Consider the following 113,325-nt stretch of genomic DNA (forward strand, 5'->3'; position numbering starts at 1 on the left):
CCGGCTCGACCGGCTGCACCACGTCGTCGTCGGCATAGAAGGCCTCTGCCGCGTGCCGCGTGCGGCGATTGCGGATGAAATCGATGCACCTGTTATGCGCGATGCGGAAAAGCCACGGCCGCAGCGCCTGCGCATCGTCGAGCAGCTCGATCTTGCGATAGGCCTCGAACAGCGCCTCCTGCATGATGTCCTCGCCATCCAGCGCCGAGCCGGTCATGCGGGCGCAATAGCGATGCAGCCTGGCGCGCAGATGCGAAACCGTCTCCAGGAACGCGGCATAGCGCAGGTCGAACACGCGGTCGGGCTCAGGCCAGGCCCGCATGCCTCGTGCCGTGTCGGGGGATTTGCGGATCTGCTGGTTCATCGCGGCACATAGGTCAGGGTCACCACGCCATTGGCAAAACGGTTGATGTCGACCAGTTCGAGATCGATCGGCCCGACGTCGTCGAAGGCGCGCTTGCCCTGCCCGACCCATGTCGGCACGATCGACAGATGATACTCGTCCACCAGCCCAGTGGAAAGCAAGGTGCGGTCGAGCTGCGACACGCCATATTTCAGGATGTCGCCGCCCGGCTGGCGTTTCAGCGCCGCGAGCGCCTCGGCGACGTCGCCCTCGATCAGCGCGGCATTCCACGACACCGTCTTCAGCGTCGTCGAGGCGACCAGCTTCTTCAGGCCGTTGATGCGGTCCATGTACGGACCCTTGGTCCCGGGCCAGCGCGCGAAGAACATCTCGTAGGTGGCGCGGCCAAGCAGGAAGAACTCGACGTTCGAAAGCGCCCGCAAGGCATGGTCCACATTCTCTCCGACGAAAAATGGCGACGCCCACGTCATCGGCGCCTCGATGACGCCATCCAGCGAGACGAAACTCGACACGATCAGCCGCCGCATGCTCACGCCGCCTTTTCGCTGGTCTTCTCACCGGGAGCCGGCAGCCCCAGTCTCGGCCGCACCCAGGCGGCGAAGCGGGCAATGGCGTCATCGGCCTCCGGCGCCCGCCCTGCCATCATCTGGAAGGAGTGGAGCATGCCGTCAAAGACGTCGAGCCGCGTCTCGACCCCCGCCTGCCTCGCCCGCTCGGCGAACATGCGGCTTTCGTCGACCAGCGTCTCGTCGGCGCCGGCCTGCAGGAAGACGGGTGGAAAGCCGGAGAGGTCGGCGTAGAGCGGGCTGACTTCGGGATCGCGCCGATCGGCATCGCCGATGAAATTGGCCGCCAGCCAGTCGACGGCTTCCCTGGCGAAGGCCGGGTCCTTGTCGCGGTTGGTCTCGTAGCTGGCGCCGGTCAACGCCATGTCGAACCAGCCGGAGATGATCAGCGTGGCGACCGGCAGCGGCCGCCTTTGCGCGCGCAGCCGCTGCAGGACGCCATAGGTCGGCACCGCGCCGCAGGAGTCGCCGGCGATCACGATCCGCTTGGGGTCGAGGCCTTGGTCGACGAGCCAGTCCCAGGCCGATGACGCGGCCTCGAGCTGAGCCGGATGCTTGGCTTGGTGCGCCAGCGGATAGTCGTAGAGCAGCGCCCGGCAGCCGACGGCCTTGGCGAGATGACCGACCAGCTTGCGGTGCGTGTAGATCGAGCCGCCGATGAAGCCGCCGCCATGCGCGTAAAACAGCACCCGCTGCTCGTCGGCGCCCTTCGGCACCACCCACATCGCCGGCACGCCGCCGGCATCGACCTCGATATAGTCGACGCCGCCCGGTTCGCCGGTCAGCGCCGTCCAATTGACGTCGTTGTAGTCGATGACCGCCTGCGGGCTGGTCAACTTGCCCGCATTGGCCGCGAGCGCGGCGTAATGGTTCCTGTTTGCCTGACTTTGCATGCTCGCCATGACTGTTTCTCCGTGGTTGCCGATCGCGGTCCGGCGCGACCTTCAGGCAAGAGACGGACGGGCAGGCAAAAAGGATACGTGCCGGCCCGCGTTTTTTCGGCGGCCTACGCCCCGCCCCGCAACATTGCCGCGTGGCGCTGGGCGAATTCGACGAACGGCGTCGCGCGCACGCCGAACATATCGTGGGTGGCAAGATGCACCCGCGATTTCGGCCGCCGCAGGCGCTCGGTCAACTGCTCGTCCAGCGCATCGGCGAAGTCGGCGAGGACGCCGGCGGCCAGCAGGTTGCGCCGGCGGTCCTGCGGGCTGATGTCGACGTAGCGGACCGGCTTGCCGATCGCCTGCGAAATCCGCGCCGCTATGTCGCTCATCGTCAGCGCCTCGGGTCCGGTCATGTCGAGGCTCTCGCCTTCATGGCCGCCATCGCGCAGCAGCCGGACGGCGACCTTGGCGATGTCCTCGACATCGACCGGCGACAGTTCGGTGCTGCCAAGCGCCAGATAGAAGGCGCCCTCGGCGGCGATGGTCGGCGCGTCGCGCAGATAGACCTGCATGAACTGGCTGGGGCGCAGATGCGTCCACGCCATGCCGGCTCCTTCGAGATAACGCTCGACCTCCTCATGCATGCGCGTGAAGCGGAACTTCGTCGCGTCATAGCCGATGTTGGATTCGGCACCGGAAAACTTCACCACATGCGCGACGCCGGCCTGCTTGCAGGCGTCGATAAAACGGCACTGCGTCTCGACCATGTCTTGCGCGGCGGTCGAAATCATCAGCACGCGATCGACACCATCGAGAGCCGCGCCAAGCGTCTCCGCCCGGCGCATGTCGCCGTCGACCAGCTCGACGCCGGCAAGTCCGCCGAGCCCAGCCGCGGATGCCCGGTTAAGATCGCGAACCAGCGCCCTCACTTGATGCTTCTGCCGCGCGAACTCGCGCACGATTGTTTTGCCGTTCAGGCCGGTGGCGCCTGTCACCAGGATCATCTGTCTCTCCATTCAGCGTTGATGCGACCGCCCTTCCGGCGACCCACCTTGAAGACGAAGAGAAGCGGGCAAAGGATTCCGGCCAAACGTCTTTTTACCGGCGTGCGGCCTGCACACCGGCGATCAGCCTGCCGGCGCGTAGCGGCTGACCACCATGCCGCAGGCATAAGCCTTCGAGCCGAGCAGAAGCAGGTTTCGGAACCCGCCTTGGTCGAAGATGCGGCGGCCGGCGCCCAGCACGGCCGGATTGACGAACAGCTGGAACTCGTCGACCACCCCGGCCGCGATCAGCGCCGACGCAAAGCCCGCCCCGCCGAAGACGGCCATGTCGCCGCCCTCACCCGCCTTCAATGCGTTGACCTCGCGCGGCAGGTCGCCGCTCACCACCGTCGTGCGCTCCCATCGCGAGGTCTCGAGCCTGTCGCTCGGCACCACCTTGCGCGCTTCGACGATACGCTGGGCGAAGGCATAGAACGGATCGGCCGGATATTTCCGCGCCGCGTTGCCCCAATGGGTGAGGTAACCTTCCTCAGCCATCTTGCGGCTGAGCAGGATGGTGTCGATGCCGGCAAACACCGCGTTGAAATCACGCTTCAGTTCCTCGTCCCAGCCGATGTCGTCGCCCCATCCCCAAAGTTGCCAGGGGTGGTTCTCATTGGCACCGACAAAGCCGTCGACCGACATCTGCATCTGAAGGATCAGCTTTTTCATGGGGTTCTCCTCGTTTCCGGATTCCAGGCAGGAAGGATCACGCCGCGCTTTGCGAACGGGCAAAGGCTTGTGCCCAGCTCTCGAAAGTGGTCGGCGTGGCGTTGCGGATTGACGGTGCCTCAAGTGCCCAGCGTTCACCCTTGTTGAAACTCGCCGCCGTTTCGCCGAGCGCATCGGCAAAGCTCGGTGACAGACCGTTGGCGATCATCCCGGCGCGCGCCTCAGTGAATGGAGCCGCCTTGTAAGTGACCTGCCTCCCCATCGCGCTGCCCAGGATCGTGGTGGCCTGCTCGAAGGTATAATAGCCGCCGCCATGCAATTCGATAATCCGCTCGCTTGGAAAACGCGTAGCGTCCAGCAGGGCGGCGGCGCGCTGGCCGAGATCGCTGGCAGCAATCAAAGGCATCGGCAGATCGCCACGGAACGGCGTCATGAAGATGCCGGAAGCGGCCTGCTGGACAAAGCCCATGCCCTTGGCGAAGTTCTCCATGAAGAACGAGGCGCGCAAAAACACCAGCTCGTCGAGGCCGAGCGCCGCCAGCCGTTCCTCCATCAAGGCGGCGCCAAGCGAAGTTCCCATCCTGAGATGGGCGTTGAGGCCGCTGAGCAGCACGACGCGGCGCACGCCTGACTTCGCGATCGCCGCCGCCAGCCGCGCGCCGACTTCATCTTCGAAGCGATGAACATCCGGCGCCGTGACGTCGAACGGAATCATTACATAGGCGCTGTCGGCACCGAAAAAGGCGGAGGCGAGCGCGTCGCTATCGTCAAGCGCGACACCCAGGCTGCGCGCCACGCCGCGCACAATATGCCCCCGCCCGGTCAGGATCTGGGCGACTGCCTTGCCAACCTCGTTGGTGGCCCCGATGACCACGACGGTTCTCGGTGTGCTGATTTCCCCGACGGCCTGGCTCATGACGTCCTCCTGCTGGCCAAGTTGCGATCCAACGATTTACTTTTGGAAGCATTTGACTGATGGAAAGAACGATGTCAATAGTAAAGTGATTTAAAAAATGGAACCATAGAGATGTCAACGCGTGAAAGATCCGGCTGCCCGATCAGCCTGTCGCTGGAACTGCTCGGCGATCGCTGGACGCTGCTCATCATCCGCGACCTGGTCTTCGCCGGCAAAAAGCATTTTCGCGAGTTCCTGCAATCCGATGAAGGCATCTCCTCGCGCACATTGGCCGAGCGGCTGCAGACGCTGCAGGACGAAGGCATCCTCACCCGCAGCGACGACCCTAGCCATGGGCTGAAGGCGATCTACCGGCTGACCGAAGCCGGCATCGATCTCCTGCCGGTGCTAGCCACGCTCGGCGCCTGGGGCAGCAAGCACCGCAAATCCGACGACAAACTCGCCCGCATCGCCGACGAACTGGCGGCCGGCGGCGAGCCGGCGCTGGAACGGATGAAGGCGGCACTGCGGGCGGAGCATGTTGTCTAGGAAGTGGCGCTGCCTCCTCCGCCCTGTGGAAAAGGAGGCACTTTACGCGCCTCGGTTACGCCCAAAGGACACGATGCAGCAAAGACCCAATTGACAACGATCTCTGTTTGTTCACTATATGTTTCTGTCTATCAGCAATCGCGGATGAGCGGAACAGGATGGAAACGACGGCCACCATCCTGCATGCCGATCTCGACGCCTTCTATGCCTCGGTCGAGCAACTGCTCGACCCGTCGCTGCGCGGCAAGCCGATCGCGGTTGGCGGCGGCGTGGTGCTCGCCGCCTCTTACGAAGCGCGCGCCTTTGGCGTGCGCGGCGGCATGCCTGGACGCAAAGCGCGCGAGCTTTGCCCGCAATTGATCTTCGTCGGCGGCAATTTCAGCCACTACCAGCGGCTGGGCGACGCGGCGATCAAGGTGCTCGACGATTTCACGCCGGTGGTCGAACGCATCTCCATCGACGAGGCCTTCGCTGATGTCGCCGGCTGCACGCATCTGTTCGGCTCCCCGCGGGAAATCGCGACGGCGATCCGCGGCCGTGTGCGGGCCGAACTCGGCCTGCCGATCTCGATCGGCGTGGCTCGCACCAAGCATCTGGCCAAGATCGCCTCGCAAGTCGCCAAGCCAGACGGGCTGGTGGTGGTCGAGCCCGGCACCGAGCTTGCCTTTCTGCACGATTTGCCGGTCTCGCTGATGTGGGGCGTCGGCCCGGCAACCAGGGCGCGCTTGGCCGAGATCGGCGTCGAGACCATCGGCGAGCTGGCCCGGACCCACAGCGGCGCCCTGACCCGGCTGCTAGGCCCCGCGGCCGGCGAAAAGCTCGCGGCGCTGTCGTGGAACCGCGATCCGCGCAAGCTGCAGACGAAGCGCCGGGCGCACTCGGCCGGCGCGCAATCGGCGCTCGGGCAAAAGCCGGCCGTGGCGCGAGTGATCGTGCCGACACTGCTGCATCTGGCCGATCGCGTCGCCAGCCGGCTGCGCGCCAAGAACCGCCCCGGCCGCACGGTAACCGTGCGCGTGCGCTTTGCCGATCTCAGCGCCGTCACGCGCTCGATCACGCTGGAACAGCCGATCTCGGCGACCGCCATGCTGGCCGAGATCGCAGGGGATTTGGTGCGCGGCGTGCTCGCCGAGCATCCCCGGGAGAAAACGATCTCGCTGCTGGCGATCTCGGTCTCGCACCTGGAGGAGAGCGCCGAACTGCAGCTCGACCTGCCGCTCGGCCTCGCCGACGAGAAGCGCCGCCCGGGCAGCCAAAAAGGCCTCGCGCGCTTCGGCGCCGACCGCGCCATCGACAAGATCCGCCAGCGTTTCGGCAAACAGGCGGTCGGCTACGGTACGGTGGCCCTGGAAGCGGCCCGCTCGGTGCCCGACGCATTCAGGGAACTGGCGGAAAAGGAGCTTTGAGTGGAAAAGGGACTGTCCCCGACGGCGCGCCAACCGACACCATGGCGCGCTTCGCTACTGTCGGGCCGACGCTGCACCGACCCCATAGAGTTGCCCGCCTCCCGGCACGGCGCCTGTTTCCGTCCCGCCGCGCTCTGTAAACACAAGGCCGGAGCCCGGCACGAGATCGCGGATTGTGCGCGACGTAACGATCTCGCCCGGCAAGGCTTGGTCGAGCATCAGCACTGCTTGGTCGATGGCGGTGCCGGTTAAATCACCGTCTTGCTTTTCGCACTCGCCAATATGCACCGCGGCACGGACGCCGAGGCCAGATGGCTTCAAACCGTCGCGGATCGCCATGGCGCATTGGATCGCCCGCGTCGGACGCTGGAAGGCAGCGAGGAGGCCATTCGCGTTGCGCCGTATCTCCCTGCCCTGGGCCAGTTGGACTTGATCGCAGATCGCGTCGACATATCCCCGCCTCAAATCCTGGCCATCGGGGGACGCAGATGGCGAGGTGATGTCCACGCAGAGAATGGTGACCAGCACACGCTCGCCGGGTGCCGCCGGCAAGGTGCCGCTGACAAAGGACTGAATCTCATCGATCAGGCGATCGGAGCCTTCCCCCCAGATGACATGGTCGTTGCCCGCGAGCTCGATGTAGCTCGCTCCCGGTATGTGTCTCGCCAGGTAGCGCCCCTCCTCGGCCTTGACCCAGCGATCGCCCGTTCTCTGAACGATTAGCGTTGGAACGTGGATGGCTCCCAGTATCTCCCGAACGTCGATTTCGGTGCTCCAGTACCACAGCGAGATCGCATCGGCGGGCGAAGCTGAATTGCGCAGGAAGGCCGCGAACCATTCGCGCTCGAATGCATCGTTCATCAGGCTGGGCGCGGCATTGCTGAGGTCGGCCGGCTCTCCCCATTCGCGCTCGATGGCGACGAGTTCTCTTTCCACCTGCGCCTTGGTTTTGGCCCAGGGGTAGTCCGGCGCCCATACACCTCGGGCATAGGTCCCGTTCAAGATGAGGGCTGCCGTGCGTTCAGGATAGGTCGCGGCAAACAGCATGCACATGCTGCCGCCCTCGGAGCTGCCGAACAGGACGGTACGCTTCGAACCGACCGCGTCCAGGACCGCGCGCACGTCTTCCATACGCTCTTCGAGCGTCGGCAGGCCGACATTGCGATCCGACAGTCCGGTGCCACGCTTGTCCATCCGGATCAGCCGGCAAAAAGAGCCGAGACGGTGCAGGACATGCGCCAGCCTGGGCGATGCCCAGGCAAGGTCGAGATTGGAAACCCAGCCTGGCACATAAATGAGGTCTACGGGGCCGTTGCCCGTTACCTGATACGCGATGTTGCTGCCAGCCGATTTGACATAGTGGGTCGGCGGCGATGCAGCCTGAGCACCGGGCGCAACCGGCCCGGCGGCTGCTGGAGCAGCCGACGCCGTGCGTCGGGCCCGAAGCTGTTCATAGAGCTGCCTCGTTTCCGGTTCCGGCTGAACACGTAGCTGCCGCTGCAAGGCGTCGCGGCAGAGCTCATATTGTTTCAGCGCCAAATTGACGCGGCCCTGGGCCGCACAGGCCCGCATCAAGGCCCGGTGGACGTCTTCACGCAGCGGCTCCCAGGCTAGCAAGCGTGTCGCCGCCTGCACGCAGGACGCCAGATCGTTCTGCGCGAAGTAATGCGCGACGAGCTTTTCCAGCACCAAGACGGCCGTGGCCCGCAGCCGTGCGCGTTCGATCCGCAGCCAGTCCTCGAAGGGTTCCTCCTTCAGGCTGAAGCCATCGAGGAGATCGCCTCGATAGAGGCTGATGGCCTGCTCAAGCTGCTCGGGTGCCGCCTCGGCGGCCAGCACCTCGAACCGGGCGACGTCGAAATCGAGATCATCCAGCGCCAGCATGATGCTGTCGCCATCGGTCAGGAAGCGAACGCCATGGGCCGAGGGCATAGCCTTCCTCACGACAGAAAGAGCCTGCCGAAGGTTCATGCGTGCCTGCGGCTCGCCGGTGTCGCCCCACAGCAGGGCGGCAAGCTTTTCGCGCGAGAGGGAATGCCCCGAATGGATCGCAAGATAGGCGACCATGGCGCGCGCCTTGCGGGTGAAGGACGGGGCCACGGCACCGCCAGCGAAATCGAACCCACCCAACAGTGAGAGGCGCGCCATCGGATCCACCACAGCTTCAGCGGCAATCCTTTACCGGTGCCGATACCAATTCAACCGGCTTTCCGCGTCGCGCGACGCTTTTCACGATTTCGTCACGCTGGCGCGAACGCGATTCCGACGGGTGTGTCGCACGGTGCTGCTGACAACTGTCATGGAGAATACCATGCTGCTCCCGCACCCAACAGACTGGCCGCTCCTGTTTTACGGCGATCCCTGGCTTACGTCGCGGTCTCCGGACCGGGTCGCGCCGCAGCGCCACGACCTGGCGCTGGCGGGGTACCTGGACAAACAGGCGGCCAACCGGGAGGCGATGAATCGCCGGCCAGGCCTCCTCGGCCGCCTTGTCGACAAGATCCGCCAGCCTTTCGGCAAACAGGCGGTCGGCTACGATACGGTGGCCCTGGAAGCGGCCCGCTCAGTACCCGACGCATTCAGGGAACTGGCGGAAAAGGAGCTTTGCGCGGCGGGGTCAGTTTGCAGATCGTCGACATCGCTGCAATGATCGAGGGAAGGAGCGGAGACGCCGATGTTCGGGGCCTCCCAAAGAGAGTTGCCGGGTGACTGTCCTCGACAAGGCAAAACAATGGGCGAAAGCCATCAAGCGCGATGTGATGGCCCTGTGGCTGGCCGCCCGCGATCCTCGCGTTCCCTGGTACGCCAAACTTGCCGCCGGCATCGTCGCCGCCTACGCGCTCAGTCCCATCGATCTGATACCCGATTTCATTCCCGTACTCGGATATTTGGACGATCTGATCATCGTACCGCTTGGCATCCTGCTCGCGGTGAAGTTGATCCCCGCCGATCTGATGGCGGAGTTTCGTGCGGAGGCCGTTCGCCGATCGAGGCCGACCAGCCGCGGCGGCCTCGCATTCATCGTCGGAATTTGGGTTCTGACGGCCGCCGCGCTCATTTGGTTATTCTGGCCAGATCGCTTCGCCTAGATTTGAGACTCGGCGTTTCCCGTCGCTCGACCGCCCGGCAGACCACAATCGGTGGTCCGCCGAAAGACCCATCCCCTGTCAAAGCCTAGCCGTGCCGAAGATCCGGTCCCAGAATAGCGACGTCACGCCGAAATTGGCGTTGTCGTCGATATGGTGGTGCACCGCGTGGCGGCGCTTGAGCGTGTAGAGATAGCTCGGATGGGCCGGATGCCAGTGATGGATCATGTGGTGGACGCTGATGTACCAGAGATAGCCCAGCATCAACCCGCAACTCACCGCGCTGGCGGTCGCGAAGTCCGAGACCATCCAGACGGGCAGGAACGCCACCAGCGCGTGCACGCCCAGGCTGAGCCAGGTGGGCGTGCCCACCGGACTGCGCTCCTCGACGTGGTGACGGTCGTGCAGGTCCCGGATCCAGGGGACATGGTGCAGCACGAAACGATGCAGCACATATTCGATCAGCGTCCACAGGCCAAGGCAGATCAGCACCGTGCCGACCCAGTCCGGCGCGCTTTCTTCTCCGGCCTCGATCAGTCCGGCCACCCCCAATATGGCGATCACCAGGGGATAGACCACGAAGTCGCTGTAGTAGCCGATCAGACCCAGCTGCATTCGGACGCCTCACCTGATTTTCGACGCCGCCCCAGAAACGATGCTATCAGTTTGCCGGACTCGCGTATGAGGTGCAATGCGGATGCATCTGACATAGCGTCGCAATTTCCAGGTGCAAGATCGGCAGCCATGATCTCAGAATCGGCCGGCTTCGCACCGATGCCGCAAACGGACATGCAACATGGCAAAACGCAGCGCGGGTCTGCTGATCTATCGCCGGAGCGATGACGGTATCGGGGTGCTGCTGGTTCATCCCGGCGGCCCCTTCTGGGCCAAGAAGGACGATGGCGCCTGGTCGATCCCGAAGGGCCTCGTCGACGAGGATGAGGACGAATTGGCGGCGGCACGACGCGAGACCGAGGAAGAGCTCGGCATGAAGGTCGAAGGCCCCTTCGCTCGCCTTGGCGCCTATCGGCAACCGGGCGGCAAGATCGTCATGGCCTGGTCCGTCGAGGCCGACATCGATGTGGCCGCCGTCAAGAGCAACACCTTCACCATGGAATGGCCGCCGCGATCTGGATCGATGAAGGACTTCCCGGAGGTCGACAGGGCCGGCTGGTTCACCTTGGCCGAAGCCGGGGTGAAGATTCTGCAGGGTCAGCGCCCGATGCTGTCGGATTTGGCGGAACAGTTGGGTATCGAGTAATTGCCGGCGGCAAAAGCCGCCGATCTCCCGCGAGGGAAGATCGGCTGTTCATCCCGCAAATCTTGCCGCCGTCCACGCGCCGCCAGCCGCGTTCGACTCCACCGCCGCCGCGACGAACTTCACGCCGCGCGCGCCGTCGATCACGTCGGGCACCCGCGCCGCGCGGGCCGGATCCACCGCGCCGCCCGAGCGGTGGGCGCGGATGATGTCGGCGGCGTCGCGGTAGAAATTGGCGAAGGCCTCGATATAGCCCTCCGGATGCGCCGCCGGCATGCGCGACACGCGGCGGGATTCCTCCGTCGAGCCATGGCCGCCGCGTACCAGCGTGCGGGTTTCCTCGCCATACCTGGAAAAGCGCAGTTCCTCCGGCCGGCCGCCCGACCATTCGAGCCCGGCCCTGTCGCCATAGATGCGCACGGAGAGGTCGTTGTAGTGGCCGGGCGACGTCTGGCTGGCCAGGATCGTGCCGCGTGCGCCATCGGTCCAGCGCACCAGCACATGGGCATTGTCGTCGAGCCGGCGTCCGGGCACCGCGGTGAACAGGTCGGCCGACACCGTCTCGGCCTCGCGGCCCGAAATGAAGCCTGCCAGGTTGAAGGCATGCACGCCGATATCGGCCAGCACCGCCGACTGCCCTGCCCTCGCCGGATCGGTGCGCCATTCCGCCTGCTTCTGGCCGTCGGCATCGATCGGCTTGGTCAGCCAGTCCTGGATGTAGGCGCCATGCACAGACACGATCCGGCCAAGCTCGCCCGCCATCACCATCTCGCGCGCCTGGCGCACCATGGCGTAGCCGGTGTTGTTGAGCGTGACGACGAAACGGCGGTTTTTCGCCTTCGCGAGTGCAACCAGTGCCTCGGCGTCGGCCAGCGTCGTCGACAGCGGCTTGTCGCAGATCACGTCGATGCCGGCCTCGAGGAAGGCGGTGGCGATCGGCGCGTGCAGATGGTTGGGCGTGACGATGACGACCGCCTCGATGCCATCCGGCCGCGCGGCCTCCGCTTTGGCCATGGCGCGGTAATCGGCATAGCTGCGCTCCGCCGCGATGCCGATCTCGGCGGCCGAGGCGGCGGCATTGTCCGGGTCGGACGACAGCGCGCCGGCGACCAGCGCGATCTGGTCGTCGAGGCGCATGGCCAGCCGATGCACCGCCCCGATGAAGGCATTGCGGCCGCCGCCGACCATGCCGACGCGCAGACGCTGGCGCGTCGATCCATCCGATGTTGCATAGACCATGTTTTCTCCTCGGGGCTGACTGTTTTCAGGGCTGAATTCCGATGTCGAGTTCCACGGCGCTCGTAGAGCGCCAACTTTGAACCGTTTACATCGTCTCCAACGCAGGCAAGCGAACAGGATTTCCAAAATCCATATTGTAAAACGATCGTATCGCGCTAGCCTGAATTCATGAGCGGGGCGAGAAAACCATCGGGACGATCCAGTGCCGACGAGGCAGCGACGCGCAAACGCGGCCGTTCGCTGGCCGCACTCGGCTACATACAGCCGCGAACCTATGAGGAGCTGCGCGCGGTGCTGTCTTCCGGCACCGTGCATTTCCCCAAGCGCCTGCGCCAGGTGGCGATCTTCCTGTGGCAGCACCCGAGCGAGGTGGCGCTCGGCACCATTGCCCAAGTGGCGGCACAGGCCGGCGTGCAGCCCTCGACGCTGGTGCGCTTCGCCCAGATCTTCGGTTATTCCGGCTTTTCCGATTTCCAGGGCCTGTTCAAGGACCACGTCAAGGGATCCTGGCCGGAAGGCCGCGGCGAGCAGCGCGCCGAGGCCGAGCCCAATGCCGCCACGCATTTCCTGCGCGGCATGGTTGGCGCCTCGCAGGCCTCGCTCGGCCGCATCGAAAGCGGCTTCGATATCGAAAGCTTCGAGAAGATGGTGGCGACGCTGGCCAAGGCGGACCTGATCTACGTCATCGGCTCCAAGCGCGCCTTTCCCGTCACCACCTATCTGTCGCTGACGCTTTCGCAGCAAGGCGTGCGCAATGTGCTGGTCGACAATGTCGGCTCGACCGCGCTCGACCAGGTCGGCTGCATTGGCGCTCGCGACGCCGTGCTGGCGGTGTCCTTCAGCCCCTACAATTCGATCACGCCGGACCTGGTGGCCGTCGCGCATGAGCGCAAGGCGCGCATCGTCACCATCACCGACAGCACCTTCTCGCCGCTGATCCGGCTGTCGGACAGCTGGCTGGAAGTGGTGGAATCCGACTTCGCCGGCTTCCGCTCGCTGGCGGCGTCGCTGGCGGTGGGCATGGCGCTGGTCCAAGGCGTCGCGGCGCGCCGCGGCACATGAGACGCCGCTGGTACAATTGACTATCGGGAATTAGCATTCCATATTTCAAGAAATAGAAACTTTGTTCCGGGTGGAGGAATGGAGATCAGGCTCGAAGGCAAGGTGGCGCTGGTCACCGGGTCGACGCAAGGCATCGGCCGTGCCATCGCCGAGACGCTGGCGCGCTCCGGCGCTGCCGGCCTGCTGATCACCGGGCGCGACAGCAAGCGCGGCGAGGCCGTGGCCGCGGAACTGTCGGCCCTGGGTACGCCGACGCTCTTCGTCGCCGCCGACCTTGGAGACACGGAAACTCCCGCGCTTTTGGCGCAGGCCTGCATCGACCGCTTCGGCCGCATCGATGGCCTGGTCAACGCCGCCGGCCTGACCGACCGCGCCTCCTTCCTCGACGCGACACCGGACGACTGGTCGGCGCTGTTTGCCGTCAACGCCCGTGCGCCCTTCTTCCTGATGCAGGCCGCGATCGCCGACATGAAGAAGCGTGGCCAGGGCGGCGCCATCGTCAACATCCTGTCGATCAACGCCCATTGCGGCTCGCCGGAACTCGCCGTCTATTCCGCCACCAAGGGCGCGCTGGCGACGCTGACCAAGAACGCCGCCAACGCCCACCGCTTCGACCGCATCCGCGTCAACGGCATCAATGTCGGCTGGACCGACACGCCGGCCGAACGCATCATGCAGGCGCGGACGCTGGGCAATGGCCCGGGATGGCTCGACGCCGCCAATGCCGCGCAGCCCTTCGGTCGGCTGCTCAAGCCGGACGATATCGCCAATCTCGCCGTGTTCCTGCTTTCCGACGCGGCCGGGCCGATGACCGGCGCGGTGATCGACCAGGAACAGTCGGTGATCGGGGCGAACCGGTGAACGCCATCGAAAGGCTCGGGCCCAGACTGCTGGAGCGGCTCCCCGCAGCCGTGCAAAAGCCGTCATACGACCGCGCGGTGCTCTCACCAGGCATGGCGCATCTGGGCGTCGGCGCCTTCCATCGCTGTCACCAGGCCGAATACACCGACGACCTGCTTTCGCGACGGTTCGACCGCTGGGGCATCGTCGGCATCAACATTCGCCCGCCCGCCCTGGCCGAGACACTTGGCCGGCAAGACGGCCTCTACACAAGGCTGATCCGCGAGAACGATGATGTCGAGGCACGCGTCATCGGCAGCATCGTGAAGGTGGTCGACAGCCAGGACAGCGCCGCACCGGCGCTCGAGGTGCTCGTCTCCGCCGATATCGAACTGGTGACGATGACGGTGACCGAAAAAGGCTATTGCCATGTCCCCTCGACTGGCGCGCTCGACCTCGATCATCCCGACATCGTCCACGACCTCGCCAACCCGGAAGCTCCCCGCAGCGTGCCCGGTATCCTCACGCGGGCGCTGGAGCAACGCAGGGCCACGCATGGCCCGAAGCTGACGCTGCTCTCCTGCGACAACATTCCGACCAACGGCGTCATCCTGGAAAATGTCGTGCGGAGCTTTGCCGAACGGCGCGGCAATGGCCTGGCCGACTGGATCGCGGCCAATGCCGCCTTTCCCTCGGCCATGGTCGACCGCATCGCTCCGGCGGTGACACAGGACGATCTCGACAGCGTCAAGCGACGGTTCGGCTATCGCGACGCCGCCGTCGCCGTCGGCGAACCCTTCCGGCAATGGGTGATCGAGAAAAAGTTCGCCGGCCGCATGCCGCGCTGGGACCTGGCCGGCGCGACCTTTGTCGACGACGTCACCCCGTTCGAGCATCTCAAGATGCGGGTGCTCAACGGCGCCCAGACGACACTCGCCACGCTCGGCGTACTGGCCGGCCTCGAGCACACGTCGGATGCCATCGCCGACCCGCTGCTTTCGGTCTTTGTCAGGCGCATGCTGGTCGAGCAAACCCTGCCGACACTGATGCCGGTGGCTGGCATGAATCCATCCGCTTATGTCGAGCAGAGCCTTGGCCGGTTGAAGAACACCGCGATCCGCCATCGCAACCACCAGATCGCCACCGACGGCTCGCAAAAAATCGTGCAGCGCCTGCTCAACCCGATCCGCGACCGCCTGAACCTGGGGGCCAGCATCGGCCTGCTGTCGGTGCCGGTCGCCGGCTGGATGGCTTATCTGATCCTGGCCTCGGCGCGCTTCGGCAAGCGCTGGCCGGTGTCGGATCCCTATGCCGGCAAGGTCGCCGCGATTGCGGACGAAACCGGCCACGATGCGCGGGCGCTGGCTTCCGCCATCCTGGCCATCGACACGATATTCGACCCGGGCCTTGCCGCGGACGAGACGTTCCGGCGGGCCGTCACGTCAGCGCTTGGCGAACTGCTTTCGGGCGATCCGATGGCGGCAGTCCGTCACAGTCTCGAACAAGATGAGGTCGCGAGGTTGAAGCGATCCAAACAATCGGCATTATAGGCATCGATCGCGGGTTCGCGGTCAGGGGAGGCATGATGAAACTTGGACTGCTCACCGCACCGTTCGCGGACACGCCGCTTGGCGAGGTCGCCGGCTGGGCAAGCTCTGTCGGCTTCGAGGCACTGGAAATCGCCTGCTGGCCGAAAACCTCCGGCGCGACCCGCCGCTATGCCGGCACCAGCCATATCGATGCTGATGGCACTTCGGTCTCGCGGGCGAAAGAAATCGTTGCATCGCTGGCGGAAAAGAACCTCACGGTCTCCGGTCTCGGTTATTACCCCAACCCGCTGCACCCGGATGCCGCCCATCGCGAGGCGGTCATCGGCCACCTGAAGAAGGTCATCGTCCTGGCCGCCAACATGGGCGTTCCCCTGGTCAACACCTTCTGCGGCGGCGATGCCTCCAAGACAGTCGACGTCAACTGGCAGGACGCGCTGAAAGTCTGGCCGGAAATCGTTGCCCATGCGCGCGGCCACGGGGTAAAACTCGCCTTCGAAAACTGCCCAATGATCTTCAGCCATGATGAATGGCCGGGCGGGCACAACATCGCCTATTCGCCGCAGGTCTGGCGTCGCATTCTCGAAGCCTGGGGCGGCGATGTCGGCATGAATTTCGACCCCTCGCATCTGGTCTGGCAGATGATCGACCAGGCCCGTTTCATCCGGGAATTCGGCCCCTATATGCTGCATGTCCACGCCAAGGACCTGATGATTGATCGTGATGGTTTGTACGAGCGCGGAATTCTGTCGGCGGGGATAGGCTGGCAGGTGCCGCGCATGCCGGGGCTGGGCGATGTCGACTGGAGCGGCTTCTTCTCGGGCCTCTACCGCGCCGGTTATGACGGATCGGTCATCATCGAACACGAGGACAGGCGATTTGAAGGCAGCGACGAGCAGGTGAAGCGGGGCTTTCTGCTCGCCCGCGACGTGCTGCGTCCCTTCGTCAAGTAACGGCAAAGCGAGCCACTTGACTCTGATTGTGAGTGGCGCGGCCCAACAGGTTAAAACTGAACTGAAAAACAATGTGGAGGAAGACTGAAATGAAGAACTATCTGACCATGGTCCCGCTGCTTGCCAGCGCGGCGCTGCTGGCCTCGGTGGGCGTGTCGTCCGCTGCCGGCAAATACACGATCGGCATTTCCAACACCGTGCAGGGCAATGGCTGGCGCGAGGAAATGGTTTGCGCCATGAAGGCGCAGGCGCTCGCCTCCGGCGAAGTGACCAAGCTCAACATCGCCCACCGCAACACCGATGCCGCCGGCCAGCTGGAAGACATCCGCAACCTGATCAGCGCCAAGGTCGACGCCATCGTCGTCAACCCCGCCGACCCGGCCGGCATCAAGGCCGGCCTGGAAGAAGCCACCAAGGCCGGCATCGTCGTCGTCGCCGTCGACCAGGCGGTCACCGAGCCGTCGGCTTACATCATTTCCAACAACCAGGAGCAGTATGCGTATCTCGGTGCCAAATGGCTGTTCCAGCAGATGGGCGGCAAGGGCGAGGTGTTTTACATGCGCGGCGCGGCGGGCGCTTCGGCCGATAGCGATCGCGACAAAGGCTTCAAGAAGGCACTGGCCGAATTCCCCGACGTGAAGGTGGCGCAGGAGGTCTTCACCGGCTGGCAGCAGGACCAGGCCAAGCAGCAGATGCTGTCCTTCCTGGCCACCGGCACGCCGTTCAACGGCGTGTGGACGTCGGGCATCGATAACGTCATCGTCGACGCGCTGGTCGAATCGCAGGCGCCGCTGGTGCCCGTGGTCGGCGCCGACAATGCCGGCTTCGTCGGCCAGCTGAGCTCGGTCAAGGGCCTCGTGGGTGCCGCCGTCACCAACCCCGGCTCGATCGGTGGTGCCGGCGTGACGCTGGCGCTGCAGATCCTCGACGGCAAGAAGCCGGCCCAGCAGACCGTGCTGGTCGACCCGCAGCTGTGGGAGAATGCCACCGAGGAAGGCAAGGCCAAGCTGAAAGCCGCCGCCGACCCGTCGCTGAGCCCTGAATGGCCGGTCTCGATCATGATCCCCGACTGGACGACGTATACCAAGGACCAGATCGTGGCCTGCAAGGGCCCGGGCGAGTAAGCAGCGGCTTTGCTGACCATGGTCGGCGCCGCCCCTCACTGTCCTGCCGGACATCTCTCCCGGTAAAACGGGGCGAGAGAAGCTGGCCGCAACGCCGGAGGCAAGCCCCTCTCCCCGTCTCTATACGGGGAGAGGATGCCGGCAGGCAGGTGAGGGGCGGCGCTGACATTCGCGGTTATTAGGCACATAAATCGAGACCCAAATCATTTGACCACCAGTCCCCTCCTCGACGCGTCAGGCGTCGCCAAGAACTACGGCGCGGTCGCGGCTCTCCGCGATGCGTCGCTCTCCGTGCTGCCGGGCGAGGTGCATGCGCTGATGGGTGCCAATGGCGCCGGCAAGTCGACGCTGGTGAAGATCCTGACCGGCGCGATATCAGCCAATGCCGGACGCATCCTGATCCGTGGCGAGGCGCGCGACATACGCTCGCCGGCCGCCGCGCGCCGGGCCGGGCTGCTGCCTGTCTACCAGGAGCCGTCGCTGATCCCCGATCTCGATGTGCTGTCCAATCTGCGGCTGACCGGCACGCCGGTCGAGCCGTTCCGCGCCTGGGTACGCGAACTCGGCATACCTGACCTCGACCTGCGCGACACCGCGCGCGACATCCCGCTCGCCATCCTGCGCGTGCTCGACCTGGCCCGCGCGCTGGCCGTCGAGCCCGACGTGCTGCTGCTCGACGAGATGACGGCCGCACTCCCCGCCAACCTTGCCGAAAAGGTGCTGGAAGTGGTGCGCCGGCAGGGCGACGCCGGCCGCGCAGTGATCTTCATCTCCCACCGCTTCGTCGAAATCTCGGCCCTTTGCGACCGCGCTACGGTGCTGCGCGACGGGGCGACCGTCGGCGTCGTCGACATCGTGCCGGGCGTCGAGGAAAAGATCGTCGAGCTGATGCTCGGCACTCGCATCGTCAAGACCCATGTCGCCGCCCGCGGCGCCAGCGAAGAGGCCCGCCCCCCTGCCCGCCCGCGCATCGCCGTGCGAAACCTGCGCGTCGGGACCAAGCTCAGCGACGTCTCCTTCGATCTCCGCGATGGCGAGGTGGCCGGCGTCGTGGCGCTGGAAGGCCAGGGCCAGGACGAACTGTTCGCCGCCCTTGCCGGCTCGATCAAACCATCGGGCGGCACGATCGAAGTCGACGGCAGCCCGGTGAAATTCGCCCACCCGATCGACGCCATCCGATCGGGGGTCGCCTATGTGCCGGGCGACCGTTCCGAGGCGCTCGCCATGCAGCGCTCGGTGCGGGAGAACATTGCGCTCCCCTTCAGTGCCGCCCTGCGCAACTGGGGGCCTATTCGTATGCGCAAGGAGCGCGCCACCGTGGCGAGCGCCATCCAGCGCCTGCAGATCGACACCCGCGCTCAAGGCGAGGTGCAGCGCCTGTCCGGCGGCAACCAGCAAAAGGTCACCATCGCTCGCTGGATCGCGGCCGACGCGCGCACCATCCTGTGTTTCGACCCGACGCGCGGCATCGATGTCGGCACCAAGCAGGAGATCTATCGTCTGCTGCGCGAGCTCGCCGGCAACGGCAAGTCGGTTCTTTTCTACACCTCCGAACTGGAAGAAGTGCAGCGCGTCTGCGACCGCGTCATCGTCATCTTCGGCGGCCGCCTGGTCGATATTTTCCCTGTCGAGGAGGCCGACGAGCCGACGCTGATGCGCGCCGCCTACGGCCTGCCGCGCGGCGTCAAGGCGGATATCGGTATTTTGGCCGCACCCACGGCGAATGCTTCCGATGCGCCGGAGGCAACGCCATGAGCCATTTCCTGCGCCGGCAAGGCTGGGTAACAGGCCTGTTCGCCCTCCTCGTCATCCTGTTCATCGCCACCAAGATCATCCAGCCCGGCTATGGCAGCGGCGATTTCGGCTCGCTGGCGCGGGCCGTGCTGCCCTACGCCTTTGCCGTCGCCGCGCAGACGGTCGTCGTCATCGCCGGCGGCATCGATCTCTCGGTCGCCGCCATGATGGCGTTGACCAGCGTCACCGCCGCCTCGATGATGGCGGGCGCGAGCGAGGAATACGCGCTGTTCGTGGTGCCTTTCGTGCTCGCCATGGGGTTCGTGCTGGGCGCCGTCAACGGGATGCTGATCGTCGTCACCCGCGTGCCGGACATCGTCGTCACGCTGGCCATGCTGTTCGTGCTGCAAGGCGCGGCCCTTCTGGTGCTCGGCGCCCCGGGCGGCGCGGCGGCCGAATGGCTGAAGGCGCTGATCTCGGGCACCGTGCCGATCCCGGGCCTGCCCGACGCCGTCGACGCGTGGCTGCCCAAGGCGCTGCTGGTGCTGATTGTCTGCCTCTGCATCGTCTGGATACCGCTTCGGCGGTCGCGCCTCGGCCTTTCCATCTACGCCATCGGCTCCAGCGAACTGGCGGCGTTCCGCAGCGGCGTGCCTGTCGCCCGCACCAGGGTCATCGCCTACGCGCTCTCGGGCCTGTTCGCGGCCATGGGCGGGTTGGCGCTGACCATGAGCACAGGCATCGGCGCGCCGATCCCCGGCCCCTATCTCCTGGCCAGCGTCGCCGCGGTCGTGTTGGGCGGCGTGGCGCTCGGCGGCGGCAAGGGCGGCCTGCTCGGCCCCATCGTCGCCGTCTTCGTGCTGCGGCTGGTGCGCACGGATCTCACCTTGCTCGCCATCGACCCCAACGTCACCGCCATCATCGAAGGCCTGATCATGGTCGCCGTGGTGATGTTCGGCGCCTTCATCACGATGCGAGGGCGGCAATCATGAAATTCACCCGCAGCGCTGTACGGCGCCGTAGAGCACCATCCTTCCAGAACGCCACCACCAAGCCCACCTCCTCGCGAGCAGGAGCCACCCCATGAGCACCACCGCGATCACGCCCGCGCCGGTCCCCTTCGGCCGCCGCATAAAACGCTTCATGGCCGACCGGCCTCTCATCCCGCTGATCATCCTGCTGGTCATCCTGGTGGTGATCCTGCAGATCCTGCGCCCCGGCATCGTCAACGAGCGCTGGATCGCCAACACCATCAAATTCGCCATTCCGCTGGCGATCCTCGCCGGCTGCCAGACCATGACCATGCTGACCGGCGGCATCGACCTTTCGGTCGGCACGGTGGCGACGATGAGCGCCTTCATCATGGCAACGCAGATCGTCAGCCAGGACCCGGCTGTGGCCTTCCTCCTGGCGATGATGCCGGCGGTGCTGATCGGCCTCGTCAATGGCATCGGCGTCGGTGTCTTCCGCGTCCACCCGCTGATCATGACGCTGGGCACCAGCCTGATCGGCACCGGCTGCCTGCAGGTCTACCAGCGCACGGTGATCGCGTCCGGCGCCAAGATCCCCGACTTTCTCGCCTGGCTGGGTACCGGTGTCACCCCCGTACTCGGCTTTGCCTTCCCCAACGCCCTGCTGCTGTTCGTTCCGCTGGCGGCCCTCATCGTCTTCACGCTTGCCCGCACCGGCTTCGGCCGCCTGCTCTACGCCGTCGGGGACAATGAGCGCGCGACGCGCCTGTCGGGCGTGCAATACTGGCAGGTGATCACGGCGCTCTACGTCACCTCCAGCGTGCTCGCCGGCGTCACCGGCCTGCTCTATATCGGTCTGATCAAGGCGCCGTCGCTGTCGCTCGCCGAACCGCTGGTGCTGCCCTCGGTCGCCGCCGCCGTCATCGGCGGCACCTCCATCTTCGGCGGCCGCGGCGGCTACACCGGCACCATCATCGGCGCTCTGATACTGACGGTGCTGACGACGCTGCTGACTATTTTGCAGATGCCGGAGGGTGCGAGGCGGATACTGTTCGGGTTGATCGTCCTGTTCGTGACGGCGGCATATCTACGCATTGTCGAGGACAAGTAGGCGCGGGCCAGGACTATTGGCACGGGGCAGCCGCCCCGCCGACAAGGGAGACGAAGTCATGGAAAAGATCATCCTGGACTGCGATCCGGGGCACGACGACGCCATCGCCATCCTGCTTGCGGCGGGAAACCCGAATATCGACCTTCTCGGCATCACGACGGTTTCGGGAAACCACAATGTCGAGAACACCACGCGCAATGCTCTGGCCGTATGCACCGCCTACGGCATCAAGGTGCCGGTGGCGAAGGGCTCACCCGGCCCGCTCATCGGCGAGCAGGTGCTGGCCGTCGAAATCCATGGCGATACCGGGCTCGACGGCCCCGTCCTGCCGCCCGCCTCGTTCGAACTCGACAAGCGGCATGCCGTCGAGTTCATCATCGACACGGTCATGGCACACGAGCCGAAAACCATCACGCTGGTGCCGGTCGGTCCCTACACCAACATCGCGCTCGCCATTCGCAAGGAACCGCGCATCATCGGGCGGGTGAAGGGCGTCGTCGCGATGGGCGGAGCCTACACGCGCGGCAACATTACGCCAGCGGCGGAGTTCAATGTCTATGGCGACCCCGAGGCCGCCGACGTCGTGTTCCGCGCCGATTGGGATGTCACCATGGTCGGCCTCGACCTCACGCACCAGGCGCTGGCCACTCCGGACCTGCAAAACAGGGTGCGCGCCGTCGGCGGCCCGATCGCCAAGTTCATCCTCGATATCTGGGAGTTCATAGCGACCACGCATGGCGGCCTCCTGCAGATCGAGTATCCAGCCGTCCACGACGCGTGCTGCGTCGCGGCCATGATCGACCCGACCGTCTTCACCACCGAGAAGGCCGATATCCGCGTCGAAATCGCCGGGCGGTGGACCAAGGGCATGACGGTGTGCAATTTCGAGAAGATGGGCGGGATGCACCATTTTGGCGGCACGGCGAGCGAGCAGGTCGACTTCCGCCATACCGTGGCGATGAAACTTGACCATCCGAAATTCTGCGGCCTGATCGTCGATGCGCTGGAGCGGTTAACCCACGCCAAGGCCTGACGGGTGAAGGTTTCGGCGGCGCTCACAGGGATTAAGTGGCTTCGTTTAGAAAGCCCGCCGCGCCATTTGCGCACGGCGGGCCGCCCCCGTTGGCCAGGGACGAACTACCGGCATCACTCGATGATCTGCACGACCCTGCGTGTATCGGGATCAACCAGAACCGCATGATCGCCGACAACAGTGTATTTGTATCTGACGTCGGGGACGTCGATTGTATGAAGCTCGACGGTGTCAGGGAGAGCGGAGCCGACGTTGAGTTCGACGCCGAGCAGGCTGACTGATGCGAGTTTTTGCTTATGGATGTATTCGCGGACGACCGTCTGCTGCTCAGGCTTGAGAATTACGACGTCTCCCGCGAAGGAAGCACCAATTCCAGCCATAAGCGCGAGGGCCGCGACAGCGCCGACAAGATATCTTTTCATGACAAGTCCTTTTGTGAACTAAGAAACATTTTCAGAGGCCAGAATTATTCTGGCCTCTGCCGCAGCCAATCAGCCGCCATTGGCAGGTGCCGCGGGCTTCGCGGGCGCTGAAGTGGCCGGAGCTTCCACCTTTGGCGCCTCAACCTTCACGTTGATGTCCTTCCCGCCGCCGCCACCAATGTTGATGACACCGGTAAATATCAGCAGGACAACGATGGCGATTATCGCAAGAACAATAGCGACCGCAGTGCCGCCACCACCTCCAGAATTAACAACAGTTGGACCGTCAGCCATGACTTTCTCCTCTCCTATTCTTTGAGTTGTCACCGGTCACCAACGGCTCCCGCTGCATTGCGTTCCCGGGCAAGGCTTAGGTCTAAGAATTGGCAAGACTGAAGTCGTATGCGGCAACCCATTTCTTGCCGATACGTTGGGTTTCGCGCCGGAGCAACGCAGCCAATCATCCATCATCGCGGAATCCAGCTCGACCGCCGGATATTCTGAGAGCGAGGCAAGCAGTGACATCAGCCCAGAGACCGAGCATCCACGACGACAATCGCCCCGCAAATGACAATGATGTTCAGGCCCCGGAAATCCCGTCGGGCCCGCCCGTCTGTCTGAGTGAGGACGCCAACATGGTCGATCTTGTCAGGCGAACCGAGCGCTTGGCCATCGCCGTTGTCGTGGGAATGGCGATCTGCCTGACGCTTATCCCGGCGATCTATGTTGCCCTCACCTACGGAATGTAGACGGTATCAGCCGTCTGTCCGCTCCGAGGCAGGCGCAATCTCTTCACCACCTGCTCTCCCCAGGCTTTGCTCCCAACATTGCGCCTGGCATGCCGGACATGTTCCCGCGCGCCATCAATCCCGAGAATCTCAGACAAAAAAGAACCCGCCCCGGCGTCAACCGAAGGCGGGCTCTCTCCGTTTTCCAGTCCGTTGATAAAGCATTCGACGGCTATCAACCTCCAATGCCCGAGAGCGTTCCACCGGAGTGATGAACTATGCTTCGATCTGTCCGTCGATCGTTCCGAGGCAGGGCTTGCGCCGGCAAGCTTTGCTCTCTTTCGCCTTCGGCGAACTCAATCTTTCTTCCACGCCGCCAGCAGCGGGCCCTTGCTTCCATAGACGGGGTCCTTGCGCGGACGGCCGACCTTGGGGATCGTCACCACCGCCTTGGCGTGATCGGCGGTGGTCGTGCATTCGTCATAGGTGCCGGACGGCGGATAGGCGCCAACGACGAGAAAGTCGTCCGAAGCGGAGATGCGCTGGTGCCCCGTGCCGGCCGGAAGAACCGCGACATCGCCGGCCTTCAGCGCCAGCGTTCGGCCCTTCTTGCCGCCAAACCGGACCTTCGCCGTGCCACGCGCCACGCCGAGCACTTCGTGGATGCGCGAATGGTAGTGAACATAATCGTAGATGCCGTTGCGCCAGCTGTCTCCCCAGCCATTGGCCGAGAAAAGCGCCTCTAACACGGCCGCGGGATCGAAGTCTTCCGGCAATCTCACTGCGCCGTGATAGACGACCAGCGGCCAGGACGGATGATTGGGCACCAGGCCATCATCGCCAAACCTGAACTCGTTCGCTTTGCGCGGCCTGACAAGGTCGGCCGCCTGACGGCTGTCCGGTCTTGCGGCACCGGTCACCTGTTCGGCCACTTTCTTGATGCTTTGCAGGATGCTCATGACGTCGCCTCGCCTCGGGGAACCAACACTGATTCAACCCGATGGCCATCGCTTGGTTCCCCGCGGGCTCGCGCCCGCCACCGCCGCGAGGCGGACCGCTGAAGATCAGACGGACCTGCCGCCTCGCCCCGCCTGCAGCGCATTGTCCATCGCAGCGGCCGGCGAAACCATATCCGGCAGCAATATGTCGTTGCGACGTGCGAAGGTGACCAGCGTCGCGCGCACCGTCTCCGGGTCGATCTCACCGGCGATGCCCGCCTTGCAGGCATTGAGGGCGACGGCATGAGCGCCGTTGCGGCTGGCGGCCGGCCAGTCCTGCAACAGCGCGTAGGCTTCCATCACGCTTTCGATCTTCCTCGGAAAGCCCATTCCGACCAGAATGGTCACCGGTTCTTCAAACTGCCAGCGATTCATGGCTTGTGCCTCCTCTCGATTGTGCGGACCCGCGGCGGGCCGAACACCGGAAGGCGCGGCCCGCCGCGTAAGGTTCATGGGACTGCCCGTAAGGTTCATGGGACTGCCCGTAAGTTTATGGGACTGAATGTCAGCGCTCAGCCGCCGGCCGAGGCCTCGGACGCCTCCGACACCTGTTGCGCGGCCAGGAACATCAGCGTCGCGGCAACGGTCCGCCGCTTCCAGCCGGCGGCTTCGGCCCTGTCGAGCAGTTCCGCCAGCAGCGGCTTCAACGCACCGCGGCATTCGCTTTCATAGGCCAGGAACTCCTTTGCCTGATGTGTCGGCGCGGGCACGGGCCCAAGGTCAGCAAGCGCATCCATATCTCTCTCCCTTCAACCGATGCCCGCTCCCGATCGAGGGAGCGGGCGGACTGGTCGGACCTCAGAAGTCCATGCCGGCGCCGGCCGGCATTGCCGGGCTGGCGGCTTCCTTCTTCGGCTTCTCGGCCACCATTGCCTCGGTGGTCACCAGCAGGCCGGCGACCGACGCCGCATCCTGCAGCGCGGTGCGCACCACCTTGGCCGGGTCGATCACGCCTTGGCCATAGAGATCGCCGAACTCGTTGGTCTGAGCGTTCCAGCCCCAGCCGAATTCGCTCTTCTCGCGCAGCTTGCCGACGATGATCGAGCCTTCAGCACCGGCATTTTCCGCGATCTGGCGGACCGGCGTCTCGATGGCGCGGCGCACGATCTCTACACCGGTCTTCTGGTCGGCATTGTCCGTCTGGACAGCATCGAGCGCCTTGGCGGCCCGAAGCAACGCGACGCCGCCGCCGGGCAGCACGCCTTCCTCGACAGCCGCGCGGGTCGCGTGCAAGGCATCGTCGACGCGGTCCTTGCGCTCCTTGACCTCAACCTCGGTCGAGCCGCCGACGCGGATCACCGCGACACCACCGGCAAGCTTGGCCAGCCGCTCCTGCAGCTTCTCGCGGTCATAGTCGGAGCTGGTCTCCTCGATCTGGGCCTTGATCTGCGCGACGCGGCCCTGGATTTCTTCCTTGCGCCCGACGCCGTCGACGATGGTGGTGTTTTCCTTTTCGATCACCACCTTCTTGGCGCGGCCCAGCATCTCCAGCGTCACATTCTCGAGCTTGATGCCGAGATCCTCGGAGATCGCGGTGCCGCCGGTGAGGATCGCGATGTCTTCCAGCATGGCCTTGCGGCGGTCGCCGAAGCCCGGCGCCTTGACGGCCGCGACCTTGAGGCCGCCGCGCAGCTTGTTGACGACCAGCGTCGCCAGCGCCTCGCCCTCGACATCCTCGGCGATGATCAGCAGCGGCTTGCCCGACTGGACCACCGCTTCCAGCACCGGAAGCAGCGCCTGCAGGTTGGCGAGCTTCTTTTCGTGGATCAGCACGTAGGGCTCGTCAAGTTCGACGCGCATCTTGTCCTGGTTGGTGACGAAATAGGGCGAGAGATAGCCACGGTCGAACTGCATGCCTTCGACGACTTCCAACTCGGTCTCGGCTGTCTTGGCTTCCTCCACCGTAATGACGCCTTCATTGCCGACCTTCTCCATCGCTTCGGCGAGGAAGCGGCCGATCTCGGCGTCGCCATTGGCAGAGATGGTGCCGACCTGCGCGATCTCGTCGTTGCGGGTCACCTTGCGGGCGTTGGCCTTCAGCTCGGCGACGACGGCGTCCACCGCCTTGTCGATGCCGCGCTTCAGGTCCATCGGGTTCATGCCCGAGGCAACGGCCTTGGCGCCCTCCTTGACGATGGCCTGGGCCAGCACGGTCGCGGTGGTGGTGCCGTCGCCGGCAAGGTCATTGGTCTTGGAGGCGACTTCGCGCACCATCTGCGCGCCCATGTTCTCGAACTTGTCCTCAAGCTCGATTTCCTTGGCGACGGTGACGCCATCCTTGGTAATGCGCGGCGCACCGAACGACTTTTCAATGACGACATTGCGCCCCTTGGGGCCGAGCGTCACCTTCACCGCATTGGCCAGGATATCGACGCCGCGCAGCATCTTCTCGCGCGCTTCGGTATGGAATTTTACCTCTTTGGCAGCCATTGGATCACTCCTCTATCTCTAGGCAGCATTCGTTGACTGGTGGATTTTCTAAGAAGCCGTCAGGCGGCCTTCTTCACTTGCGCGGTCTGTTCGATCACGCCCATCACGTCACTTTCCTTCATGATGAGCAGGTCCTCGCCATTGAGCTTGATCTCGGTGCCGGACCATTTGCCGAAAAGGATACGGTCACCCACCCTGACATCCAGCTCGGTCAGTTTGCCGCTGTCGTCGCGCGCGCCGGGACCGACGGCGATGACTTCGCCTTCCTGCGGTTTTTCCTTGGCGGTATCGGGAATGATGATGCCGCCGGAGGTCTTTTCCTCGGCCTCGATGCGGCGGACCAGGATACGGTCATGCAATGGACGGAACGCCATGTCGTTCTCCTCTTGGGACAAACAGGTTTTCAGCTTCCTCCACACCGGACCGGCAATTCGGGCCGATGCGGAATGCGGCGACCCTTTGTCAGGCATCGCGCGCGCATATCGAGCTAGTTTTCCCTTTTTTCGGTTTCAAGAGGCCGCCAGAAAATTTTAGCACTCACGCCGGCGGAGTGCCAACTCCCTGTTATGGCGGTCTTATTCGCTCTGCGTCGGGAGCCGCCGCTTGAATTTACGCCTAGATCCGGCAAAATTATCCGAGCCGGTACCATCGCCGGCGCCGGAACCGCTCACCCTCTGAAGGAGTTGTTTGCTGACGGCGCACATCGATGGGCCGAGAGACTTTTTCGCCGTTGCGGCCACCGCTGCCGCCGAAAGGAGACACGAATGATCGCAAGCGTCAGCAAGGAGTTCCGCCTCCAGATGGAAGGCTATGGCCTGACCACCGCACAAATCCATTACCGTCTGCCTGACCATCGGAGCCTGCTGCAGCTTTATGTCTGGCAGGACTACGACCTGGCGCCGGAGTTCCCCGAACTCAAGGGCTTTCTCTCCTATTGGGAGCGCGAATTGGACGGGCCGCTTCACTCCGTCCACATCGCCCACCACCGGCTCATCACCCCATCGGAATGGCGGGCGGTCGACGGTGTCATCACGGTCCAGTAAGGGCGGCGTCGTCGCGCGGTGCTGACCTCACCAGAAGCCGGCCAGCGAGCTCAGCATCGCCTTCGCACCCGCCGCCTGCGAGCAAGCTTCAGATACGATGATTGACCAGCGCGACGCCGAGCCCGACAAGGATCGAGCCGCGGGTTCCCGGCACCAGCCACCCGGCGCCGCTTGCCGGGGACCGCGCAAGCGGCGCCGAGGCGATGCCGGCCGCCGCCAAGTCCGTCATCGAGAACCAGCGGATCAGCGTTTGTCGATGAGATCGCGATGCGCCACGGCCGCCATGGCCGCCCTCACAGCGCCAAACTCCCCTGCTCCGCCCCCTCGGCATTGGGATCGCCGGGCGCCGTTGCCCAGGCGAGTTCGACCAGCGTTACGGTGCGCTTCCCCGTGCCGTCGACCTGGCAGACGATGAGGCCCTGCTCCTCGATATAGGTGAGCAGCCGCCGGGCGCGGCGCATGGAATGCGAGCCGTAGGCGCGGGCGATCGCGCCATCGCTCGGGCACGGCCAGCCCTCCTTCGCCGCGCGCGCGATCATCATGAACACGCCTTGCATGTCCTCCGGCAGCAACGAAGCGCGCACCGAGACGTCGCGCCACACATCGTCCTCGCTGGCTTCGGCCCCCAGCCCGGCACGGGCGCGCGTCAACATGCGGCGGAAGGCGGGCAGGTCCGGCACGACCGAGGCGAGCCCCTCGATGCGGCAGCGCACGACAAACTCCTGGTAGAGCACCCCGATCACGCGGAAGCCCGCGTCAGGTTGTGCAAGAATGGCGCGCAGCACGCGGTCCACCCGCTCGCGCCGCTCCGCCAGATCCTCGGCGCTGACTTGCGGCTCCGCCGGTTCGGGGCGGATTTCCAGCGCAGCCGACTTCGCCGCCATCAACTGGTCGAGCAGGTCCGGCGACGCCACCCGGCGCGGCGCGCGCATCGTCTCGGGCGGCGGGGCGGCCAGGATGATGGCGCGGGCATCCTCGAGCGCCGCCTCCGGCAGCGGCATCAGCTTGGGCGTGCCGTTGCGCGGGCTGGTGTCGGTCGGGCCGATGCGCAGGCCGAGCGGCCGGCGCGACAGTGCCGGCCCCAGCGCCATGAACTGGCCGCGCTCCAGATCGCGGAAGGCCTCCGCCTGCCGCCGCTCCATGCCTAGAAGATCGGCCGCGCGCGCCATGTCGATATCGAGGAAGGTGCGGCCCATCAGGAAATTGGAGGCTTCCGCCGCGACGTTCTTGGCGAGCTTGGCCAGCCGCTGCGTGGCGATGATGCCGGCAAGCCCGCGCTTGCGGCCCCGGCACATCAGGTTGGTCATGGCGCCGAGCGAAAGCTTGCGCGCCTCGTCCGACACCTCGCCGGCCACCGCCGGCGCGAAAAGCTGAGCTTCGTCGACCACCACCAGCATCGGGTACCAGTGGTCGCGCGCGACCTCGAATAGCCCGCCGAGAAAAGCGGCGGCGCGCCGCATCTGGTTCTCGGCATCGAGGCCTTCGAGGTTGAGCACGGTCGAGACACGGTGGATGCGCGCCCGCTCGCCGGCCGCCTGCAGGCCGCGCTCGGTATGCTCCTCGGCATCGATCACCAGATGGCCGTAGCGTTCGCCCAGGGATACGAAGTCGCCTTCCGGATCAATGATGGTCTGCTGCACCCAAGGCGCGCTCTGTTCCAAGAGACGCCGCAAGAGGTGCGACTTGCCGGAGCCCGAATTGCCCTGCACCAGAAGGCGGGTCGCCAGCAACTCCTCGAGATCGAGTTTCGCCGAAGCGCCCGCTGTCGTGTGTCCCATCTCGATCGCAACGGTCATGCCAGACTCATCAGCTCCTCGCGGACGGGCTTAGCAATCCGATCGCGGCCCGTCGAGCGTGGCATGACCGGCGATTCGCGTTGCGCACAGCCGAGACAATGACGATCTGGCCGCGATGGACGGCCGCAATCCGGCGGGCCGCCTGGCGTTTACGGCCCTGACCTGTGGATAGTAACCGCCTGTTCACCATGGGCCGGCGTTTCGATTGCGGCGGCCGGCCATCCGCTTAGCCTGGCCTCTGCATCGCCCCCCAAAGCGATGCACCCCAACGCCCCCAAATGGCGGCCGGCGTTTTCAAGTTTCTCTCCAAACGTATACGCCGGTCGCCACCCCTTTCGACTACAGCCTCGGCGCCTCATGCGGCTCGACCTGTCCTGGGACTGGCGGCAATGGCGGCGCGTCCAGACCCTCGAAGGGATCACGCCAGGCGTCGATCGCTTCAAGCCGCCGATGCCAGCGATCGACCAGTCGATAGTCGCCGAGCGGCAGGCCCGCGACATCGTTGAAAGGCAGGAAGGTCGCCATGCGGAAGTCGGCATAAGAAACTTCGTCTCCGACCAGCCATTGCCGGCCCGCAAGCGCGGTCTCCAGGATCGCCGCCGTCGTGTGAAACAGTTTCAGTCCATCCTCGACCAGTTGGTGATCGATCGGCCCGATGTGATAACGCTGCTTGGTGCCGCGCTCGAAATGCACCATGTCGCAGGCCCGCATGAAATTCTCCTTGCCCCAACTCAGCCAGCGGATCATCTCGGGCTCATCGTCGCCGCTGCGCCAGAAATCGGACCCCATGTCGCGCGACAACCGGCAGGCTATGGCGTCGGCCTCCCACAGGCTTCCGCCGGGCCAGACCAGTATGGGCAGGGAAAGGTTGGGATTGAGCGGCCGGAATCGCTCCGCTTGCCCCGGCGCGAACGGCGACGCGAATTCGAAGGTCACCCTCGCCCCGAGATGACGCGCCACCGCGACCCCCAGGCGCGGATTGGGGTTGCGGCTGAAGTACAGTTTTGTTTCCACCCCAGCCGGCATCGGCTCGACTTCGTCACTCATGAATGCCTCTCCTTGTCTCGGCGACCGTCGCCAGATCAAGGACGGATGCGGCTGGTGCAATCCGACAAATCATCCACTCCCCGCGCGCCGGGCGGAACGAGCAGCCTATCGAAACAGGATGGGTTGCGCAAAGTTTGGGTTGACCGTCTCCGACGACGAGGCGACACTTCATCCCACAGCAAGGCAGGAGGAAATACGATGGACGAGCCCGACCGCTGGCGCCACATGTCGAGCGCGCCAAAAGACGGCAGCCGGATCCTCGTGACGGTCCGCCCATCCGAGCAGGGGCTGGCGGAAGTCGACCTCGCCTACTGGTCACGCGCCGATCAGTTCGGTGACGAGGGCTGGCGCGCCTCCGATTCCTCGCCCGGCCGCGTCGTCGAATATGCCGAGCCGGAGCTGAAGTGCTGGATGCCGATGCCCTCGGCCAATCTCAGCCGGGGCGCCTCGATGCCGGCGCCGTGGGAAGGCGACGACGCGCAACAGCTGGACGGCTCGGGGATTTAGCGCGCCGACCGCTTCGTCCTGTCAGAACAGAAACGCCGCCGTCACCGGATTCGGACCGTTACGGCCGTCAGCCGAATCCATGCCGGCGATCGTCTCCAGGTCCTGTGCGTCCAGTTCGAAATCGAAGACATCGAAATTGGCCGCGATGCGGTCCTGGCGCACCGACTTCGGGATGACGATCAGCCCTTGCTGGAGATGCCAGCGGATCATTGTCTGCGCGGTGGACTTGCCGTGTTTGCGGGCAATGCCTGATATGGTCGGGTCGCTCAGCAACCAGCCGCTGCCCAGCGGACTCCAGCTTTCCGTATGGATGTCGTGCCGGGCGTGAAATTCCCTCAGATTGCGCTGCTGGAAGCGCGGGTGGAGCTCGATCTGATTGACGACGGGCGTCACGCCCGTCTCGCCGATGATGCGCTCCAGATGATCCCTGTTGAAATTCGAAACGCCGATCGACTTGATGCGGCCGGCCTGCTGCAGCTCGACGAGCGTCTTCCAGGCCTCGACATATTTGTCCTGGCTGGGCACCGGCCAATGGATCAGGAACAGGTCGAGCTGCTCGACGCCGAGCTTCTTCATCGTGTCGTCGAAGGCCCGCAGCGCCGCATCGCGCTGGTGGGCGCCGTTGCGCAGCTTCGAGGTGATGAACAGCTCTGCCGCCGGCACGCCGGCGGCGCGGATCGCCTCGCCGACCCCTTCCTCGTTCCGGTAGCCCTCGGCGGTGTCGATCAGCCGGTAACCGGCCTGGATCGCCCAGCCCACCACCTGCGCCGTGATGTCGTGATCGACCTGCCAGACGCCAAGGCCAAGCTGGGGAATGGCGGTGCCGTCGTTCAACGTGATCTGTTCGGGCATGGGAGAATCCTTTTGTGGGGATGGTCCAGCCTATCTAGGTTTGGCATCGCACAACGGCCAGTCGATTGGGGAAAATTCGCGGACCCTTATTTCGGCCGGCGCACCGCCCTCACCACGCCGGCGTTTCCGCTGCCGCAGAACAGTCGGTCGGCGCCATCGGATTCCAGCCCCGAGATGCCCATGCCGGCAGGCATGTCGAGCTTCTCCAGAACCTTGCCCGTCCGCGGGTCGACGCGGCGCAGATCGCTTTCGTCGCCCTCCCAGGTGGCGTGCCACAATTCGCCGTCGACCCAGGTCACCCCGGTGACGAACCGGTTGGATTCGATGGTGCGCAGGATCGCGCCGGTCTCGGGGTCGATCTGGTGGATCTTGCGCTCCCGGTGCTGGCCGACCCATAGCGTGCCTTCGGCCCAGGTCAGCCCGGAATCGCCGCCATTGCCGGGGGCTGGAATGGTGGAAAGCACCTCGCCCGTGTCGGGATCGATCTTCTGGATGCGGTCCTTGGCGAGTTGGAAGAAATGCCGGCCGTCATAGGCGGTGCCGGCATGTGCCGCGACATCGATCGAGCGCAAGGCCTGCCCACTCTCCGGATCGAAGGCGTTCAGCCTGTCGCCCGAGGCGAACCAGACATTCTTGCCGTCAAAGCTTACCCCGGCCACCGTATTGGCCCCGGGAAAGGGCCCGTATTCCCTCAAGATTTCGGCTGCCGAATGTTTCATGTCCTTGTCCCTCGATGGTGGTCGTCGTCACTTTCTAGCCATTGGGAAGCGGCGCGGGGAGTAACAAGGTGGTCGTGAAACCCGCCACCGGCGGCGTCATCCAGCGGCGCGCCCGGCCATGGCCGAAGGATTGTACCTTGCCGGCCTCGGCAAGCGGCTCAAGCGCCCGCTGCACGCTGCGCTGGCCGGTTCCAAGTGCCAGCGCCAAGGCCGAGCTCGACCAGGCCTCGCCGTCGGCCAGCAAGGCAAGCACGGCCGCGTGCCGTTCCTCGATCGGCCGCGCCAGCACCACCACTGCATGGGCCTGGCGCGGCACCAGCGTGAAGCCATGCCTGGTGGCGCTGATGCCGGCCAATGCGCGAAGCTCGGCACGCAGCCGCCCGATCTCGACGCGCAGGCGCGCGCGATGCGATTCATCGGCATGCTTGCCGCCGAAGGCCCGCGCCACGAGTTCCCCCCGCGAAACATCACCGGGCCAGGCTTCGGCGAGCGTCCGCGCCAAGGCGAACAGCACAGGCCGGCTCGCCAGCGAAACCGTGGTCCGCCCAACGCGCACGGCGTAGCGGAAAGCATCGACGACCAGCGCCGGCGATCCCTGCAATGCCTCGACCTCTTCGAGCAGCAGCGGCTGCTCCCTGCCCTGCGCGATCAGCCGCGCCGCGGGTGTCTCCAGTGCCAGCCACGCGCTGTCGACCTCCGCGATGAGGCCGGGAATGCCGGCCTTGCGAGCGGCATGGCGCGCCCACTCCAGCGCCGCGCGCGCCGGCCTGGTACGCAGGCGCCGCATTGCGATACCGGCGACGGCGAGTTCGTGCGCGGCTCTTGCCGCCGGCGGCAGTGGCTCCGGGTCGAGCCCGGCCAGCACCTGCTCGGCCTCGTCGAGGCGGCCGATCAAGAGCAGGCGCCGCACCTTGAGGTGGCCGGCATGCGCCGCGTTCAACCGGTCGCCATGCTTTTCCAGCGCCGTGCGGGCCGCGTCGAGCGCCTTGGCCGGCCAGCCCAAATCACGCGAAACCAGCGCGATCTCGGCCTCCGCGACGACGCATCTGGCGCGCGCCACCGCCTCTTTCGGGCTGAAGGCACGCGCGGCCCGCCGCAACAAGAGCTTGGCGCGATCGAAGTCGCCGAGCTGCGCCATGGCAATGCCGCGCAGCGCCAGCGCCGGCGCATCCTCGCGCAGGGCAACGCGGTCGAGCGCGCCGAGTGGATCGCCGGCCGCCAGCGCCAGCGCTGCCGCGGTGATCAGCGAGTCCATTCAAATCCCGTCACACTTGTAACTCCCACCTCGGCGCAGCGCCGCCTAACTTACGTCAGTACCGTCAACCAGCAAGACGTGCCGGCAATGACGGCAGCATGGGAGAACCAGAAAATGCCTGCCTCCACCAACCTCGACCTCGACGCGGCCAATGATACGGCCAAGCGCGCCGCACGCCACCCCTGCTGCGCCGGGCCGGATCTTTCGGATTTCGCCGCGCCTGCGGCTCCCCCACACGTCCAGGCAACACCACATCGCAACGACGCCACGACCGGCAAAGGAGAAGACCAATGACCATGACCATGAAGACCCCACCGATCGTCTCACAGCAGGATTGGAACGCCGCGCACGAAAAGATGCTGGTGAAGGAGAAGGCGACGATGCGCGCCAGGGACGCACTGTCGGCCGAACGCCGGCGCATGCCGTGGACGGAAGTGGACAAGGCCTATGTCTTCGAGGGCCCTGACGGCAAGGTGAGCCTGCTCGACCTGTTCGAAGGCCGCCGCCAGCTCATCGTCTACCGCGCCTTCTTCGAGCCCGGCGTCTATGGCTGGCCCGATCATGCCTGCCGCGGCTGCTCGCTCGGCGCCGACCAGGTCGGCCACCTCGCCCATCTCAACGCCCGCGACACCACCCTCGCCTACGCCTCTCGCGCCCCGCAGGAAGACATCGAGCGGCTGAAGACACGGATGGGTTGGGAGATGCCCTGGTATACGATCACCGATAGCTTCGACAAGGACTTCGGCGTCGACGAATGGCACGGCCACAACGTGTTCATCCATGACGGGAACCGCATCTTCCGCACCTATTTCATCAACAACCGCGGCGACGAGGCTTTGGGCACCGTCTGGAGCTATCTCGACATCACGCCGCTCGGCCGCCAGGAGGTGTGGGAAGACTCGCCCGAAGGCTACCCGCAGACGCCACTCTACAGCTGGTGGAACTGGCACGACAATTACGATGCCGGAGCCGACAAGAAATGGGCCGAAGTGTCAGCTGCCGGCGAGGCCGCGTTCCGCGACAAGGGCAACCAGTAAGCTGGCGCAAGTCCGTCCAGCCTGGGTTCCTCTTCCCGCCTCCGGCAGGGCCGAGGACCCCAGGTCATGACGGGCCGCAACCATCAAGGGAATAAGATCATGAGCGATATCCCTTCCGGCATCGGCAGCGTGACCCCCGAAAATGTCGTCCCCCATGGCATAGCCGACTGGCTATGCCTCGCCGCGGCGCCGACCTTTGCGGTGATGGCGCTGCTTTCCCGTCTTCACGGCGGCGACGGGACCATGCTGTGCATGGGCGCCTCGCCGCTGGCCGGCTCGATCCTGACCGGCATGCCGGCCATGTATCTGCTGATGAGCGCTTTCCATCTGGCGCCGTGGCTGAGGGTGATGTCCCGCCGCTAGGCGCTGAGAAGGCATGGCTCTGCCCGACTCCGGCGCCCGACCTCACGTCGCGATGTCATTGACCGGCAGCAATGGCTTGGGAAGATCGCTCTCGCCGAGCCCGGCGCGCATCTCGATCTCGATGTCGCGGCAGATTTGCGAGATCGGCACGTCGTTGGCGTTGCCCTCGAAAGGGTTGGCGCTGCTCTCGCCGACCTGGTCGAGGGACATGTAGGCCCAGCCCAGCAGCGTGCTGAACGGGATCGTCAGCCAGATGCCGATCGAGCCGAGCATTCCCCCCAGCTTGCCCATGTCGGCGAACACCGGAACCACGCCGAACGGCAGCAGCGTGCAGAAGATCATGACGAACATGGAACTGACGATGGCGTATTGCCGGGGATAGGGATTGTTCTTGATGCGGTCGCAGCGCGCCTGCTGGTCGTGGAAGTCGCGGATCAGCTTCGTCAGTTCGCCATGGATCTGCGGCGGGACCTTGGCGTCCTTGAACAGTGCATTGACCTGGACGGACTGCAATTCGAGCAGGGCTATCGCCGGACGAGGCGATTTCAGGACATCCGCGGTCTGGTCGCCCAGCAGAGGGCGTAGTTCGTCGGCGATCGAACCCTTGTCCTCCTGAATGTGGTAACGCCGTCGGTATTCGATATTGGCGGCCTTCCCCATGGATTCCCACGGCATCGGCCGCCGCAGCGCGTATCGCAGCGCCGTCATCCAGGCGATATGGCGGTAGATGAGCTGCCTGGCCGTCGGCGCATCGAGGAAATCCCGACAGAAATTCGACCATACGCGGCTGCTGGCCGTGATCTGCGTGAAGGCCTGCAGCGCCTCACTGCTGCGGGTGAACACCTGCGAGTTCTTGAAGCCGGCGACCAGCGACACCGTGGTGCCGAGCACCAGCACCACCGACCATGGCACGGAGAACCCGGCAATGCCCGGAAAGCGGTAGGCAGCCACGGCCAGCCCACTCACCACCACCATGTAGAGGACGCTGCGCCGTGACCACAGTGCGAAATCGATCACCTTGTAGGAACGGCCTACATACATTGAAATGCCCCTCAATCACGAACGGGCGGCAATCGGACCACCGGTAGCCTGACGCCTATCATATCGTTTGCACAGGGCGAAGAGCCGTCGACCGCGGTGTGCGCAGGACGCCGCCATGGGCACGGGATCTCGCCCGCGCCCGTGATCGTTCCCCCTATCTCAATTGCACTTCGGCTTGGCGAGTTGCAGGCGTCCGCCAGTTCCGCCCGGCGAGTGGTTGTGGAAGACCGTCTTGAAGGATTCCAGCAGCACCGGACTGCACCGCGGCAAGGCCTGGACTCCGATCGACGCCGGCGTGGGTTCGCCAATAAGCGCCTTCATCATGGCAAGCGCCTCGGCGACGCCCTTGTCATCGGGACGCCACGAGCCGATAGCCTTGAGCGGAACGCCCTTGGCGATCTCGTTTGCCGACCGCAGGCCGAGATCGACCGTGGTATCGGAATGTCGATGCCTTGCGCGCGCATCGAGGACAGCGTGTCGAGCGCCAGCTGGTCTCATGCCACCTTCTCGTAGCGGGCGCGGCTCAGGCTGACCAGGCAGGCGATGGCCGCGCAGACGCCGGCCAGGACCAGCGCGAGGCTAGGTGCGCCTGTCAGCGGCACGGTCGCGAAAATGATCGACATCGAAATGGCGCCAAGCGTTTGTCCCAACAGCCGTGCCGTGCCCTGCATGGCTCCCGCCGCACCGCTGCGCGCCTTGGGTGCGGAGAGAAGCAGGATGCGATTGTTCGGCGTCTGGAAAAGACCAAAACCCGTGCCCGCGACGACGGTTCCGACCAGGAAGGCAATCGCCCTTGGACCGGGCGGTGTCAGGCCCGCGATCAGAAGGCCGATCGCCAGCAACCCGCCGCCGGCGGCGCACAGCCACGCTGTCTTGAAACGATCGGCCAGCCGCCCCGAAATCGGAGCGATGATGATCGTCGCGATGGGCCATGGCATCATGTAGAGGCCCGCCTGGACCGGGCTCATGTGCAAGGTGTGCTGCAGGTAGAATGGCAGCGCGACGTAGCTGAGCATCTGCCCGGTGAAGCACGAGATCGAAGCGATGACGGCTACCCGGAAGGCTGGATCGGCCAAGAGGTCGGTCGGCACGATCGGTGCGGCACTCCTGCGTTCGAGAGACAACAAGATGACGAGGCACAGGACGGAACAACCGATCAGGATCGACCCGCTGACCGGCGCACCGGCGATGCGGTCGGCGCCCGTGAAGAACAGGATGAACATCAGTGTGTTGGCCAGCAATGCCACGAGGTTGAGGTGACGCTTCACGCCATCCAGATGCGCAAGCAACCCGCCAGACAACAGGACGATGATGCCGATCGGGATGTTGACGGCGAACAGCCACGGCCAGCTGGAAACGGAGAGGATCGCGCCGGCGACACCAGGGCCGGCGGCCGCGGAAATCGCGATCGTCATCGCGTTGAAGCCGATGACGGTTCCGAGCAGCCGCTGCGGCACCGAAACGCGCAGGTTCATCGGCCCGGTCGCCATGATGGCGCCCGCCCCCAGCCCCTGGATGGACCGGGCAGCCACAAGAACAGGCAGGCTGCCGGCGAAGGCACAGGCCGCCGAAGCCACCGTGAACAGCGCGACACCTAGAAGAAAGACACGCCGGGGGCCGTGGATCTCGCCCAGCGCGCCGCAAGGCAAAAGAGCCACAAGCACCGCAAGCTGGTAGCTCGACACCACCCACACGGTGCTGCTGGCACTGGCATTGAGCGACGCCGCGATGGATGGCAGCGCGACATTGGCGATGGCGCCGTCCAGCACGACGAGCACCAGCGTCATCAGCAGGACGGCGATGGCCAGGTAGCGGCGTGGCGACGGCAGGCCGTCATGGGCGGGATTGATGGTTGCGGCTATGGACATCGGAGGCTCCGCTTCGTTGGTGTCGCCGCATCGATACCGCTCACCTCATGATTGCACCAGGCGCAACGGAGTAAATTGACCGTTGCGTCAAACGCCTCATCTCGTTAGGCTCTCTCATGCTTGATCTCGACCTGAACCTTCTGGTGGCGCTTGACGCCTTGCTGCGGGAGCGCAGCGTCTCGGGCGCCGCCAAGAAACTTGGCCTCAGCACGTCCGCGATGAGCCGCACACTGTCGAGATTGCGGTTGGCGCTGAGCGATCCCATCCTGGTTTCGGCGGGACGCGCCATGGTGGCGACGCCTCATGCCGAAGCGATTGCCGAACAGGTGCACACGCTGACGTCGGCGGTCCGGTCCGTGCTCAGCCCCTCGCCGGAGATCGACATCAGCCAGGTGCGGCGCGATTTCACCATCCGGGCTAATGAAGCCTTCGTGCTGCTCTATGCCGCGCGCCTCCATGCCCTTGTCACCAGTGCCGCGCCCGGCATAAGGCTGCGCTTCGCGCCCCGACCGGACAAGCGCATCGAACTGCTGAGAGAAGCCACGATCGACCTCGATATTGGCGTGCTTTCGGGTGATGGTGCCGAATTGCGCGGTCAGGCGTTGTTCGAGGACCGTTTTGTCGGCGTGGCGAGAACGGGGCATCCGCTTCTGGAGACCGAAATAACGGCTGAGCGTTACGCCGCGTGCCGGCACGTGGTCTCATCCCGGCGAGGCCATTTCATCGAACCGATCGATGAAGCACTCGCCGAACTCGGCCTTTCGCGAAATGTCGATCTGGTGGTGCCGAGCTATCCGGCGGTCGTCGCGGTCGCGGCCGCATCCGATCTCGTTGGACTGGTGCCGCGCTCGTACCATCTGGGTGCGACAGGCCGTACCCAGATGTTTGATCTGCCGGTGGCAAGCCCAGGCTTCACCATCACCCAGGCATGGCACCCCCGCATGGATGCCGATCCCGTGCATCGCTGGCTGCGATCGTTGATCTTCAAGGAGTTTCCAAGCGCGGTTCGCCGGCTCGAGCAGCCGGCGAAGGCAGGGAGTCTGGTTACGGATCGACGGCGGACTGACTGATCCTGTTCCCGGACCCGGAGCAGTCGCCGAGCTGCCATGCCGGAGCCAAATTCAGCCGCCCCCAAACACGATCGCACGATCAGCGTTTGTCATCGCTCGCCTCATGCCGGGGCAAGCGGCGTTCGCCCTCTCATCCAGCCTTCCTCGCCCCGAACCGCAACCCGTCCATCAGGAGCTTGACCAGGCGGCGCGAGCGGTCGCGCCATTCGGGCGTGTCGGGCGCCGAGTAGATGCCGCCGAGCGCATGCAGCACGTCGGAGGCATCGACATCGCCGCGGATGGTGCCGTCGGCCACCGCCGCCTCGACCAGTTGCCGCAGCGCCTGCGACACCCGTCCCGACGTGTCGGAAAACAGCGTCGAATTGGTGGTGAACAGGATGCGCAGGCTGGTCGCCAGGCCGCGCTTGGTAGCGATGTAGTCGACGAAGCGGCGCATCCATTCTTCCAGCGCCACATCGGAGGGATATCTTGCAGCGAGCTCGCCGGCCGCCGCGCACAACCCCTCCGCCTCGCGGCGGTAGACCACCTCGACCAGATGCTCGCGTGTCGGAAAATGCCGGTAGAGCGTGCCGATGCCGACGCCGGCGCGCCGAGCGATCTCCTCCAGCGAGCCGTCGATGCCGCGCTCGGCAAAGACCGCAGCCGCCACCTCGACCAGCCGGTCGCGATTGCGCCGTGCATCGGCACGCAACGGCTTGTCGGCGGCGGCGGTTTTTTGGTCAGCGGTTGTGACGGGCGCAAAAGCCAATTTTTTTCTCCACCAGGGATATGGGGGCTTGAACCACGCCTGGCCAGCCCCCACGTAAATAAACGGAGGCACCTCCGCTTTTAGTGGAGAACCCTCATCATATAATCAGGGGAACCGGTATGTCACGTCTTTCGAAGCCGCAACCCGCCACTTTCCCAACCCGCAGGAGATTGGCCGTCGCCTGACCTTGCCCTTCCCCGCCCCTACCCCACTTCATTCCCCTCAGCGTCAAGCAACTGGAGCCAGACGCCCATGACCAGCCTTCCCATCTCGCTTACCGTCAACGGACATCGACACGAACTGGAGGTCGACCCACGCGTCACCTTGCTTGACCTGCTGCGCGAGCGGCTTGAGCTCACTGGCACGAAGAAGGGCTGCGACCGCGGCCAGTGTGGCGCCTGCACGGTGCTGGTCGACGGCAAGCGCATAAACTCCTGCCTGGCGCTGGCGGTCAGCCATGACGGTGCCGAAGTGCTGACCATCGAAGGTATCGCTCACGGTGAAGAACTGCACCCTGTGCAGGCCGCCTTCATCGCCCATGACGGTTTCCAGTGCGGTTTCTGCACGCCCGGCCAGATCATGAGCACGCTCGGCCTGATCGCCGAAGGACAGGCTGGCGCCGATCCCGAGCGCATCCGCGAGGGGCTGAGCGGCAACATCTGCCGCTGCGCGGCTTATGGCGGCATCGTCGAGGCCGTCCTGGAAGCCCAAAAAAAAATGGAAGCCCAGAAAAACATGGCCGACACCGCCACCACCGAGGCACGCAGGAGGACCGCGGCATGAGAGACTTCGATTTCATCAGGCCGGCCACCGTCTCCGACGCCATAGCGGCGGCGGCCGAACCGGGTTCGGCCTATCTCGCCGGCGGCACCAATCTGCTCGATCTGATGAAGGGCGGCATCACCAGCCCCGAACGGATCGTCGACATTACCCGCCTGCCGGAACTCAATCGCATCGAAACGCTCGATGATGGCGGCCTGCGCATCGGCGCGCTGGTCCGCAATGCCGATCTCGCACATGATCCGGCCTTCGCCAGAGCCTATCCGGCGGTGGCCGAAGCGCTGCTTTCGGGCGCCTCTGCGCAGCTTCGCAACGCCGCCACTGTCGGCGGCAATCTGTTGCAGCGCACGCGGTGCAGTTACTTCTACGACACCGCCAGCGCCTGCAACAGGCGCGAACCCGGTTCCGGCTGCTCGGCGCTTGGCGGCGAGAACCGCCTGCATGCGGTGCTGGGCTGGAGCGATGCCTGCATCGCCACCCATCCCTCCGATTTCTGTGTGCCGCTGGTGGCGCTGGACGCCGTCGTCGAGATCGAGGGCAAGGGAGGCCGGCGCCACGTGACCTTGGAGGAATTCCACCGGCTTCCGGGCGACACGCCGCAGCGCGAAACCGTGCTGCAGCCAGGCGACCTGCTCGTTGCGGTGCGCCTGCCGGCGGAAGCAGCGTCCTTCGCCGCCCACGCCCGCTACCTGAAGCTACGCGAACGCACCTCCTATGCCTTCGCCGTCGTTTCGGCTGCCGCGGCCCTGACCGTCGCCGACGGCAAGATCCGCGCCGCGCGGCTGGCGCTCGGCGGTGTCGCGGCCAAGCCATGGCGGGCGCGCTCGGCGGAAGCGGTGCTGCTCGGCGCCGATGCCAATGAAGCGAGCTTCGTTCGGGCCGCGGATGCGGCTCTGGCCGACGCCAGCCCCTCCGGCGACAATGCGTTCAAGATCGAGCTTGCCCGCCGCATTGTCGTCAGGGCGCTGATGTCCGCACAGGCGGGAACGCCCGCTCTGATGCCCGCTTTGCCTGCTTCCCCTTTTTCCTCCCTTCCCGGAGTGCGTCATGACGCTTGAACTCGGCCTCAACCAACAGCCTGCCCATATGCGCCAGGGCTCCAGCATCGGCCAGCCGCTGACGCGTCGCGACGGATTTTTGAAAGTCACCGGGACCGCGCGCTTTGCCGCCGATAACAATCCGCCCGGCATGCTCTATGCCGTGCTTGCCGTCTCCAGCATCGCACGCGGCCGGGTTGTCTCGCTGGATGTCGAGGCGGCCAAGGCGCATGCGGGCGTGGTCGAGGTGATGACGCCACTGAACCGGCCGGCGCTCGCCGTCGATCCGGATGCCAAGGACCATCCCTTCATGTTCCGGCTCGACCTGCTGCAGAACGATGGGGTTCGCTACCCCAACCAGAGCATTGCCGTGGTGATCGCGCAGACGCTGGAAGCGGCGACCGAAGGGGCGGCACTGTTGTCGCCTCGCTATGAGGAGTTGCCGGCGCGCGTTGGTCTGGACGGCGCCAAAAGCTTCGTGCCGCGCGGCGTTGGCGTCGGCAATCCGGCTGTGCAGGAGAAGGGCGATGTCGAGGCCGGCCTCAAATCGGCAAGGACGCGGATCGAGGCGACCTACGAGACGCCGGCCCAGTACCACAACGCCATGGAGCCCCACGCGATCGTCGCTGCCTGGGATGGCGACCGGCTGTCGATCGACACGCCGAGCCAGGGCCTGGCCATGGCGCAGGGCCGCATCGCCGGCCTGTTCGGCATCGCGCCGCAAAACGTCCATATCCGCAGCCCTTTCCTGGGCGGCGGCTTCGGCTCCAAGGGCATGATTTCCGGACCGCAAGTGCTCGGCATCCTGGCGGCGCGTCTCGTCGGCCGCCCGGTCAAGCTGGTGCTCCGGCGCGAGCAGATGTACGGCCCGGTCGGTCACCGCGCCCCGACCCGCCAGACATTGCGCATGGGCATGGATGGCGAAGGGCTGCTGACCGCGATCTCCCATCACGCCAGGACCACGTCGAGCACGTTCGACGATTTCTTCGAACCGGCGGCCGATGCCTCGCACACGCTCTATGCCAGCCCGGCCATCGCCACCTCACACGATGCCGTGCGGCTCGACACCGGCACGCCGCTGTTCATGCGGGCGCCAGGCGAGGCCACCGGATCGATCGCGCTTGAGAGCGCCATCGACGAGGCGGCCCATGCCTGCGGCATGGACCCGCTGGAATTCCGGCTCAGGAATTACGCCGAGGTCGAACCGATGACCGGCAAGCCGTTCTCCTCCAAGGCGCTGCGCGAATGTTACGAACAGGCCGCCGAGGCGTTCGGCTGGGCGAGCCGCCCGCTGCAGCCGCGGCGGATGCGCGACGCCGACGGTTTCCTCACCGGCTGGGGCATGGGCACGGCGACGTTCCCTGCACTCATGTTCCAGGCAGAGGCACGCGCGGTGCTGAGGGCCGACGGCACCGGCTTGATGGAGACCGGCGCCCAGGACATGGGCCAAGGCGCCTGGACGGCTTTTGCCCAGATTGCAGCAGACGGGCTGGGGCTCGACATCGACCAGGTCGATTTCAGGGCCGGCAGTTCCGACCTGCCCAATGCGGGTATCGCCGGCGGTTCGGGTCACACGGCGACGGCCGGCATGGCCATCCACAATGCGGGTGCGGCCGTCATCGCCAACCTTGCCGATCTCGCCACCGGCGACGAAGCCTCGCCGCTGTTCGGCGCCGGCAATGAAGGCGTTGTTGCACGCGGCGGACGCCTTTACCGGCGCGATGACGAAAGCCGCGGCGAAAGCTATGCCGAGATCCTCGTCCGCGCGGGCCTGACCGAAATCGAGGGCCGGGGCAAAGGCGCTCCGGACCCGGCCTCCCAGGAGACGCACGCCAAGCACGCGCATGGGGCCGTCTTCGCCGAGGTGAAGGTCGACCCGGATCTCGGCCAGATCCGCGTCACCCGGCTGGTCGGCGCATTCGCCGCCGGACGGGTCATCAATCCGCGGCTGGTGCGCAGCCAGTATTATGGCGGGATGATCTGGGGCGTTTCCTTCGCGCTGCATGAGGAAGCCGTCACCGACCGGCGTTCCGGCCGCATTCAGAATGCCAACCTGGCGGACTATCATGTCCCGGTGAATGCCGACGTGCCCTCGGTCGAGGCGCTGCTGGTTCACGAGGACGACCCTCACGTGAACGCCCTCGGCATCAAGGGCGTTGGCGAAATCGGCATCACCGGGACTGCCGGCGCCGTCGCCAATGCGGTCTGGCACGCGACCGGCGTGCGCCCGCGGCGCTTTCCGATCCGGATCGAGGACCTGATGGGATGACGAGCGGTCCGCCTGAAACGACAGGCCTGCGCCAGAGCATGATGCCGAAAAGTGGGAACCGGTTTTCGGACGACATCATGCTCTATCTCTTTGATTTAGAGGCGGATTCAGATTTCAGGTCGATTCGACCTGAAATCATCCGGCTCTAGGGCAGGCAAGCAGTCGGTTGGACCGCCCTGCCCCATTCCAATTCATTCCCCCAGCGTCAAGCAACTGGAGCCAGACGCCCATGACGAGCAAGACCACGATTCCCGTCCGTCTCGATATCAACGGCCAGCATCACACGCTGGAACTCGAGCCGCGTGTCACGCTGCTCGACGCCTTGCGTGACAGGCTCGGCCTGACCGGCACCAAGAAGGGCTGCGACCACGGCCAGTGCGGCGCCTGCACAGTCCATGTCGACGGCGAGCGCGTGCTGGCCTGCCTGACGCTGGCCGCACAGGCCGAGGGCCGCGCCATCACCACCATAGAGGGGCTTGCACGGGAGGGCGAACTGCATCCCGTGCAGGCTGCTTTCCTCGAGCAGGACGCCTTCCAGTGCGGCTACTGCACGCCAGGCCAGATCATGTCGGCGGTGGCCTGCATCCGCGAGGGCCATGCCGGCTCGGACGAGGAAATCCGCGAATACATGGCCGGCAATCTCTGCCGCTGCGGCGCCTATCCACACATTGTCGCCGCCGTGCGCCAGGCGGCGCTGGAGGCCGCGTCATGAGGGATTTTTCCTATTTTCGCGCCACCTCGGCTGATGCCGCCCGCCAGGCGGCCGCGCTCCCCGGCGCCATGCTTCTGGCCGGCGGCACCACGCTGATCGACCTCGCCAAATGCGGTGTCGCCGAGCCCGACACGCTGGTCGATATCACTCATCTCAAGGGGTTCGACCAGAGCGAGATCGACGAGCGCGGCGCCGTCATCGGCGCGCTCGCCAGGATGAGCCATGTCGCCGACCATGCCGGCATCAAGAGCGGCTTTCCCGCCGTCTCGGAGGCGCTGTGGCAGGCGGCTTCGGCGCAGCTTCGCAACATGGCGACCGTCGGCGGCAATCTGATGCAGCGCACGCGCTGCCCCTATTTCCGCGATCCCTCGAATTTTCCCGCCTGCAACAAGCGTGTATCAGGCAGCGGCTGTTCGGCGATCGGCGGCGTCACCAGGGGCCATGCGGTGCTCGGCACCAGCGAGGCCTGCATCGCCATGTATCCCGGAGACCTCGCCACCGCGCTCGTCGCCTTCGACGCAACGGTCCATCTCGGCGAACGGCGCGTGCCGGTGGAGGACTTTTTCCTGCTGCCAGGCACGACGCCCGACAGGGAACACGCGATCGGACCGGGCGAGATGATCACCGCCATCGAAATCCCCGTCTCCGCCGCCGCCCGCCGCTCGACCTATCTGAAGGTCCGCGACCGGCAGTCTTATGAGTTCGCCGCCGCCAGCGCCGCCGTCGGCCTCGAACTCGAAGCCGACGGGCGCACCATCCGCGACCTGCGCGTCGCGCTCGGCGGCGTCGCCACCAAGCCGTGGCGGGCGCGCGCCGTGGAAGAGGCGCTGAAAGGCAAGGTGCTGGAGCCGGACGCCGTGCGCGCCGCCAGCCTGCTCGCCGTCGAAGGCGCCGTCGACCATGGCGCCAACCGCTACAAGATCGAACTCGCGCCGCGCGTCGTCGCACGCGCCATCCTCAAATTGGGAGAAGCGGCATGACCGTTCACATCGCAAGCACTGTTTACGTCGGAAGACATGGCGACGCGTCCGACGGCGCGCAGGTGGAGGCCGTCGGCGGCCGGCTGTCGCGCGTCGACGGCCCGGCCAAGATCACGGGTGCGGCGAAATACGCCGTCGAGCAGCAGCTCGAAGGGCTCGCCTATGCCGTGCTGGTCGAAAGCACCATCGCATCCGGCAAGGTGCGCGCCATCGAGACGGCGGAGGCCGAGACTGCGCCGGGCGTCCTCAAGGTGTTGACACCAGACACGATCATCAGCCTGAAAACCGCCTCGGACTGGTTCGGCACGCCGCCGCCGGACAAACCCTATTGTCCGCTGGCCCGCGACGTCACCTTCTCGGGCCAGCACGTCGCCGCCGTTGTCGCCGAGACCTTCGAGCAGGCCGTGGCCGCCGCGGCGATGGTCAAGGTAAGCTATGATGAGACGCCGGCCATCGTCGACCTCAGCGACGGCAAGGCCGGCGACGGCATCCCGGTCGACGCCATGACCAAGGAATGGGGCGACGCGGCCGCCGCCTTCGCCTCCGCCCCGGTGCGCATCTGCGCCGCCTACAACACACCGCGCGAATACCAGGCGCCGATGGAACCGCATGGCCTGATCGCTCGCTGGGAGGGTGACCATCTCACCGTGTGGGAGCCGAGCCAATGGCTGGACGGCATGGCGCGCACCTATGCCGAATGGTTCGGCGTGCCGTTCGAGAATGTGCGGCTGGTGTCGCCCTATGTCGGCGGCGGCTTCGGCTCCAAGGCGCTGGCGCTCAGCCATGGCGCGATTGCCGCAAGTGCCGCGAAAATGCTCGGCCGACCGGTGCGGCTGGTCATGACGCGGCCGCAGACCTTCACCGGCTATGGCGGCCGCGCCGCGACGCGGCAGACGGTGACGATCGGCGCCGACCATGACGGAAGAATCCAGTCGATCGTGCATCGCGGCGTCAACGAAACCTCCATCGACGGCATGTGGGTCGAGCCGCTGGGCTCGGTCACCTCGATCATGTACGCGACGCCGAACTTCTCCTCGAAACAGAATGTCGTGCGGGTGAATTCGGTGGTGCCGGGCGCCATGCGCGCACCGGGTGAAAACCCGTCGGCCTTCGGCATCGAAAGCGCCATCGACGAGCTCGCCTACGAGGTCGGCATCGATCCGCTGGAAATCCGGCTGCGCAACTACGCCGAACAGGATCCGCATGCGAACAAAGCCTGGTCGACCAGGCAGCTGCGCGAGGCTTTCGCAGCGGGTGCCGAACGCTTCGGCTGGGCCAGGCGCACGCCTGAGCCACGCTCGATGCGCGACGGCAACCATCTGGTCGGCTGGGGCGTGGCCGCCGGCACCTATCCGGTGCGGCGCGCCTATGGCGAGGCGATCGTGCGCATCCTGGCCGACGGCTCGGTCGAGGTCGAAAGCTCCTCCATCGACATGGGCCAGGGCACCTACACCATCCTGGCGCAGACGGCCGCCGAAACGGTCGGCGTTGCGGCCGACGACGTGGTGGTGAAGCTCGGCGATTCGCGCTTCCCCCGCGCCGGCGTCGCCGGCGGCTCGCGGCTGGCCGGCGTGATGACGGGCGCCGTCCACAAGGCCGCGACCTCGGCACTCGACCAACTGGTCGGCCTGGCGATCAGCGATCCGCGCTCGCCCTTCCATGCGCTGCAGGCCAACACGCTGGTCGTCGTCAATGGCCGCATCACCGCGCCGCGGGGCGACGGCCCCGACGTCTCGATCGCCGAACTGCTCAAAAGCGTCGGCCGCGACCGCATCGAGGCGACGGGCGACACCATGCCGGCCAATTCGAGCGTCGAGGATCGCTACAAGAACTACACCACCATCGCCATGGCGCTGCCACACACGGAGGGTGACTATTCGCGCCATTCCTGGTGCGCGCATTTCGTCGAGGTGCGCGTCGACGAGGATTTCGGCACGGTGCGTGTGTCGCGCGTCGTGTCGGCGCTGGATTCGGGCCGCCTCTACAATCCGAAACTCGCCGAGAGCCAGTGGAAGGGCGGCATCATCATGGGCATCGGCCAGGCGCTGCTCGAAGAAGGCATCGTCGATCGCCGCCACGGCCGCATCGTCAACAACAACCTCGCCGACTATCTCATCCCGACCAATGCCGACATCCCCGACATCGAGGTGATCTCGGTGGGGATTCCCGACCCGCACTCCTCGGTGCTCGGCGGCAAGGGCGTCGGCGAGCTGGCGATCGTCGGCATGGCGCCGGCCATTGCCAACGCGGTGTTCCATGCCACAGGCAAGCGCGTGCGGGATCTGCCGATCACGCTGGAGAAGCTGATCTGACGGAGAGGCTGCCAATCTTCCCCCTCGTGGGGGAGATTGGATGTCGCGGCGGTTCCGCCAATTTTCAACATTGAAAAAAAAGCGCCTGCGCCGATCACCACTCCAGCCCGAACACCAGCTTGCCGAAGTGCAGGCCGCCGGCGGCCATGTGGGCGTAGGCTTCGGCCGCTTCGTCGGGCGAAAACACCTTGTCGACCACCGGCTCGATCCGGGCCGCGCCGACGGCGCGGGCGGCGTCGCTGAGATCGGACACCGATCCGGTGTTGTTGCCGACCACTTTCAGCGCCTTGATGATGATCGGCAGCAGATTGATCGTGGCTTCGGCACCGGTGACGAAGCCGATGGTGAACAGCGTACCGCCGGGCGCGGTGGCGTTGACGGCGCGGGCGAAGGTGGCGCTGCCCCCGGTCTCGACGACAAGGTCGGCGCCGAGGCCGCCGGTCAGCTCCAGCACCTTGCCATCCCACTCGGGCGTCGCGCGGTAGTTGATGAGATGATCGGCGCCGAGCGCCTTCGCCCGCTCCAGCTTTTCGTCCGACGACGAGGTGATGATGACGGTCGCGCCGGCGGCTTTGGCGAGCTGCAGGGTGAAGATGGAGACGCCGCCAGTGCCAAGCAGCACGACGACCGAGCCCGGCCCGACATCGGCGGCGCGGATGGCGTTCCAGGCGGTGGTGCCGGCGATGGGCAGCGTCGACGCCGCCTCGAAGGAAAGATGAGCCGGCACCGGCACCAGCGAATTGGCCGGCAACGCGACATATTCGGCCAGTGACCCCGGCAGCGAAATGCCGCGCATCTGCGTCATTTCGTAAGGCCGCGGCGGCCCACCGATCCAGCGCGGCTTGGCATGGGCGATGACGCGATCGCCGATGGCGAATTTCGCAACGTCCTCGCCCAGCGCGACGATCTCGCCGGCGCCGTCGGCTACGGGGATGAGCGGAAAGCTCGGTCCGGGATAATTGCCGCTTGCCACCGCCACATCGACGAAATTGAGGCTCGCCGCACGCTGGCGGATCAGCACCTCTCCGCGCTGCGGTTCGGGGGTTGCAACGGTGGCGGCGCGGAAGGCGTCCAGCCTGGGCTGGCTGAGTTCGATGGCTTTCATGGTTTCACTCCGGTGGACGATTGGTGGTTGAGTGAACCTATTTGCTGCGTTATCTCTGGATAATCCTCGTTTCGCGAAATTGAGAACTGTGAATGATGCAGCAATCTCACGAACCCGCTGCCCTTGCCGAGATGGCTGCGTTCGCGGCCATCGCCGAGGCGCGCTCCTTCACCAAAGCGGCGGCGCGGGTCGGGCGCGACGCGACCATTCTGTCGCGGCGCCTGCAATCGCTGGAAACGCGGCTGGGGGTGAGATTGCTCTCGCGCACGACGCGCAGCGTCTCGCTGACCGAAGCGGGCGCCGAATTCCTGATGCGCGTGCGCGCCATCCTTGCATCCGTCGACGAGGCCGAGGCCGTCGCGTCCGCGCATGCCGGAGGCCGCCCGCGCGGCGTGCTCAGGCTGGCGCTGCCCGGCACGTTCGGGCGCATGTGGATCGGGCCGCTGCTGCCTCAATTCCTTGCCGAATTTCCCGATGTCCGCATCGAGGCCGAATTCTCCAACCGCTTCACCGATCTGGTCGCCGAGAATTTCGACGTCGCCGTGCGGCTGGGCAGCCTGGAGGATTCGCGCCTGGTGGCACGCAAGGTGGCGACGCGACGCAGGCTGCTCTGCGCGGCTCCCTCCTATCTCGCCCGCAGGGGCACCCCGGAGACGCCGCAGGCGCTGCTCGATCATTCCTGCCTGGGCTTCTCGGGCTTCCAGACCTTTCCGGCCTGGGAGATGACCGACCGCGAGGGCCGGCGCGCGCGCGTCGAGGTTTCCGGGCCGTTGGTCAGCGACGATGCCGAGGTGCTGGTCGAGGCCGCCGTGCAGGGGCTCGGCCTGATGATGAGCACCGACTGGCTGGTCGGGCGCGAGCTTGCCGATGGACGGCTGGTGCCTGTGCTGGAGGAGTGGACCTTGGCGGATGAAGGCGCCGTCTATGTCGTCACGCCCTCGGCCAAGGGAAAAGCCGCCAAGACCCGCGCCTTCACCGACTGGATCGGCAAGCGCTTCGCGCCGGAACCGCCCTGGCGGTAAAGCCGCTGACCCGCTCGCGGTAGAGACTGCGCGCTTCAGGGCCCATGAGCCGCCAGCGGCATGCCGATGTCCGACACGAGTTTGACGAGGTCGGCTTGGCGTCTCGTGCCGGTTTTGGCAAAGATTCGGTTGAGGTGGGTCTTCAAGGTGTTTTCGCCAATGCCGAGCGCCAACGCGCTCTTGGACGCTGACAATCCGCTGCCGATCCGCAGCAGCACCCGCGCCTCCGAGGGCGTAAGATCGAACAGCGTGGTCAGAACGGCCTCCGGGAGGGGAGAAGCCGATGTCGTCGTCGATATGAACACAGCCGCGCATGCCGGCCGGAAAACCGCGCGCGCCGTTCCTTCAGTCAACGGCAACACATAGGCAACGGCGGGCGGCTGGCCTTGGGCCGAAACCGGCAGCCCTATGCCGCGCGCGCCAAGCGAGGCATCCGCGCTCGCCGTGCTGGCGATCGCGTCGAGCAGGGCGCGGGCCACCACCCGATTCTGTGCCTGGAGCAGGCCGTTCCTGGAGAGAATGGGCCCCTGCACCGAAAACATCTGTTCGGCGGCCGCATTCGCATGGAGGATTGCTCCATTGGCGTGGGTAAGCACGACAGGCACAGCCAAATGATCGAGCGCCTGACGATAAAGATCGATGGTGATGCGGCCCTGGTCGAGCAGATCGCCGATCAGCGAAGCACGGCGCAGATGCGGCGAGAGCAATGCCAGGAAATGCTGCTCTTCGATCGAGATGCCTCCCCTGCTGGCTCGCGTGGTGCAGCCCAGAAGCCCGATTCGGTCCGGCGTATGAACGAATTTGGTGATGCAAGCCTCGCGCAGTCCCTGCGGTTTGGCCCAGTTCTGAAAAAACGGCGTCAGTTGGAGTTCGCTTTCGCTCATGAGCGACAGCGTCGCAACGGGCCGGTCGACATCGCCGACGACCGCTGCCTTCAGCCCGGGAATTCCATCAAAGTCATAGTCTTCCTCGAGGGCCCGCATCTGCACGGGATCCCAGGGCGACTGAGCCGCGAAACGGCCGCTATTATGGGCGGTGCCGGCAAGCGCGATGGTGGTATAGGCCGCGTCGACAGCTTTCGTGACGCGGGTCATGACTCCGGCCCAGCCTTCCGGGTTCAAAACGCAATCGTAGATATCGCCGATAATCGAACTCAGGACTTCGCTGCTCAGCCTTTCCATCACACCTCCAGGCACGCCCCGATCTCGCCTCGGAGGAATTTGTGACATCATACTTTTGGATGACGCAAGTCGCGGCCGCTCTCGACTATGGGTTGAACTTGGTCGCTTGAACGCCGGGCCGCCACTGTTGCCGGTTATTGTCGCAATGGAAAGCATCGCGTTCGATATTTTTTTAAGCCGTGGACAGTTGTCGAGGTTCCCCATTGTCGCGAAAGACGGTGCTTTCATCGGCTCGGTTGCCACCGCATCTTGATGAACGAGAACGATTTTCCCCGTGGCAAGACATCCCTGTCGCGGAAATACGGTCGGCCGAATACGACAGTCCGGAAAACCTGCACTTCGAAGCCATCGAAGCCACGGCCGTCGGTTCAGCGGTTCTCGGCCAGATGTCCGGACCCGTCAAGCATGCCACACGCAAAGCGAGCAACATCGCCAATGACGACAAGGACGGCTATCTGCTGATGATCAACAAGGCCGACACCATGCTGTCAGGGGTACATGCCGGCCGCGAATATGCCGTCGGCCGGGGAGAGGCCGTGCTTGTCACCGCATCGGAAGCTCTGAAAATCAACGGTGCCGACAGCAATGTCTGGACGAATGTGGTGGTCCCACGCGCGATCCTCCTGCGCGCCTTCCCGCAGATCGATGACAGGCTGGGGCTGAAGATCGGCGCCGACAGCGAAGCCCTCGAGCTTCTCAAACGCTATTGCCTGCTTCTTGAAAGCGGCAGCCCGCTTGCCTCCGCGGATCTGATCACGCACGCGACGGACACGATCGTGGATCTGATCGGCCTGGCGACCGGCGCAAAAGGTCGGGCTGCCGAACTGGCCGGGCTTCGGGGCCTGCGCGCTGCCAGGCTGGAGGCCGTCCTCGCAAGGATCGCCGAGGATTTTATCGACCCCGGCATCTCCGCCCAAAGTGTCGCTCTACAACTCGGCCTGTCGGTGCGCTACGTCCACGACCTCCTTCAGGAGACGGGAATGAGCTTCTCCGAACGCGTTCTCGAACTGCGTCTGCAGAGCGCCCACAGGATGCTCTCGCACAAACACAGCGACATGCGGGTCAGTGACATCGCCCTGACAAGCGGATTCAGCGACGTATCGTACTTCAACCGCTGCTTTCGTCGCCGTTTCGGCTATACGCCGACAAGCGCCAGATAAGTTTTGCAGCCTTCGCCAGCAGTCCGGTACCGCCCGTGCGAGGCCGTTCCGCAGCGGCTTGCGCCACCGATGACGCCGAACTGCCACAATGCGCGCAAAACACGCTGCTTTTCACTCCAGTCCAATTCCGGTGCGGCCCTGCCCAAGACAAGGCCGGGCTCCAATGACATGTCAGCCTCAGGGTGAAACGACTGTCATGTCAGGGGATCGAATGCCGCGGAATGCATTTGGAGGCCGTAAGGCCAACGCATTGAAAAACCTGGCGCTGGCGTCGACGGCACTGGTCTGCCTTGGCCTGCCGATCCCCGCATCGGCAGCCGAGATCTGGACCGGCGCCGCCTCCACGGATTGGTTTACCGCCGGAAACTGGAACCCCGCCGCTGTTCCGACATCGAGCGACGATGTTATGCTCGATCCGGTGTTCCCGCACCCGACCGTGGTCAATGCGGCGAATGCGGCCGCTCATTATCTGTTTGTCGGCACCATTTCGAGTTACTCGGGCTCGCTGACGATCACCAATGGCGGCACCCTCTCCGACACTGCCGGCTATCTCGGCTACGCTTCGGACGCGAGCGGCACCGTGAGCGTCACTGGAGCGGGCTCCGTCTGGAGCAACAGTTCGGACCTTTTCCTTGCCTTGGGTACGAACAGCAACGGCACCTTGACGATCTCCAGCGGCGGCGCTGTGAGCGACAAAGTGGGTCATGTCGGCTACGGCCCGGGCACCGGCACCGTAACGGTGGACGGCCCGGGCTCGACATGGACCAACAGCGGAGATCTTTATATCGCCGAATTTGGCACAGGCACGCTGGACATCACCAATGGCGGCGTGGTCAGCAATGCCATGGGCACCATCGGTTGGCATGTAGGCTCCACCGGCACGGTGACGGTCGACGGAGCGGGTTCGACCTGGACAAACTCCTCCCACCTATACGTCGGCGATCAGGGCACCGGTGCGCTGAAAATCTCGAACGGCGGCAAGGTCAGCAATCTGAGCGGTATCCTGGGCAACCTGGCGGGCTCCAGTGGCACGGCAACTGTCGACGGTGCTGGCTCGACCTGGGCGAACGCGGCCCTTGCGGTTGGGAACGCGGGCTTCGGCGCGCTGACGGTCACGAATGGCGGCGCGGTCACCAGTTCGGTGGGCTATGCCGGCTATGCCGCAGGCTCCAAGGGCCTGGTGGCGGTCGACGGCGTCGGCTCGGCCTGGACCAACACTTCGGACCTCTTCATCGGCTTCCAGGGCCAGGGTACGCTGACGGTCTCGAATGGCGGCGCGGTCAGCAACACCATCGGTATGATCGGCGCGCAGACGGGCTCGACCGGCATCGCGTTCGTCGATGGCGCCGGCTCGATCTGGACAAACAGCTCCAACCTGATTGTGGGCAATTTGGGTAACGGCGCACTGGGGATCACTCACGGCGGCGTGGTCAGCAACACCTGGGCCGCTGTCGGCGCGAAGACGGGCTCCATCGGCATGGCGTTCGTCGACGGCGCCGGCTCGACCTGGACCAACAGCGGAAACCTGAGTATTGGCGATTTCGGCGCCGGCACTTTGGCGATAAGCAATGGCGGCGCCGTCACCAACGCCTGGGGCTTTGTCGGCAACTCGGCGGGCTCGGCTGGCGAAGTGTTCGTCGACGGCGCGGGATCAAAGTGGACAAATAGCGGGAATCTCTACCTCGGGGGTCTCAGCACGGGCACGCTGACGATCTCGAACGGCGGCGCGGTCAGCGACACTGTAGGCGCTGTGGGCACCATGGCGGGCTCGACGGGGTTTGCCACTATCACCGGTGCGGGCTCGACCTGGACAAGCAGTTCCGACTTCTATGTCGGCGATGGAGGCACTGGCACGCTGAAAATCCTGAACGGTGGCGCAGTCAGCAATGCCATGGGCTACGTTGGCTTCGAGGCGGCCTCGACGGGCACGGCAATGGTCGACGGTGCAGGCTCGACCTGGACCAACAGCGGAAACCTCAAGGTTGGGGTTGCGGGCACGGGCACGCTAGTTGTCACGAACGGTGGCGGCGTGAGCAACCTTGCTGGCTATCTCGGATATGCCGCGGGCTCGACCGGGACGGCGACGGTGGACGGCACCAGCTCAACCTGGGCGAATACGGGCGAACTCATTGTCGGCCAATCAGGAACCGGCACGCTCGACATCACCAATGGCGGCGCCGTTAGCAACCAGACTGGCTCTGCGGGCTACGACGTCGGGTCCATGGGCACCGTCACGGTCGATGGACCGGGTTCGAGCTGGACGAATTCCGGCGACCTGTTCCTCGGTTTCAAGGGCGCCGGCACGCTCCAGGTGGCAGATGGCGGCCATGTCCTCAACCAGGCCGCGCTCCTCGCAGTGTTTGAAACCGCAACCGCCACCGTGACGGTGGACGGGGCGGGATCCTCCTGGAGCACCGATGACAATCTTATCCTGGGAAGCGCCGGTCACGCGGCACTTTCCATCTCCAGCGGCGGTTCAGCGGATGCAGATTCCGTCTTTGTCGGCCAGGCGGCGACAGCCAACGGTGCGGTTACCGTCGACGGCGTGGGCTCGAAATGGACCAACAAGAACGGCATGTACCTTGGCGGTCTGGGAATCGGCACGCTTGCCGTCACCAATGGCGGCGTCGCATCCGGCGGCGGCACCTACATGGCGTTCGCCGCCGGTGCCACCGGCCAGGCAACCGTTGATGGCCCGGCCTCACTGTGGGAGATGCACGGCGACCTGGATATCGGGTTCAGCGGCACTGCTTCGGTGACGCTCTCCAACGGCGGCACCGCTCTGGTGGACGGCTCTACCGTGATCGCCAGCCAGGCCGGCTCTGTCGGCGCGCTTAACATCGGCGGCGCGGCGGGCTCCGCGGCGGCGGGCGCCGGCGTCCTCGATTCGGCAACGTTGCAGTTCGGCTCCGGCACCGGCACGCTCAATTTCAACCATACCAGCGCGAACAATGGCTTCGCTTCGGCGATCAGCGGACTGGGGACGATCAACCAGATCGCCGGCAACACCAAGTTGACCAGTAATTCCTCCGGCTTCACCGGGACGACGAACGTTCTCGGCGGCGGCCTCTATGTCAACGGCTCGCTCGGCGGCGCGATAAATGTCACCGGCGGCCTGCTTGGCGGGTCGGGCACGGTAGGCATTGTGACCATTGCTTCGGGCGGCACCTTTGCACCGGGCAATTCGATCGGCACGATCAATGTTAGCAACACAGCCTTCTCGGCCGGTTCGACTTACGCAGTTGAAGTCGAAATCGGCGGCACATCCGATCGGATCAACGCCACCGGTACGGTGACGATTGGCGGCGGCACGGTCGACGTCATACCCTATCCGGATTATGCGACCGGCACGACCTATACGATCGTCACGGCGGCGGGCGGTGTCACCGGCACCTTCGACAAGGCCAGTCTCGAAGGCGGCTCGATCTTCATTGCGCCGACGCTCACCTATGACGCGAACAATGTCTATCTCAACCTGGCCAAGGCAAGCTTTGCCAGTGTAGGCCTGACGCCGAACCAGATCGCCACCGGCGGCGGCGCCGAAAGCCTTGGCGCCGGCAATCCGCTCTTCGATGCCATCTTTGCCTTGTCGAGCGAGGCAGCCGCCCAGGACGCTTTCGACCAGCTTTCCGGCGAAATCCATGCCTCGGCCAAGGGCCTGCTGATCGAGGACTCCCGCTTCGTTCGCGACGCCGCCAACAGCCGCATCGCTGCCGCCTTCGGCGATGCCGGCGCGTCGGCCGCACTTCCGGTCATGGCCTATGGCGAGGGCGGCCCGGAAATGGTCGCCGCCGACACCGACCGCTTCGCCGTCTGGGGCCAGGCGTTCGGTTCCTGGGGGAGTACCGAAAGCGACGGCAACGCCGCCGCCTTCGACCGCTCCACCGGCGGCCTGCTGGCCGGCGCCGACACGCTGGTGGGCGGCTGGCGTCTCGGCCTGCTCGGCGGCTACAGCCATTCCTCCTTCGATGCCGACGACCGCAACGCCTCGGGCAAGAGCGACAGCTACCATCTCGGTCTCTATGGCGGCACCAATTGGGGCGCCATCGCCTTCCGCACCGGTGCGGCCTACAGCTGGAGCAGCCTCTCGACCAAGCGCTCCGTCGCCTTCACCGGTTTTGCCGATCAGCTCTCGGCCGACTACGATGCGGGCACCGCGCAGATGTTCGGCGAACTCGCCTACAAGGCCGAGACCGGCGGGAGCTTCAAGTTCGAACCCTTCGCTAACCTCGCTTATGTCAGCCTGCACACTGACGGCTTCAGCGAAACCGGCGGTGCGGCGGCCTTGACCAGCGCCGGCGCGAGCAGCAACGTCACCTTCGCCACGCTCGGCTTGCGCGGCTCGACCGATTTTGGGCTTGGCGGCGTCAATGCCACCGCGCGCGGCATGCTCGGCTGGCGCCACGCTTTCGGCGACGTCACGCCGACTTCAAGTTTCGCCTTCACCGGCGGCGACGCCTTCACCATCGCCGGCGTGCCGATCGCCAGGGACGCGGCGGTTATCGAAGCTGGCATCGACATGAAAGTGTCGCCCAATGCCACGCTCGGCCTGTCCTATTCCGGGCAGTTCGGTGGTGGCGCCTTCGACAACGGCGCCAAGGCAAACCTCAGCGTCAAGTTCTGACGACAACAGGCCGCCGGCTCGCGCCAAATTGACGTCGCCGGGCGGTCCTGGCGTCCGCCCCCTACTCCGGCGACGGCACCGGCGGCTTCGAGGTCAGCGCGGTGCCGGCGGCGGCCACGATCACGGCGGCGATGCCGGCCAATTGCGGCGTGGTCAGGCTTTCCCGCAGGAACAGGAACCCGGCCAGCGCGCCAAGCCCCGGCTCGAGGCAGGTCAGCGTGCCATAGATGCGCGCCGGCATGCGGGTCAGCGCCACCATCTCCAGGAAGAACGGCAGCGCGCTCGAGAACAGGCCGACGAGCAGCGCGCTGACCAGGATCGACGGCGCGAGCAGGCCGCTTCCCGCCTCGGCAATGCCAAAGGGCAGCACCAGCACAGCGGCGATCGCCATGCCATAGGCGGTGGTGCGGGTGCCGAGTTCCGCGCCCGCCTTCTGCGCCAGAACGATATAGAGCGCCCAGAACCCGCCGGCCGCCAGCGCCAGCATCACGCCGATCGGGTCGAGCGGCTTTAGCGAGTGGATGAAGGGCGACAACAGCACGATGCCGGCGACCGCAAGTGCGATCCAGGCAAAGTCGCTGGCCCGCCGAGAGGTCAGTGTCGCCACCAGCAGCGGACCGGAAAACTCCAGCGCCACCGCGACGCCAAGCGGGATCCTGGCAAGTGCCGCGTAGAACAGAAGGTTGAGCGCGCACAGCGTCACCCCATAGGCGATGAGCCACGGCATGGTGGCGCGCGAGGGCCGTACCTGCCAGGGCCGCAGCACCGCGATCAGCATCAGCGCGCCGATGACCAGCCTGAGCGTCGTCGTGCCTTGCGCGCCGATCACCGGAAACAGCGTCTTGGCGAAGGTGGCGCCGATCTGGATCGACACCATGGCCCCCATCAGCGCCGCGACCGGCAAGGGTGCGGCTTCGCGGCTGGCAAGCGGCATTGATGTCACTTGTGCTTCATCTCCATGCCCGACGCGAAAACCTGCCCGGCAGCAATGCAATAGGATGAACCGGCCTGGCTGTCGTGAGACAGCGCGGATGCCTCGATGGGGGCACGGCCAGAAACGGTCGATGCCGTAAGGCGATTCCGCCACCGACAGCGCTTCGGGCGCCGGCGCGACACCGATGGCCGCCGGCCCACGGACGCGTCGCTGGCGGCGGCCCGGTTGAGTTCGACGACGGTCCCTGCCCTGAGCAGATGCGCCGTAGTCGGTCAGCGTGGTGGGCGAAAGCGCCGTGCGCCGCGCCAGTTCGGCACGACTGCGGACCGTCGTCGCGCAGCATGCGCAGGATCGCCGCTCCAGACTGGATTTGGCAGAACGCCGAACCCGCCCTAACCAGTTGGTTTCCTGGAATTGCCCTAGGCCGCGGCGGCGGAGCGCTTGAACACGATCGTGACCCGGGTGCCTTCGTCGGCGCTGGAAGTCACGTCGAACTCGGCCTTGGCGTTCTCTGTCAGCGATTGTGCGATGAGCGCGCCGAGCTTGCCTTGCTTGGGCCAGCTCTCGCCTTCCGGCAACCCGATCCCGTCATCGGCGACGACGACGCGGCAGCCATCCCCGTTCACGACGCTGTGCAGCGTGATCGTCCCGCTGTCACGCCCGCGAAATGCATGCTTGAGCGCGTTGGTCAGCAATTCGTTGACCACCAGGCCGGTGGGCATGGCAACGTTGATCGAAACCGGGTAGGTGTCCACCTTCATGTCGAGGCGAATGCCCTCGACAGCATGCGAACTCATCACGGCTGACGCGATCTGGCTCAGATAGACGCCGAGATCGACCTCCTCCTTGTGCTCCTCGCCCGACAGCGTTTGATAAAGGATGGCCAAGGCGTCGACGCGGCCGGCCAGTCTTTCGAAGCGTTTCCGGTCCGGCTCGGTCGCATTGCGCGTCTCGAGGCGAATCAGGGCGGTGATCATCTGCAGATTGTTCTTCACCCGGTGCTGCAATTCCCGCAGCAGCGTGTCTTTCTCGCGGACGCGCTCCTCGATCGAGCGCGCATCTTCAGTCTCGCCATGCGCCGAGACGTCGACCAGTGCCACCAGCCGGAAGCAGGCCTTGCCGTTGTCATCCTCGATGACGTTGGAATAGACGTCGACGATTGCAGGCTTGTCCTCGGCCCGCTCGAGCCGAAACGTGCCGACGAAATCGGTCCCGTCGACCACCGCATGGGACAGCGCGCTGTCCTTCTGCTGGTGCAGGCCAATGCCGGAAAGTGCCGCCCAATGCTTCTGGGCGAGGCTCGCCGCCTTCAGGCCCGACAGTTTCTCGAACTCCGGATTGGCATAGACGACACGTTCCTGCCCGCCGAGGTCCGAAACGGCGATGGCAATCGGCACCTGGTCGAGGAACTTCTTGAACTGTTCGCTTTCCAGCGCGCTGGCAAGGTCGGGCGTTTCCAGCAACTGCTCGACCGTTTCCGCCTTATCTGAATTCGATGTCATCTTTTGCATCCAGGAATTTTCTGGACGCCACCAATATCAGCGAAGCGATGCGCGAGCTATCGCCAAAAGTGCCACTTTCACCGGCATCAGGACTAGGCCCGCGCCGGCCTGGTCCCGCGCAACGGCAGCGCCATGGTGAAATCCAGGCCGTCGCCAAGATAATTCAGCTTGATGATGGCATCGCATTGCAAGCGTTTCCCAGCCTGGAACCCTGCAGGAACCCGAACCGGTCAACTCTGGCCGGCCACCTTCGCCAGCCGCGGACCGGTCTTGCCGTCGACGATTTCGGGCCTGGCGCTGTCGACCGCGCCGTCCCAGCCGCCGCAGAGCGCCTTGTTGAGGGCGATGTAGTCGGTCGCCAGAAGGACGCGGCTCTGCAACAGCGAATCCTCGGCCGAGTAGAGCGAGCGCTGGGCCTCGCGGCCACCGAGCCACGTTCAAAACCTCTCATGTGAAGAACCCTTACTGCTGGTTGGCCGTCACCGGCGTTTCGCCCTTATCCTGCCCGGGATCTGGTTTGGCCACCCTGCCCTTGAAGATGCGCCGCACCGTGACGAACAGCAGCGGCACCAGGAACACACCGATCACGGTCGCGGCGATCATGCCGCCCATCACGCCGATGCCGACGGAGTTCTGCGCGCCCGAGCCGGCGCCGCTGGCGATCGCAAGCGGCGTGACGCCGAGGATGAAGGCCAGCGACGTCATCAGGATCGGCCGCAACCGCTGTCGCGCCGCCTCGAGCGTTGCCTCCACCAGCCCCATGCCGGCCGCCTGCCGTTCAATGGCGAACTCGACGATCAGGATGGCGTTCTTGGCGGCGAGGCCGATCGTGGTCAGCAGGCCGACCTTGAAATAGACGTCGTTGGTCTGGCCGAACAGGCTTGCCGCCAGCAGCGCGCCGAAGATGCCGATCGGTACCGACAGCATCACCGCGAACGGGATCGACCAGCTCTCATAGAGCGCGGCCAGGCACAGGAACACGACCAAGGCCGAGATCGCATAGAGCGACATCGCCTGGTTGCCCGAAAGCCGCTCCTGATGCGACAGCCCGGTCCATTCATGCGAATAGCCGGCCGGCAGTTGCGCGACGAGTTTGTCGATCTCGTCCATCGCCGCACCCGAGCTCACGCCCGCTGCCGCCGCGCCCTGAATCTCGACCGCGGCCGAACCATTATAGCGTTCGAGCCGGGGCGAACCGAATGTCCAGTGGCTGGAGGCAAAGGCCGAGAACGGCACCATGGCGCCGCTTGAATTGCGGACCTGCCATTTGTCGAGATCCTCCGGCTGCATGCGGAAATTCGCGTCCGATTGCATGTAGACCGGCTTCACCCGTCCCCGATCGATGAAGTCGTTGACGTAATCGCTGCCCCAGGCGCTGGACAACGTGTTGTTGATGTCGGCAAGGCTGACGCCCAGCGCGCTCGCCTTCTCCTGGTCGATGTCGACCGAGAATTGCGGCTGGTCCTCCTGGCCGTTGGGACGCGTGTTTGCGAGCACCTTGCTCTGCCCAGCCAAGGCCAGAAGCTGGTTGCGCGTCTGGATCAGCGCGTCATGGCCGGCGCCATTGACGTCCTGCAGGTAGAAATCGAAGCCGTTGGTGTTGCCGAAACCCTGGATGGCCGGGGGCGCCAGCGCGAAGACCTGCGCATCCCTGATCTTGGAGAACGCGCCCATGGCGCGGCCGGCGATCGCCTGCGCGGCCATTGCGGACGACTTGCGCTGGGCGAAATCCTTCAGCCGCACGAAGCCGATGCCGACATTCTGCCCGGCTCCGCCGAAGCCGAAGCCCGACGCGGTGAAGACCCCGTCGACGGCGTCCTTTTCGTCGCTGAGATAGTGGTCGGTGACTTGCTTCAGCACGCGCTCCGTGCGGTCCTGCGTGGCGCCGACCGGCAATTGCACGCTGGTGATCAGGATGCCCTGGTCTTCTTCCGGCAGGAACGAGCTCGGCAACCGCGCAAACATCCAGCCCATGGCGACGACAATGGCGAGGAAGATGGCAAGAAATCGCCACGACCGGTTGATGATGCCGTGCGAGCCGTCGCGATAGGCCGTCGTGCCGCGATCGAACATCCTGTTGAACCAGCCGAACGGACCGGTCTGCGTGGCATGGTCCTTCGGCCGCCGCAGGATCGTGGCGCACAATGCCGGCGTCAGCACCAGCGCCACCAACACGGACAGCACCATGGCCGAGACGATGGTCACCGAGAACTGCCGGTAGATGATGCCGGTCGAGCCGCCGAAGAAGGCCATCGGCACGAACACCGCTGACAGCACGGTGGCGATGCCGACCAGCGCGCCGGTGATCTCGTTCATCGATTTTCGCGTCGCCTCCTTCGGCGACAGATCTTCCTCCTGCATGACGCGTTCGACATTCTCGACCACGACGATGGCGTCGTCGACGAGCAGGCCGATGGCCAGCACCATGGCGAACATGGTCAGCGTGTTGACCGAATAGCCGAACAGCGACAGCACGCCGAACGTGCCCAGCAGCACCACCGGCACCGCGATGGTCGGGATGATCGTCGCCCGCAAGTTCTGCAGGAAGATGAACATCACCAGGAACACCAGCACGATCGCCTCGGCCAGCGTCTTGACCACCTCCTCGATCGACAGCCGCACGAAGGGCGAGGTGTCGTAGGGATAGACGACCTCGACGCCTTGCGGGAAGGTCGAGCTCAGCCGGTTTATCGTCGAGCGCACCGCTTCGGCGGTGCTGATCGCGTTGGCACCGGTCGCCAGGTTGACGGCGACGCCCGCCGCCGGCTTGCCGTTGTAGTTGGCTTGCGTCGTATAGCTTTCGGCGCCGAGTTCGACGGTGGCGACGTCGTTCAGCCGGACCAGCGAGCCGTCCGTCTGGCTCTTCAGGATGATGTTGCGGAACTGTTCGGCGGTTTGCAGCCGGCTCTTGGCGGTCACCGTGGCGTTGAGCTGCTGGCCCTTGCGCGCCGGCAGACCGCCGAGCTGGCCGGCCGAAACCTGCGTGTTCTGCGCCTCGATGGCGCTCGCCACGTCGCTTGGCATCAGCGCGTATTTGGCCAGCTTGTCGGGGTCGAGCCAGATCCGCATCGCATAGCCCGAGCCGAAGAGCTGCGTCGAGCCCACGCCTTCGACGCGCTTCAGCGTGTCGTTGACGGTGGCGTCGACATAGTCGGCGAGGTCGGTCGAGTTCATCTTGCCGTCGCTGGAGACGAAGCCGATGACCATCAGGAAGCCGGTCGAGGATTTGGAGACGGTGATGCCGTTGCTCTGCACCACCTGCGGCAATTGCGACTGCACCAGCTGCAGCTTGTTCTGCGTCTGCACCTGGGCGGTGTCGGGGTCGGCCGAACTGGTGAAGGTCAGCGTGATCGACGCCGAACCGGTCGCGGTCAGAGGTCGCCGTCATGTAGTCGAGATTGTCGATGCCGGTCATGCCTTGCTCGATGACCTTGGTCACCGAGTTCTCGACCGTCTGGGCGTCCGCGCCCGGATAGGTAGCGCTGATATTGACGGTGGTCGGCGCGATCTGCGGATATTGCGAGATCGGCAGCGTGGTGAGTGCGAGCAGACCGCCCAGCATGATCACGATGGCGATCACCCAGGCGAAGATCGGCCGGTTGATGAAAAATGCTGACATCGTCTCAGTTCCCGGTCGACGCGGCGGGTTGCCGGCCGGTGCTGGCCATCTTGGATGGGGCCGGCAAGGCGGAGGTCTGGCCGCGATCCTTGATCTCACCGGTCGCCTCGTCGATCGTCACTTCGACGCCGGTCGCATCGCCGCCGGGGCGCACGAGCTGCAGGCCCTCGACGACGACACGGTCACCATCGCCCACGCCGCTGTCGACCAGCCAGCTGTTGCCGACGGTGTTGCGCACGGCAAGCACGCGCGTCTCGACCTTGCCCTGCGCATTGATGACCATGGCCGTCGCCTCACCCTTCGTATTGCGGGTGACGGCGCGCTGCGGCACGAGAAAACTGTTCTGGGCAACGCCCTCCTCGACCAGCGCCCGCACATACATGCCCGGCAGAAGCAGGCGGTCGGGATTGGGAAACTCGGCCCTGAGCGCGAACGTGCCGGTGGTCTGGTCGACATTGGCGCCGGCGAATTCCAGCTTGCCGGTCTGCGCGTAGATGGTGCCGTTCTCGAGCTTCAGCTTGACGCTGACATTGGGGCCGCTGAACTTCAGCCGCCCTTCCGAGATCGCCTGGCGCAGGTTGAGCAAATTGGTGCTCGACTGCGTGACGTCGACATTGATCGGATCGAGCGAGCGGATCGTGGTCAGCACCGTCTCCTGGTTGGCGGTCACCAGCGCGCCCGGTGTCAGCGTGGACTTGTCGATGCGGCCGGCGATCGGCGCGGTGATCGAGGTGCGGTCGAGGCTGATGCGCGCGGTTTCGGCGCTCGCCTTGGCGGAAGCCACATCCGCCTGCGCCTGCGCAAGCGTGGCGGCAGCGTCATCATAATCCTGTTTGGAAACAACGTTCTGCTTCAACAGGCCGGCGTATCTGTCGAACTTGGCCTGCGCGGTAGGCACCGCCGCCGCCGCCTTCTGCTGCGCCGCGACCGCGCTGTCATAAGCCGCCTTGTAGCTCGCCGGGTCGATGAGGTAGAGCGGCTGTCCCGCCGCCACCTCGCTGCCTTCCTTGAACAGTCGTTGCTGGATGATGCCGTTCACTTGTGGACGCACCTCGGCGATCAGCGAGGCCGCCGTGCGCCCCGACAGTTCGGCTGTGATCGCCACCGATTGCGGATGCAGCGTGACGACGCCGACTTCCGGTTTGCCGACGCCGCCCATGCCTGCGGGAGCCTTGCCGCCCTCTTGTGAGCAGGCCGCCAGGAGAAGAGCCGCGGCAAGCGCCGTCCAGGACGCGAGTCGGCGAACTGGCGGGGAGGACTGCCTAGACTGCATGGACATGGCTGAATGATCTTTCGCTGGAGGTGCGGTGACCGCATGGGCGTTGGCCAATGCAAAGCGAGGCCGAACGCCGGCGGTCGCAGGTGAGGCTTGAGACGGACGATGTCGTGACGAGGGGTCGCGCCCACTTGCGGGCGGCGTCGAGCAGTGCTTCGAAGCGGCTCATGTCGCGCTCCTTCTTCGTGGCTGGAGCGCACCCGAGGATCGGATGGCTGGCCGCGATGCCCTCCGCGCCATTATGCCGATCAGCACCGACATGCCAAGCGCCTTGCCAAGTCTCACGCGATCTTGCGGTCATGGTTTCCGTGGCCATCGGCGTGCCGCGAGATCGGCAGCGACAGGCGCCAGGCGGCGAATTCCAGCCGGATCGCGCCTTGCAGCGTGTCGACCGGCAAGGCCGGCGGCGTTGCGGCATGATCGATGCGCCGGCCGAACGAATATTTCGGGCTGGCCGATGCGATCAGCCGCAGCAGCATCAGGGCTTCCCACATTGTCGTGCCTTGTTGCATGGGGTGAATCCGGGAAGGCGCGATCCGCCATCCCGGAGAAGGAAACCCGGCCGGCCCGGGAACGGGTTGGGTACCGGGGCCGGCCGGCGCAGCCGGTCGGTTGTCAGCCGTTCCCGGGCTGGGGCGGCGGCATCGGGCCATCATTGGGCGGGCCTGCCGGACCGACTGCGTCATTCGGCGGGCCGCCCCATGGACCGGGGGGTGGTCCATGGGGGCGTTCCGCCGAAACGAGGATTTCGAGCTGTTCAGGCGTGAGCTTGGCGCGCAGCTCGGCGATCGCGTCCTTCAGCTTGGCGGCCGAAGCCGCACGCGCCGTGACGTCGTCTGCCAGCCTTTCCTGGAAGGCGAACGGATCGGGCTTGCCGGCCGGCCCTGCATCGGGGCCTTTCGCCTGCGGCCCGCCATCCGGCCCTCCAGGCCCGCCAGTGCCACCCGGACCACGGTCCGGCCGCGGTGGCGAAAGCACCGCCTGCAGCGCGCTGGTGTAGTCGCGCCAGGCGTCGAGCTGTTCGCTGCGGATGCCGACGCGTGTTTCGAGCGCGGCGAGCCGGGCGGCCAGCATGAATTCCGGCGGCGGCCCCACGCGGCGGGGGCCGAAGCCTTGCGGGCCGAAACTGTGCGGGCCAAAACCTTGCGGACCCCATCCTTGCGAAGGATGCGGCATCGAGCCATGGTCCGTTCCATCCTGCATTGCCATGGCAGGCGGCGGCCCGCCTGGCGCCGCGCCCGGGTCGGGCTGCGCCGCCAGCGCGGGGTGGATGGCGGCGGCGGAAAACAGGCCGAGCGCAAGAAGTCTGCTTCGCATACGGTATTCCTTTCATCCATGCTTTGGACGTCAGGAGGATAGGAAGCGTGTTTGTCTGCTTCGCGTCGGCATGTTGCCGAAGGTTTCCGCAAAAGGGCAATTTGTTTCCGAATGTTGCCATCCCCCGGCCAGAAACATTGGGTTGCAATTTTCCATGCCGCTTGCACGGGCGCTCCCTATAATCAGGACAAACCCGGGATCATGGGCAAGGGCACGATAATGCAGTCACAACCCCACATCCTCGTCGTCGACGACGATCGCGAAATCCGCACGCTGCTCGGGCGCTATCTCGACGGCCAGGGTTTTCGCGTCTCGGTAGCGGCCGACAGGCGCGAATGCGAGCAGAAGCTGGCCACTGGCCAGTTCGACCTGGCCGTGCTCGACGTCATGCTGCCGGATGGTTCGGGGCTCGACATCTGCCGGGGCTTGCGCGATCGCAAGCCGCATATTCCCGTCATCCTGCTGACGGCGCTGAAGGAGGATGTCGACCGCATCATCGGGCTGGAACTCGGCGCCGACGACTATCTCGGCAAGCCGTTCAACCCCCGCGAGCTCACCGCCCGCATCCGCGCCGTGCTCAGGCGCTCGACGCCGGAAGAAGCGGCGCCCGCGCCTCCGCCCCGCGCCTACCGCTTCGCCACCTACAGGCTGGAGCCGGACACCCGCAAGGTGACGGATGCGCAGGGCGCGGCCGTCGATCTCACCGGCGCCGAATTCGACCTGTTGCAGGTGTTCCTCGACCGCCCCGGCCGGCTGCTTTCGCGCGACCAGCTGCTTGATCTCACACAAGGCCGCGAACGCGACCCGCTCGAACGCTCGGTCGACGTGCTGATGAGCCGGCTGCGCCGCAAATTCACCGACACCGGCGACGGGCCGCTGTTCAAGACGGTGCGCAATGGCGGCTACCAGCTGACCGCGCGCGTCGAGACGGTGGAGGCGCAGGCGTGAACTCGCTGCGCCGCCGCCTCATCCTGTTGCTGGTCGCCTCTATCGTCGGCGTCGTCGGCCTGGCGACGGCGGCGGTCCTCAGCGTGCGCGGCGGCGGGCCGCCGCCGGAACTCGTCGTGCCCTGGGTTGCCCAGCAGATGGAACTCGTGGTGCGGCTGCTGCCGGGGCCCATACCCGATGTGCTGCGGGTGCAATTCAGCGACCGGCCGGCGGATGGCAAGGTGGACCGGCAGGAGACGGCGATGCTCAATGATCTGCTGCGCCGCCGCGGCTTCGACGTGCTGGCCATCGTCAGCGACAAACCGGGTGAACCCAGCCAACGTGCCTCGATGCGCCTGCCCGACAGCCGGTGGGCGATCCTCGAAATAGCACATATCGACCCGCCCAGGCGCGAATGGCTGGTTCTGGCCGGCTGGATCTCGCTGATCGTGGCCGGCGCCACCGCCGTCTCTGTCTATTTCACCTCGGTGCTGATCCGGCCGCTCGAAATGCTGGAGGCCACCGTCTCCAAGATCGGCAGGGACGGCGTGCTGGCGCCGGTGCCGGAGGTGGGCTCGGCCGAGGTCAAGGCCACGGCGCACGCACTGAACCAGCTCTCGTCCAGGCTGAAGACCGCCATGGAAAGCCGCATGCGGCTGGTGGCCGCCGCCGGCCACGATCTGCGCACGCCGATGACGCGCATGCGGCTGCGCGCCGAATTCCTCGACGAGGAGCGCGACAAGTGGCTGCACGACCTCGACGAGCTCGACCGCATCGCCGACAGCGCCATCCGCCTGGTGCGCGAGGAGGTGAACCAGGATGCCGTCGAACCGCTCGACCTTGAAAAGATGGTGCGCGACATATCTGCCGAGATGGTCACGCTCGGCCATTCCGTCTCGATCGGGCATCTGGACAGGGTTGCGGTCCGCGCCGGCGCGCTCGGCCTGCGCCGCGCCCTGCGCAATCTGGTCGTCAACGCCGCCACCCACGGCAAGGCCTGCACGATCGCGCTCGACCTCGCCGACAGGCGCGCCGTGCTCTCCATATCGGACGTCGGCCCGGGCATTCCGCCCGACCTCATCAACAAGGCCTTCGAGCCCTTCTTCCGCGTCGACCCCGGCCGCCAGCAATCCATTCCAGGCGCCGGCCTCGGCCTCGCCATCGCCAAGGAGATCATCGAGCGCTACGGCGGCACCGTGACGCTGGAGAACCGCCAGGGCGGCGGGCTGGCGCAGACGGTGGTGTTCGCGGCGGTGTGATTGGGTCAGGCCCGTCCACATCGCGAAAGGCAGCCCAATGCGGGGACTGCCAAGCAACGAGGCCTGCGAAGCGCGTTACGACGTGGCGCGCAGATTCCTGCGGATGGGACGCCTGCCCGTTGCACGGGCTTTCTCGGCCACCACGGCAGCGATCTCCACCACCTCGCCCTCGCGCGATTTGCCGTTGGTGGCTTTGTGGAGCCGCTCGTAGGGCAGCAATTCCTTGATCCGGGCATTGAGCGACGCGATTTCGGCCCGCAAATCCTCGCATTCCTGCCGCTGGACATCCCGTTGTATGTCCTCCGATGCCTGTTGCAGCGCAAGTTGCGAAAGATTGGCGTTCGCTTTCGAAAGGCTCAGCTTGTCGGCTTCGTTCTCGTCGGCGAGCGCGGACAATCTTTCATCGGCGATTTTCTTTTCGGCCACTGCGTCGTCCAGGTCGGTCTTGAGCCTGGCGATTTCGGCGGCGGCCGCACTGTTCTCGTTCGAGGCCCGCTCCAGCCGCGATTCCAGGTCTTGGATCTCGGACCGCAATCCGCGCATCTCCGTCTGGCCGCGAGCCCGTTCGGCTTCCCAGTCGCCTTCCATCAGGCTGGCCGTTTCGGTCTTTTCCGCCAGCTTCGCCTGTGTGGCCTCGAGCGCCTTCTGCAGCCGGATCTCCTCTTTCTCGCTCTTGCCAAGCGCCGCCATCAGTTCGGCAAGGCGCGCCGCTTCGCTGGCGTGGACTGCCGAAAGCTCGTCCAGCCTGTGGCGCGCCTGGCTCTCCCGCTTCAGCACCTTGTCGAGCTCGACTGACAGGCTGACGTGTTTTTCCCGCAGCATCTTGCTCTCGCGCAAGCGCCTGTTGGCCTCGACCGTCCTTGCCGTCAGCCGGTTGGCGATGTCGCCGAATTCCGCGTCGCGTTTGGCGCTGGCATTGCCCATCTCGGCGAGCTCGAGCCTTGCCGCCGCGAGCGCTGTGCGAAGCGCGTCCCGGTCCTGGACCAGGTCTGTCTCGCGCTGCTGCAGCACTTCGCACGTGCTGTCACGCTCGCGCAGCTTCGCCGCCGTGTCGTGCAGCTTTTCCGACAGCGCTCTTTGCTCGGCGATCAGGCCGGCATTTGCGAGCTCCAGCTCATTGGCGCGAAGAATGTCGGTGTGGAGGATGTTGAGGAATTCGCGCGTCAGATGATGCGAGGTCGAGATTTCCGACAATTTGCCGTTGATCTCATCCAGATAATCCCTGGCGTCGTGGAACATTCCTTCGAAGGCGTTCAACGCCGCGAGCCGGGTCTGGGCATGGGGCGTCAGTCGTGGCGTGGTTTCGGCGGTGTCGGTGTTGCCCGCATCGTCGGGATTGTCCGCGCCCTCCGCTTGCGCCGCATCGGCTTGGGGTGGCGAGACGGTTGACGCGTCATCGGGGATATCGTCGCCCTGCGGCGGTGCCTCGAATTCGCTGTCGAGGCTGGCATCCAGGGCGTCCGCCAGATCGTCCTGCAACTCCTGGAGTGCGTCGTCTACGTCTTCAGCACGCTTGATCAGGCTCTTGAAGTTCATACGGAACTCCCTCTTACGCAAAGAAAACCAGATATTTAACAAACTGCTAATATGTATCCTTACATCCGCTTATTCCGCAGGGGAAGCCCCCCTAGGGAAATGTAAATTTCAGACATTTGGGGATTTGCACCGCCGCGACAGCCAGTGCCGGGTCCCGGGCTGGCACAGACCGTAGCGTTCGCGGCGATGTCAACGCTTCTCGTGCATATTCGGTGTGCAGCCTGATATGCTGCCAGCAAACGGCTTGCAGGTCGAACGGGAGGGGATGGAGATGTCGATCAAGGTGATCGGAACCGGCTTTGGCCGAACGGGCACGGATTCGATGCGTGAGGCGCTGGCCATTCTCGGCTACGGCCCCTGTCATCACATGCATGAAGTGATCGGCAACGAGGAGCAGAAACGGGTGTGGCGTGCGCTGGCCCAAGGTGCCGCGCCGGACTGGAACCAGCTGCTGTCGGGCTATGTCTCCTGCCTGGACTGGCCTTCGGCGTACTACTGGCGCGAACTGATCGAATTCTATCCGAATGCCAGGGTGATCCTGACCTACCGCTCGGCCGAAAGCTGGTGGGAAAGTTTTGAAAAAACGATCGCGGCGGGACTTGAGCAAAGCGTCGATCAAGAATCGCTGGGCCTCGCCCTGATCGCCAGGCAGGTGTTCGGCGGCCGGCCCGGCGATCGAGCGCATGCCATTGCCTGCTACGAGGCCAATGTCCGTGCCGTGTACGCCGAAGTGCCACGGGAGCGGCTGCTGGTCCACGCTCTTGGCGACGGCTGGGAACCGCTGTGCACTCATCTGGGCGTTGCGATACCGGATCAGGATTATCCCAATCGCAACAGCGCCGCGGGCTTCAGGTCGAGATTTTTGCTGAACTGATCTGGACGAAAACCGGCGCTGCCGGCCCGGCAATCCGGGTTCCTCGCCCCCTGTGGAGCGGGGCGAGGAAAAGGCGCACCGTTTTTTACCCCGCCATGGCCAGCGGCACGGCGCTCTTGTTGGGGATCTGGATGTCGATTTCCAGCGTCGACATGGTCTCGCCCCGATCCATCGACACCTGGAGATAGTCCTGGTCGATCTGCACATGCTTGGCGATCACAGCCATGATTTCCTCGCGCAGAATGGAGACGAGGTCGGGCTGGCCACGGCTGCGGCGCTCATAGGCGAGCAGCACCTGCAGCCGCTCGCGCGCCACCGGCGCGCTGGTGCGCCGCTTGAAGAGGTCGAGGATGCTCATGCGGCCCTCCTTCCGAGCAGACGGTCGAGGAAACCCTTGCGTTCGAAGGGAACCACCACCGGTAAGTCTTCGCCTTCAAGCCGCCGTGCCGCTTCGAGATAGGCCTTGGCGGCGTTGTTGAGCGGTTCCGACAGCGTCACCGGCGAACCGAGGTTGGAGGCGCGCAGCACATCCTGGCTTTCCGGGATGATGCCGAGCAGCGGCACCGACAGGATTTCCAGCACGTCGTCGATCGAGAGCATTTCTCCCCGCGCGGCGCGCGCCGCGTCATAGCGCGTGACCAGCACATGCTTGGCGATCTGCTCGCCCTGTTCGGCACGCATGGTGCGGGCGTCGAGCAGACCGATGATGCGGTCGGAATCGCGCACCGACGACACTTCCGGATTGGTGACGATGACGGCCTCGTCGGCAAAGCGCATGGCGAGTTGCGCGCCGCGCTCGATGCCGGCCGGGCTGTCGCAGAAGACATAGTCGAAGACCGAGCGCAGCTTGTCGATCACCTCGCCGACGCCGTCCTCGGTCAGCGCGTCCTTGTCGCGCGTCTGCGACGCCGGCAGCAGGAACAGCGTGTCGACGCGCTTGTCGCGGATCAGCGCCTGCGACAGCTTGGCCTGGCCCTGGATGACGTTGACGAGGTCGAACACGACGCGCCGCTCGGCGCCCATGATCAGGTCGAGATTGCGCAGGCCGACATCGAAATCGACCAGCGCCACCTTCTTGCCGGTCTTGGCGACCGCGGCACCCAGCGCGGCCGTCGAGGTGGTCTTGCCGACGCCCCCCTTGCCCGATGTGACGACCACTACCTTGCCCATGGAAAAAGCCTCCGTTGCCTGTTGTCGTTTGTTGTGCCGTGCGCCGCACGGCTGTTGTCAGAGCCTGCCATCATGCCATCCCAAACCGGTCCGAGGCTTGCGCGCGGCGATGGTGCCTCGGCGCTTGTCCGGGCCGGAACCGTGAAGCCGGGCGTCAGCATCGCGCCGCCCTAGTTCAGCGGCACGACGGCGAGCATGTCGCCTTCGAGGAAGGCCTGCACGGCCTTGCCGCGCGAGACGCCTTCCATCTCTTCGGCGGTGGTGTACCAGCCGTCGACCGAAATCAGCTCAGCCTCGTTCTTGCGGCAGAAGATGCGTGCCGAGCGATTGCCCTGCGAGCCGGCGATGGCGCGGCCGCGTAAGGTGCCATAGACATGGATAGAGCCCGCCGCGATGATTTCGGAGCCGGACGCGACCGAGCCCAAAACGATGACATCGCCATGTGGATGGAAGATCGACTGACCCGAGCGGATCGGCGACTTGACCATAAGCGTGCCGGCCTGGACAGTTTCGATCGCGCCGGCTTCCGCCTTGGCCGCCTTGCCCTTGCCCACCTCGGCCCTGGCTTCGCCGGCCTTGCCCTCGCCTCCCTTGACTTCGCCGGCCTTTACTTCGCCGGCCTTGCCGGCATCCTTGCCGCGATCCGAAAACACCGTTTCCAGCTTGCCGGCTTCAGCCGCCTCCGCCTTGCCCTTGCGGCCGGGCTGCGACAGCAGGCCATCCGTGGTGGCCTCCTTGGCGCCGCTAAGCAACGGCGGCAGGTCAAGCCCGAGCGAGGCGCCTTCAAGCTCTATCGCATAGACCCGGATGCCTCGCGCACCGAGCGAAGCAACCAGCAGCCCGATGTCGGCGACGTCGGGCTTCAGCACGTTCAGATCGAGCACCACCGGCCGTCCCGCAAAATACCCCGGCGAATTGCCGATCCAGTGATCCAGCCCCTCCAGCCAGGCGGAAATCGGCGCCTCCGGCGTGAGCGTAAAGGCCACGAAAGAACGGGCGCGAAAACGAATGGATTTTGTTTCGACGGGGGCGGCAAAGGTCACGGCCAGCGAATCCTTACTGAGAGGTAAACGCTAGGGGGTTAATGGTTAACGAATGGTTAACGGCAAGGGGCAACTCGGCAGCTGGTGCGAGAAATTGGGAGGTCGGCTAAGCGCCTGCGGAGACCGACGACAAGCGCGGCTCCCCCGAACCACGGCCTTCAGCGGCGGCGCGAAGCTGATCGAATGGCTGCTACCAAATGGGCATCTTCGAAGGGCTTGCTGATCAACGCCACGTCGTGAGGGCGGTCCGAGATCTTCTCGGCATCGGCGTAGCCCGTGACGATGAGTGCCGGCCAATCCGCGCGCAGGCTTCGGGCGAAGCGGATGACGTCGATGCCCGAAATGAGCGGCATGGCGAAGTCGGTTACGATGACGTCGAAACGGTCCGGTTCCTTTTCGATGGCGGCCAGTGCCTGGGCGCCGCCGGAAAACGCCGTCACGTCGAAACCCGATTGCCGCAGCGACATCGCCGTCAACTCCCGCAGGGATTGACTGTCGTCGACGAGCAGAACAGTCGGCAACTGATCCTCGGCCGCCGTCGGGAGGTCCGTGCCGGCATCGTTCGCGGCACTGGCTTCGAAAACGGGCTCATCCCTGGCGGTGACGTCTTGCGCCTCGCGTGAACGGGGCAGCCAGAGCTCCATGGTGGTGCCGTGGCCAAGCTCGCTGTCAATCCTGAGCGTGCCACCCGATTGCTTGGCGAAACCATAGACAGTGCTGAGGCCCAGACCCGTGCCCTTCCCGATCGGCTTTGTCGTGAAGAACGGCTCGATCACCTTGCTGATGACATCCGCGGCGATACCTGTCCCGGTGTCCTCGACCGCAAGCCTGACATAGTCGCCCGCGGCAAGCCCCTGGCCGGAATGGCCGACGCTGCGATTGTGGGCCTTGACGCAGATTGTCCCGCCGGAAGGCATCGCGTCGCGGGCATTGAAGACCAGGTTCATCAAAGCAAGCTCAAGCTGCGCCGGGTCCGCATGCACCGGCCATATGTCGTCACCGACATGCCAGTCGAAGCGCACCAGGCCGCCCAGGATCGGCGCCACCAGGCCGGTCATCGTGTCTCCGAGGCTCGACATCCGCACGGCAACCGGTTTCAGATCCTGGCGCCTTGAAAAGGCGAGCATGCGCTGGATGAGGTCCTTGCCCTGGGAAGCGGAGCGGCGCGTCATGTCGAGAACCTGGGCCGCCTTGCCGTCGAGGCTCACTTGCCTTTCCAGCAGGCTCAGCCCGGAGAGGATCGCCGCAAGCAGATTGTTGAAATCGTGGGCAAGTCCGCCGGTCAGCTTGCCGATCGCATCGAGCCGCTGCGATTGCAGCAATTGGCTTTCCAGGTGGCGCTGCTCGGTGATGTCCTGCATGGTGCCCAGCAGTTCGAGCCCGGCGCCATCCCTGGCGACCACTCCCTGGTCGAGGAATATCCGGTATTCCTCATTGGCGCATCGCCAGCGGAACTCGCACGCATAAGAGCCGGTCTCGTGGGCGGCCGAAAGCGATCTTGTCACCGCGTCCCGATCAGCCGGATGGACCCGGCTGATGCCGAAATCTGGATCCGCCATGAACCGGTCCGGAGAAAATCCCGTCAACCGCTCGACCCCCTTGGAAACATAGCTTGCGGCGAATGGCGCCGCGGCCGCGCGAGCGTGAAAACAGATCGGCAGCGAGGCGAGGATCGTCTCCTGCCGGGCCTCGGAATGCCGCAGCGCCCGCTCGGCGTCGAGCTTGTCGGAGGTCGCCTTCAGCGCTCGCTCAAGCAGCAGTTGCTCCCTGGCCGCATTCCGTTCGATTTCCCTCGTCTTTTCATAGAGATCGACGAAGACCATGACCTTGGACCGCAGCATCGACGGGTCGAATGGCTTGAACAGATAATCCACCGCGCCGGCGTCATAGCCGCGCAACATATGTGCTTCTTCCTTGTTGATGGCGGTCAGGAAGATGATCGGCGTGGCGTTCGAACGTTCGCGCCTCCGGATCAGCGAAGCGGTTTCGTAGCCGTCGAGACCGGGCATCAGCACATCCAGCAGAATGACGGCGAAGTCGTCCTTGAGCAGAAAGCGCAGCGCCTCGTCGCCCGACTGGGCGCAAATCACCTGCCCGACCCCGTCAAGTGCCTCCTCAATGGCAAGGAGATTTCGCGCGTCGTCGTCGACAGCCAGAACGCGAACCGGCCCCAGCTTTTCGAACGGTTCGCTGCTTTCTGCTTCCATCGCCGCCATTGGCTAAATCCGCCGGGGCGCGATCAGATTGCGGTCGTCGCCGTCTGCCCGCGATGTCCCCGCTCGCGAGCGCGAGCGGCCGACCCAAACCCGCAGCAGGGCGAGGAGCAGGTCGAGGTCGACGGGCTTGGCGATGTAGTCGGACGCGCCGGCGTCCAGACATTTCTGGCGATCTCCTTTCATCGCCTTGGCCGTGACGGAAATCAGCGGAATGTGCGCGATTTCCGGCTGGGAGCGTATCCGGCGCATTGTCTCGTACCCGTCCATCTCGGGCATCATGATGTCGATCAGGGCGACGTCGACGTCCGGCGCCTCTTCAAGCATGGCTATGCCGTCCCGCCCCCGCTCGGCATGCTGCACCTCGATACCGTAAGTCTCCAGCACGCTGGTCAGCGAATAGATGTTGCGAATGTCGTCGTCGACGATCAGAACCTTGGCCCCGGCCAGATCGGCGTTGTCGAGTTGCTCGGAAGGCAGGATTTCCTTGTCGGGCCTATCGCCTGGAAGGGCGGCGGACATCAACAAGCCAAGCTGGGCAAGGTTGTCGGCACGCGGAACATCGCTGAGCGGCGGATGCAAGGCGATCTGCTGTTGAAAGGCGTCCGGATGGGGCGTGAAGAAGAGCAGGCGCGGGACAAAATCGCCGAACTGGGATATGATCTCATCGAGCATCTGGGCGTTGTCCTTGGCCGAACGGCCAAAACCGAACACGACGGCGTCATATCCGGCAATACCACCCCCGTCGGCATTAGCCGCGACGCGGCCGATGGCGGTGACCGACGTGACGCCGTCGCGAATGGCTTCCACCAGCGCCAGGCGACGCTCGGGATCCGGATCCGCGACCAGCACATTGCGTTGTGTCCTGAGTGTCCTCGACTGAATGTCGTCGAAGACACGCGAAAGTTCGCCGGCGGACACCGGCTTGCTGGAAACGCTTGCGGCGCCTCGGCGTGTGAGAAGCTCGATGTCTTCGGCGCCCGAGATAACGTGGATGGGTATGTTCCTGGTCTTCGGATCGTGCCGTAAAAGGTCGAAAAGGACCCAGCCATCAATGTCCGAAAGGCCGAGATCCAGCGTGATCGCATCGGGCATGAGCTTGCGTGTAAGCGCCAGCGTTCCCGAGCCGGCGGTGGAGAGCACGCCTTTCAACCCGGCCGATCGCGCAAGACCAAGCAGCAGCCCGCCAAAAGTGGGGTCGTCCTCCACGATCAGCACCACCCTGTCCGATGGATCGATCGCATCACGGTCGTCGGCGAGTTCCGGCGTTCCTGTCGTGCTGCTGGCCGCAACGGAAACGGCGGCCGGCGAAAGCTCGATCTGCGGTGCAAGACTGCTGCTGCGCGGGCCGTCGAAGGGAATGACAAGCGTGAAGGTCGATCCCGTTCCAGGCTGGCTTTCGACGCGCAACTCGCCGCCGAGCAGGCGGGCGATTTCCCGGCTGATCGAGAGGCCGAGGCCAGTGCCGCCATATTTGCGGCTGGTGGTGCCGTCGGCTTGTTGGAACGCCTCGAAGATCAGCTTTTGCTTGTCCTCCGGAATGCCGATGCCCGTGTCGGTGACGGCGATGGCCAGCGCTTGCGGCAGTGCCGCCGCGCCGTTTGCGCGGCCGGTCCGCTCGGCATGGATGCTGAGCGTCACGTCGCCTTGAGAGGTAAACTTGAAGGCGTTGGACAAAAGGTTGAGGACGATCTGCTGCAGCCGTTTTTCGTCCGTACGGATCGTCTCGGGCAGGATCTGATCGATCTTGATCGTAAACCCAAGCCCCTTGTCGGCCGCAAGCTGCCGGAAGGTCCGCTCCATATGCTGGCGCAGATGTGCGAGCGGCATGTCGTTGAGCTCGATCGAAACCGTGCCGGATTCGATTTTCGAAAGATCCAGTATGTCGTTGATGAGGCTGAGCAGATCCGTGCCCGCCGAGTTGATCGTGCGAGCGAACTCGATCTGCTTGTCGTTCAGGTTGCCCTGCTGGTTGGTCGCGAGCAGGTTGGACAGGATCAGCAGCGAGTTCAGCGGGGTTCTCAGCTCGTGGCTCATATTGGCCAAGAATTCGGACTTGTACTTGGACGTCAGCGCCAGCTGTTCCGCCTTTTCCTCGAGTGCCCGTCTGGCCATTTCGATCTCGAGATTCTTGTTCTCGACCTGCTTTTTCTCGTTCTCGAGAAGCTGCGCCTTCTCCTGCAATTCCTCGTTGGTGGCGTGAAGCTCTTCCTGTTTCTTGGTGAGCTCGGTCTGGCGCGACTGCAGTTCGGACGTCAGAAGCTGTGACTGCTTGAGAAGCCCTTCCGTGCGCATGGTCGCGGCGATCGTGTTGAGCACGATACCGACTGACTCCATCAATTGCTCGAGGAACAGGCGATGCGTGTCGCTGAAGCGGCTGAACGAAGCGAGTTCGATGACCGCCTTGACCTCTTCCTCGAACAATGCCGGCAGAACGATGGCGCTGGCCGGCGGCGCTTCACCGAGGCCCGAGCTGATGCGCAGGAAGCTCGAGGGAACCTCGTCGAGCATGATCGCCCGTTTGTCGGCCGCGCTTTGACCGATCAGGCCTTCCCGGAAGTCCACACGCTGGCGGATCTTGGCTTTGCCCTCGGCGGCGTAGGACGCGGCCAGTTCCAGATAAGATTCTTCCTCGTCGCGATTGGTCACGTAGAAAACACCATACTGCGCGTTCACCAGCGGCGCGAGTTCCGATATGATCATGCGCGACACCGTGGCCAGATCGCGCTCGCCCTGCAGCATGCGCGAGAACCGCGCGAGGTTGGTCTTCAGCCAATCCTGCTCGGCATTCTTGAGCGTCTGATCCTTCAGGTTGCGGATCATCTCGTTGATGTTGTCCTTGAGCGCCGCGACCTCCCCGGAAGCCTGGACGCTGATGGAACGCGTAAGATCGCCCTTGGTGACCGCGGTCGACACCTCGGCGATGGCCCGCACCTGGGTGGTCAGGTTCGCCGCCAGCTGATTGACGTTGTCGGTCAGGTCGCGCCACAGGCCGGCGGCGCCAGGCACCCTCGCCTGGCCGCCGAGCTTGCCCTCGATGCCGACCTCGCGGGCGACGTTGGTCACCTGATCGGCGAAGGTGGCCAGCGTTTCGATCATGCCGTTGATGGTGTCCGCCAGGGACGCGATCTCGCCCTTGGCATCGACGGCGAGTTTGCGCTTGAGATTGCCCTGCGCCACGGCGGTGACGACATCGGCGATGCCGCGCACCTGGTTGGTCAGGTTGGTCGCCATGAGGTTGACGTTGTCGGTCAGGTCCTTCCATGTGCCCGCCACGCCCTCGACCTGTGCCTGGCCGCCGAGCTTGCCCTCGGTGCCGACCTCGCGCGCCACACGCGTCACCTCGCCCGCGAAGGAGTTGAGCTGGTCTACCATGGTGTTGATGGTGGACTTCAGCTCCAGGATCTCGCCCTTGACATCGACGGTGATCTTCTTCGACAGATCGCCTCGCGCCACCGCGGTCGTCACATCGGCGATGTTGCGCACCTGGCCGGTCAGATTCTCGGCCATCGAATTGACGTTGTCGGTCAGGTCCTTCCAGGTGCCGGCGACGCCGCGCACCTGTGCCTGGCCGCCAAGCTTCCCCTCGGTGCCGACTTCGCGCGCGACACGCGTCACTTCCGAGGCGAAAGAGTTGAGCTGATCCACCATCGTGTTGATGGTGTCCTTGAGCTCGAGAATTTCGCCGCGAACGTCGACAGTGATCTTTTTCGACAGGTCGCCCAGCGCAACGGCGGTCGTCACTTCCGCGATGTTGCGGACCTGGCCCGTCAGATTGGCGGCCATGGCGTTGACGTTATCCGTCAGGTCCTTCCACGTGCCGGCGACACCGCGGACCTGTGCCTGGCCGCCAAGCTTGCCGTCCGACCCCACTTCGCGGGCCACGCGCGTCACCTCGGATGCGAAGGAGTTCAGCTGGTCCACCATCGTGTTGATGACGTCCTTGATCTGCAGAATCTCTCCCAGCGCATCGACGGTGATTTTCTGGGTGAGATCGCCGGTCGCGATCGCGGTCGCGACCTTGGAGACATCGCGCAACTGCACGGTCAGGTTGCCGGCCATGGCGTTGACGTTGTCGGTCAGGTCCTTCCAGGTGCCGCCGACCCCCTCGACATGGGCCTGGCCGCCGAGTTTTCCCTCCGAGCCCACTTCGCGGGCAACGCGCGTGACTTCGGAGGCGAATGAGTTGAGCTGGTCCACCATCGTGTTGACGGTGTTCTTGAGCTCGAGGATTTCGCCCTTCACGTCGACCGTGATCTTCTTGGAGAGATCACCCCGCGCGACGGCCGTCGTCACATCGGCGATGTTGCGCACCTGGCCGGTGAGATTGGCGGCCATCAGATTGACGTTGTCGGTCAGGTCTTTCCAGGTGCCTCCGACGCCACGGACTTCCGCCTGACCGCCGAGCTTTCCCTCGGTGCCGACTTCGCGCGCGACGCGCGTCACTTCCGAGGCGAAGGAATTCAGCTGGTCCACCATCGTGTTGATGGTGTTCTTGAGCTCCAGGATCTCGCCCTTCACGTCGACCGTGATCTTCTTCGACAGATCGCCAAGAGCCACTGCGGTGGTCACTTCGGCGATGTTGCGCACCTGGCCGGTCAGGTTGGCCGCCATTGAATTGACGTTATCGGTCAAATCTTTCCAGGTTCCGGCGACACCCCGCACCTGCGCCTGCCCGCCGAGCTTTCCCTCCGTGCCGACCTCGCGTGCAACGCGCGTCACCTCGCCGGCAAATGAGTTGAGCTGGTCGACCATCGTATTGATGGTGGACTTCAGCTCCAGAATCTCTCCCTTCACGTCGACGGTGATCTTCTTCGACAGGTCGCCGAGCGCGACCGCGGTCGTCACATCGGCGATATTGCGGACCTGGCCGGTCAAATTGGCGGCCATCAGGTTCACGCTGTCCGTCAGGTCCTTCCAGGTGCCACCGACGCCCTCGACGCGGGCTTGGCCGCCGAGCTTTCCCTCGGTGCCGACTTCGCGCGCGACGCGCGTCACCTCGCCGGCAAACGAGTTGAGCTGGTCGACCATGGTGTTGATGGTCGACTTCAGCTCCAGGATCTCGCCCTTCACGTCGACGGTGATCTTCTTTGACAAATCGCCCGAAGCGACTGCGGTGGTCACCTCCGCGATGTTGCGCACCTGGCTCGTCAGGTTGGTCGCCATCGCGTTCACATTGTCGGTCAGATCCTTCCAGGTGCCCGCCACCCCCTTGACCCGGGCCTGACCGCCTAGCTTGCCCTCGGTGCCGACCTCGCGCGCCACGCGCGTCACCTCCGAAGTGAACGAGGCGAGTTGCTCGACCATTGTGTTGACGATCTTGCCGATCCGCAGGAATTCGCCGCGCAGCGGCCTGCCGTCGATCTCCACCATCATGGTCTGGGACAGATCGCCCTTGGCGACGGCGCCGATGACCCGGGCCACCTCGGCGGTCGGTTGCACCATGTCCTCGATCAGGTCGTTGACCGATCGGACGCTCGATTCCCAGCTACCTTTGGCGTTCCTGACATGGCCGCGCTCGCTGATGCGCCCGTCCTTGCCGACCACCCGGCTGAGCCGCGCGAATTCCCGCGTCACCTGGTCATTGAGTTCGACGATTTGATTGAACGTGTCTGCAATCTCGCCACTCAGCCCATCATAGACGTTTTCGATGCGGACGGAGAAATCGCCGTTTCGAAAAGCTTTGAGAGCGCTAAGGATTTGTCGAGAGTCCAGTTGTTCTTTTGGTAACCGAGATGCGCCCAAAAACCCCTCCACGCGAACCCCCGGCCGGATCAGGCCGAAGCCCTTAACGCGTGGCCGCGTATTTGGTTCCATATGGCTTGCAAGCGCGGCTGAAAGGTCCGCCGCTTTGCTGGCCCCCTAGGAGGCCGACAGGCCTACAGCGGCCTCGGTCTCTGTGTACCGCTATGCAACAGCGATCCCTTCAATGCCGCTTGAAATACTGCACTTCCCTTTCGTGCTTCTCCGCCGCTTCGCGGCTGTCGAACGTGCCCAGATTCCGCCGCTTGCCCGTCTTCTCGTCCTTTTTCCTTGAATAAAGCCGATATTTTCCGTCTTTCAGCTTCCTGATCATCGGTCTCTCCTCAGGAAAGGACGAAGGGCCCGACGATCGCCGAGCCCTTCCTATTGTCAGTCGCGGTGTTCGGGCATGGCTTTCAGCTGGTCCTTGGTCCAGCTGGTCACGGCGTGAACGTCGCCGTCCTCGTCGCGCATGAAATCGAGTTCGTTGGCGGCGATGGCGACCGGCTTGGCGCCGATGCCGAGGAAGCCGCCGACGTCGATGACGACCTGGCTGCTGCCATGCATATGGTCGACGGAGCCGATCTTCTCGTCGTTGGGGCCGTAGATGGTCGCGCCTTCAAGCGTATCCGGGGTCAGTTCGGCGCGGCTGAGCCTTACGTGATTGGCGTGGTCCATGAGTGCATCTCCTTTGCGGTGGGACAGGGTGAACCTCCGAGGCGGCCAAGGGTTCCGACATTGTCGGAGATGACCAGGGATAGTGCTCCAAGAGAGCGCCGGCTTCGGGGCGATCATGGTTTTGCGCTCGGTGGCTCGATGAATCATCTTGTCATCGAGTTGCACCAACGCGTTGTTTCGAAAGGCTCGCGCGTTCAGCGCCCGCGCTTTGGCTTGAGGCTGCGCGCGGCTTGCTCGATCCCGGCGCGGTCGGTGCCGAGACGGTCGATCAGCTCCTGCGCCTCCTCGCCCGATATGCCCGCGCGGATCGCCAGTTCCTCCACCGTCAGAACGTCGGAGCTCGCGATCTCGCCGGTTTGTGGCAGCGCGTCATCCGCCGTCAGCGGCAGGGCGGCTTCCCTGTCGATCTCCATCTCGGCCCGGCTCCAGTGCCGCTCATGGTCACCATCGCCGCCACCTTCGCGTTGCCAGATCTCGTAGGCGCGGTTCCTGATCTTGTCGTCGCGGTCGTCGCTCATGTCATTCCTCCACTCATGTGAGGCATGAACGCCGCGCCGGTGCGAACGATCCAAAAAATTTGCGTGATCGTCGGGATGACAAGATGCAACCCTTCAGCCAGGCCTACACGGCACCGGAGGCTACTCGCACTGGCGCCTGGGTCCGCCGGAATATGGCTGATAGCTGTTGTCGTCGGGCCGGTAGGAGCGGTATCGGCTGAAGCAGGAATCGACATGGTCGGCGGAAAGCGCCGTCGTGGCGACCGCAGGGGCGACACCGCCCTCGACATAGCTGAGGGCTGCCGATGGCTGCGCGTCCTGGTCGTCGCCGGCGTCGAGATAGGGCGAGACGCAGGGGCGCTGCTGCCCGCTATAAGACATGTAGCTGTTGTCGTCCGGATTGTAGGAGCGGTAGCGGTTCGCGCACCAACTGACATGGGACGCCGGCAGCGCGTCGGCTCCAGCCGCCGGCGCGATCGATCCGGTCGCGGCCGGATCGGGTGCCTGCGCCTTGACGGCGATATCGGGCGGCGCGGGCTGGTCGGCCGGCAAGCGTTGCAGATTTTGCGCCGCCTTGTTCACCGGCCGCGCGTCCCTGGTCCACAGTTCCGCCACGCTGACAGTCGGCCTTGCCTCATGCGCGGGCTTGGCGGCGAGCAACCAGGCGGCAAAGCCCAGCCCGCTGCCGAAGACCGCAAGGGTCAAGACAAAGCCGCCGACCAATGCCAAAATCGCTTTCACGTCACGCTCCTTCAGCCCCTGCTTATAGAATGCGGAGCATCAAGGCTGGTTCCAGCAAAGTACGTGTCGCAGGCGCTTGAACGGGTCGCGCGCGCTCAGCTCCTCCTCAGACCGGCACGCCTCACCTCTGGGGAAAACGGGTTCTCGACCGCCAGCAGCGACGCCACCGTTTCCCGATCGCGCTGGCGCTGCTGCAGAGTGCGGGCCAGCAGCCAATCCAGCGAGATCCGGCCGGCGCCGGCTACGGCCAGAACGAACATGCCGCCGGCGATCGCCAGATCCTTTTCGAAATTCAGCAGCTCGCTCTGGCTGGCGAAGTTGGTGTGGAACAGTGTGGCCGTTGCCAGGCAGAAGAGGCCGAGGCCGATCGCCCCCAGCCGCGTCAGCACGCCCGTTGCCACCGAGAGCCCTGCCCCCAGTTGCAACGCGATGGTGGCGACAAACAGCGGCAGACCGACGCCTTGCGCGGCCACCGCCTTGGCGGCGCCGTCGAAATGGGTGGCCAGTGTCACCCCCTCATGCAGGAAGATGAAGGACATGAGCAGGCGCCCGACAAGCAGGGTCAGATCCCTGACATAGAGTTTGGTGGCGAGGGCGTGCAGCTTCGCGGCGCGTTCGTTCAGGATCATGGTCAGCCTCCGATATTTTGACACCGTGCAGACGCCGCGCGAGGACAGCGCCTGCCGAATGTGATGCTTGAAAGGGCCGGAGCCGGCTCGAGGGAGAGGCGCCGGCTCCGGCAATGGGCGCCAGCCACGAGCGCCCGAACTTTGCGATCCATCGGGGTTGGCGCAAGCCCCCCTCATCCGGCCGCTTCGTGTCCACCCTCCCTGGGGGGAGAGGTCGGATGCCCTGAATTGCCCTTCGCAAGTGGGGGCAATCCGGGGGGAGAACTTACTTCGTCACCTTGGTATCGATGGCTTTCCGCAGGTCGGAAAGCTCGTCGCAGCCGCTCGGGCACAGTTTCTGCAGCGAGGCCAGTTGCTCATCGGCCTTGGCCATGTCGCCGGTTTCGACATAGAGCTCGCCCAGATATTCGCGGGCGGCCTTGTGGTCGGGTTTCAGCTCCAGCGCCTTGTTGTAGTAGGTCAGCGCGGTGGTGAAGTCGCCGGTCTTGCGCAGCGTGAAGCCGAGCAAATTGTAGACGTCGGCCTGCTGGTTGTCCTGCGCGAGGTCGCGCAGGTCCGCCAGCGCGCCCTTGTAATCCTTGGCGTCGATCTTGGCCTTGACGGCGGTGAGGTCGGGCGCGTCGGCGCCCTCGATGTCGTCGACCGCATAGGCTGGGATGATGGTTGCGACGGGAACCACGGTCAGCACGGCAATGGCGCCGAGCAGGCCGAACAGGGCGTGCTTGCCCAAAAAGGGTTGTTTCATTGTCTGTCTCGCTTGGGTTGGGAGCTCGCGCTCAGATTTCGACAGGCGTGAAGCCGTAGGCATTGCCGTCCTTGACGAAGACGCCGGTGCCCGGGAACGGGAAGTGCGAACCGGAAATGCGGATGTTGTCCGCGATCACCCGGTCGATGATCTTGTGGCGTGTCGCGATCGCCGTCGGCCCGTCCTGGTCATAGGCGCCCTGCCATTCCGGATGCGGTGCGAGAAGCGCCGGCACATACATGGTGTCGGCCGAGATCATCAGTTGTTCCTTGCCGGAATTGGCGAGGTACACCGAATGGCCGGGCGTGTGGCCGGGGGCGGCGATGATCTGGATGCCGGGCGCGACCTCGGCGCCATCCTCGACCAGCTTCCAGTTCTTCCATTTCGGGAAGTTTTCGGCGATGCGCTTGCCCGCCGGCTTGCGGCCCTCGGGCAGCTTCGCCAGCCTGCTCGGGTCGGTCCACCACTTGTATTCGGTGGCGTTGACGATCAGCTCGGCGTTGGGGAACACCGGCGTGTTGGTGCCCTTCTCCATGAGGCCCCAGACATGGTCGGGGTGGAAATGCGAGATCATGATGGTGTCGATCGCCTTGTAGTCGATGCCGGCGGCGGCCATGTTGGCCGGCAGGTGCGTGGCGTTGGCCTGCCACTGGCCGACGCCCGAGCCGGCATCCATCATGATCAGCCTGCCGCCCATCTTGAGCACCGCTACGGTGAGCGGAATGGGCATGAAGTCGGTCGTCAGCCCCGCCTTGGCGAGCGCTGCCTTGGTATCGTCGACCGAAACATCCTTGATGAAGGCCGGGTCGTGCGGCTTCTTCCAGATGCCGTCATAGACGGCGGTCACCTCGATATCGCCGACCGTGTATTTGTAAAAGCCGACGGTGGGCTCCAGCGTCTGCGCGAAAGCGGGACGGGTGAATTCCAGCTTGCCGGCAAGGCCGAAGGCGGCAGCGGCGGCGGCGGATTGAAGCACTGTGCGGCGTGACATGCTGAACATGGTGATCTCCTCTGTTGAGTGGTGGCTAAGGCGAAAGATCGAATGGAATGACGGAGCGCCAAGCCCTGGCCCTCCGTCGCTGATCGCGGATCGGATCGGCGCCGCCGGGATCCGGCGCCGACCCGTGAACTCAGTTGCCCCAGATGCCCTGGCCGGGTTCGTCCGCATCGGATTTGGTCACCGGCCGGCTCGGCCCGGTCGTCACCTTGGTATCGACGCCATGAGGACGTGCCGCGTAGGGGATCGAGGCGGTGGCATTGGTGTCGACGGCGACGCCCGGCTGGTTGGAGGCATTGGCGTTGAAATGGTCGCTGCCGGCAAAGGCAGAAGTCGAGGCAAGCAACATCGCAGCCACGCTGAGAGCGAGCTTGGTCATTTCGGTAAATCCTTGTTTCGTTTTCTAGGGTCGCGGACCGCAAGATTGCCCCGCTTGCAGAGAAGACCCGCAAGGGCCGCGCTTTATTCCTGGGCGCTATGAGATTTTTTCTGGAAGGGCTGAAACTGCAGGAAGCGGCCCTACGGAAGGCTGCCCAGACACAATTCAGAAACAAGATTCAACAGTTCGGAAAAACTGGCGAAAAGATCGGATGGCATAAGCATCCCTCAACGGCCGGAAATCTGGCCGCCGCACAAGTGCACGATGCAGGCGCACGGACACAGGGGCACGGAATTGGGTACGGCAATGCAACGAGGTTCGAACGGATCGATGGGTGCCCTACCTGGCATGTCGCTCGCCGCCGGCAGCGCCCAGGCAATGCGCGCGCTTGCGCCCTACGCCCATGCTCCCGAAACTGTGAAGACGGGGCGGTCGATTCCGTGATAACCGCCCGGCCAAAGAGGGTGCGGCCGGCGATCGCCGGTCTGAATTCCGGAATCTTCCGTTCTGGAAGCTTCAGTCATTCCCCCTCCATGAACAACGATCAATTGCAGCGACGGCACAGCCGGCAATGCCCGCCGGCGCGGCGGCGTGACCGAGATGTGCCTGTAACGGCTTGCCAGGACGAGAAAGTTTGGAAATGGACCACGGTATCGATATCGCCGAACTGGACAGGGAAGCGGCACGATTGGGCGCAGGGCCCGAGACCAGCTCCGACAGCGTCGATGCACTTGCGGGAATTGCCTCCGGAGCGCGTGGCCAGGTCCTGGCGGGCGCCGATTTTGCCCGGGCGGGTCAACCGGACGAGCGACTCGACAAGGTCTTCGAGCAACTCGCCGAGACATTCGCCACGCTGCCGGCGGTGATCTCCGAGGGCCGCGCCTGGACCTATCGGGAGCTGGACAAGCGCGCCAATCAGTTCGCCCGTCTGCTGGTCAAGCGCGGCGTACGGCCGGGTCACCGTGTCGGGCTCATCCTCGACCGGTCCGCGGAAACCTATGTGGCCCTGCTCGCCGCGGTGAAGGCGGGTGCCGCCTTTGTGCCGCTGGCCACCGCCTTTCCGCAAGAGCGCATGGCGCTCATCATCGAAGACGCCAGCGTCAGCCTGGTCGTCACCATCGCCACCTACGCTTCGCGGGCCGACCAGCTGCCGGTCCCGCACCTGTTGATCGACAGCGCCGCCGCCGAAATATCAGCCCAGTCCGACGCGCCGCTGAAGCCGCATAAGGCGCCGGCCCCCACGGCGGTCGAAGACATCTGTTACATCCTCTATACGTCCGGCACCACCGGCAGGCCGAAGGGCGTCGCCATCCGCCACCAGAGCTTCGTCAACTTCATCCGCGTCGCCGCCGCATCCTACGGCTACCGGCCGGGCGATCGCGTCTACCAGGGCATGACCATCGCCTTCGACTTTTCCTCCGAGGAGATCTGGGTGCCATTCGTCGCCGGCGCGACGGTCGTGCCGGCACCAGGCCAGATGCCTCTCGTGGGCGAAGAGCTCGCCGATTTCCTGCGCCATCACGACATCACCTGCATGGCCTGCAGCCCGACGCTTCTGTCGTCCATGACATCGGACGTGCCCAGCCTGCGCACGCTGCTGGTCGGCGGCGAGGCCTGCCCGCACAATCTGGTGGTGCGCTGGTCGAAGCCCGGCCGGCAGATCCTCAACACCTATGGCCCGACCGAGGCGACCGTCACGGCAACCATGGGTGCATTGACGCCGGACCGGCCGGTGACGATCGGCGCGCCGCTGCCCACCTACTCGATCGTCATTCTCGACCCTTCGCTGCCGCGGCTCGCCGAACCCGGCGAACTGGGCGAGATCGGCATTGCCGGCATCGGGCTGGCGGTCGGCTATCTCAACCGGCCGGACCTGACCGAACAGAAATTCATCGCCGATTTCCTCGGCCTGCCGAACAACCCGTCGAAGCGCATCTACCGCACCGGCGACCTTGGCCGGATCAGTGACGCCGGCGAGATCGAGTATGCCGGGCGCATCGATACCCAGGTGAAGATCCGCGGCTATCGCATTGAACTCGGCGAGATCGAGGCCGTGCTGCTCGACCAGCCCGAGATCGCGCAGGCCGCCGTCACCACCTGGGAGATCGAGCCCGGCCGCGTCGAACTCGTTGCCTATTACGCGCCCAAGGCCGGCCAGCCGGCTCTCTCGCGCGCCGACATTGCCCAGACGATGAAGCGGCGGCTGCCCGACTACATGGTGCCCTCCTATCTGGAGGAACTGCCGGCAATCCCGATGACGGTCTCCAACAAGGTCGACCTTCGCCAGTTGCCCAAACCAACCAGCGTCCGGCTCTCGGCCGATCGCGCCATGGTGCCGCCCGGCAATGACGACGAGCGTTTCCTGGCCGACGCGCTATGCGCCGTGCTGAAGTTCGACGACGTGTCCGTCGAGGACAATTTCTTCGACGATCTCGGCGCCAACTCGCTGCTCATGGCGCATTTTTGCGCGCGCGTGCGCACCCGCAAGGAATGGGCGACGACCTCGATGCGCGACATCTACCTCTATCCGACGGTGGCGCGCCTGGCCAAGCACCTGAGCGTGGCGGAAGAGATGACGACGGCCACCAACGAGCCCGTTCTCACCCGCCAGGCGTCCAATTTCGTCTACTGGACCTGCGGCGCGGCGCAGTTGCTGTTTTACGCGCTCTACAGCTACGTGGCGCTGTGGGCGATCAATGACGGCCTCAACTGGGTCTATGACACGCTCGACGACCCGCTGCAGCTTTACGTCAGGTGCGTGGTGCTCTCTGCCGGCGTGTTCTTCGGCATGTCGGGCTTCGCCATTGCCGCCAAATGGGTGCTGGTGGGCCGCTGGAAGGCGGAAGCGTTCCCGATCTGGGGCCTGCGCTACTATCGCTTCTGGGTGGTCAAAACCTTGATCCGCACGGCACCCGTCGTGCTGTTCCGCGGAAGCCCGCTCTACAGCCTCTACCTGCAGCTTCTGGGAACCAGGATCGGCAAGAACGTGGTCATCGAATCCCGGGCCGTGCCGGTGTGCACGGACCTGATTTCGATCGGCGACCGAACGATCCTGCGCAAGGAATCATTGATCCTCGGCTATCGCGCCCAGGCCGGCTATATCCACACCGGGCCGCTGACCATCGGCCGCGACGCCTTCGTCGGCGTCGGCTGCACGCTCGACATCGACACCGCGATCGGCGACGGCGGCCAGCTCGGTCATTCCTCCTCGCTGCAGCACGGGCAAAGCATCCCCGACGGCGAACACTGGCATGGATCGCCCGCGGTGCCGACCACGGCGGACTATTGCAAGGTGCGCAACGTCAATCCTCCCCGCATTCGGCGCTTCCTCTATGAGGCCGTGCAGCTGATAGGCCTGTTTGCCATCGTCACCCCGCTGCCGCTTTTGTTCCACAGCTATTGGGAGAATGTCGGCGACGACTATCAGGAGACCATCGGCATTGTGGCGATCGGCACCACGGTCACACTGTTCGGCTACATCGCCGCGGCCTTTTTCGCCGCCACGGTGGTGCCGCGCCTGTTCAGCCTGATCCTGAAACCCGGCCGTACTTACACGCTTTATGGCTTCCGCTACTGGCTGCAGACGGTTGCCGAGTTCTCGAGCAACTCCCGCGTGCTCGGGCTGCTGTTCGGTGATAGCTCGGCCATCGTCCATTACATGAGCGCCATCGGCTGGAACCTCAATAAGGTGGTGCAGACGGGCTCCAATTTCGGCTCCAACCAGCAGCACGAAAACCCGCTCCTGTGCGAGATCGGCACCCAGACCATGGTGTCGGACGGGCTTTTCATGATCAACATGCACAAGTCCGCTTCCGCGTTCCGGCTCGAGCCGACCCGGATCGGCGAGCGCAACTATCTCGGCAACAACATCTACTATCCGCCGGATGGACGCACGGGCGACAACGTCCTGCTCGGCACCAAGGTGATGGTCCCCATCGACGGGCCATTGCGCGAGAATGTCGGCCTTCTGGGCTCGCCGCCCTTTGAAATCCCGCGCATGGTGAACCGCGACAAGGAACTCATCGCCGGCATCGACGAGCAAGACCGGCGCCAGCGCATCCCGCTCAAGAACCGTCACAATCTGGTGACGATCCTCCTGTTCATGGCGACGCAATGGATCATGCTGTTCGCCACGCTGGCGATCTGGGACCGGGCACTGAACTACTACACCGAATGGGCTGAGATCGCCCTCTTCGTGGCGGTGCTTTTGACCTCGGCGATCACCATTCCGTTCTACATCTTCGTCGAGCGGGCAAGCCTCGGTTTTCGCAAGCTGAAGCCGCAGATAACGACGATCTACGACGTCACATTCTGGCGCCACGAGCGCCACTGGAAGCTCGCGGATTCGCCTGTTGTGCGCCTGTTCGCCGGCACGCCGTTCCGGCCGATGATCCTGCGCATGCTTGGGGTCAAGGTGGGCAAGCGCGTCTATGACGGCGGCGCCAACCTGACCGAGCGTTCCCTCGTGGTGATCGGCGACGACGTCACGCTCAACGAAGGCTGCGTCATCCAGGCCCACTCGCTGGAAGAAGGTGCGTTCAAGTCCGACTTCATCCGTATCGGCGATGGCTGCACGCTCGGACCGTCCGCCTTTGTCCATTACGGCGTGGTGATGGGCAAGGGATCGATGGTCGATGCCGATTCCTTCGTGATGAAGGGCGAGGAGTTGGAGCCCAACTCGATCTGGCGCGGCAATCCGGCCAAGCTGCACCGGTTCGTCGAGCCGGTCATGGAAGACGGCTCCAGGGCGTCGTCCTGACGCTCGATCCCGATATCGTCGGAGGCCACATGGCAGAGCGATCCGGAAGCACCGCGGACATCCGGATCGGCCCGGTGACCCCAGCCAATCGCGCTTTGGTCACCGCATTGCAGCTGGCGCCGGAGCAGATGGATTTCGTCGCCAGCAATGCAGCCTCCCTGCGTGAGGCCAGATCCGATCGTGACGCGCGGCCACGCGCCGTCATGGCAGGCGACCAGATCGTCGGGTTCCTGATGTACCAGGCGCCGCGGGACGATGACGAGGCGCGCATCTACCGCTTCATGATCGACCGCGCCTGGCAAGGCCGGGGTTACGGCAAGGCCGCGTTGCGTGAAGTGCTGGAGGAAATCGACGGGCTCGGCCACATCAGGCACGTGTCGATCTGCTACGAACCGGAGAACGAGGCGGCACGGCAGCTCTATCGCAGTGCCGGTTTCGTCGAACAGGGGCTCGACGAGGACGGCGAAATGATCGCGGATCTCATTCTGCCCACCGGCGACCGATGACGCCGCCCGCCGATCCGTCCGAGGAAATCTCCATGGCGCGCGCCATGGCCGCCATGGCTCCGGCCGGGGTCCGCACCGGTTGCCGGATCATCCGCGAAGGCGACGAGACCCATCTGTTGCCGGCGGAAGCACGCTCCATCCCCGCTCGCCAGCCGTCCATGCGGCGGGCCAGCGGCGCGGCGCGATTGCTCGCGCACCGACTGCTGACGGATGCCGGCTTCGACGGTTTCGCCCTCTTGCGCACGCCGTCCGGTGCACCCGCATGGCCGGACGGGATAACGGGCTCGCTCGCGCATGACGACGACATGGCCGTGGCGGCGGTCGCGCCTGTTGGCCGCATCGCCTCGCTCGGCATCGACGTCGAGCCGGCGCTGCCCCTGCCCGATGAGATTTTCTCGCTCGTGGCAATTCCCGAAGACCGGATCGACGCCGCCGACCGGCAGCTTGCCGGCCGCATCCTTTTCGCCGCCAAGGAAGCGGTCTACAAGGCCGCCTATCCGCTGGATCGCGAGGTGCTGGGCTATGAGGATATCGCCGTGGACCTCGAAACCGGCCACGCGACGACGAGGACGGGCCGCAAGGTCAGCCTCGCACACTGTATCGCCCCGCGCGTGGTCGTGCTGGCGTTTGTTGCCAGATAGGCGTTGGCCTATTCGCCAACCACCTCTCGATAGGCCCTCACCGCGCCATCCAGCCCACGTATGCGCCAGCTTTGCCCGTCCTGTTCCTCGACATGGCAAGGTCCGAGCGGCACTTTCCCTCCCCCGTCGGGCAGGTCGAGCACATAGACAGGGTTGCAGATGCCCGACAGGCGCGCGCGCAGCGCTTCCACCAGCGCCTGCCCCTGCGCGATCGTGGTGCGCCTGTGTGCCATGCCGCGTGCGAGATCGCCATGGTGGAGGTAGTAGGGTTTTATCCCCAGCCGGTACATCAGCTCGCGGCAGAGCTCTTCCAGCGCTTCGACCGTATCGTTGACGCCCTTCAGCAGAACGCTCTGGTTGAGCATCACGAAGCCGGCCTGTCGCAAGGCGCGGCAGGCCACTTCGGTGGCGTCGGTGATCTCGCGCGCATGGTTGAAGTGGGTGACCACCGTCACCATAAGCCGGCCCTGCAGCGCCGCGACCAGCCCTGGCGTGATGCGCGACGGCAGTGCCACCGGCACGCGCGTGTGGAGGCGCAGCAATCGCACATGGGCGATGTCCTCGATGCGCGCCCGGATCTCGGCCAGTGCCTTGTCGGGCAGCGACAGCGGATCGCCGCCGGTCAGGATCACTTCGCGGATTTCGGGATGGTCCGATATATAGGCCAGCGCCGGCTCCAGCGCCTCGCGCGTATAACCACGGCCGATCGACGTCAGCGATTCCTTGCGGAAGCAGAAGCGGCAATAGACCGCGCATTGATAGGTCGGGAACAACAGCACCCTATCCGCATGGCGATGCGTCAGCCGCGGCACCGGGCTGAATTCGTGATCGGCGATCGGGTCGCCAAGCTCACCCTCCGCCTCGTCCAATTCCCCAGGCGACGGGATCACCTGCGCCCGGATCGGATCGGCGGGATCGTTCCAGTCGATCAAGTCGAGATAGGCCTTTGGCGCCCGCACCTTGTGAAGCGCCGCGGCGGCTTGCGCGGCTTCGCGCTCGGCCGGCGAGAGCGGCAGGGAAGCGAGATCGCGCGCATGGCGCACCCCGGCGCGGACATCGTCCTGCCAGGCGCTGTCGGCGGCGCGGGTCGCATCTTTGAGGTCGGTCATCGGGGCGTCTCGGCTGTTTGCGCGGACCTATCGGCCGGATGGACGGCGCGGTCAACCGCTGTCGCAACGCCAACCATGTCCGCCGCCTTCACAACCTGTGCCCACCCGCGCCAGCCATCGCCACAAAAGCGCTTTCAATCGTCTCGAACCTCAGCTCCGGATAAAGCGTCCCGGCTTCCGGGGTGGCCGTCTCGAGCGCGGTCTCGCCGCGGATCCAGAATGCGCGCAGCAATCCAAGGCCGGGAACCGCCGCGATCAGCGCCTCCAGCTCCTCGGCGCTCATCTGCTTGACGCGGGGCGAACGGCCGCTCACTTGCCGCCACAGCTCGATCATTTCACCTTGGGTGATCTTGTTTTGCGCGATCCGTATCTCGCTGCGAACAGCATTGGCATCCTCCAGTGCGCGCATGGTGACCGCAGCGATATCCTTCTCGCTGACGAAGGTCGCCGGAACGTTGCCCTCGCCATAGAGCGTCACCTCGTCGGGCGGCAGCGGCGACGAGCCGAAGCGCGTCAGGTCGCCCAGCGTCGCCACCCAGGTCGAGAAGAAGCCGTTGGTGTAGATCACCGTGTAGGGCAGGTCGGCCTCCCGGACCGCGTCGAAGACGGCCCGCTTGATGTCGAGCGGTTCGATCGAGCCGGGTGCGGCGGCGGCAAAGTCGAGGCCGAAACCGGCGGACGGCACATAGCGGGAGATACCGGCATCCCTGATGGCGCGCACCAGCGTCATCTCGCTGGCCGACCCCACATGCACCGAGCTGACGACGCGGTCGACCTTGCCGACGGCGCGCACGAGGCTGTCATAGTCGTCGAGATCGCCGACATGCACGGTGGCGCCGAGGTCCTTCAGCGGGCGCATCCGCGCTTCATTGGCCGACGTTGCCTGCCGCACCAAGACATGGAGGCTGTCGCCATTGCGCGCGCTGGCCTTGGCCATCTCGCTGCCGAGCAGTCCGGTGGCGCCAATGATCAGGGTGCTGGTCATATCGCCCTCCCATTGGCCAGAATTCCGTTAGCAAGGATCGAACCATCCCAGTCGCGTTCCAGGCCGATGTCATGCAAACGGCGATCGGAAAGCCGGGAGATCTGGCGCAATGTGCGGCGGCGCTCGAACGCTGCCGCGCTTCGCATGGCAAGGCCGCTCATCGCGGCGCCGATGGGTCGAAGGGTCAAGGTCATAGTCCGTCTCCTGTGTTTCACTGGGCGCAAGCCTGCCGATGTCGCCCGAGTGGGGCGAGCATGACGATTGCTCACACTTGTCTGGTCAATTCAGCGCATCGATGAACCGGAAAGCCGGTGTGGATGCTTGGTACGCCTGAATATTGGGCCATTAAGGGCTGGACGACAAACGACTCTTTGTGCAGGATTTGTGAGTAACACTCACAGGTCGATCCAATGCCGCGCAGACTGCCGCCCCTCACCGCTTTGCCCGCCTTCGACGCGGCGGCCAGGCATTTGAGTTTCTCCAAGGCCGCGGAGGAGCTCAACCTCACCCATGGCGCGGTCAGCCGCGCCATCCGCAACATCGAGGACAGGCTGGGCATCCAGCTCTTCGATCGCGGCACACGCTCCGTGCGCCTTACGGGCGTCGGCGCGGCCTATGCGGCGGAGGTCGGCAAGGCGCTCGACCAGATCGCCGCCGCCACCATCGCCGCCACACCCGACCGCTCGACGCGCATCCTCAATGTCAGCACGTCCGACGGTTTCGCCGGCCGCTGGCTGGTGCCGAGGCTGCATCGTTTCCATCGCGCCAATCCCGACATCGACGTGCGGCTGGCGACTTCGGGCGTGCTGGCCGATTTCGTCAGCGACGGCATCGACATATCCATCCGCTACGGCCGCGGCGGCTATACCGGGGTGACGGCGGAGTTCCTCGCCGATGAGGAGGTTTTCCCCGTCTGCAGCCCGGAACTGCAGCAAGGCGAGCATCCGCTGCGACAGCCGGACGATTTGAGGCACCACAAGCTGATCCACGACGCCTTTCGCATCGACTGGGCGACATGGCTTGAGCACGCCGGTGTCGAAGGCATCGACCCCACACGCGGCGTGCGCTTCGATTCCGCCACCTTCGCCGTCGAGGCCGCCGTGCATGGCGAAGGCGTACTGCTCGGCCGCAGCGCGCTGGTCTCGGCCGACCTCGCGGCAGGCCGGCTGGTCCGGCCCTTCGATCTCGCGCTGAAATCGGCGGCCAGCTACTACGTCGTCTATCCCGAAGGCGCGCTGCGTCAGAAAAAGATCAGGGCGTTCCGCGACTGGCTGTTCGCCGAAGTGGCCGCCGACTGGATTGGTGCGAAGAAGAGCGGCTGATCCGAGGAAGGCCCACCTGAATTCCCTCTCTTGCCGGCCAGCTATCGCCGTTCGCTCCGGCGCATCCAGTCAGTCCGACGGGCCGTCAGACAGCTTGGGCGTCACGATCCGTATGGGACGACTGCCGATCGGCGCCCCGGTCCCGCGATCAATGCTGACTGGGTCGATTTCGGTTCCTGTCTCGGCGTCGAAGAACCGGGTGAAATTGCCACCGCCCCGGTGCTTGCTGCCCCAGGCGGCGAGCGAGAACAGCACCGGAAGCAAATCCCGACCGGCCTCGGTCAGCACATATTCATCCCGTGGCGGCCGCTCCGAATATCGCCGTTTCTCCAGCAGCCCTTCCTGAGTCAAGGTCGCCAACCGGCTGGTCAGCATCGTCGGAGCGATGCCGAGGTTCTTGCGAAATTCGTCGAAACGGCTGAGCCCCGCATGGGCATCGCGCATGATCAGCATGCTCCACGTGTCACCCATCGTGCCGAGGCTGCGGGCGATCAAACAGGGCTGGTTGGAAAGATTCTTCACGTCGATACCATTTTGATAGTGACTTACTATTAATTTGATAGTATCTGATCTCGCGAGGCCGTTCCACCGAAAAATGATGGTGACGGCCGGTCATCGCGCCGCTGGGAGTCCCAAATGAAATTCTATCTGTGCAAGTACATCCCGCCCCGTGCCGACTTTCTTGCATCCATGACCGGCGACGAGCGGGAATGGATGAGGCAGCATGGCGCCTTCTTGGACGAGTTGCTCGACCGCGGACTGATCGTCGCCCATGGTCCGGTGATGGATCCAGGCGGCGGCTATGGCTTGTCACTATACCGGATCGCCGACGACCAGGACATCCAGGCGATAACCTCACAAGACCCCATCGTGAGAAATGGCGCCGGCCATTACGAACATCACCCCATGCTTCATCTGAGCGTACACGGCTGACAAGTCCGTCGGCACAAACCGTCATGATCATGCATCTCGAAGGATATTGAAATGAACAACAAAAATCGCGGCGTCGCCGTCGTCACCGGAGCAGCGGGCGGCATCGGGCTTGCGACAGCCAAAGCCCTTCAGTCGGCCGGCTACCGCGTCTTCGGCACGAGCCGGAAAGCCGCGACCGGGTCACCGCCCGGGATCACGATGCTGAGCTGCGACGTGACCGACGCGGACTCCGTCGCAAGCATGGTGTCGCAAGTGATAAGCCAGGTCGGGCGCATCGACCTGCTGGTCAACAATGCTGGCAATGCACTGATCGCGGGTGCGGAAGAATCGTCCGTTGAACAGGCAAAGACCCTTTTCGACGTCAACGTCTTCGGTCTCATCCGCGTCACAAACGAGGTGCTGCCGATCATGCGACGTCAGGGCGGCGGCCGGATCGTCAACATCAGCTCGGTTGTCGGCTTTGTCCCCAGCCCGTTCAGCGCGCTCTACACATCCACGAAACATGCCGTCGAGGGCTACTCCGAGTCGCTGGACCATGAGGTCCGCCCCTTCGGTATTCGCGTCCTGCTGGTCGAACCGGCCTTCACCCGTACGGCTCTCGATCACAATGCGACGAAGCCGGACAGGATGATGAGTGTCTATGACCAGGCGCGGGCAACGGCAACCGCGGTCTGGAACAGGGCGATCGAAACCGGCGATGCTCCCGAGGTCGTCGGCCAGGCGGTCGTCACCGCGGCCACCGCGACATCGCCGAAGCTGCGCTATCCCGCCAGCAAGCAGGCGCGTCGCCTATACCTGCTGCGACGGTTTGTTCCCGCGCATGCTTTCGACAAAAGCCTCCGAAAACAGATGAACCTGCCGTCGTGACAAAGGCGCGTAGCCACTGTTCGGCGAGCCGGTTTTGAAACGCCAGACATCCGCTGCTGCGGCCGGACGATTTGAGGCATCACAAGCCGATCCACGACGGTTCCGAGAGGGGAAATTGAGCCGGCGGAGTGGCGCCAAACCGCCTCTGGGCATTCCTGCCCGGTTTCAGGTGGCGCTCGACACTTTCGCGATTGCCGCCAGCACCAGCAGAGCCAGACAGCCAACAAGCGCCATCAGGCCCAGCGACCAGGAAATGCCGATATGGGCCATCGCCAATGCCAGGGCGAACGGCGCGACCGCCGAGACGATCAGGCGGGCGGACATGGCGCGTCCCTGCAGCCGGCCATAGCCTTCGCTGCCGAACAGCATCAGCGGCAGTGCCCCGGTGACGATGCTGAACAGCCCGTTGCCCATTCCGAAGACGATGGCGAACGCCATCGCGCCGGCGATCGAAGGCGCGGTGCCTAGCAGGATGGCCACGCCCGCCGTCATCAACACGGCTGAAATGATGGCGAGCCGCAGCGGCGGCAGGTTGATCCCGTAGACCATATTGATGAAACGGCTGAGCACCTGCGACGGCCCGAACAGCGTTCCAACGATGGCGGCGGCGGCACCCAGACCGAGCCCGGACAGCAGCGGCACCATATGGACCAGCACGGCGGCGCTGACCAGGTTCTGGAGCGAGAAAGCGACAACCATCAAAGCAAAGCCGAGCGGCCGCGCCGGGGCCGGCAGCGATCCCGCGACGTGCCGTGGCGGCTCGATCGCCGCGCGCCTGCTCCTGGCCAGCCCCTGCGATAGCCAGGCGTGCAGCGGCAGGCAGACCAGCAGGTTCAGCCCGGCAAAGACGAGGTAGACGTCTCGCCAAGGCAAATGCGCATGCATGGCCGATGTGATCGGCCAGAAGACTGTCGATGCGAAACCGGCGACGAGGGTGAGATAGGTTATGCTGCGCTGCGCGGCACGCGGCCGTATCTGGACCAGCAGCGCGAAGGCCGCGCCGTATTGGACAAGGTTCGATGCTGCCTCCAGCGCAATCAGCGCGCCGACGAAGGCTGGACCGTTGGGCGCATAGGCACAGGCGGCAAGCGCAGCGGCAGCAACGGCCGAGCCCGCGGTCATGATCCGTCCCGCGCCAAAACGGTCGATCCAGCCGCCGAGCAAGGGGGCGGTTAGCCCGCCGGCCAGCAGCGCGGCCGATAGCGCGCCGAATATCCATTCGGTTGGCCAGCCCATATCCTTCGCCATGTCGCCGGCAAGGATGCTGAAACTGTAATAAAGCGTACCATAGCCGATAATCTGGGTGATCCCGAGCGCGGCGACAGCCGCTATCGGGGCACGCTCCGCGGTCTCGGCTTTTGCAAGGCTTCCATCATTGCCTACCGCGGTCATGGCTCACCACCACCTCCCCGTCTTCCTTGGTGAACCGGCTCACCGGGCGGTCGAGCAGATCCAGCACAAGCTCGGACGGACGGCACAGCCGTGTCCCTCTCGGCGTCTCGACGATCGGCCGGTTAATCAGGATCGGATGCTCGAGCATGGCATCGAGCAGTTGGCCGTCGGACCACTTTGGATCGGCCAGGCCCAGTTCGGCATAGGGGGTGCCCTTTTCACGCAGCAAGGCGCGCACGGGAATTTCCAGCGTCGCTATCAATTGCTCCAGCCGCGCACGTGGCGGCGGGTGTTTCAGATATTCGACGATGGTCGGCTCCTCGCCGCTCGCCCTGATCATGGCAAGCGTGTTGCGCGAGGTGCCGCAGTCCGGATTGTGGTAGATGGTGATCGGCATGGGCTGGCCTCGTTGGGGAACGGTTGAACGTGCGGCTGCAGCAGCCATGTCGTCAGCGCCAGGGCAATGCCCGCGCCGGCCAGTTCGGCGGCGATGAAGCCCGGCAGGCTTGCCGGACTGATTCCGGAAAAACTGCCCGTCAGTGACCGTGCGGCCGCGACCGCCGGGTTGGCGAACGATGTCGATGCGGTGAACCAGTAGGCGGCGGTGATATAGAGGCCGACCAGCCAGGGGATGGCCGAGCGCTTGAAACGCAGGCCGGCGAGAATGACCGCCAGCAACCCGAAGGTCGCAATCCCTTCCGAAAGCCAGAGCGCGGGTCCCGTTCGGTCATGCGTCAACAGGGCGAGCGGCGAAAGCCCGAACATCAGGTGCGCGCCGACCGTGCCGGCGACGCCGCCCGAGAATTGGGCGAGCACATACCAGGCGCAGTCGCTCGCCGGCAGCCGGCGCGACAGCGCCAGGGCCATTGAAACGGCCGGATTGAAATGGGCGCCCGAGACCGGCCCCAGTATGGTAGTGAGCACCACGAGGATTGCCCCCGTCGGCAAGGTGTTGCCAAGCAGCGCCAGCGCGCGATCGGTCGTCAGCGACTGCGCCATGATACCGGAGCCGACCACCGTGGCCACCAGCAAGCCGGTGCCGAGAGCTTCCGCCGTGAGCCGGCGCGGCAAATCAAAACCGGCCGTGTCCCTGATGGAGGACGCGCCAGACACAGGGTGGTCGCCAGTCATCGGGCAGGCTCCCGCGTGTCGGCCGCACAGCAGCCCGGCAACACCGCCGGCGCGCAGATTTCCGGCCGGCCGGAGCAACAATCCTCCATCAGGAAGCGGAGAAGACCGCTCAGCATGTCATACTCGGCGCTGTAGACCATGGAGCGGGAATCGCGGCGCACGCTCACCAGCCCCGCGCGTTCAAGCTCCTTAAGGTGGAAGCTGACGTTGGACGCCGAAACTTCGACCTTTTCGGCGATCGCCCCGGCGGCGATGCCGTCGGGGCCGGCGATCACCAGATGGCGCAGCACGCGCAGCCGTGTTTCCTGCGACAGCGCCGCGAAGGCCGACAGGGCTTGGCGTTCATTCATATTTCAACAATCCTATGACTATTGAAGCAAGGATTATCGCACATGCTCGCCTCTGACAATCGGGAATTTGATCCCGTGATCACGGCCGACCCGCGGGACATCACCATGGCCGGCTTGCTGGGCTTTCTGGCGGATCACAGGGAAAAGCCACTGGTGTTTTTCCATGAAGGCAGGCCAGTGTTGCCGGGCTACCATGTCACCGAGGTCAAGGCCGGCCGCTTCGACGCGCTCGACTGCGGCGGGAATCCGGAATCATGGTCGGAGATCTTCGTGCAGCTATGGGACGTCAATGAGGACCGCACCCATATGCCGGCTGGAAAATTCGCGGCGATCATCCGGAAAGTGACCGAGCATGTCGGTCTCGACCAGGCGGCCAAGCTGACCTTCGAGGTCAGCGACGGCGTGCGCCCGATGCAGCTCTACCGGGCCGCGCTGCCCCGGCTGGCCGACGGCGCCGTGCATGTCGCGCTTGCGCCACGGCCAGCGAGTTGCAAGCCGCGCGACCGCTGGCTGGAGGAGGAAAAGAAGGCCAAGGCCTGCTGTGGCCCCTCCGCCGGGCCATGCTGCGGCTAACGGAGGGTGCTTTTGAGCATGTGAGTACCGGAAGCGCGGGCGTGAGCCATGTGCAGGCCGGCCGGACATCGGCAACCTTAGTCCTTGGCGCGAAAAGCGTCCGGCATCACGAACACTTCGTCGGCGCGGCCATAGCCGCCATCGGCGACTTCCTCCACAAGCACCATCGTGTAGGGCCGCACGCCCTCACCGAAAAAGTCGACGAACATGGCGGTCGTGCGATGGATGAGGTCTTCTTTCTGTGCCTTGGAGAGCGCCGCCTGCGGCATCTTGATGTTGGCGAATGGCATGGTGTTTTCCTTGTCTTCTCAATCATTTGGGCTAGGTTTCGAATGGAACGGGAGGCAGGCCGCCACAGCAGCAGCGGCCAGCCTCCTTCAGATCACGCCGCCATTGGCGCGGATGATTTGCCCGTTGACCCAGGCACTGTCCGGCCCGGCCAGGAACGAGACCACGCCGGCAATGTCGTCGGGCTGGCCGAGCCTGCCGAGCGGGATCATCTTGGCCGTGGCCTCGATCTGCGCCGCGCTCTTGCCATCGGTGAACAGCGCCGTCTCGACCGGTCCGGGCGCCACCGCGTTGACGGTGATGCCGCGCGCGCCAAGCTCCTTGGCCAAGATGTGCGTCATCGCCTCGACCGCCGCCTTGGTGGCGGCATAGACGCCGTAACCCGGCTGGTAGAGGCCGACCACGCTGCTCGAAAAATTGACGATGCGGCCGCCATCGCGAATGCGTTTTGCGCCTTCGCGCATGCCACGGAACACGCCGCCGAGATTGATCGCGACCTGGGTGTCGAAGAAGGCATCATCGGCCTGTGCGATCGGCGAAAGCTTCATGATGCCGGCATTGTTGACCAGTATATCGATGCCTCCGAACGCCTTCTCGCCGGCGTCGAAGAGGCTGGCGATACCGGCCGGAACCGCGATATCGGCTTGCACGGCGATCGCCTTGCCGCCATCGGCTTCGATGGCGCGCACCAGCGCCTCGGCCTGGGCCTGTCCCCGCGCGTAATTGACGACGACGGCGATGCCGTCGCGGGCCAGCCGCCGCGCGATCGCCGCGCCGATGCCCTTGGAGGCGCCGGTCACGATCGCCGCTTTAGTTTGGCCCGTGCTCGTTTGGCCTGAAGTCATGGAAGTCTCTCCTTCTTGTTGGTGAGACGGATATAGGCCGAACCAACTTCCGGATAATCAGCCTTGTCTTGACATCACTATTCGGAAACTGCGAACAAAGACCATGGATCGCCTGGACACGATGCGGCTCTTCGTTCGCGTGCTGGAGCGGCGCAGCTTCACCGCTGCCGCCGCCGATCTTGGCCTGCCGCGCTCGACCGCGACGGAAGCGGTCCGGCGGCTGGAAGAACATCTCGGCGCAAGGCTGCTCGAGCGCACCACGCGCCAGGTGAACGCCACGCAGGATGGCGAGGCCTATTACCGGCGCTGCCTGTCCATCCTGGCCGAGATCGAGGATGCCGAGGCCGCCTTCCGCAATGCCGAACCGTTCGGCCTGCTGCGCATCGACGCCAGCACGCTGCTCACACGCACCTTCCTGTTGCCGCGCCTGCCGGAATTCCTCGCCCGCTATGCCAGGATCGACCTGCAGATCGGCCAGAGCGACCGGCTGGTCGACTTGGTGCGCGAGGGTGTCGACTGCGTCATCCGCGTCGGCGAGCCGCCGGACAGCGGCATGATCATGCGCCGCCTTGGCATGATCCGCGAGATGACCTGCGCCAGCCCCGCCTATCTCTCCCGCCACGGCACGCCCGCCTCCCCCGATGCGCTGGACGGCCACCAGGCGATCGGTTTCGTCTCCTCCCGCACCGGCGAAGTGCTGCCCTTCGAGTTCACCGTCGGCGGCAAGACGCGCGAGGTCAGGCTGCCCGGCCGCGTCGCCGCCAACAATTCCGACACCGCCGCCGACCTCGCCCGGCTTGGCCTCGGTCTCATCCAGGCGCCGCGCTATCGCTTCGAGAAGGATTTGGCAGAGGGAACACTGGTCGAGGTGCTGGCCGAGTATCCGCCCTCGCCGACACCGCTGTCGGCGCTCTATCCGCAGAACCGGCAGCTTTCGCCGCGCCTGCGCGTCTTTCTCGACTGGGCGGCACGCATCTTCGCCGAGGCGAACCTGTAAGCGCTATTCCGGGAAAAGTGTGTAGCGGTTTTTCGTCCGGAGTTGCGTCAATACAAAGGAACAGGCACTCGCCGTTGCCCATCGGCGCCATCTGATGTCAATGTCGCCGCGACAGCGCGCCATGGGGAGATGGCGCACCGCCAGGGAGGATTTTCATGACCAAGCAGCAAGCCGGCTTGCCGCGCTATGACGATGCCGTTGCAAGCTTTCGTATCGAGGATGAGATCGCGAGACTGCAGGGCGACCCCGCGACCGGCATCAACGCCTATGTCGAATGCTGCGGCCGGCACACCGGCGGAAACCGCCTGGCCCTGCGCGCCATCTCTGCCGGGGCCGAACTCAGCGAATTCAGCTTCGAGGATCTCGCCGACATGTCGGGCCGCGTCGGCACTCTGCTGAAGGAGTTGGGCGTCGGCCCCGGCGATGTCGTGGCCGGCATGCTGCCGCGCATCCCCGAACTGGTGGCGCTGATCCTCGGCGCCTGGCGCATCGGCGCGGTCTACCAGCCGCTGTTCACGGCCTTCGGCCCGAAGGCGATCGAACACCGGCTCGGCTACAGCGGCGCCAGGCTGGTGATGACCAATCCGGCCAATCGCGGCAAGCTCGACGAGGTCGCGAACCCTCCGAAAATCGCCACCATCCTCGGTGCTGGCGACGCCCTGCCCCCGGGCGACATCGATTTCCGCGCCGCCCTTGCCGCCGCCTCACCCAACTGCGACCCGGTGATGCGCAAGGGCGAAGACCTGTTCATGATGATGTCGACCTCGGGCACCACCGGCCTGCCGAAGGGCGTGCCGGTGCCGCTCAACGCGCTGCTCGCCTTCGGCGCCTATATGCGCGACGCGATCGGCCTGCGCCCAGACGACATCTTCTGGAACATCGCCGATCCGGGTTGGGCCTATGGCCTCTACTACGCCATCACGGGACCCCTGCTGCTCGGCATCGCCACGACCTTCAACGAGGGCGCCTTCACCGCCAAAAACACCTATGATGTCATCGAGCGGCTTGGCGTCACCAGCCTTGCCGGCTCGCCCACCGCCTTCCGCCTGCTGCTCGCCGAAGGTCCCGACGCCGCCGCGCGTGCAAAAGGCCGGCTGCGTGTGGTGAGCAGCGCCGGCGAGCCGCTCAACCCGGAAGTGATCCGCTGGTTCGACGCCCATCTCGCCGCGCCCATCCACGACCATTACGGCCAGACCGAGAACGGCATGATGGTCAACAACCATCACGGCCTGGCGCACCCTGTCCGCGCCGGCTCGGCGGGCTTTGCCATGCCGGGCTATCGCATGGTGGTGCTGGACGAGGCCGGCAACGAGCTCGGCCCCAACCAGCCCGGCATCCTCGCCGTCGACATCGCCAACTCGCCGTTGCGCTGGTTCGACGGCTACCACCAGGCCGAAACGCCGGCCATATCGGGCGGCTACTACCGCACCGGCGACACGGTGGAATACGAGCCGGACGGCTCGGTCTCCTTCATCGGCCGCGCCGACGACGTCATCACCTCGTCAGGCTACCGCATCGGCCCCTTCGACGTCGAAAGCGCGCTGATCGAACATCCCGCCGTCAACGAGGCGGCGGTGGTCGGCGTACCCGACCCGCAGCGCACCGAGATCGTCAAGGCCTTCGTCATCCTGGCGCCCGCCTACGAGGGCAGCCCGGAACTCGCCGAAGAACTGGCGCAACATGTCCGCAAACGCCTCTCGGCCCATGCCTATCCGCGCGAGATCGACTTCGTCGGGGAATTGCCGAAGACCCCTAGCGGCAAGATCCAACGGTTCTTGTTGCGCAAGGCTGAGGTGGAGAAAAGGAACGGGTGAAGGGCGGCGGGAAGATTGGAGTCGGTCCTGCGCCAATTGCTGAGACCTGCGCATTGGAGGCAAAGTTGAGTGCGGGCGATAGGCGCCACCGGTAAGGGCACGTCATGACGGAGCATCGAATCTATTCCACAAGCTTTGCCAGCGTCTATCCGCACTATGTCGCCAAGGCGCAAAGGAAAGGACGCACCAGAGCCGAGGTCGATGAGATCATCCGCTGGCTGACGGGCTACACCGAGAAAGAACTCGACGCCGAACTGGAGAAGAAAACCAGCTTCGAGGATTTCTTTGGTCAGGCCCCTCGACTGAATCCTTTGCGGAATTTGATTACAGGGGTGGTCTGCGGCGTCCGCGTGGAAGATATTGAGGATCCACGGATGAAGGAAATTCGCTACCTCGATAAGCTGATCGACGAGCTTGCGAAGGGGAAAGCGATGGAGAAGATACTCCGGAAATGAGGCGAGAGGCTCGAGCGCGCGATATCATCGACCGGGCGCACGGGCGCCAACGCTAATCACGCCTCCTCACACCGCGATCTGCAGGGTCCCGTGGCGCTTCACCTCAGCCTCTATCTCCCGCACCAGCGTCTCCAGCGCGGGATTGCGGACGTTGCGGGCGCGGCGAATGACGTAGGCGAGGTCCGGAGGCTTGGGGAACGACTTGTCGACGATCTCCATGCCGGGCCGCAGATGGCGCTGGCTGAGCAGCGCCACGCCGAGGCCGGAGGTCACGCCGGCGATGATGCCGGCCGCGCTCGAACATTCGAACACGATCTCGAACACCGTTCCCTCGTCCTGGCCGAGATCGAGGCCCCAACGGCGATAGAAGCAGTTCTCGTCGAAGGATAGGAACGGCACCGGGTCGCCTTTCCCAAGGGTCAGCTCGGGCGACTTCACCCAATGCAGGGTCTCGCGGAACAGCAGGACATCGGTGGGGCGGACGTCGTGCTGGAACACCTGGATGATGGCCGCGTCGAGCGCGCCCTCGCCCAACAGCTTCTGCAAGGCCAGGCTCATGCGCACCTGCGTGCGCACGCTCACCTCGGGGTACAGCCGGCGAAACCGGCCAAGGATGCGCGAAAGGTCCGTGCAGGTCGTATCCTCGGTCATCCCCAAAGCGATCTTGCCTTGCAGCGTGCTCTTCGACAGGCTCAGGATCGCCTCGTCATGGATGCCCAGGATGCGCCTGGCATAGCCCAGCAGATCCTGCCCTGAGCTGGTGAACATCGGCGCATTCGCCTTGCGGCTGAGGATTTCGCAGTCGAGACTTGCTTCCAGCCGCCTGATCTTGTGGCTGACGGCCGATTGCGACAGACCCAGCATCTCCGCCGCCCGGGTAACACCGCCATGTTTCTCGATCGCCACCATCGCCCGCAAGGCATCGACATCCAGGCGGCGGCTCATCACTCCAGCCATGACAATCCTCGTTTGAAACGAAAGCAGCGCTTCGAGGGTTCGGCAGAGAACGGGCTTTGAGGTCAATCATATATGCCACATCTCGCGCCTATTTCATGGATATATCGAAATTTGTCATGTGCAAAGGCGCTTGCGCGCCGCCATAAATCCCGCATTCGAGATCGGCCGTGATCCGCTGGCGAACCCGCTTCGACGAAGAGACTGCATGACGCTCCCGAAACCTCCGTCCCGTCGCCTGGCCTGGCCGCTTCTGGCGGCAGCCCTGGTCGTAAGCTGGAGCTCGGGCTTTGTCGGCATCCGTTACGCCAGCGAGAGCGCCGACGTCATGCTGGTGCTGTTCTGGCGAACCCTGATGTCAGGGCTGGTCCTCCTGCCCTTCGCGCTCATGGTCGGGCCGCGCATCGGCGTCCAGGCGCTGCTCCAGCAAATGGCGTTCGGCGTTGCGATGATGTTCCTCTATCTCGGCGGCTTCGCGCTTGCCATCGGCCAGCGCGTGCCGACCGGCCTGGTCGCGCTGATCTCGGACCTCGTCCCCCTCGCCATCGCGGCACTATCGCAGCCCGTTCTCGGCCACCGGCTGACATCGAGGCAGTGGACCGGAACGGCTCTCGGCGTGCTCGGCGTGCTGGTCGTTTCGCTGAACAGCCTCAGTCTCGGCACCGCGCCGGCCTGGGCGTACGTGGTCACGATCGCTTCCATGATGGTCTTCGCGCTGGCGACCGTGCTGCAGAAGCGGATGGGGACGATCAACATGCCCATCCACCAGAGCCTGTGCATCCAATGCCTGACGGCGGCGCTGTTTTTTGCCGCTTGCGCCGAATGGAAAGGCGGGCTGATGCCGCCCCTTGATGGCCGGTTCGAGTTCGGCATCGCCTGGCTGGTGCTGTTTTCGACCTTCTTCTGCTACGGCGTCTATTATGCGAGCCTGCGCCTCCACAGCGCCGCGCAGGTCAGCAGCGTGATCTATCTCAGCCCGCCGGTGACGATGCTTTGGGCCTGGCTGCTCTTCGGCGAGCCGCTTTCGGCGGCGATGGTCCTCGGCCTCGCGGTGACGCTGTTCGGCGTCTGGCTGACATCGTCGGGTGGCACCATATCGAAGGGCGAGGCAGGTTTGCGCCCAGCCGGGCAGCCGGCCGATTGATCGCGATCCACGCAAACGCCAGCCAATTATCCAACTCAAGGGAGTGAACCATGAAGCTGACTGATTTCAAGGCCTTGACCTTCGATTGCTACGGCACGCTAATCGATTGGGAATCCGGCATGATCGACGCCCTGAAGCCGCTGACCGGGCGGGTTGGCCGCGGCCTCGGCCGCGACGAGATCCTGCAGGCGCATGCCAGGCACGAATCCAGCCAGCAGGACTGGACGCCGCAAAAGCGCTACTGCGACCTTCTGGCTGTCGTCTACAAGCGGCTCGCCGAGGAATGGGGCGTCGTGACCACGCCGGAGGAATGCATCGCCTATGGCCAAAGCGTGAAGGACTGGCCGGCCTTTGCCGATACAGCCGCCGCCTTGCAATACCTCAAGCAGCACTACAAGCTCGTCATCCTCTCCAACGTCGACAACACCAGCTTCTCCTTCAGCAACAGGAAGCTCGGCGTCGATTTCGATGCGATCTACACGGCGGAGGACATCGGCTCCTACAAGCCGTCGCCCCGGAATTTCGACTATATGCTGGAAAAACTGGCGACGCTCGGGATCGGCGACAAGCAAGTCCTGCACACGGCCGAAAGCCTGTTTCATGACCATGCCGTGACCAACCGCCTGGGCCTTAAATCGTGCTGGATCCACCGCCGGCATGCCGATCAGGGTTTCGGCGCCACGATGGATCCCGGCGAGATGCCGAAGGTGGACTTCCGCTTCGACAGCATGGCCGACCTCGCCAAGGCGCATCGGGAGGAATTGCACGGCTGATGGAAGGCCATCCCTCGAGCTGAAACCAGAACTCGCCTGAGCGCCATCAACTCTTTTTACGGGCGGCGCCGCGCTTTTCGGCGGAAGTGCCGGAACCCCACAAGGCGCGGCCGAGCAAGCCCCTGCGTTTGCGCGGGGCGAGGTCGATATCGCTGACCAGCTTGGCGCCACCCTTGCGCCGCTCGAGCGTGATCTTGCGGCTGTGGAAGGCCTCCAGCTCGGCGCGGTGCGCCACGCTCAAGATGGTCACATTAGGCAATTCGTGGATGATGGTCTCCATCATCCTGTCCTGGCTCTTCTCGTCGAGTGCCGCCGTCGCCTCGTCCAGCACGATGATATCGGGCGCGTGCAGGAGCAGCCGCGCGAAGGCCAGGCGCTGCTTCTCGCCGCCCGACAGGGTCTGGTCCCACGGCGCGTCTTCCTCGATCCGGTCGCCAAGATGACCGAGCCCAACCTTGTCGAGGGCAGCCCTGATCTGCGGGATCGTCCAATCCTCGGCGGCGCCTGGATAGGCAGCGGCCCGGCGCAGCGTGCCCGAGGGGATGTAGGGGCGCTGCGGCAGCATGAACATGCGCTTGCCCGGGTGGAAATCGACGCTGCCGCCGCCCCACGGCCACAAGCCCGCTATCGCCCGCACCAGCGTGCTCTTGCCCGAACCGGATTCGCCGGCCACCAGCAGCCGCTCGCCCGGCTGGATCACCACCTCGGTTTCCTTGACCACGGCGGTGCCGTCATCGAGCGACACGGACAGATTGTTGAGGTTGAGCATCGTGTCGTCCTTGGTCTCGCCGCGATTGATGCGTCCGAGCGCGTCGCTCTCTTCCGCGCGCTCGAGCCCATCCAGCGACATCATCAGCGAGGCGATGCGCCGTGCCGAGGCGTTCCAGTCGGCCAGGCGCGGGTAATTGTCGACCAGCCATCCGAACGCGCCCTGCACGATGGCAAAGGCGGATGCCGCCTGCATGACCTGCCCAAGCGACATCGAGCCGTCGAGGAATTTTGGCGCGCACAAAAGCACCGGCACCACCGGCGCGAACAGGCTCGATCCCTGCGAGACCAGCGCCGTGCGCATGTGCTGGCCAGCAAGCATCGCCCACTTCCCCAGCACGCCGGCGAAGGTCCTGTCGATGCCGCTGCGCTCCTCCTCCTCGCCGCCGAGCAGGGCGATGCTCTCGCCGTTTTCGCGCACGCGCATCAGCGTGTAGCGAAATTCCGCTTCCGCCTGGTTCTTCTGCTCGGAGAGTTCGACGAAATGCCGGCCGATGACCACCATCGAGGTGGAGGTGATGCCGGCATAGATGACCGCGGTGATGACGAGAAAGCCCGGAATGGTGACGGTCGAGGAGCCGATCGGCAGCGTCAGCGCGCCGCCGATGGTCCACAAGACGACGATGAAGGTCGAGGCCGCCAGGAACGCGTTGAGCACGCCGGAGACGAAATCGACAGGCGATTCGGTGGCGATCCGCAAATCGTCGGCGATGCGGGCTTCCGGGTTCTGGTGATCGCCGCTGACGAGATTGAGCTGGTAGTAGCGGCCGTTGGTGAGCCAGCGGCCGATGATGGATGTAGTGAGCCAGGAGCGCCAGCGGCGCTGGATCGTCATGCGCAGATAGACCTGCGCAACGACAAGGCTGACGCTTCCAAGCACCAGCGGCACGAACACGGCGCTCAGGAAATAGACGGTCGGCGCATTGCGCTGCTCGATGGCGTCGAAGATCGAGCGGTTCCAGACATTGATCCCGTACTGGAAGCCGACATTGACGCAGATCAGGATCAGGAGCGCGATCGTGCATGGCCAGGCGAGCTTGTCGCCCCGCCGGCTCCAATAGCCGCGCGCGCTGATCCAGAAGCGCTTCAGCAGGTATTTCTTGCGCGCCTGTTCGGCCTGTTCGGGGCTCAGCTGCGGATCAGGTTCCACCGCCGCTGGCGGCGGCGCCGCCTCGCCGACGACCTCGGATGCGGCCTCGACATCGGGTACCTTCTCCCGGCGGGGCTTCCTGGCACCGTTTGGCTTGGCGCCGCCGGCCGGCCTCTGTTTGGGTTTGATGTCTGCCACAACGGCCATAACGGCCTGGGTATCGGAAGGTTTCATCATGAGGGCTTGCGACCTTGCCAGGGCTGTCCTGGTGCCCCGATATCCGCCACGTCTCGCCATGAGTTCACCGCCGCACAATCGCCACCAAGCCACGCGAAGAGCTTGTAAAACGGAGGTTTTCACGATGCGTCTGGTCTGGACTTTGGTGTTCGCGCTGGCGAGCGGTGCGGCGTATGCGGCTTCGCCGGAGGACGACTACATCGCCGCGCGCGACAAGGCGATCGCGGCCATCGCCGCGATGGAAAGCGCGAACGCTCCCGTGGAAACGCTCGACGCCGCCAATGAGAAGGCCCGCGCCGATCTCGAACAGCGCCTTTCGACGCTTCTTGGACCTTTCACGGTCAAGGGTTTTCCGGCGGCCGGCAGGATCAATATCGAAAGCCTCAGTTCCTCCGATGTCGGCTTCGGCATGCTGGACGGGCTGCGTCACGGCACCGAGGACGGCCCCAGCATCGTCGCGTCGACACGCGGGCTGGTCGAGCGCTGGCTGCAATCGCGTGCGGCGGAGACGGACGCCGATCTCAAACTGCCCACCAGCTTCGACGCGGCGCTGAAGCTCGATGCGTTCTACACCCAGGCCATCGGCAGCGACGCCGCTTTCACAGGCACGCTCGACTTCACCCTGAAGACGCCCGACGGCGCCGACATGGCGATCGCCCGCCTTGGCGGCTGGGCACAGGATGTCGGACCTAACTACGACCAGGAAATCGTCGTCACGCTGGTCAAGGGCAACAGTGTCATGATCGCCGAGGCGCCCGCGACACCGCCCGTCCCAAGGATCGCGGCCTGCGACGCGGTGTGGACCGCGGCTGACGCCGCCGCCCAGAAACTGGTCAAGCAGGCCACCGACGACAGCGACGAAAATACATCCGATGCCGCCGACGCCGCCTGGGCAAAAGGCGACAGCGACTTCCGCGCCTGCATGGGCAAGAACCTGCGCGACAACCCGGCCTTCCCCACGCTGCTTGCCCAGGCGCAGACGCTTGCCGACCAGATGGCTGGGAAGTAGGGCGCGCAAGGCGGACGCGGCGCCGACGCTGCCAATCTCCCCCTCGGGGGGAAAGATTGGCTGTTTCGTCGTCAGCACCGTTTCCACCCCTTGCGGCCTCCGCACCCCATCACGATATTGCCGGCGCGCTGGTCTTGCTGACGGCAGTTGCCAGCACCGTTGAAAATTGATGAAAGGAAGTCCCGATCGCGCATGGCGCGACGGGCGGAGGAAAGCGTGGGAAACCCGGAATGACGACAGACACGAAAGCGACGGAAACCAAGGCATTCGAGGCGGATGTTTCGCGGCTGCTGCACATGATGGTGCATTCGGTCTATTCCGATAAGGACGTCTTCCTGCGCGAACTGATTTCCAACGCCGCCGACGCCTGCGAGAAGCTGCGCTTCGAGGCCGTCAGTCGCCCCGAATTGCTGGCCGACGATCCGAAGCCCCGCATCTCGATTGCAGCCGATCCCGACGGCAAGCTGATCACCGTCGAGGACAACGGCATCGGCATGAGCCGCGACGACATGACGGAGGCGCTGGGCACGATCGCGCGCTCGGGCACGCGCGCTTTCATCGAGCGCGTCGGCGCCGGCAATTCGAGCGAGGACACGCAGCTGATCGGCCAGTTCGGCGTCGGCTTCTACTCCGCCTTCATGGTCGCGACCCGCGTCGACGTCATCAGCCGCCTGGCGGGAAGCGAAGAAGCCTGGCGCTGGTCGTCCGACGGCAAGGGTTCCTACGAGATCGCGCCCGCCCCGCTCGAAGCCGCCCCCAAGCGCGGCACCCGCGTCGTGCTGCATCTGATGGACGACGCCGTGTCCTACACCGGATCCTATCGGCTCGAGCAACTGGCCAAGTCGCAGTCGGGCCATGTGCCGGTGCCGATCACGCTCATCGAGAAGCCCGGTGCCGAGGCGCGCGACATTGCCGATGGGACGGCCCTTTGGGTCAGGCCGAAAAGCGAGATCAAGCCCGAGGAATACACCGACTTTTACCGCGGCGTCTCCGGCCAGTATGACGAGCCGGCCGCCACCGTCCATTTCCGCGCCGAGGGCCGGCAGGAATATAGCGTGCTGGCCTTCGTGCCCGGCTCGCGTCCCTTCGATCTGTTCGACCAGGACCGGAAGGGCCGCATGAAGCTCTATGTGCGCCGCGTCTTCATCACCGACGATGCCGATCTGTTGCCGCGCTACCTGCGCTTCATGCGCGGGCTGGTCGATTCCGCCGACCTGCCGCTCAACGTCTCGCGCGAGATGATCCAGGAAAGCCCGCTGCTTGCCGCGATCCGCAAGGGCCTGACCAACCGCGTGCTTGGCGATCTCGCCAAGCTGGCGGAGAACGAGACCGAGGCCTATGCGAAAATCTGGGAAAACTTCGGCGTCGTCCTCAAGGAAGGGCTCTACGAGGACCATGAGCGGCGCGAGCAGCTCCTGAAGCTCGCCCGCTTCCGCTCAACCGCCTCCGGCGAAGGCTGGCGCGGCCTTGCCGACTACGTCTCGGCGATGAAGGAAGGGCAGAAGGCGATCTTCTTCATGGCCGGCGACGACCGTGCACGGCTCGAAGCCTCGCCGCAGCTCGAAGGCTTCAAGGCACGCGGCATCGAGGTGCTGCTGCTCACCGACCCGGTCGACAGTTTCTGGACGTCGATGGCGCCCGAATTCGACGGCAAGGCGTTCAAGTCGGTGACGCAGGGCGTGGCCGAACTTTCCGAGATCCCGCTGCTCGACGAGGCGAACAAGCCGGATGCGGCGGCGACGCCCGAAGTCGATGGCTTCCTGGCCTTCGTCAAGGCGGCGCTTGGCGATGCCGTGTCGGACGTGAAGGCCTCCGACCGGCTGACGGAAAGCGCGGTCTGCCTAGTGGCGCCCGAACACGGTCCCGACCGCCAGTTCGAGCGGCTGCTGAACGCCGCCGGCCGCCTCGACAAGACAGCCAAACCGATCCTCGAGATCAACCCCCGCCACCAGCGCGTCCTGGCGCTCGCCAGTCTCGGCGACGACGAACAGGCCTTCAAGGACGACGCCGCCCACCTCCTCTACGACGAGGCGCGCGTGCTCGACGGCGACAAGCCGGCCGACGCCAGGGCGTTTTCGGAGCGCCTCGCCCGGCTGATCGCGCGCGGTATTTCGAAGGGCTGAGGAGACGCCGGCCAGCCGTTCCCGACGTGTGGTCGAACGGGGTTGCGTGGCGACCCCGTCTCCCGACAAATTTCGGCATCTCTCGCACCCGGCGACACTGAAGTCCGCTGGCTCAATCGCCGACTGTGGACATCGCGCCTGCAATCCCTCAATCTTGGCCCGGGAACAAAACAGGCGCTTCAAAGAGAGCGCACCGGGTGCTCATGGAACGACGATGGACATTGTATGATCCACGGCTGGCCTGGATGCTGGTCGCGCCGGTGCTCTTGCTGCTAACCTTTTTCCTGGTGCTGCCGATCGCCGTGATGGCCGGCTATACCTTCTTCACCTTTGTCACCGCCGGCGTGGAAACGAGCGCGCTGACGACCGCGAACTGGCACGAATTCCTCACCGACAGCTACTATCACGGCTTCCTCCTGAAGACGCTGAGGGTCGGAGCCATGACGGCGCTGCTGTGCGGCGTGCTCGGCTACTTCCCCGCCTATTTCATCTGGGCCACGACCTTCAAGCACAAATGGCTGTTGCTGCTTTTGCTGATCGTGCCGTTCTGGATCAGTTTCACCATCCGCACCTTCTCCTGGATCAACATCCTGGGGGAACAGGGCGTCATCAACGTCGCGCTGCTCAAAATGGGCATCATCCATGAGCCGCTGCAGATGCTCTACAATGAAGGCGCGGTCATTCTGGGCATGCTGCACTTCCTGCTGCCCTACATGATCCTCAACGTCTATGTCAGCCT

At 65.0% G+C, this 113,325-nt stretch carries 106 protein-coding genes and 2 pseudogenes (2 of these 108 running past the window's edge); 47 read left to right on the forward strand and 61 right to left on the reverse strand.

The features are described 5' to 3' along the window. From LB557_RS07720 to LB557_RS07745, 6 genes are all read right to left on the reverse strand, one after another. On the reverse strand, positions 1 to 364 hold the beginning of the coding sequence (locus LB557_RS07720; protein ID WP_224642198.1) for a sigma-70 family RNA polymerase sigma factor. It extends 635 nt beyond the left edge of the window; the window shows 364 of its 999 coding nt (coding positions 1-364); the start codon lies at positions 362 to 364; its stop codon lies beyond the left edge, outside the window. After that, positions 361 to 891 carry a dihydrofolate reductase family protein gene (locus LB557_RS07725; protein ID WP_015316987.1) on the reverse strand — a complete coding sequence of 177 codons (531 nt, stop codon included), beginning with the start codon at positions 889 to 891 and terminating at the stop codon, positions 361 to 363. Before LB557_RS07725 ends, LB557_RS07720 begins: the two co-directional genes overlap by 4 nt. A 2-nt stretch (positions 892 to 893) precedes the next feature. Further along, the gene (locus LB557_RS07730; protein WP_224642200.1) at positions 894 to 1,832 is read right to left on the reverse strand and encodes an alpha/beta hydrolase; all 939 of its coding nucleotides are present in this window, start codon (positions 1,830 to 1,832) and stop codon (positions 894 to 896) included. A gap of 104 nt (positions 1,833 to 1,936) precedes the next feature. Continuing rightward, positions 1,937 to 2,818: an SDR family oxidoreductase gene (locus LB557_RS07735; RefSeq protein WP_224642201.1), complete on the reverse strand. Its 882-nt coding sequence runs from the start codon at positions 2,816 to 2,818 to the stop codon at positions 1,937 to 1,939. A 123-nt stretch (positions 2,819 to 2,941) separates the two neighbouring features. Further along, positions 2,942 to 3,529 (reverse strand): dihydrofolate reductase family protein, encoded by a 588-nt coding sequence (locus LB557_RS07740; RefSeq protein ID WP_015316984.1) that lies wholly within the window; start codon positions 3,527 to 3,529, stop codon positions 2,942 to 2,944. A gap of 37 nt (positions 3,530 to 3,566) precedes the next feature. Then, a complete protein-coding gene (locus tag LB557_RS07745; RefSeq protein ID WP_224642203.1) occupies positions 3,567 to 4,445 on the reverse strand; it encodes an NmrA family NAD(P)-binding protein in 879 nt (292 codons plus the stop codon). Between the two features lie 111 nt (positions 4,446 to 4,556). Here LB557_RS07745 and LB557_RS07750 point away from each other — a divergent pair, with 111 nt between their 5' ends. Further along, positions 4,557 to 4,973, forward strand: a complete 417-nt coding sequence (locus LB557_RS07750) for a winged helix-turn-helix transcriptional regulator (RefSeq protein ID WP_015316982.1) — start codon at positions 4,557 to 4,559, stop codon at positions 4,971 to 4,973. Between the two features lie 158 nt (positions 4,974 to 5,131). Beyond that, positions 5,132 to 6,379, forward strand: a complete 1,248-nt coding sequence (dinB, locus tag LB557_RS07755) for a DNA polymerase IV (RefSeq protein ID WP_224642205.1) — start codon at positions 5,132 to 5,134, stop codon at positions 6,377 to 6,379. A gap of 54 nt (positions 6,380 to 6,433) precedes the next feature. Here the strand turns inward: dinB and LB557_RS07760 are convergent, their stop codons facing one another. After that, complete coding sequence (locus tag LB557_RS07760; RefSeq protein ID WP_140618089.1) at positions 6,434 to 8,446, reverse strand: alpha/beta fold hydrolase; 2,013 nt, start codon at positions 8,444 to 8,446, stop codon at positions 6,434 to 6,436. On the opposite strand from LB557_RS07760, the gene LB557_RS07765 reads away from it, so the two are divergent. Both LB557_RS07765 and LB557_RS07770 read left to right on the forward strand, forming a co-directional pair. Next, complete coding sequence (locus LB557_RS07765) at positions 8,445 to 9,029, forward strand: hypothetical protein (protein ID WP_224642209.1); 585 nt, start codon at positions 8,445 to 8,447, stop codon at positions 9,027 to 9,029. The genes LB557_RS07760 and LB557_RS07765 overlap by 2 nt on opposite strands. Positions 9,030 to 9,084: 55 nt before the next feature. Continuing rightward, positions 9,085 to 9,468 carry a YkvA family protein gene (locus LB557_RS07770; protein ID WP_224642211.1) on the forward strand — a complete coding sequence of 128 codons (384 nt, stop codon included), beginning with the start codon at positions 9,085 to 9,087 and terminating at the stop codon, positions 9,466 to 9,468. Positions 9,469 to 9,546: 78 nt separating this feature from the next. Here LB557_RS07770 and LB557_RS07775 read toward each other — a convergent pair whose 3' ends face one another. Beyond that, a complete protein-coding gene (locus LB557_RS07775; protein WP_224642212.1) occupies positions 9,547 to 10,080 on the reverse strand; it encodes a sterol desaturase family protein in 534 nt (177 codons plus the stop codon). Positions 10,081 to 10,261: 181 nt separating this feature from the next. Between LB557_RS07775 and LB557_RS07780 the strand changes: the two genes are divergently transcribed. Continuing rightward, positions 10,262 to 10,726 (forward strand): NUDIX domain-containing protein, encoded by a 465-nt coding sequence (locus LB557_RS07780; protein ID WP_224642214.1) that lies wholly within the window; start codon positions 10,262 to 10,264, stop codon positions 10,724 to 10,726. 48 nt (positions 10,727 to 10,774) lie between these two features. Here LB557_RS07780 and LB557_RS07785 read toward each other — a convergent pair whose 3' ends face one another. Continuing rightward, positions 10,775 to 11,962, reverse strand: a complete 1,188-nt coding sequence (locus LB557_RS07785; protein WP_224642216.1) for a Gfo/Idh/MocA family protein — start codon at positions 11,960 to 11,962, stop codon at positions 10,775 to 10,777. 168 nt (positions 11,963 to 12,130) lie between these two features. Between LB557_RS07785 and LB557_RS07790 the strand changes: the two genes are divergently transcribed. From LB557_RS07790 to LB557_RS07830, 9 genes are all read left to right on the forward strand, one after another. Further along, positions 12,131 to 13,024, forward strand: a complete 894-nt coding sequence (locus LB557_RS07790; RefSeq protein WP_224526967.1) for a MurR/RpiR family transcriptional regulator — start codon at positions 12,131 to 12,133, stop codon at positions 13,022 to 13,024. A gap of 78 nt (positions 13,025 to 13,102) precedes the next feature. Beyond that, positions 13,103 to 13,885 (forward strand): SDR family oxidoreductase, encoded by a 783-nt coding sequence (locus LB557_RS07795; RefSeq protein ID WP_224642218.1) that lies wholly within the window; start codon positions 13,103 to 13,105, stop codon positions 13,883 to 13,885. Further along, positions 13,882 to 15,414, forward strand: a complete 1,533-nt coding sequence (locus LB557_RS07800) for a mannitol dehydrogenase family protein (protein WP_224642221.1) — start codon at positions 13,882 to 13,884, stop codon at positions 15,412 to 15,414. The genes LB557_RS07795 and LB557_RS07800 overlap by 4 nt, the downstream gene beginning before the upstream one ends. 35 nt (positions 15,415 to 15,449) lie before the next feature. Next, positions 15,450 to 16,364, forward strand: a complete 915-nt coding sequence (locus tag LB557_RS07805; RefSeq protein ID WP_224642222.1) for a sugar phosphate isomerase/epimerase family protein — start codon at positions 15,450 to 15,452, stop codon at positions 16,362 to 16,364. Between the two features lie 89 nt (positions 16,365 to 16,453). After that, positions 16,454 to 17,488: an ABC transporter substrate-binding protein gene (locus LB557_RS07810; protein WP_015316972.1), complete on the forward strand. Its 1,035-nt coding sequence runs from the start codon at positions 16,454 to 16,456 to the stop codon at positions 17,486 to 17,488. A 207-nt stretch (positions 17,489 to 17,695) separates the two neighbouring features. Beyond that, entirely contained in the window at positions 17,696 to 19,243 is a 1,548-nt protein-coding gene (locus tag LB557_RS07815) for a sugar ABC transporter ATP-binding protein (protein WP_140725295.1), read from the forward strand. Next, positions 19,240 to 20,214: an ABC transporter permease gene (locus LB557_RS07820; RefSeq protein WP_015316970.1), complete on the forward strand. Its 975-nt coding sequence runs from the start codon at positions 19,240 to 19,242 to the stop codon at positions 20,212 to 20,214. Before LB557_RS07815 ends, LB557_RS07820 begins: the two co-directional genes overlap by 4 nt. Positions 20,215 to 20,305: 91 nt before the next feature. Beyond that, positions 20,306 to 21,304: an ABC transporter permease gene (locus LB557_RS07825; protein WP_224642224.1), complete on the forward strand. Its 999-nt coding sequence runs from the start codon at positions 20,306 to 20,308 to the stop codon at positions 21,302 to 21,304. 58 nt (positions 21,305 to 21,362) lie between these two features. Further along, positions 21,363 to 22,337: a nucleoside hydrolase gene (locus tag LB557_RS07830; protein ID WP_224642226.1), complete on the forward strand. Its 975-nt coding sequence runs from the start codon at positions 21,363 to 21,365 to the stop codon at positions 22,335 to 22,337. A 113-nt stretch (positions 22,338 to 22,450) separates the two neighbouring features. Here LB557_RS07830 and LB557_RS07835 read toward each other — a convergent pair whose 3' ends face one another. The 7 genes from LB557_RS07835 to LB557_RS07865 all read right to left on the reverse strand — a co-directional run bounded on the left by LB557_RS07835 (position 22,451) and on the right by LB557_RS07865 (position 27,289). After that, entirely contained in the window at positions 22,451 to 22,759 is a 309-nt protein-coding gene (locus tag LB557_RS07835) for a DUF1236 domain-containing protein (RefSeq protein ID WP_015316968.1), read from the reverse strand. A gap of 69 nt (positions 22,760 to 22,828) precedes the next feature. Further along, positions 22,829 to 23,053: a hypothetical protein gene (locus LB557_RS07840; protein WP_023782864.1), complete on the reverse strand. Its 225-nt coding sequence runs from the start codon at positions 23,051 to 23,053 to the stop codon at positions 22,829 to 22,831. 790 nt (positions 23,054 to 23,843) lie between these two features. After that, complete coding sequence (locus LB557_RS07845) at positions 23,844 to 24,446, reverse strand: cupin domain-containing protein (protein ID WP_140824081.1); 603 nt, start codon at positions 24,444 to 24,446, stop codon at positions 23,844 to 23,846. A 105-nt stretch (positions 24,447 to 24,551) separates the two neighbouring features. Continuing rightward, complete coding sequence (locus tag LB557_RS07850) at positions 24,552 to 24,860, reverse strand: DUF982 domain-containing protein (protein ID WP_140663343.1); 309 nt, start codon at positions 24,858 to 24,860, stop codon at positions 24,552 to 24,554. Positions 24,861 to 24,997: 137 nt separating this feature from the next. Beyond that, complete coding sequence (locus LB557_RS07855; protein WP_015316964.1) at positions 24,998 to 25,222, reverse strand: hypothetical protein; 225 nt, start codon at positions 25,220 to 25,222, stop codon at positions 24,998 to 25,000. A gap of 61 nt (positions 25,223 to 25,283) precedes the next feature. Further along, positions 25,284 to 26,915 carry a chaperonin GroEL gene (groL, locus tag LB557_RS07860; protein WP_224642228.1) on the reverse strand — a complete coding sequence of 544 codons (1,632 nt, stop codon included), beginning with the start codon at positions 26,913 to 26,915 and terminating at the stop codon, positions 25,284 to 25,286. A gap of 59 nt (positions 26,916 to 26,974) precedes the next feature. Continuing rightward, entirely contained in the window at positions 26,975 to 27,289 is a 315-nt protein-coding gene (locus LB557_RS07865) for a co-chaperone GroES (protein WP_015316962.1), read from the reverse strand. A gap of 390 nt (positions 27,290 to 27,679) precedes the next feature. Between LB557_RS07865 and LB557_RS07870 the strand changes: the two genes are divergently transcribed. Next, on the forward strand, positions 27,680 to 27,958 hold the full coding sequence (locus LB557_RS07870; RefSeq protein WP_015316961.1) for an usg protein: 279 nt from the start codon (positions 27,680 to 27,682) through the stop codon (positions 27,956 to 27,958). An 88-nt stretch (positions 27,959 to 28,046) separates the two neighbouring features. Here LB557_RS07870 and LB557_RS07875 read toward each other — a convergent pair whose 3' ends face one another. The 3 genes from LB557_RS07875 to LB557_RS07885 form a co-directional block, all read right to left on the reverse strand. After that, on the reverse strand, positions 28,047 to 28,187 hold the full coding sequence (locus LB557_RS07875) for a hypothetical protein (protein WP_224596753.1): 141 nt from the start codon (positions 28,185 to 28,187) through the stop codon (positions 28,047 to 28,049). Between the two features lie 64 nt (positions 28,188 to 28,251). Next, on the reverse strand, positions 28,252 to 29,754 hold the full coding sequence (locus tag LB557_RS07880; RefSeq protein ID WP_224642230.1) for an ATP-binding protein: 1,503 nt from the start codon (positions 29,752 to 29,754) through the stop codon (positions 28,252 to 28,254). 339 nt (positions 29,755 to 30,093) lie between these two features. Beyond that, positions 30,094 to 30,801, reverse strand: coding sequence for a glutathione S-transferase family protein (locus LB557_RS07885; protein ID WP_224642232.1), 708 nt, complete (start codon positions 30,799 to 30,801; stop codon positions 30,094 to 30,096). 198 nt (positions 30,802 to 30,999) lie between these two features. On the opposite strand from LB557_RS07885, the gene LB557_RS07890 reads away from it, so the two are divergent. Then, positions 31,000 to 31,308: a hypothetical protein gene (locus tag LB557_RS07890; protein ID WP_224642234.1), complete on the forward strand. Its 309-nt coding sequence runs from the start codon at positions 31,000 to 31,002 to the stop codon at positions 31,306 to 31,308. 21 nt (positions 31,309 to 31,329) lie between these two features. Here LB557_RS07890 and LB557_RS07895 read toward each other — a convergent pair whose 3' ends face one another. The 3 genes from LB557_RS07895 to LB557_RS07905 form a co-directional block, all read right to left on the reverse strand. Further along, complete coding sequence (locus LB557_RS07895; protein WP_224642236.1) at positions 31,330 to 32,160, reverse strand: aldo/keto reductase; 831 nt, start codon at positions 32,158 to 32,160, stop codon at positions 31,330 to 31,332. Positions 32,161 to 32,246: 86 nt separating this feature from the next. Further along, positions 32,247 to 32,879, reverse strand: a complete 633-nt coding sequence (locus tag LB557_RS07900; RefSeq protein WP_140663347.1) for a PQQ-binding-like beta-propeller repeat protein — start codon at positions 32,877 to 32,879, stop codon at positions 32,247 to 32,249. Positions 32,880 to 32,913: 34 nt separating this feature from the next. Then, positions 32,914 to 34,134: a helix-turn-helix domain-containing protein gene (locus LB557_RS07905; RefSeq protein ID WP_224642237.1), complete on the reverse strand. Its 1,221-nt coding sequence runs from the start codon at positions 34,132 to 34,134 to the stop codon at positions 32,914 to 32,916. Positions 34,135 to 34,248: 114 nt separating this feature from the next. Between LB557_RS07905 and LB557_RS07910 the strand changes: the two genes are divergently transcribed. The 3 genes from LB557_RS07910 (at position 34,249) to LB557_RS07920 (ending at position 35,534) form a co-directional block, all read left to right on the forward strand. After that, a complete protein-coding gene (locus LB557_RS07910) occupies positions 34,249 to 34,428 on the forward strand; it encodes a hypothetical protein (protein ID WP_140725273.1) in 180 nt (59 codons plus the stop codon). Beyond that, positions 34,425 to 35,171: a DUF899 domain-containing protein gene (locus LB557_RS07915; protein ID WP_140824076.1), complete on the forward strand. Its 747-nt coding sequence runs from the start codon at positions 34,425 to 34,427 to the stop codon at positions 35,169 to 35,171. Before LB557_RS07910 ends, LB557_RS07915 begins: the two co-directional genes overlap by 4 nt. 99 nt (positions 35,172 to 35,270) lie before the next feature. After that, a complete protein-coding gene (locus tag LB557_RS07920; protein WP_140663353.1) occupies positions 35,271 to 35,534 on the forward strand; it encodes a hypothetical protein in 264 nt (87 codons plus the stop codon). A gap of 42 nt (positions 35,535 to 35,576) precedes the next feature. Here the strand turns inward: LB557_RS07920 and LB557_RS07925 are convergent, their stop codons facing one another. The 3 genes from LB557_RS07925 to LB557_RS07935 all read right to left on the reverse strand — a co-directional run bounded on the left by LB557_RS07925 (position 35,577) and on the right by LB557_RS07935 (position 38,362). Beyond that, on the reverse strand, positions 35,577 to 36,575 hold the full coding sequence (locus LB557_RS07925) for a bestrophin family protein (protein WP_140716327.1): 999 nt from the start codon (positions 36,573 to 36,575) through the stop codon (positions 35,577 to 35,579). A 159-nt stretch (positions 36,576 to 36,734) separates the two neighbouring features. After that, on the reverse strand, positions 36,735 to 37,073 hold the full coding sequence (locus LB557_RS07930; protein ID WP_224642239.1) for a hypothetical protein: 339 nt from the start codon (positions 37,071 to 37,073) through the stop codon (positions 36,735 to 36,737). Then, the gene (locus LB557_RS07935; protein WP_411961397.1) at positions 37,070 to 38,362 is read right to left on the reverse strand and encodes an MFS transporter; all 1,293 of its coding nucleotides are present in this window, start codon (positions 38,360 to 38,362) and stop codon (positions 37,070 to 37,072) included. The genes LB557_RS07930 and LB557_RS07935 overlap by 4 nt, the downstream gene beginning before the upstream one ends. A 197-nt stretch (positions 38,363 to 38,559) precedes the next feature. Between LB557_RS07935 and LB557_RS07940 the strand changes: the two genes are divergently transcribed. Then, positions 38,560 to 39,513 (forward strand): LysR family transcriptional regulator, encoded by a 954-nt coding sequence (locus LB557_RS07940; RefSeq protein ID WP_224642241.1) that lies wholly within the window; start codon positions 38,560 to 38,562, stop codon positions 39,511 to 39,513. Between the two features lie 130 nt (positions 39,514 to 39,643). Here LB557_RS07940 and LB557_RS07945 read toward each other — a convergent pair whose 3' ends face one another. Then, on the reverse strand, positions 39,644 to 40,261 hold the full coding sequence (locus LB557_RS07945; RefSeq protein ID WP_140716329.1) for a TetR/AcrR family transcriptional regulator: 618 nt from the start codon (positions 40,259 to 40,261) through the stop codon (positions 39,644 to 39,646). A 252-nt stretch (positions 40,262 to 40,513) separates the two neighbouring features. On the opposite strand from LB557_RS07945, the gene LB557_RS07950 reads away from it, so the two are divergent. The 6 genes from LB557_RS07950 (at position 40,514) to LB557_RS07975 (ending at position 48,351) form a co-directional block, all read left to right on the forward strand. Next, positions 40,514 to 41,044: a (2Fe-2S)-binding protein gene (locus LB557_RS07950; protein WP_224642926.1), complete on the forward strand. Its 531-nt coding sequence runs from the start codon at positions 40,514 to 40,516 to the stop codon at positions 41,042 to 41,044. Then, entirely contained in the window at positions 41,041 to 42,099 is a 1,059-nt protein-coding gene (locus LB557_RS07955) for an FAD binding domain-containing protein (protein WP_140725262.1), read from the forward strand. The genes LB557_RS07950 and LB557_RS07955 overlap by 4 nt, the downstream gene beginning before the upstream one ends. Continuing rightward, on the forward strand, positions 42,089 to 44,347 hold the full coding sequence (locus LB557_RS07960; protein WP_224642894.1) for a xanthine dehydrogenase family protein molybdopterin-binding subunit: 2,259 nt from the start codon (positions 42,089 to 42,091) through the stop codon (positions 44,345 to 44,347). Before LB557_RS07955 ends, LB557_RS07960 begins: the two co-directional genes overlap by 11 nt. Before the next feature lie 229 nt (positions 44,348 to 44,576). Then, positions 44,577 to 45,059, forward strand: coding sequence for a (2Fe-2S)-binding protein (locus LB557_RS07965; RefSeq protein ID WP_224642895.1), 483 nt, complete (start codon positions 44,577 to 44,579; stop codon positions 45,057 to 45,059). Further along, positions 45,056 to 46,039, forward strand: coding sequence for an FAD binding domain-containing protein (locus LB557_RS07970; protein ID WP_224642896.1), 984 nt, complete (start codon positions 45,056 to 45,058; stop codon positions 46,037 to 46,039). The genes LB557_RS07965 and LB557_RS07970 overlap by 4 nt, the downstream gene beginning before the upstream one ends. After that, on the forward strand, positions 46,036 to 48,351 hold the full coding sequence (locus LB557_RS07975; RefSeq protein WP_224642897.1) for a xanthine dehydrogenase family protein molybdopterin-binding subunit: 2,316 nt from the start codon (positions 46,036 to 46,038) through the stop codon (positions 48,349 to 48,351). Before LB557_RS07970 ends, LB557_RS07975 begins: the two co-directional genes overlap by 4 nt. Before the next feature lie 94 nt (positions 48,352 to 48,445). Here LB557_RS07975 and LB557_RS07980 read toward each other — a convergent pair whose 3' ends face one another. Next, positions 48,446 to 49,456, reverse strand: a complete 1,011-nt coding sequence (locus LB557_RS07980) for a zinc-dependent alcohol dehydrogenase family protein (RefSeq protein ID WP_140663371.1) — start codon at positions 49,454 to 49,456, stop codon at positions 48,446 to 48,448. Positions 49,457 to 49,551: 95 nt separating this feature from the next. Between LB557_RS07980 and LB557_RS07985 the strand changes: the two genes are divergently transcribed. Next, entirely contained in the window at positions 49,552 to 50,478 is a 927-nt protein-coding gene (locus tag LB557_RS07985; RefSeq protein WP_041163790.1) for a LysR family transcriptional regulator, read from the forward strand. A gap of 35 nt (positions 50,479 to 50,513) precedes the next feature. Here LB557_RS07985 and LB557_RS07990 read toward each other — a convergent pair whose 3' ends face one another. Further along, the gene (locus LB557_RS07990) at positions 50,514 to 51,887 is read right to left on the reverse strand and encodes a helix-turn-helix transcriptional regulator (protein WP_224642898.1); all 1,374 of its coding nucleotides are present in this window, start codon (positions 51,885 to 51,887) and stop codon (positions 50,514 to 50,516) included. 233 nt (positions 51,888 to 52,120) lie between these two features. Here LB557_RS07990 and LB557_RS07995 point away from each other — a divergent pair, with 233 nt between their 5' ends. Further along, the gene (locus LB557_RS07995; RefSeq protein WP_224713043.1) at positions 52,121 to 52,819 is read left to right on the forward strand and encodes an AraC family transcriptional regulator; all 699 of its coding nucleotides are present in this window, start codon (positions 52,121 to 52,123) and stop codon (positions 52,817 to 52,819) included. Positions 52,820 to 53,030: 211 nt separating this feature from the next. Beyond that, entirely contained in the window at positions 53,031 to 57,443 is a 4,413-nt protein-coding gene (locus LB557_RS08000) for an autotransporter outer membrane beta-barrel domain-containing protein (RefSeq protein ID WP_224713044.1), read from the forward strand. A 61-nt stretch (positions 57,444 to 57,504) separates the two neighbouring features. On the opposite strand, the gene LB557_RS08005 is transcribed toward LB557_RS08000, so the two are convergent. The 7 genes and pseudogenes from LB557_RS08005 to LB557_RS08035 all read right to left on the reverse strand — a co-directional run bounded on the left by LB557_RS08005 (position 57,505) and on the right by LB557_RS08035 (position 66,091). After that, the gene (locus LB557_RS08005) at positions 57,505 to 58,386 is read right to left on the reverse strand and encodes an EamA family transporter (RefSeq protein ID WP_015316934.1); all 882 of its coding nucleotides are present in this window, start codon (positions 58,384 to 58,386) and stop codon (positions 57,505 to 57,507) included. A 410-nt stretch (positions 58,387 to 58,796) separates the two neighbouring features. Further along, entirely contained in the window at positions 58,797 to 59,879 is a 1,083-nt protein-coding gene (locus LB557_RS08010) for a sensor histidine kinase (protein WP_140716345.1), read from the reverse strand. Between the two features lie 230 nt (positions 59,880 to 60,109). After that, positions 60,110 to 60,298: pseudogene (locus tag LB557_RS08015) on the reverse strand (RND transporter); the annotation flags it as partial. Positions 60,299 to 60,341: 43 nt separating this feature from the next. Continuing rightward, positions 60,342 to 63,498 (reverse strand): annotated as a pseudogene (locus LB557_RS08020) (efflux RND transporter permease subunit). Positions 63,499 to 63,502: 4 nt separating this feature from the next. Next, entirely contained in the window at positions 63,503 to 64,777 is a 1,275-nt protein-coding gene (locus tag LB557_RS08025) for an efflux RND transporter periplasmic adaptor subunit (protein ID WP_140663383.1), read from the reverse strand. Positions 64,778 to 65,055: 278 nt separating this feature from the next. Further along, entirely contained in the window at positions 65,056 to 65,286 is a 231-nt protein-coding gene (locus LB557_RS08030) for a hypothetical protein (RefSeq protein WP_224527071.1), read from the reverse strand. 103 nt (positions 65,287 to 65,389) lie between these two features. Beyond that, the gene (locus LB557_RS08035) at positions 65,390 to 66,091 is read right to left on the reverse strand and encodes a hypothetical protein (RefSeq protein WP_140617986.1); all 702 of its coding nucleotides are present in this window, start codon (positions 66,089 to 66,091) and stop codon (positions 65,390 to 65,392) included. Positions 66,092 to 66,310: 219 nt separating this feature from the next. Between LB557_RS08035 and LB557_RS08040 the strand changes: the two genes are divergently transcribed. Together LB557_RS08040 and LB557_RS08045 are read left to right on the forward strand one after the other, a co-directional pair. Next, complete coding sequence (locus tag LB557_RS08040) at positions 66,311 to 67,039, forward strand: response regulator (RefSeq protein ID WP_224642900.1); 729 nt, start codon at positions 66,311 to 66,313, stop codon at positions 67,037 to 67,039. Continuing rightward, positions 67,036 to 68,277, forward strand: a complete 1,242-nt coding sequence (locus LB557_RS08045) for an ATP-binding protein (protein WP_140617984.1) — start codon at positions 67,036 to 67,038, stop codon at positions 68,275 to 68,277. The genes LB557_RS08040 and LB557_RS08045 overlap by 4 nt, the downstream gene beginning before the upstream one ends. 75 nt (positions 68,278 to 68,352) lie before the next feature. Here LB557_RS08045 and LB557_RS08050 read toward each other — a convergent pair whose 3' ends face one another. Next, positions 68,353 to 69,813, reverse strand: a complete 1,461-nt coding sequence (locus LB557_RS08050; protein ID WP_140663385.1) for a hypothetical protein — start codon at positions 69,811 to 69,813, stop codon at positions 68,353 to 68,355. A gap of 271 nt (positions 69,814 to 70,084) precedes the next feature. Between LB557_RS08050 and LB557_RS08055 the strand changes: the two genes are divergently transcribed. Further along, positions 70,085 to 70,687: a sulfotransferase family protein gene (locus tag LB557_RS08055; protein ID WP_224713045.1), complete on the forward strand. Its 603-nt coding sequence runs from the start codon at positions 70,085 to 70,087 to the stop codon at positions 70,685 to 70,687. A gap of 85 nt (positions 70,688 to 70,772) precedes the next feature. Here LB557_RS08055 and minE read toward each other — a convergent pair whose 3' ends face one another. From minE to LB557_RS08120, 13 genes are all read right to left on the reverse strand, one after another. Then, on the reverse strand, positions 70,773 to 71,045 hold the full coding sequence (minE, locus tag LB557_RS08060) for a cell division topological specificity factor MinE (protein ID WP_023774842.1): 273 nt from the start codon (positions 71,043 to 71,045) through the stop codon (positions 70,773 to 70,775). After that, the gene (gene minD, locus LB557_RS08065; protein ID WP_015316922.1) at positions 71,042 to 71,857 is read right to left on the reverse strand and encodes a septum site-determining protein MinD; all 816 of its coding nucleotides are present in this window, start codon (positions 71,855 to 71,857) and stop codon (positions 71,042 to 71,044) included. The genes minE and minD overlap by 4 nt, the downstream gene beginning before the upstream one ends. A gap of 170 nt (positions 71,858 to 72,027) precedes the next feature. Beyond that, positions 72,028 to 72,900, reverse strand: a complete 873-nt coding sequence (gene minC / locus LB557_RS08070; protein ID WP_224642902.1) for a septum site-determining protein MinC — start codon at positions 72,898 to 72,900, stop codon at positions 72,028 to 72,030. 158 nt (positions 72,901 to 73,058) lie between these two features. Next, positions 73,059 to 75,116 (reverse strand): response regulator, encoded by a 2,058-nt coding sequence (locus LB557_RS08075; protein WP_224642903.1) that lies wholly within the window; start codon positions 75,114 to 75,116, stop codon positions 73,059 to 73,061. Positions 75,117 to 75,119: 3 nt separating this feature from the next. Beyond that, the gene (locus LB557_RS08080) at positions 75,120 to 80,870 is read right to left on the reverse strand and encodes a HAMP domain-containing protein (protein WP_411970536.1); all 5,751 of its coding nucleotides are present in this window, start codon (positions 80,868 to 80,870) and stop codon (positions 75,120 to 75,122) included. A gap of 169 nt (positions 80,871 to 81,039) precedes the next feature. Continuing rightward, positions 81,040 to 81,189 carry a hypothetical protein gene (locus LB557_RS08085; RefSeq protein WP_127204769.1) on the reverse strand — a complete coding sequence of 50 codons (150 nt, stop codon included), beginning with the start codon at positions 81,187 to 81,189 and terminating at the stop codon, positions 81,040 to 81,042. A gap of 56 nt (positions 81,190 to 81,245) precedes the next feature. Next, complete coding sequence (locus tag LB557_RS08090) at positions 81,246 to 81,533, reverse strand: PRC-barrel domain containing protein (protein WP_224642905.1); 288 nt, start codon at positions 81,531 to 81,533, stop codon at positions 81,246 to 81,248. Positions 81,534 to 81,727: 194 nt separating this feature from the next. Continuing rightward, positions 81,728 to 82,051: a DUF2934 domain-containing protein gene (locus tag LB557_RS08095; protein WP_224642906.1), complete on the reverse strand. Its 324-nt coding sequence runs from the start codon at positions 82,049 to 82,051 to the stop codon at positions 81,728 to 81,730. Positions 82,052 to 82,171: 120 nt separating this feature from the next. Continuing rightward, on the reverse strand, positions 82,172 to 82,771 hold the full coding sequence (locus LB557_RS08100; protein WP_224642907.1) for a BA14K family protein: 600 nt from the start codon (positions 82,769 to 82,771) through the stop codon (positions 82,172 to 82,174). Positions 82,772 to 82,866: 95 nt separating this feature from the next. Next, a complete protein-coding gene (locus LB557_RS08105; RefSeq protein ID WP_224642908.1) occupies positions 82,867 to 83,400 on the reverse strand; it encodes a DoxX family protein in 534 nt (177 codons plus the stop codon). 265 nt (positions 83,401 to 83,665) lie between these two features. Then, the gene (locus LB557_RS08110; RefSeq protein ID WP_224642909.1) at positions 83,666 to 84,145 is read right to left on the reverse strand and encodes a tetratricopeptide repeat protein; all 480 of its coding nucleotides are present in this window, start codon (positions 84,143 to 84,145) and stop codon (positions 83,666 to 83,668) included. Between the two features lie 31 nt (positions 84,146 to 84,176). Beyond that, positions 84,177 to 85,145 (reverse strand): MBL fold metallo-hydrolase, encoded by a 969-nt coding sequence (locus LB557_RS08115; RefSeq protein WP_224642910.1) that lies wholly within the window; start codon positions 85,143 to 85,145, stop codon positions 84,177 to 84,179. Between the two features lie 130 nt (positions 85,146 to 85,275). After that, entirely contained in the window at positions 85,276 to 85,521 is a 246-nt protein-coding gene (locus LB557_RS08120; RefSeq protein ID WP_140876390.1) for a DUF680 domain-containing protein, read from the reverse strand. Positions 85,522 to 86,161: 640 nt separating this feature from the next. Here LB557_RS08120 and LB557_RS08125 point away from each other — a divergent pair. From LB557_RS08125 to LB557_RS08135, 3 genes are read left to right on the forward strand one after another with little or no spacing between them, the layout of a single operon-like run. Then, positions 86,162 to 90,280: a Pls/PosA family non-ribosomal peptide synthetase gene (locus tag LB557_RS08125; protein ID WP_224642911.1), complete on the forward strand. Its 4,119-nt coding sequence runs from the start codon at positions 86,162 to 86,164 to the stop codon at positions 90,278 to 90,280. A gap of 29 nt (positions 90,281 to 90,309) precedes the next feature. After that, complete coding sequence (locus tag LB557_RS08130) at positions 90,310 to 90,786, forward strand: GNAT family N-acetyltransferase (RefSeq protein WP_224642912.1); 477 nt, start codon at positions 90,310 to 90,312, stop codon at positions 90,784 to 90,786. Beyond that, the gene (locus LB557_RS08135) at positions 90,783 to 91,427 is read left to right on the forward strand and encodes a 4'-phosphopantetheinyl transferase (RefSeq protein ID WP_224642913.1); all 645 of its coding nucleotides are present in this window, start codon (positions 90,783 to 90,785) and stop codon (positions 91,425 to 91,427) included. The genes LB557_RS08130 and LB557_RS08135 overlap by 4 nt, the downstream gene beginning before the upstream one ends. Positions 91,428 to 91,435: 8 nt before the next feature. On the opposite strand, the gene LB557_RS08140 is transcribed toward LB557_RS08135, so the two are convergent. The 3 genes from LB557_RS08140 to LB557_RS08150 all read right to left on the reverse strand — a co-directional run bounded on the left by LB557_RS08140 (position 91,436) and on the right by LB557_RS08150 (position 93,715). Continuing rightward, positions 91,436 to 92,536 (reverse strand): KamA family radical SAM protein, encoded by a 1,101-nt coding sequence (locus LB557_RS08140; protein WP_224642914.1) that lies wholly within the window; start codon positions 92,534 to 92,536, stop codon positions 91,436 to 91,438. Between the two features lie 88 nt (positions 92,537 to 92,624). After that, the gene (locus LB557_RS08145; RefSeq protein WP_224642915.1) at positions 92,625 to 93,521 is read right to left on the reverse strand and encodes an NmrA family NAD(P)-binding protein; all 897 of its coding nucleotides are present in this window, start codon (positions 93,519 to 93,521) and stop codon (positions 92,625 to 92,627) included. Then, positions 93,518 to 93,715 (reverse strand): DUF1127 domain-containing protein, encoded by a 198-nt coding sequence (locus tag LB557_RS08150; protein WP_224622527.1) that lies wholly within the window; start codon positions 93,713 to 93,715, stop codon positions 93,518 to 93,520. Before LB557_RS08150 ends, LB557_RS08145 begins: the two co-directional genes overlap by 4 nt. A 216-nt stretch (positions 93,716 to 93,931) precedes the next feature. Between LB557_RS08150 and LB557_RS08155 the strand changes: the two genes are divergently transcribed. Beyond that, a complete protein-coding gene (locus LB557_RS08155) occupies positions 93,932 to 94,843 on the forward strand; it encodes a transcriptional regulator GcvA (RefSeq protein ID WP_224642916.1) in 912 nt (303 codons plus the stop codon). A gap of 69 nt (positions 94,844 to 94,912) precedes the next feature. Here the strand turns inward: LB557_RS08155 and LB557_RS08160 are convergent, their stop codons facing one another. Continuing rightward, entirely contained in the window at positions 94,913 to 95,365 is a 453-nt protein-coding gene (locus tag LB557_RS08160; protein ID WP_224642917.1) for a winged helix-turn-helix transcriptional regulator, read from the reverse strand. 114 nt (positions 95,366 to 95,479) lie between these two features. On the opposite strand from LB557_RS08160, the gene LB557_RS08165 reads away from it, so the two are divergent. Together LB557_RS08165 and LB557_RS08170 are read left to right on the forward strand one after the other, a co-directional pair. Further along, positions 95,480 to 95,776 carry a YciI family protein gene (locus LB557_RS08165; protein ID WP_015316901.1) on the forward strand — a complete coding sequence of 99 codons (297 nt, stop codon included), beginning with the start codon at positions 95,480 to 95,482 and terminating at the stop codon, positions 95,774 to 95,776. A gap of 51 nt (positions 95,777 to 95,827) precedes the next feature. Further along, positions 95,828 to 96,643 carry an oxidoreductase gene (locus tag LB557_RS08170; protein WP_140716380.1) on the forward strand — a complete coding sequence of 272 codons (816 nt, stop codon included), beginning with the start codon at positions 95,828 to 95,830 and terminating at the stop codon, positions 96,641 to 96,643. 165 nt (positions 96,644 to 96,808) lie between these two features. Here LB557_RS08170 and arsK read toward each other — a convergent pair whose 3' ends face one another. From arsK to LB557_RS08190, 4 genes are read right to left on the reverse strand one after another with little or no spacing between them, the layout of a single operon-like run. Then, a complete protein-coding gene (gene arsK / locus LB557_RS08175; RefSeq protein ID WP_015316899.1) occupies positions 96,809 to 98,035 on the reverse strand; it encodes an arsenite efflux MFS transporter ArsK in 1,227 nt (408 codons plus the stop codon). Then, positions 98,016 to 98,432: an arsenate reductase (glutaredoxin) gene (arsC, locus tag LB557_RS08180; RefSeq protein ID WP_224642918.1), complete on the reverse strand. Its 417-nt coding sequence runs from the start codon at positions 98,430 to 98,432 to the stop codon at positions 98,016 to 98,018. The genes arsK and arsC overlap by 20 nt, the downstream gene beginning before the upstream one ends. After that, the gene (locus LB557_RS08185) at positions 98,372 to 99,166 is read right to left on the reverse strand and encodes an aquaporin (RefSeq protein WP_224642919.1); all 795 of its coding nucleotides are present in this window, start codon (positions 99,164 to 99,166) and stop codon (positions 98,372 to 98,374) included. Before LB557_RS08185 ends, arsC begins: the two co-directional genes overlap by 61 nt. Beyond that, positions 99,163 to 99,516, reverse strand: coding sequence for an ArsR/SmtB family transcription factor (locus LB557_RS08190; RefSeq protein ID WP_224642920.1), 354 nt, complete (start codon positions 99,514 to 99,516; stop codon positions 99,163 to 99,165). The genes LB557_RS08185 and LB557_RS08190 overlap by 4 nt, the downstream gene beginning before the upstream one ends. A 42-nt stretch (positions 99,517 to 99,558) precedes the next feature. Here LB557_RS08190 and LB557_RS08195 point away from each other — a divergent pair, with 42 nt between their 5' ends. Then, positions 99,559 to 100,089 carry a DUF6428 family protein gene (locus tag LB557_RS08195; RefSeq protein ID WP_411970537.1) on the forward strand — a complete coding sequence of 177 codons (531 nt, stop codon included), beginning with the start codon at positions 99,559 to 99,561 and terminating at the stop codon, positions 100,087 to 100,089. Positions 100,090 to 100,166: 77 nt separating this feature from the next. Here LB557_RS08195 and LB557_RS08200 read toward each other — a convergent pair whose 3' ends face one another. Both LB557_RS08200 and LB557_RS08205 read right to left on the reverse strand, forming a co-directional pair. Then, positions 100,167 to 100,379 (reverse strand): tautomerase family protein, encoded by a 213-nt coding sequence (locus LB557_RS08200; protein WP_140716390.1) that lies wholly within the window; start codon positions 100,377 to 100,379, stop codon positions 100,167 to 100,169. A gap of 87 nt (positions 100,380 to 100,466) precedes the next feature. Next, on the reverse strand, positions 100,467 to 101,222 hold the full coding sequence (locus LB557_RS08205; RefSeq protein ID WP_140663424.1) for an SDR family oxidoreductase: 756 nt from the start codon (positions 101,220 to 101,222) through the stop codon (positions 100,467 to 100,469). Between the two features lie 103 nt (positions 101,223 to 101,325). Between LB557_RS08205 and LB557_RS08210 the strand changes: the two genes are divergently transcribed. From LB557_RS08210 to LB557_RS08220, 3 genes are all read left to right on the forward strand, one after another. Beyond that, entirely contained in the window at positions 101,326 to 102,219 is an 894-nt protein-coding gene (locus LB557_RS08210) for a LysR family transcriptional regulator (RefSeq protein ID WP_140663426.1), read from the forward strand. Between the two features lie 155 nt (positions 102,220 to 102,374). Then, positions 102,375 to 104,033, forward strand: a complete 1,659-nt coding sequence (locus tag LB557_RS08215; RefSeq protein WP_224642921.1) for an acyl-CoA synthetase — start codon at positions 102,375 to 102,377, stop codon at positions 104,031 to 104,033. 104 nt (positions 104,034 to 104,137) lie between these two features. Continuing rightward, the gene (locus LB557_RS08220; protein ID WP_015316890.1) at positions 104,138 to 104,488 is read left to right on the forward strand and encodes a DUF2200 domain-containing protein; all 351 of its coding nucleotides are present in this window, start codon (positions 104,138 to 104,140) and stop codon (positions 104,486 to 104,488) included. A gap of 66 nt (positions 104,489 to 104,554) precedes the next feature. On the opposite strand, the gene LB557_RS08225 is transcribed toward LB557_RS08220, so the two are convergent. After that, positions 104,555 to 105,445: a LysR family transcriptional regulator gene (locus tag LB557_RS08225; protein ID WP_140725165.1), complete on the reverse strand. Its 891-nt coding sequence runs from the start codon at positions 105,443 to 105,445 to the stop codon at positions 104,555 to 104,557. Between the two features lie 205 nt (positions 105,446 to 105,650). On the opposite strand from LB557_RS08225, the gene LB557_RS08230 reads away from it, so the two are divergent. Next, on the forward strand, positions 105,651 to 106,586 hold the full coding sequence (locus tag LB557_RS08230) for a DMT family transporter (RefSeq protein ID WP_224642922.1): 936 nt from the start codon (positions 105,651 to 105,653) through the stop codon (positions 106,584 to 106,586). A 50-nt stretch (positions 106,587 to 106,636) separates the two neighbouring features. Beyond that, positions 106,637 to 107,359 (forward strand): haloacid dehalogenase type II, encoded by a 723-nt coding sequence (locus LB557_RS08235; RefSeq protein ID WP_224642923.1) that lies wholly within the window; start codon positions 106,637 to 106,639, stop codon positions 107,357 to 107,359. A gap of 46 nt (positions 107,360 to 107,405) precedes the next feature. Here LB557_RS08235 and LB557_RS08240 read toward each other — a convergent pair whose 3' ends face one another. Next, positions 107,406 to 109,454: an ABC transporter ATP-binding protein/permease gene (locus LB557_RS08240; RefSeq protein ID WP_015316886.1), complete on the reverse strand. Its 2,049-nt coding sequence runs from the start codon at positions 109,452 to 109,454 to the stop codon at positions 107,406 to 107,408. A gap of 124 nt (positions 109,455 to 109,578) precedes the next feature. Here LB557_RS08240 and LB557_RS08245 point away from each other — a divergent pair, with 124 nt between their 5' ends. The 3 genes from LB557_RS08245 to LB557_RS08255 form a co-directional block, all read left to right on the forward strand. Next, a complete protein-coding gene (locus LB557_RS08245) occupies positions 109,579 to 110,463 on the forward strand; it encodes a hypothetical protein (RefSeq protein WP_224642924.1) in 885 nt (294 codons plus the stop codon). Between the two features lie 230 nt (positions 110,464 to 110,693). Beyond that, complete coding sequence (htpG, locus tag LB557_RS08250) at positions 110,694 to 112,586, forward strand: molecular chaperone HtpG (RefSeq protein ID WP_224713046.1); 1,893 nt, start codon at positions 110,694 to 110,696, stop codon at positions 112,584 to 112,586. 203 nt (positions 112,587 to 112,789) lie between these two features. Then, on the forward strand, positions 112,790 to 113,325 hold the 5' portion of the coding sequence (locus LB557_RS08255; protein WP_140876422.1) for an ABC transporter permease. The gene runs 343 nt beyond the window's last position; 536 of the gene's 879 nt are visible here — the first part of the coding sequence; the start codon lies at positions 112,790 to 112,792; the stop codon falls past the right edge of the window.

This window comes from Mesorhizobium sp. BR115XR7A (assembly GCF_020165315.1).
GTDB classification, from domain to species: Bacteria; Pseudomonadota; Alphaproteobacteria; order Rhizobiales; family Rhizobiaceae; genus Mesorhizobium; species Mesorhizobium australicum.

Coding starts and splice junctions, on each gene's coding strand:
- LB557_RS07725 (WP_015316987.1), bottom strand. CDS start 891: ATGCGGCGGCTGATCGTGTCGAGTTTCGTCTCGCTGGATGGCGTCATC.
- LB557_RS07730 (WP_224642200.1), bottom strand. CDS start 1,832: ATGGCGAGCATGCAAAGTCAGGCAAACAGGAACCATTACGCCGCGCTC.
- LB557_RS07735 (WP_224642201.1), bottom strand. CDS start 2,818: ATGATCCTGGTGACAGGCGCCACCGGCCTGAACGGCAAAACAATCGTG.
- LB557_RS07740 (WP_015316984.1), bottom strand. CDS start 3,529: ATGAAAAAGCTGATCCTTCAGATGCAGATGTCGGTCGACGGCTTTGTC.
- LB557_RS07745 (WP_224642203.1), bottom strand. CDS start 4,445: ATGAGCCAGGCCGTCGGGGAAATCAGCACACCGAGAACCGTCGTGGTC.
- LB557_RS07750 (WP_015316982.1), top strand. CDS start 4,557: ATGTCAACGCGTGAAAGATCCGGCTGCCCGATCAGCCTGTCGCTGGAA.
- dinB (WP_224642205.1), top strand. CDS start 5,132: ATGGAAACGACGGCCACCATCCTGCATGCCGATCTCGACGCCTTCTAT.
- LB557_RS07765 (WP_224642209.1), top strand. CDS start 8,445: ATGGCGCGCGCCTTGCGGGTGAAGGACGGGGCCACGGCACCGCCAGCG.
- LB557_RS07760 (WP_140618089.1), bottom strand. CDS start 8,446: ATGGTCGCCTATCTTGCGATCCATTCGGGGCATTCCCTCTCGCGCGAA.
- LB557_RS07775 (WP_224642212.1), bottom strand. CDS start 10,080: ATGCAGCTGGGTCTGATCGGCTACTACAGCGACTTCGTGGTCTATCCC.
- LB557_RS07780 (WP_224642214.1), top strand. CDS start 10,262: ATGGCAAAACGCAGCGCGGGTCTGCTGATCTATCGCCGGAGCGATGAC.
- LB557_RS07785 (WP_224642216.1), bottom strand. CDS start 11,962: ATGGTCTATGCAACATCGGATGGATCGACGCGCCAGCGTCTGCGCGTC.
- LB557_RS07790 (WP_224526967.1), top strand. CDS start 12,131: ATGAGCGGGGCGAGAAAACCATCGGGACGATCCAGTGCCGACGAGGCA.
- LB557_RS07795 (WP_224642218.1), top strand. CDS start 13,103: ATGGAGATCAGGCTCGAAGGCAAGGTGGCGCTGGTCACCGGGTCGACG.
- LB557_RS07805 (WP_224642222.1), top strand. CDS start 15,450: ATGAAACTTGGACTGCTCACCGCACCGTTCGCGGACACGCCGCTTGGC.
- LB557_RS07810 (WP_015316972.1), top strand. CDS start 16,454: ATGAAGAACTATCTGACCATGGTCCCGCTGCTTGCCAGCGCGGCGCTG.
- LB557_RS07820 (WP_015316970.1), top strand. CDS start 19,240: ATGAGCCATTTCCTGCGCCGGCAAGGCTGGGTAACAGGCCTGTTCGCC.
- LB557_RS07825 (WP_224642224.1), top strand. CDS start 20,306: ATGAGCACCACCGCGATCACGCCCGCGCCGGTCCCCTTCGGCCGCCGC.
- LB557_RS07830 (WP_224642226.1), top strand. CDS start 21,363: ATGGAAAAGATCATCCTGGACTGCGATCCGGGGCACGACGACGCCATC.
- LB557_RS07835 (WP_015316968.1), bottom strand. CDS start 22,759: ATGAAAAGATATCTTGTCGGCGCTGTCGCGGCCCTCGCGCTTATGGCT.
- LB557_RS07840 (WP_023782864.1), bottom strand. CDS start 23,053: ATGGCTGACGGTCCAACTGTTGTTAATTCTGGAGGTGGTGGCGGCACT.
- LB557_RS07845 (WP_140824081.1), bottom strand. CDS start 24,446: ATGAGCATCCTGCAAAGCATCAAGAAAGTGGCCGAACAGGTGACCGGT.
- LB557_RS07850 (WP_140663343.1), bottom strand. CDS start 24,860: ATGAATCGCTGGCAGTTTGAAGAACCGGTGACCATTCTGGTCGGAATG.
- LB557_RS07855 (WP_015316964.1), bottom strand. CDS start 25,222: ATGGATGCGCTTGCTGACCTTGGGCCCGTGCCCGCGCCGACACATCAG.
- groL (WP_224642228.1), bottom strand. CDS start 26,915: ATGGCTGCCAAAGAGGTAAAATTCCATACCGAAGCGCGCGAGAAGATG.
- LB557_RS07865 (WP_015316962.1), bottom strand. CDS start 27,289: ATGGCGTTCCGTCCATTGCATGACCGTATCCTGGTCCGCCGCATCGAG.
- LB557_RS07870 (WP_015316961.1), top strand. CDS start 27,680: ATGATCGCAAGCGTCAGCAAGGAGTTCCGCCTCCAGATGGAAGGCTAT.
- LB557_RS07875 (WP_224596753.1), bottom strand. CDS start 28,187: ATGACGGACTTGGCGGCGGCCGGCATCGCCTCGGCGCCGCTTGCGCGG.
- LB557_RS07880 (WP_224642230.1), bottom strand. CDS start 29,754: ATGACCGTTGCGATCGAGATGGGACACACGACAGCGGGCGCTTCGGCG.
- LB557_RS07885 (WP_224642232.1), bottom strand. CDS start 30,801: ATGAGTGACGAAGTCGAGCCGATGCCGGCTGGGGTGGAAACAAAACTG.
- LB557_RS07890 (WP_224642234.1), top strand. CDS start 31,000: ATGGACGAGCCCGACCGCTGGCGCCACATGTCGAGCGCGCCAAAAGAC.
- LB557_RS07895 (WP_224642236.1), bottom strand. CDS start 32,160: ATGCCCGAACAGATCACGTTGAACGACGGCACCGCCATTCCCCAGCTT.
- LB557_RS07900 (WP_140663347.1), bottom strand. CDS start 32,879: ATGAAACATTCGGCAGCCGAAATCTTGAGGGAATACGGGCCCTTTCCC.
- LB557_RS07905 (WP_224642237.1), bottom strand. CDS start 34,134: ATGGACTCGCTGATCACCGCGGCAGCGCTGGCGCTGGCGGCCGGCGAT.
- LB557_RS07910 (WP_140725273.1), top strand. CDS start 34,249: ATGCCTGCCTCCACCAACCTCGACCTCGACGCGGCCAATGATACGGCC.
- LB557_RS07915 (WP_140824076.1), top strand. CDS start 34,425: ATGACCATGACCATGAAGACCCCACCGATCGTCTCACAGCAGGATTGG.
- LB557_RS07920 (WP_140663353.1), top strand. CDS start 35,271: ATGAGCGATATCCCTTCCGGCATCGGCAGCGTGACCCCCGAAAATGTC.
- LB557_RS07925 (WP_140716327.1), bottom strand. CDS start 36,575: ATGTATGTAGGCCGTTCCTACAAGGTGATCGATTTCGCACTGTGGTCA.
- LB557_RS07930 (WP_224642239.1), bottom strand. CDS start 37,073: ATGAGACCAGCTGGCGCTCGACACGCTGTCCTCGATGCGCGCGCAAGG.
- LB557_RS07935 (WP_411961397.1), bottom strand. CDS start 38,362: ATGACGCTGGTGCTCGTCGTGCTGGACGGCGCCATCGCCAATGTCGCG.
- LB557_RS07940 (WP_224642241.1), top strand. CDS start 38,560: ATGCTTGATCTCGACCTGAACCTTCTGGTGGCGCTTGACGCCTTGCTG.
- LB557_RS07950 (WP_224642926.1), top strand. CDS start 40,514: ATGACCAGCCTTCCCATCTCGCTTACCGTCAACGGACATCGACACGAA.
- LB557_RS07955 (WP_140725262.1), top strand. CDS start 41,041: ATGAGAGACTTCGATTTCATCAGGCCGGCCACCGTCTCCGACGCCATA.
- LB557_RS07960 (WP_224642894.1), top strand. CDS start 42,089: ATGACGCTTGAACTCGGCCTCAACCAACAGCCTGCCCATATGCGCCAG.
- LB557_RS07965 (WP_224642895.1), top strand. CDS start 44,577: ATGACGAGCAAGACCACGATTCCCGTCCGTCTCGATATCAACGGCCAG.
- LB557_RS07970 (WP_224642896.1), top strand. CDS start 45,056: ATGAGGGATTTTTCCTATTTTCGCGCCACCTCGGCTGATGCCGCCCGC.
- LB557_RS07975 (WP_224642897.1), top strand. CDS start 46,036: ATGACCGTTCACATCGCAAGCACTGTTTACGTCGGAAGACATGGCGAC.
- LB557_RS07980 (WP_140663371.1), bottom strand. CDS start 49,456: ATGAAAGCCATCGAACTCAGCCAGCCCAGGCTGGACGCCTTCCGCGCC.
- LB557_RS07985 (WP_041163790.1), top strand. CDS start 49,552: ATGCAGCAATCTCACGAACCCGCTGCCCTTGCCGAGATGGCTGCGTTC.
- LB557_RS07990 (WP_224642898.1), bottom strand. CDS start 51,887: ATGAAAGCACCGTCTTTCGCGACAATGGGGAACCTCGACAACTGTCCA.
- LB557_RS07995 (WP_224713043.1), top strand. CDS start 52,121: ATGATCAACAAGGCCGACACCATGCTGTCAGGGGTACATGCCGGCCGC.
- LB557_RS08000 (WP_224713044.1), top strand. CDS start 53,031: ATGCCGCGGAATGCATTTGGAGGCCGTAAGGCCAACGCATTGAAAAAC.
- LB557_RS08010 (WP_140716345.1), bottom strand. CDS start 59,879: ATGACATCGAATTCAGATAAGGCGGAAACGGTCGAGCAGTTGCTGGAA.
- LB557_RS08025 (WP_140663383.1), bottom strand. CDS start 64,777: ATGTCCATGCAGTCTAGGCAGTCCTCCCCGCCAGTTCGCCGACTCGCG.
- LB557_RS08030 (WP_224527071.1), bottom strand. CDS start 65,286: ATGCAACAAGGCACGACAATGTGGGAAGCCCTGATGCTGCTGCGGCTG.
- LB557_RS08035 (WP_140617986.1), bottom strand. CDS start 66,091: ATGCGAAGCAGACTTCTTGCGCTCGGCCTGTTTTCCGCCGCCGCCATC.
- LB557_RS08040 (WP_224642900.1), top strand. CDS start 66,311: ATGCAGTCACAACCCCACATCCTCGTCGTCGACGACGATCGCGAAATC.
- LB557_RS08050 (WP_140663385.1), bottom strand. CDS start 69,813: ATGAACTTCAAGAGCCTGATCAAGCGTGCTGAAGACGTAGACGACGCA.
- LB557_RS08055 (WP_224713045.1), top strand. CDS start 70,085: ATGTCGATCAAGGTGATCGGAACCGGCTTTGGCCGAACGGGCACGGAT.
- minE (WP_023774842.1), bottom strand. CDS start 71,045: ATGAGCATCCTCGACCTCTTCAAGCGGCGCACCAGCGCGCCGGTGGCG.
- minD (WP_015316922.1), bottom strand. CDS start 71,857: ATGGGCAAGGTAGTGGTCGTCACATCGGGCAAGGGGGGCGTCGGCAAG.
- LB557_RS08075 (WP_224642903.1), bottom strand. CDS start 75,116: ATGGCGGCGATGGAAGCAGAAAGCAGCGAACCGTTCGAAAAGCTGGGG.
- LB557_RS08085 (WP_127204769.1), bottom strand. CDS start 81,189: ATGATCAGGAAGCTGAAAGACGGAAAATATCGGCTTTATTCAAGGAAA.
- LB557_RS08090 (WP_224642905.1), bottom strand. CDS start 81,533: ATGGACCACGCCAATCACGTAAGGCTCAGCCGCGCCGAACTGACCCCG.
- LB557_RS08095 (WP_224642906.1), bottom strand. CDS start 82,051: ATGAGCGACGACCGCGACGACAAGATCAGGAACCGCGCCTACGAGATC.
- LB557_RS08105 (WP_224642908.1), bottom strand. CDS start 83,400: ATGATCCTGAACGAACGCGCCGCGAAGCTGCACGCCCTCGCCACCAAA.
- LB557_RS08110 (WP_224642909.1), bottom strand. CDS start 84,145: ATGAAACAACCCTTTTTGGGCAAGCACGCCCTGTTCGGCCTGCTCGGC.
- LB557_RS08115 (WP_224642910.1), bottom strand. CDS start 85,145: ATGTTCAGCATGTCACGCCGCACAGTGCTTCAATCCGCCGCCGCCGCT.
- LB557_RS08120 (WP_140876390.1), bottom strand. CDS start 85,521: ATGACCAAGCTCGCTCTCAGCGTGGCTGCGATGTTGCTTGCCTCGACT.
- LB557_RS08125 (WP_224642911.1), top strand. CDS start 86,162: ATGGACCACGGTATCGATATCGCCGAACTGGACAGGGAAGCGGCACGA.
- LB557_RS08130 (WP_224642912.1), top strand. CDS start 90,310: ATGGCAGAGCGATCCGGAAGCACCGCGGACATCCGGATCGGCCCGGTG.
- LB557_RS08135 (WP_224642913.1), top strand. CDS start 90,783: ATGACGCCGCCCGCCGATCCGTCCGAGGAAATCTCCATGGCGCGCGCC.
- LB557_RS08140 (WP_224642914.1), bottom strand. CDS start 92,536: ATGACCGACCTCAAAGATGCGACCCGCGCCGCCGACAGCGCCTGGCAG.
- LB557_RS08145 (WP_224642915.1), bottom strand. CDS start 93,521: ATGACCAGCACCCTGATCATTGGCGCCACCGGACTGCTCGGCAGCGAG.
- LB557_RS08150 (WP_224622527.1), bottom strand. CDS start 93,715: ATGACCTTGACCCTTCGACCCATCGGCGCCGCGATGAGCGGCCTTGCC.
- LB557_RS08155 (WP_224642916.1), top strand. CDS start 93,932: ATGCCGCGCAGACTGCCGCCCCTCACCGCTTTGCCCGCCTTCGACGCG.
- LB557_RS08165 (WP_015316901.1), top strand. CDS start 95,480: ATGAAATTCTATCTGTGCAAGTACATCCCGCCCCGTGCCGACTTTCTT.
- LB557_RS08170 (WP_140716380.1), top strand. CDS start 95,828: ATGAACAACAAAAATCGCGGCGTCGCCGTCGTCACCGGAGCAGCGGGC.
- arsK (WP_015316899.1), bottom strand. CDS start 98,035: ATGACCGCGGTAGGCAATGATGGAAGCCTTGCAAAAGCCGAGACCGCG.
- arsC (WP_224642918.1), bottom strand. CDS start 98,432: ATGCCGATCACCATCTACCACAATCCGGACTGCGGCACCTCGCGCAAC.
- LB557_RS08185 (WP_224642919.1), bottom strand. CDS start 99,166: ATGACTGGCGACCACCCTGTGTCTGGCGCGTCCTCCATCAGGGACACG.
- LB557_RS08190 (WP_224642920.1), bottom strand. CDS start 99,516: ATGAATGAACGCCAAGCCCTGTCGGCCTTCGCGGCGCTGTCGCAGGAA.
- LB557_RS08195 (WP_411970537.1), top strand. CDS start 99,559: ATGCTCGCCTCTGACAATCGGGAATTTGATCCCGTGATCACGGCCGAC.
- LB557_RS08200 (WP_140716390.1), bottom strand. CDS start 100,379: ATGCCATTCGCCAACATCAAGATGCCGCAGGCGGCGCTCTCCAAGGCA.
- LB557_RS08205 (WP_140663424.1), bottom strand. CDS start 101,222: ATGACTTCAGGCCAAACGAGCACGGGCCAAACTAAAGCGGCGATCGTG.
- LB557_RS08210 (WP_140663426.1), top strand. CDS start 101,326: ATGGATCGCCTGGACACGATGCGGCTCTTCGTTCGCGTGCTGGAGCGG.
- LB557_RS08215 (WP_224642921.1), top strand. CDS start 102,375: ATGACCAAGCAGCAAGCCGGCTTGCCGCGCTATGACGATGCCGTTGCA.
- LB557_RS08220 (WP_015316890.1), top strand. CDS start 104,138: ATGACGGAGCATCGAATCTATTCCACAAGCTTTGCCAGCGTCTATCCG.
- LB557_RS08225 (WP_140725165.1), bottom strand. CDS start 105,445: ATGGCTGGAGTGATGAGCCGCCGCCTGGATGTCGATGCCTTGCGGGCG.
- LB557_RS08230 (WP_224642922.1), top strand. CDS start 105,651: ATGACGCTCCCGAAACCTCCGTCCCGTCGCCTGGCCTGGCCGCTTCTG.
- LB557_RS08235 (WP_224642923.1), top strand. CDS start 106,637: ATGAAGCTGACTGATTTCAAGGCCTTGACCTTCGATTGCTACGGCACG.
- LB557_RS08240 (WP_015316886.1), bottom strand. CDS start 109,454: ATGATGAAACCTTCCGATACCCAGGCCGTTATGGCCGTTGTGGCAGAC.
- LB557_RS08245 (WP_224642924.1), top strand. CDS start 109,579: ATGCGTCTGGTCTGGACTTTGGTGTTCGCGCTGGCGAGCGGTGCGGCG.
- htpG (WP_224713046.1), top strand. CDS start 110,694: ATGACGACAGACACGAAAGCGACGGAAACCAAGGCATTCGAGGCGGAT.